Origin of the sequence: Anabaenopsis arnoldii (assembly GCF_028331025.1) — a bacterium.
In the GTDB taxonomy this organism is placed as follows: domain Bacteria; phylum Cyanobacteriota; class Cyanobacteriia; order Cyanobacteriales; family Nostocaceae; genus Anabaenopsis; species Anabaenopsis arnoldii.
On record NZ_JAQMUH010000194.1, the window covers coordinates 57,672 to 167,293 of the forward strand.

The window sequence follows — 109,622 nt, forward strand, 5'->3', positions numbered from 1 at the left end:
CCAATATACCATTTAATTCACCCCCGGCAGCGCGCTCCATTGCCGTGCAGATATCTTGGTAACTCGTAGCTTGGGCAGTTTTAAAAGTTAAATCAACCACAGAAACATCGGGAGTCGGAACCCGGAAAGCCATACCAGTTAACTTACCTTTTAATTCTGGCAAAACCAAGGCCACTGCTTTAGCAGCACCGGTGGAGGAGGGGATAATATTTTGTGCCGCACCGCGACCACCCCGCCAGTCTTTTTTGCTCGGCCCATCTACAGTGGGTTGAGTTGCGGTCATCGCGTGAACCGTGGTCATCAACCCTTCGGTCAGTCCAAAATTATCATTGATGACTTTAGCTATGGGAGCTAGGCAGTTGGTGGTACAACTGGCGTTAGAGACAATTAAATCTTTAGCTGGGTCAAATAGGTGATGATTTACACCCATTAACAGTGTCTTCACTCTCTCTGGATCTTTCGTGGGAGCAGAAATCACCACTCGCTTGGCACCAGCTTGTAAGTGTTTACTGGCGCTTTCGTAATCGCTGAACAGTCCAGTGGATTCTACAATATAATCTGCTCCCAATTTGCCCCAAGGTAATTCAGCCGGATTCCTCACGGACATACAAGGGATAAAATGCCCATCAATCAAGATACCGTCTTCTTTGGCCTCAATTTTACTGTTTAACTTGCCATGGGTGGAGTCGTATTTCAGCAGATAAGCCAGGTTGTCTGGTGGTACTAGGTCATTAATGCCCACAAACTCAAGACTGGGATGATTCAAACCGGCGCGTAATACTAGTCTTCCAATCCGACCAAAGCCGTTGATGCCAACTTTTAACTTAGTCAAGATTAAACCTCCTGTGGGACTTTTACTGTTTACCTTATGATCCTGACAGTCTTCACTAGTTAAGCTATATTTACTTGGCATCTTTTAAGGTTTTCACCTTCTGGCTAGTTCTTCAGCCTATGGGACAAAACTCAATTGCGCCTGAATGGTCATACCATTCAGGCGGTGCTGGCAAATCTCAATTAGTGTTTCGTACACAATCAAAAATACACTTAGCTGATCCCTAAGTCTTGTTTACTACTTTTTAACTGTTTCCAAAGAATCTGAATTTGCTTGTACGCTTCCTGTGGGGACAACTTACCACCAGTTTGTAAACTACAAATGTAGTTGACTCGTTGAGAAAAGTCTTGCAGTTTAGCATTAAAAACCAAATGCTCTGGTTTAAACTCTCCGGAATATGGACTGCGAGGATAAAGAAAATCACTTAATTCACAGAGGATATCTGTTTGCGGATTCATAGATGTTAAGATTTATAGTCTTTTTTCATCGGCTTTTGATGCACATGACTGTATGCAATATATGGGCTGCGATCGCCTGTTATGATCTGCCCAAAAATTCAGAATTTGCTCACCCACCTGTTGAGGATGAAAGTAGTGAAAGAAATGATACCCTTGGGGAAATTCCCACATTCTATCTTCTGGTTTGAACCAATTGCGCCAGTCATGTAATGCCGGTGGATTGACTACACAATCAGTCTTGCTACCGCATACCATCATGGGCATAGCAACCCCTCCCTTGGGTAAATATACCAACTTAAACAGAGAATGGGGCGACGGTGATTGCTCTAAGTCTTTATCTAAGGCAGCGATTAACTTCTTTGTGGTATGACTAGGTTGTTTGCCAAACAGGCTACGAACAATATTTACCAGAACTTGCTCCCGGCTAATGCTGAACAACTGTCGTTGAAAGTAATAATGGGCGTGCCAAGTATTAGCAGGTTGGGACGCTACAGCTAAGAGCGTTAGCGATCGCACTTTTTGGGGGTAGCGACGAGCATAACTTAAGGCGATCGCACCACTGATACCATGACCAGCTAAATGGACTGTATCAGGGCAAGAATCTAAAAAATTACCCAGCAACAGCACAGCTTCATCCACAGAACTGGCTTCATCTCGTGTTTGTTGATATTCCCACTGAGCAATATTCATATACCTAGACAGGTATTGAAGTAATGGTTGATCAAAACGCTTCAACGCTGAACTACTATTTAACCAAACAACATCCAATAAGTCAGACATAAATAACCGTAATTGTGCTGTGTAAGGGGTGATAAGTTTAGCAGCCACGGACTCTTGAAAAGGTACATAGGCGATGCCGGGCTGCTATTTTCTACAAGCTAAACTCAGTCTTCAACTGAGTCACCCAAGTTTGAATGCGCTCATCTGTGAGATCAGATTGATTATCATCATCCAGAGCTAAACCACAAAACTTACCATTGCGCACAGCTTTAGAAGCGCCAAAATCATAGCCATCAGTAGGCCAATAGCCCACAGTTTTACCACCCTGTTGGGAAATCTTTTCTTCCAAAATCCCCATAGCATCTTGGAAGTTATCAGCATAACCAATCTGGTCTCCAGTACCAAAATAAGCCACCATCTTACCAGTAAAATCAACCTCGTCTAAATCAGGATAAATACCCTCCCAATCGCTTTGGAGTTCCCCAATATTCCAAGTTGGGGAACCAATAATCAGATATTCATACTCAGCAAGATCAGCAATATCCGCCTGAGAAATATCGTGTAAAGTCACAACATCACCACCAAAGGCATCACGAATGATTTCCGCCGCAGATTCAGTTTTCCCAGTTTGAGTACCGTAGAACAAACCAATTTTTTTTGACATTTTGACACCTGATAAATAGTTTTAAATGCAGTTGGAGGGTTGAAATTTTACCCTGAGATATCTACCCAGTTTAATGAATATATATCTCAATAAGCTCTGAAGATATCTTAGCAGAGTTATTGCCATACTTTATCAGTAATTTAGTGTAAATTTTCGTAAACAGACAGATATATAACCTCTGAAAAGCCTATAAATATTAGGTTTTAACCATTTTGGTAGTTGAAACTTTTATAAAAATCAGAAAATTTTTTCTCTAAAATGCTAGTAAATCTCAATAAGACTGTGGTAGAGTGCAAACAGCTCACACAATGTTAATAAACTTTCCACATTTATTAGGCTGAATCCTGTTTTGAGATTTGCACAACAAAACAGGAATTTGGCCATTTTGTCCAGGAGTACGTAAATTAAACTATCAGGTATGAAGGTTGGCTTGTTCTTGTAACCACGGATCTACAGGCTGTCCATCTTTACGCCGTAGTTCAATTTCTACCACCATAACTTCTAGGAAGGGGGCGCAGGCTGTTGATGGAAAATAATATCATCATCTCAGGGGTTATGTTTGCGTTCTTTGAGCCAGTCCTGTACCTTGATTGTAGCAAAAAATGATTGCCCCTGGTCAAACAGCCGGGTAATCTGCATTTGTAATGTATGGGGATTAATGCGACCCTTTTTTTAAATCCTCTGTGGATTAAACCTTATTCCTAGTTTATGTCACAGGCAGTAAAAACAACTTCTAGAGTACGGTAAACTGTCATACCCAACCGATGATGTATTCGTTAGAATGAAAATGACCAACCTACTTGAGAGAACACCAGGATGGAAGTTGGATACAATGCTGATAAACGTAAATTGCTGTCATCTGTGTGTCACGGGGCAATTTTCTTTAGTACGACATTATTCTCTATTGGGGTTCCCATTGTCATTAACTTAATTTCCGATGACCCAGTGGTGAAGAGTAATGCTAAAGAATCCATTAATTTTCACTTTAATGTTTGGTTTTGGGGAACCGTAATTGGAGTACCAATTGGGGTTATATCTTTTCTCACATTTGGATTGGGGGGAATTTTGTTCTTTCCTGTGGTTGCATTGGGTTTTGCACTGCATTGGGGATTGACAATTTGGGCGCTGTTGCACTGTTTCAGTCAGCCAGATGAACCATTGCGGTATCCTTTTATTTTCCGAGTTTTCTAATGGTGTTTCATTCGATATTTTTCTCACAGAAGAGGAATACAGGTTAATATCCCTGTTCATTTTCCCATGAGATGGTTAAAATAATTGCTGTGTCTGACTTAGGACTGACGCAAGTTGGACACGAAATTAAATTATAATTTTATCATCTATAAATCATCAAATATATTCCCTCAATTCAGCCGCCAGTAAGAGGAAGATAATCATCAGAATTTTTATGCTGATAGGTATAAATATTCTACACCTGTAAGTATATGCCTCTTTACAAACTTGAAGAATTTGACCCTAACTACCGAGAAACATTTGGCGGTGATGACGTGAAAACCTTAGACCTTTACACTGAAGGCGGAGTTAGAGTTGGTTCAGTAGCTGATGCTTTAGTTGACCAAGAGGGACGTTTTCGGTATTTAGTTATTGACACCAGCTTCGACTCTGTGAGTAAGAAGATATTACTACCAATTGGGCTTTCTCACATTAATTATCCCGCCCAACGTGTTTATGTTGACGGACTGAGTAAAGAACAAGTTGAGTATTTACCTGAATACCAAGAAACTATCAATGTTGATGAGGATTATGAAAAAGAGGTGCGCCTTGTTTTTCGCCCTGAAAGTAGAGATATCTCTGAACAACAGGATATATCCCTTTACGAAAGAGAGCCAGATTTATATAACTTAAATGAACAATATCATCAAACTCTCAGGCTATATGAAGAACGTTTGATTGCTAATAAGCATCGGGTCAAGACTGGGGAGGTAAAAGTTGGTAAGCACGTTGAAACACAAATTGCACAGGTGACAGTACCTGTGAAGAAAGAACGTGTTTTGATTGAGCGCGTTCTTCCCACAGAAATAGGAACAGTGGTAGACCCAAAAGCTCTTAAATTTCAAGAGGGGGAAATAGCACGGATAGAATTGTACGAAGAAAGGCCGGAAATTCGCAAAGAAGCCTTTGTACGGGAAGAAATTAGAGTTAAGAAGGTTGTAGACCGCCACACGGTAGAAGCACAAGACACCATTCGGCGAGAACAGTTAGATATTGATACTACAGGGGAATTACATATGGATGCAGCTAGTAGAAACCCTGAACAAGCCTTTTGAGTAGCTAATTAGGGAATGTAATTTGGTGATTCATATCAAAGGTAGGTAGGGGAAATTTCGCCTCTACCTCTACTTTTATTGTGAATTTAACAGAAATATCAGAAATATATAACTTTTGATGTGATGTCAATGTATTAATTCAGTCAATAGTAAGAGGGAAAATAGCTAATTAACCTTTATGTTATTCATTAACAGATGGTATCAAAACTCAAAGGTAAATGTCATGGCTCTTCACAGATTGGCAGATGTGGCTCCAAATTATCGTGAAACTATTCAAGGTAATGATATTCAAGGCTTAGGTGTCTACACCGACAGGACTGATGAAAAGATTGGGACAGTAAGTGATGTTTTAGTCGATGAAGAGGGACATTTTCGTTATCTAGTTGTTGATTTAGGTTTTTGGATATTTGGTAAAAAAGTACTACTACCCGTTGGACGTTCCCGCATTGACTATGATGCTGCTCGCGTCTACGCCATTGGTATGACTAGGGAACAGGCGGAAAATTTACCGGAGTTTGAAGAAGGTAGAACACTTGATTATGACTATGAAGAACAGGTAAGGGGGGTTTATCGTGATACCACCCCCCATACTTATAACCGTGATACTTACACTTATGAACATGAACCTTCTTTGTACGAGCTAAATCAGCAAGACCATCAAACTCTACGATTGTATGAAGAACGGTTAATTGCTGACAAAGTTCGCCAAAAAACTGGAGAAGTAGTCATTGGTAAGCACGTTGAAAGTGAAACTGTCAAGGTTTCCGTTCCCATAGAAAAAGAGCATGTTGTCATTGAACGTGTGACTCCAACAGATGTGGGTCAGGTTGTTCCTCCTAGCGAAGCTAACTTCCGTGAGGGGGAAGTCGCTCGTATAGAAATCCATGAAGAGACTCCTGAAGTTCGCAAAGAGGCTTTTTTACGGGAAGAAATTAAAATCGATAAGGTTGTAGAGCAAGAAACAATTGAGACTCAAGACACTGTGCGCCACGAAGAGTTAGATGTTAATGCTCCTAATCTTCGCGTTGAGGAGCGCTAATCAGTAATTACAACTAATAACCAATTAAAGAGCAAGTGCGGGTGTGCCTTTTTTAATAGTTACTAGGTTGAACTACTTCACTATCGATTCTCAGGCTATGGTGGTTTAAATACTCTACCATAAGCCTGATAACGGTGATGTAATCAAAACATTTTATCAAGAGTAGAGCTTATGTCTGAATATTTAAAACTGCAAAAAGCAGATGGTCAAAAAACAGTAGATAAATTAACTGAACTAAAAACGCTGAATAACAAGATGATTAAAAGTCAAACTGAAGTTGAGGAAGAAGATACTTTTCGTTTAATAGAAGAACGATTGATAGCTGATCATAAAAAATCCAAACTTGGTGATGTTATTATTCGCAAAGAAATTGAAACTCAAATAATACAAGTACCTGTGAGGCGTGAAAAATTAATTGTGGAGCAAGTTAGTCCAGAGAATAAACGACTGGCAGAAATTGACTTGACACAGGGTGAGATTTCTGGTCTTGAGTTCATCGAGGATGATAGACCATTAGGAACGGTTCTAAATACCCATGTAAATGTGAGTGGTGAATTCAGTTCGCCGAAAATTGCTAGTTTACTTTTAAATGCGATCGCTCAGGAAAAAAATCACGGCTGTGAGCAGGTAAAAATTACAATTGCTGTGACAAATGAGTCCCTACAGAAGAAATATCAGGAGTGGTTTGCTCGTTGTTCTAAAGGCGAGAAACCCCTGGGAGCAAAATAAGCGGATCAACTTGATAAACTTTATGTAATGTCCGACCATTCATACATAATAATAAACAGTTTGTACTGATTTTATTGAGTTTGATTAAACGGACATGATTTTATTGAAAAAATTTTGGCAATCTTCAATTTTAGGGCTGCTATGGACTTTGATAACTGCTACCCCTGGAATGGGAGCTGAACGGATTAGCTTTTTTTACCCTCCTTTTGGGGAATTCTCCCTGAGTCTGGACTCATTAGCAATATTTGCTCAAAAAGGGAAAATCACTGATGAATTTTCCTTTTATGCACGGCGGGTTAATCCCCAGCAACTGGCTCAATTACGAGAAGTGCTACAGCAGGAATTTAATGTTACTCCTACTCTTGTATCTCAGGTGAGTTACTCACCTATAGGCGAAGACCTCATAGACCGTTTAGGGGGCTTAATCCGCACGGAATCAAGGCAAAATGGCTTTTACGCCATCAGAGGTGCTTTAATACTAGCTGCTGCTTCTCCAGAAGGCTTAACAGTGGTGAATTTTCTGCGTCACTTTCCCTCCCCCACAGTACGGTTAAATTTTACAGAGGGGCTAAAGTTGGTTGATGATTTATCGCAGGTATTAGAGAAAAGGGATGAGGTTGTAACTTGGATTCAACAAGAAGCGATCGCCCATGGTGCGCCCATTAATTGGAAGCAACGGCCGGATTTAGCTGCATCTGGTCCGTTTACTTGGCGACGAACCGAATTGATACTCCGGGATAGGTCCCGCGATGTTCTTCGCATCATACCCACAGATATTTATCTACCACAAGGAACAGCGCCGCCTTTTCCTCTGATTGTGATTTCTCATGGTATTGCTTCTGACCGTTCTTCTTTTGCTTATTTGGCTGAACATTTAGCATCCCACGGTTTTGCTGTAGCGGTATTAGAACACCCGGGGAGTAATGCGGAACGTGTTCGGCGCTACTTGACGGGTTTGGCTGGGCCATTAGAAGCCGAAGAATTTATTAACCGACCTTTAGATATTAAGTTTCTCCTGGATGAACTTGAGCGCAGAGAAAAATCAGATCCTAACCTCCAAGGACTCAACTTTGAGCAAGTCGGAGCCATGGGACATTCTTTTGGTGGTTACACTGTGTTAAGTTTGGCAGGAGCCAAGATTAATTTTGACCAACTGCAACAAGATTGTAGTCCGAATATTTCCTCTTTTAATTTGTCGCTGTTTTTACAGTGTCAAGTTACGCAGTTAGAAGTTAAAGATTATGCACTCCAAGATGACCGCATTAAAGCTGTATTGGCTATTAATCCTGTATCTAGTTCAATTTTTGGTGAAAGTCAAATCGGCCAAATTCGAGTTCCTGTGATGCTGGTGGCGAATAGTCAGGATATTGCTACCCCTATGGTGTCTGAGCAGGTTCGGCCTTTTACCTGGTTGACTACTCCTAATAAGTATTTGGTATTAATTGAAAATGCTACTCATTTCAGTGCGATCGCCCAAATAGATCCAGAAAATAATGTGTTACCTATACCACCGGCTTTACTCGGTCCAAATCCTGCGCCAGCTTATTCTTACCTTCGGGCTTTGAATCTGGCCTTTTGGCAAACACACCTTGTCAATCGCCCCGAATATGCTTCTTATTTACGACCCTCTTATGCTCAATATCTCAGTCGATATCCTCTCAATCTCAGTCTGTTAAATTCTTCCTCGGCGGATTCATTGAGTCAAGCATTGCAAGAATTCACTCTTCGATTATCGAAAAAATGGTTTTAAAACCCCGTTGTTCTACGACGGCTTTTCTTGATTCTTGGCAAAAAACTTGCCTAAAAAACAACAAAAAGCTAAAATGCAATAGTCGGCATGGGGCATCGGCACGACTTTAAATGGACAGGGAGTGACTATAAGACTGCTTCGGCAGCGAGTTACTGTGAACTGTCAAGAATCACCGATAGCGTAGCGTGGCGTAAGCCATACTTCAAGATCGGTGAGTATGTCAAAAATGCTAAAATCCTCTCGTAAACAGTGAGGATAACTTAATGCCAGTTGCTGCTAACTCTATTAAGTTTGGTACAGACGGTTGGCGGGGGGTGATTGCTGATGAGTTCACCTTTGAACGCCTAGCATTAGTGGCACCAGTTGCCGCTCAAGTCTTATATAATACATATAATTCTACAGTTGGCAGCAAAACTATTATTGTCGGCTATGATCGCCGCTTTATGGCCGAGGACTTTGCTCGCACTGTGGCTGATACTGTCTGCGCTGTCGGCTTTGATGTTTTACTCAGCGAAACCTACGGCCCAACTCCGGCTTTTAGTTGGGCGGCTAAAGAACTTAATGCTTTGGGGGCGCTAGTTATTACAGCCAGTCATAACCCCGGTACATATTTAGGTCTAAAAGTCAAGGGTCATTTTGGGGGTTCAGTACCGCCAGAAGTGACAAAAGAAATTGAAACTTTATTATCTGCGGGTGTACCACCAGCAGCTAAACCCGGGAAACAAGATATATTTAACCCCTGGCCTAGTTACATCACAGCCTTAAAAGGTAAAGTGAATATTGCCAAGATTCAAGAGGCGATCGCCTGTGGTAAACTGACATTATTCGCCGATGTCATGCATGGTGCGGCAGCTGGGGGATTGGGAAAATTACTCAAACATGGGGTTCAAGAAATCAACAGCAACCGCGATCCTTTATTTGCAGGAGGAGCGCCAGAACCTTTACCAAAATACCTATCTGGTTTATTCTCAGTCATCAAAAGCCACCGCCAAACAGACACATCAGGTTTAACGGTGGGGTTAGTATTTGACGGGGACTGCGATCGCATCGGCGCAGTAGATGGAAAAGCTAACTTTTTGAGTTCCCAAATCTTAATACCTATATTAATCGACCACCTTACCCAAAGGCGGGGTTTTACAGGTGAAATTGTTAAAACTGTCAGTGGTTCAGATTTAATTCCCCGGGTAGCAGCACTGCATAATTTACCAGTTTTTGAAACAGCAGTGGGATATAAGTACATCGCTGATAGAATGTTAGCAGCACAGGTGTTGTTAGGTGGTGAAGAGTCGGGAGGAATCGGCTATGGTAGTCATATTCCCGAACGTGATGCACTGCTATCAGCATTGTATGTTTTAGAAGCTATTGTATCATCTGGTCTCGATTTAAGCGATTATTACCGGGATTTACAACAGAAAACAGGTTTCACCTCCGCTTATGACCGCATTGATTTACCTTTAGCTAGTATGGCAGTGCGATCGCGTCTTTTACAACAACTGGAAACCGAACCATTAAGGGAAATTGCGCTCAAAGCAGTAGTTGATTGTCAAACCATAGACGGTTATAAATACCGGTTAGCTGATGACAGCTGGTTAATGATTCGGTTTAGCGGTACTGAACCGGTGTTACGTCTGTATTGTGAAGCAGCAACACTTGAGGAAGTACATCAAACCTTGGCTTGGGCAAAAAATTGGGCGACCTAAACTTTTAAATGAATATATGACTAAAACAATGGTAGTAGCTACGGGTAACCCCGGTAAGCTCCGGGAACTACAAGCTTATCTCGCTCATTCTGGTTGGGAATTAACCCTCAAACCACCAGAATTAGAAGTTGCAGAAACCGGTACAACTTTTGCAGACAATGCTTGTCTCAAGGCCTCCCAAATTGCTCAAGCTACAGGACAATGGGCGATCGGTGATGATTCTGGGTTACAAGTAGATGCTTTAAATGGCGCACCAGGGGTTTATTCTGCACGTTATGGTCAAAGCGACTCAGGTCGCATTGCTAGGTTATTACAAGAGTTAGGTAACTCAGAAAATCGCCAAGCTCAGTTTGTCTGTGCAGTGGCGATCGCTCGTCCTGATGGTAAAATAGTTTTACAATCCACAGGGGTATGTCGCGGCGAAATTCTCCATACACCCAGGGGTGAGGGTGGTTTTGGCTACGACCCTATATTTTACGTTCCTGAGCAGCAATTGACTTTTGCGCAAATGTCACGGGAGATCAAAGGGTCAATTAGCCATCGGGGTCTTGCTCTCCAGGCTTTAATTCCTCAGTTGGCAGATTTGGAAGCATAAATTAAATTAAATGTTTCCCCCTCTTGGGAAATCTGACTGAAGATTGTAGCGGTTCTAACTTGAGTAGGATAACTAGATTTTGACGATTGTTGAAAATGAAGTTAAAACTTATTCAGGTAAAGATATGAAGTCTTTGGCCAAAGTCGCTTTTATGCTACTATTTAGCAGTATGGCTGTTACTGCTTTCAATCCCATATCTCAGGTTTTAGCTCAAGAAGGGGAAACCTCCCCACAGCAACCCGGTCTTAGTCAAGAGTCAGACCAACCAGAGTCAAGCACATCTACCCCTGAAGCTACTGTTAATCAACAGCTAGATATTAAAGTAGAAGCAGAAAATGAAATTGAAACAGAATCCGCACCTCCCGCACATATGATGAATACCCCAGATGGTGGGGGTGAATCTGGTTCTGAGTAAGTATTACGTTGTCTGGGTCTAGAAAAATTATCAAGCAAAAGGGGACAGCCAGATGCACAATTTTGATTATGTCATTCTGGGGGCTGGATTAGGTGGACTTTCCGCCGCAGCTTGTTTAACCAAGCAAGGATACAGGGTGGCTGTTTTAGAAAAACATTACCTACCTGGCGGGTGTTGTCACACTTTTGATTATGGTGACTATAGTTTTTGCGCTAATGTCCATTATATATCTCAATGCGCACCTAGTCAAACTATTGGGCAATTTCTCAACTACATTCAGCGCCATGTCCCCTTTAATAGCCTTGACCCAGACTGCATAGACCGGATAATTACACCGGAGGTAGATTTTAAAATTCCTCTAGGATGGGAAAACTTGCGATCGCGGTTACTCTCCACCTTTCCGGATCAGACAACTGCTATTAATGGCTACTGTGACACAATTGCGCAGATACATAGGGAAATGCGTAGCCTAGGGGGGGAAATACGTTGGTATAATCAGAATTTGTCAGACTGGTTGAAGTTACCTAAATATTTCCATTTATTTAGAAAGCGCAACTGGACTTTACAAGACTTATATGACCATGTGGGTTTATCACCCAAATTACAAGCAGTACTAGGGGGACAAAGTGGTGATTATGCACTACCACCTCATGAAATCGCCTTACTGATCCACACTTCCCTAGTTTGGGATTACTCAGAAGGCGCTTACTATCCTCAATACCATTTTAAGCAGTTTGTAGATAGTATTACAGATGCGATCACCGAAGGGGGAGGTGTAATTAAATATTCAACTCCTGTCCAGCATATTGAAGTTAATCAACAGCAAGTACAATGGGTAACTGCTGGTGATCAAACCTACCAAGCTAGTAAGGGCTATATTAGCGACCTTGACCCCAAATTAACAGTAGAGTTAATACACGACACCACAGCTTTGAGCTTAAGGGAACGTCAACGCCTTACCAATTACGAATACTCAACTAGTGCATTTAATATTTACCTGGGTTTAGATAGTCGCTTTCAACCAGAAAATTATAGGATTGGTAACTGGAATATTTGGTATTATCCCACAGGAGACTTAAACAGGGAATATCAACGCCAATTTCAGGGAGACCTCAGCCAACCTTGGATTTTCCTATCTTGTCCCACGATGAAATCTAGAGATAACGCCGGAATAGCTCCACCAGGTCATCATATCTTAGAAATTGCCACTGTCTGCCCTTACGAACCATTTAAGCATCTGCAAGACACCGACCACCAAGGCTATAAAGCCAAGAAACGGGAAGTTTACCAGCAGATCATGACCAGTGTTCGAGATTTAATTCCCGATGTAGACCAGTACGCGCGCATGAAGGTTTCTGGTACACCCACCACCAGTGAATTTTATCTCGGACAACCCCAAGGTAATATTTATGGTGCAAAGTTAGTACCTGAACAAGTGGGGTTAAATCGGTTAGGATATATTACAGAGTTGCCTAACTTGTTTCTTGTGGGGGCTACTGCTGGCTATCCTAGTGTACCAGGGGTAATTGGTAATGGTATGGATGTTGTGGAACTGATGACAGGACAAGGAGTTAGGGGAGAGGTTCCGGCTTTGTTTTCGCCGAAAATCAGCAATATTCAGCATAGCCGGGAATGATAATATATTCTAGTTAATGCCATAATTCCCGCATTCAATGAACAAGGCACTGGATGAAACGCTGTCAATGGAAGTTGCGCAAAATATTAAAAGTAAGGCTCGTCAGCCCTTTGATAATGCTTATAGGGCGCTGTTAGTCACAGATCAGGCGAACTATGTCCAGGGGTTTTTGGCTATAGGGGGTAAACCTTACCAACCTATTGAACATGGTTGGCTAGAGTTGGCTGATACCTCTGGGGAGGATTCTCTAATTAAGATTATAGATCCCAGTCTACCACACCTAAACAAAAAAACTCAAGAACTTTGGTACTTTGCCGCCCAAAGTTTTACCAGGAAACAATTAAAAGCGATTATTGAGGAATCACAGGAAGATTATCCCGAGGATGACCCATTACCGGTTTATGGGGATGCACCCTATGAGTATTATGGTAATGTGATGTTGGGTGGTGGCGAATATTTAGCGGCTTACCAAGCTGCACAGGCTAAGTGTCAAGAACTCAGAGAATCCCTGGAATGAGTCAAACTGGTTTAAATTTATTAGCAATATCTATATTTCTCATGACCCTATCAGTCTTGTTAGGGCCATTAATTCATTTGTCCCCCGCAGTACCTGCGATCGCCACCTTTAGTATTTTGGGAATAGTCACTTTTGACAGTTTTAGTTTACAAGGGCGGGGTGGTACTATAATTTTAGATTGGATTGCTAGTTTTTCTCCCCAACACCGCGATCGCATCATCCACCACGAAGCTGGTCATTTTCTGGCTGCACATCTGCTGAATATCCCTGTGACTGGTTATACTCTCACTGCTTGGGATGCTTGGAAACAAGGACAACCAGGACAGGGGGGTGTGACATTTGATGATGGGGAATTAGCATCCCAATTAGAACGGGGAACAATTAGCGCTCAAATCCTTGACCGTTATTGTACAGTCTGGATGGCGGGCATTGTCGCCGAAACTTTAGTTTTCAATGATGCACAAGGCGGTACTGACGATAAAAGCAAGTTAGCGGGAGTTTTAGCAGGTTTGGGTTTTTCTGCTTCCGCTAGTGAACAGAAACAACGATTTCATCTGCTACAAGCAAAGACTTTATTACAAGCAAATTGGTCTAGTTACCAAGCCTTAGTTAAATCGATGGAACAGGGCGCATCTGTCAGGGATTGTCAGCGGATAATTGCCACAGCTGAATCATCATCACCTATACTATAGATGCTCCTGGTGATAGCGCCAGCACTGCTAAAAGCAGATCGCTGTGGGTGAGAAACAGTAGAATAAATACCTGTCGGTGGGCTGTTAGTCACTTATGGCGTAGATACTCTATCCTGGGGCATATTTTTTTGTGTAAAAACAAGTATTAAGACGACTTTTTCAACCCATGGCTTCCACTCCCCAGAAACTTAGCGGTAATGCAATTCGCGATTCATTCCTTGACTTCTTCGCCCAACGAGGACACAAAATCTTACCCAGCGCCTCCCTCGTTCCCGAAGACCCCACCGTACTGCTAACTATTGCGGGGATGCTACCATTTAAACCCATATTCCTGGGACAGCGCACACCGGAATTTAACCGCGCTACCACATCTCAAAAGTGTATCAGGACTAACGATATTGAAAATGTTGGTCGCACTAAACGCCATCATACATTTTTTGAGATGTTGGGTAACTTTAGCTTTGGTGACTATTTTAAACCACAGGCGATCGCTTGGGGGTGGGAGCTATCCACAAAAATCTTTGGTTTACCACCAGAGCGCCTAGTGGTTAGCGTCTTTCAAGAAGATGACGAAGCCTATAATATCTGGCGCGATGACATCGGCGTACCAGTAGCTAGAATTAAGCGCATGGGTGAAGAAGATAACTTTTGGGTATCTGGTCCTACGGGTCCTTGTGGTCCTTGTTCAGAAATTTATTATGATTTTCACCCAGAACGGGGAGATGAAAATATTGACTTAGAAGACGATACCCGGTTTATCGAATTTTACAACCTGGTGTTTATGCAATATAACCGGGATGCATCGGGTAATTTAACCCCACTGCAAAATAAAAACATTGACACCGGTATGGGTTTGGAAAGGATGGCGCAAATCCTGCAACAAGTCCCCAATAACTACGAAACTGATTTAATTTTCCCGATTATTGAAACCGCTGCTCAGATAGCTAAAATATCATACCACAGCAGCGACGAGAAAACCCAAGTTTCCCTCAAAGTCATTGGTGACCATGTGCGATCTGTAGTCCACATGATTGCTGATGAAATTCGCGCTGCTAATGTGGGACGTGGTTATGTCCTACGGCGCTTAATTCGCCGGGTAGTCCGTCATGGGCGGTTAATTGGTATTAATGGGGAATTTATCACCCAAGTGGCAGAAACCGCAATTTCTCTTTCAGAATCAGCTTACCCCAATGTGCGTCAACGGGAAGCAGCAATTAAAGCCGAACTGCAACGAGAAGAAGCCAATTTCCTTAAAACTCTAGATAGAGGGGAAAAACTGCTCGCGGAAATTATTCAAGAGGTGAAAGCCCAAGGTAAAACTCAAATTAGCGGCGAAAGTGCTTTTACTTTATATGATACCTTTGGTTTCCCCTTAGAACTTACCCAAGAAATCGCCGCCGAAAATCATCTGACTGTGGATGAAGCTGGTTTTGATGCTGAAATGCAAAAACAGGTAGAACGAGCTAAAGCTGCTCACGAAACCATTGATTTAACTGTGCAAGGTTCTTTAGACAAGTTAGCTGAACATATCCACGCTACGGAATTTCTAGGTTATAGTCAACCCGCTTCCACTGCTAAAGTAGAAGCCATATTAATAGATGGTATTGCCCAAGAGGAAGCAGAAGCAGGGACAGAAGTTCAAATTGTCCTCAATCAAACCCCATTTTATGCCGAATCTGGGGGACAAATTGGCGATCGCGGTTATGTCTCCGGTGATGGTGTGTTGGTGCGGGTTACAGATGTGAAAAAAGAATCTGACTTTTTTATCCACTTTGGCCGCATAGAACGCGGTACAATCCGAGTAGGAGATACTGTCACCGCTCAAATTGATCGCGCTTGTCGTCGTCGCGCTCAAGCTAATCATACCGCTACACATTTACTGCAAGCGGCTCTTAAGAAAATTGTTGATGATGGTATATCTCAAGCTGGTTCCCTGGTCTCCTTTGACAGGTTGCGGTTTGACTTTAACTGTCCCCGCGCTTTGACATCAGAGGAAATTCAACAAATTGAAGAACAGGTAAATACCTGGATTGCCGAAGCACATCCAGCTAACATAGAAGTGTTACCTTTAGCAGAAGCCAAGGCTAGAGGTGCCGTGGCTATGTTTGGGGAAAAATACGGCGAACAAGTGCGGGTAATTGACTTTCCCAGTGTCTCTATGGAACTGTGCGGCGGTACTCATGTCAGTAATACTGCGGAAATAGGCAGCTTTAAAATTATCTCAGAGGCGGGTGTGGCTTCTGGGGTGCGGCGCATTGAGGCGGTTTCTGGTCCGGCTATTTTGGATTATCTCAATGTTCGTGATACAGTGGTTAGGGATTTAAGCGATCGCTTTAAGGTTAAACCCGAAGAATTACCGGAGCGGATCACCACACTGCAAACTGAACTGCGCAACGCTGAGAAACAACTAGCAACCCTGAAATCACAGCTGGCGATCGCAAAATCTGACAGTCTACTGCAAACAGTAGAATCTGTAGGGGATTATCAGGTATTGGTAGCGCAGATGGAAGAGGTTGACCCAGAATCATTAAAAACTGCTGCTGAAAGATTACTACAAAAGATTACTCGTGGTGCGGTAGTATTGGGTTCTATTCCTGAAGCTGGTAAAGTCAGTATAGTTGCAGCCTTCAGCCCCGAAGTTAATCAAAAAGGACTCCAAGCAGGTAAATTCGTCGGCGCTATAGCCAAAATTTGCGGTGGTGGTGGTGGTGGAAGACCAAATCTAGCTCAAGCTGGGGGACGGGACACCAATAAATTACCAGAAGCTTTAGCTGAAGCCAAAAGTGATTTAAAATCAGCCTTGAGTTAATTTCTGAGGTCACCCACTGCGGTGCGATCGATGTCAGGAATATATATTAAATTACCAGCATACCAATGGGGAGATTAACAGTAAAAACCTTTTATTGTAGGCATTTACCAGCCCTATTCTCCCTTATCTTCTAACAATCATGTAACAAAACCTGAGTTTAACTCAGGGTTTTTACTCCACCCCATTACTGGTCTGGTTCGATTCCCAGAGCTTTCAATTGTGCTTCCAATTGGGCTGCGCGTTCCTTGGCTGCGATCGCCTCCTGTTGAGCTAATTGAGCTTGTTCCCTAGCTAATTGAGCTTGTTCCCTAGCTAACTGAGCTTGTTCCCTAGCTAACTGAGCGCTTTCTGTCCCAGTGGGTAGCACATCCCCATTTTGATCACACCACCGTAACCAAATATCCTCTTTACCTTCAAACACCCCCGACCATAAAGTTAAGCCTATACCAATTTCTGCAAACCAGAAATTATGCATTTCTAAATACTGTCTAATATTCAGTTGATAAGCGCGCAGTGGTTGCTCCCCGAGCATTTGCAAAGGGTCAAACACTGCGTAGTAGGGAACCCCCATTCTGGCGTAATCTTTCAATTTAGAGCCTAATTCGTTTCCTTCCCGGTTAGAAACTATTTCTATAACCACATCTGGAGTTTTGCCAAATTGCCAAACAAAATAACTGCGGTTCTTTTTTTCTCCCCAATCCGAAGGCATGGTAACATCAATACTGAGGAACACATCAGAGACCAGGGGAGGTAAACCAATACTGTAAAACACCCCGACATTAGCAGCAGCTATAAAATTTTCTGTTTCTGCGGGTGGAACCCAACCGTTGTACAATACCTCTGTTAATAAGCGCTGTTGTTTTTCTGACAGGAAATTATCCACTGGTGTATCATCTTCAGTAACAATATGGGTGATATCTGGTTCAGGTGCAAGCTCAGTTGAGAATATTTCTTTTACCATGATGTCTGCTACCTTCATCTACGGGGCTATTGATGAGAATTAACTGGCTGTTTCAGGTGGCGCAAAGGCGCAAAGAATGGCGGTTAGGTAAGTTGATTTTGGCTCATCTTCAAATTCAGCAACTCCGGGTATTTATATAGCAGTGTTAGCTTTAATGATAATGTTATATATAGTATAGCATCAATTAACTAAGGTTTTGTATTCGGTCATCTTGATATTTATTGACAAAAATACCTGTTTTCACCAGTAACATGAAGGAACTTGATCAACAAAGAGTTGAGATTTTTTTAGATAAATGGCAAGGATCTAGTGGTAATGAAATAGCTAACAAAGACTCATTTTGTTTAGATTTATGTACGGCTTTAGGTGTCCCACCTCCACCCCCTCAAGGTAGGGTTCCCGGTGACCCATATTGTCTGGAAAAAAATGTTAAAATGCCCCAGTCTACAGGAAACATCAAACAGGGGCGCATTGATTTTTATAAACAGGGACATTTTATCTTAGAAGCCAAACAGGGAACTATAAAATCTGGGAATAGTACACCCAAACGCGGCACAAGGGCTTATGATCAATATATGCAAAAAGCATTTATTCAAGCCACTGCTTATGCACCCCATTTACCGGTCAAGCCACCATTTTTATTAACTTGTGATATTGGTGACCATTTTGAGTTGTGGATGGGATTTAGTGGTGATTATGGTGGTTATGGAGCCAGACAAATTATTAAACTAAATGATTTATTAAAACCTGATATTTTTGACTTATTTGTTGATATTTTCACTCAACCCCAAAAGCGCAACCCAGAGAAAATTAGAGCCAAAGTAACACGAGATGTGGCGGGTGATTTAGCTCAGTTAGCCTATTGGTTAGAAAAACAGCAACATCACCCCCAAGAAGTGGCTAATTTTTTGATGCGTTGTATATTTACCATGTTTGCTGAAGATGTGCAACTACTCAAAAGAGGGGTATTTACTGAAGCATTAACCCAAAGATGGCTATGTCAACCCAGCAGCTTTAAGCCAGAGATTGAAACTTTATGGCGCACCATGGACGAAGGGGGAACTTTTGGTTTTGATAGTATATTAAGATTTAATGGTAGTTTGTTTACAAATGCCACAGCTTTTGATTTACCAAAGTCCCAATTAGAGGTATTATTACAAGCAGCTAAAAGAGATTGGAGCCGGGTAGAACCGGCAATTTTTGGAACTTTATTAGAAAGGGCTTTGGATACCAAAGAACGCAGTAAGTTGGGCGCACATTATACGCCGCGTTCTTATGTGGAAAGGTTAGTGCGTCCAGTGGTGATAGAACCGTTACGCCAAGACTGGTTAGAAACAGAAATTGTGGTAGACCAGTTATTAAAAGTTCCAGGAGACTTAGAACCAACGGCGACCCAGAAAAAGAAAGCGGTAGAATTAATCAGAGAATTTCTGCAAAAGTTGAGAACTATTAAAATTCTTGACCCTGCTTGTGGTTCTGGTAACTTTTTGTATGTCACCTTGGATTTACTAAAAACTCTGGAAGCGGAGGTTATTCGCCGCATAGCTGATATTACCGGACAATATCAATCTAGTGTTTTAGATCAAGTTAATGTTTCTCAGTTTTTAGGTATTGAAGTAAATCCCAGAGCTGCTAGTATTGCCGAATTAGTCATCTGGATTGGTTATTTACAATGGTATTTTAAACAATTTGGCAACACTTCCCCACCGGAACCAGTGTTACAGAAATTTAATAATATTGAATATCGAGATGCGGTGTTAGCTTGGGATAGCAAAAAACCCGCCATTGACCCCACCACTCACCCCACCACTCACCAAACCCGCACCCGGTGGGGTGGACGTACTATGAAGCACCCAGTCACGGGGGAAGATATCCCAGACCCTCAAGACCAAATCCCTATTTATAGTTATAGTAATCCGCGGATGGCAATATGGCCAGAGGCTGATTATATTGTCTCCAACCCGCCGTTTATTGGTAATGCCAGAATGCGGGAATTATTGGGTGATGGTTATACTGAAACTTTGCGTCAAGTATATCAAGATGTACCGGATACTGTTGATTTTGTCATGTATTGGTGGCACAAAGCCGCAGATTTAGTCAGAAAGGGTCAGGTAAAGCGCTTTGGTTTGATTACGACTAATACTATTAGTCAGGTGCGGTTAAGGAGTGTGATAGAATATCATTTAAAAGCAAAGCACCCCATTAAGTTAATTTTTGCCATTCCTGACCACCCTTGGACTGATGACGGTGCTGCGGTGCGAATTGCTATGACTGCGGCGGAGTTGGAAGGTTCCCCAGGGTCTCAGGTGGTAGAATTGGGGGAGGTAATCTTGAAGGGGGAGGGAGAAACCCCAGAAGATACGGCAGATTTAATTGATATTGCATGGCAAAATGTCGGGGTGATTTTTAGTAATCTCCGAAGCGGTGCTAATCTTACTAATATCCAACCTCTCAAAGCAAATGATCAACTTTCCAGCCGCGGTATGATGCTTTTTGGTTCTGGGTTTATTATAGAACCAGTTGATTTTACTAAAATTGAGTCAGAAATATTATTTACTTACACTAATGGGAGAGATATATTGCAACGCTCTCGCCATGTCAAGATTATTGATTTCTTTGGTCTGAGTGTAACCGAAGCTGAAAAACTTTATCCTCAAGCATATCAATGGGTTTTAGAGAAAGTCAAACCAGAACGAGATGCTAATCGTGATCAAAATTTACGCAAAAACTGGTGGGTATTTGGTCGCCCTAGACCTGAACTTAGGCTAGCATTGCAAGATATACAGCGATATATTGTCACTGTAGAAACAGCTAAACACCGGGTGTTTATATTTTTAGATCAAGGTGTTATTCCCGATAATAAACTAATTGCGATCGCTCTTGATGATGCCTACTTTTTAGGTGTTCTTTCCAGTAAGATTCATGTTACTTGGGCTTTAGCAGCAGGTGGGACATTAGGGATGGGTGGAGTTTATGTTAAAACAAAATGCTTCGACTCCTTCCCTTTCCCCGAACCCACCGCAGAACAAAAACAAAAAATCCGCGACTTAGGGGAAAAACTTGACGCACACCGCAAACAAGTACAAAGCCAACATCCTGATGTCACAATTACCGGGATGTATAACCTTCTAGAAAAATTACGCACGGGGGAACCCTTCACAGATACCGATAGAAAATATAATGATCAAGCCTTAGTGTCCATCCTCAAATCAATTCACGACCAACTAGACGCGGCGGTTTTTGCTGCTTACGGATGGTCACCGAATATCAGTGATGAGCAAATTCTCAGCCAATTAGTCGCCCTCAATGCTGAACGCGCTGGGGAAGAACGAAATAATTTAATTCGGTGGTTGCGTCCGGAATATCAAGCACCCCATGAAGTGAATACCCAAGTAGCCATTGCAGGTATCACCACAATCCCAGAAACTACAATTACACCCGCACAGCAGCAACCATTCCCCAAAAAATCAAAAGAACAACTTGCAGCCATTCGGGATTTATTACGCACTCACGGCGGTGATTGGACTCTAGAACAAATCATTAAACAGTTTAAACTTACGCCGGGACAAAAGCAAGTCATTGGCGACCATTTAGAAAGTTTAGAATGGTTCAACATTCTAGTTAGCTCCCATGACCATGGCGTGACACGCTGGCGCTATGTAGAAACAGACTTAGCAACTTGACAAATCACCATAATATGTGATAGGTACTTATTACAACTATAATGAACAATCTCTAATCCTGCCGTTGCCAACTCCTCCATCAGTTCCGGTATCTGATGTTTATGGTGTCTCCAAATAGTCACCTCTTCATCTGCCAAAACTTCCACAGTTTTATCTATACCTAACTGCCTGAAGTTTATAGCATAGTGGCGATGAAATTTAATATTAGCTGTAACGCTATCTGTTATTGTATCATACTTTCTCACAAGCTGGCAATCCTCCGCAGCTATGCCTAACTTGTCAGTCATCCATCTATATATTCCGTCTACATGATACTTCAAACCACCCCGAGGTATTCCATCCCATTGGGAATTAACACCAATTTCGTTAGTGAACACCAGCAAATCATTGTGGTTCATGCTGTGTCGGAAGTTTTGTAAGGCTTTACTTCTGTCTTGATGATTGCCAATAGTTACACCTAAATGTAAAAATATCTTAGGTATATCCTCACTCTCTAAAATCTCCGGTGAAATAGGAGTATTTTCTATATCAACCCTGTAACTCTCAAAGTGAACTTGGGGAAACCATTGAGTAAAGTTGGCTTTTGATACGTTCAAAAGTTCCTGGCTAATATCCAAGGCAATATATTTATTTATCCTACCTAATTTAACCAGTCGGGAAATCAATTTTTTCACTGGGTAAGAATTACCAGCACCTACATCTATAATATTTATCCTCTGGTAATTCTCAGAGCTATCGCTTGAGGTTAGCCATTGAGAATTAATATAGTCAAAATTGTCCTGTAATAAATCAATCTCTACGTTGGCAGGTTGAAACCATTGAGGGATAAGATATTTTTGATAAAAACTATGCCATATTTTACCACCTGGACCTTTGTAACCATACTTTAAAGGTATTTCCCGTTTGAGTTCTAATGAGTGAACTAACTCTAAAAGTTCTGCATGGGAGAAAATAGAGTTTAACTCTAGACTTGGCTCCACTAAACGAGTTGTATCTGGGAAAGGTTGGGAATTACTATAGGTTTTTTTAGGTATCATTATGGAGTAGAATTTGAGGAGCTAAATTAAGACTATAACTATAGAGGTTACGACTGCCAAATTTAAATATCATATCATAACCGGGTAATTACTGATAATGAAATCTATCAACCATGTTTAATGTGGTGTGTTACGGTGAATTGTCACTTTCTCCAGGTCATCCAAACCCGGTTAGTGGTAACACACCCTACTGAATATTGACTGTTTGACAGCAATCAAAATAATCCCCGATAGTGAATAAAAACCACAATTGCAGACCAAGATCCCAAGGTAACTTTTATTGCTACTAATAAATTAAGCAAGGGAATCGCGCCACCACTAAAAAGTGTCCCCAATTCTCCGTGGGGTAATTCAAATCCACTCAATGTTATCACTGCTAAGACAATAAAAACCAGCACCGAAATCTTCTCCCACATAGTAGCCTTCCAGCGCTTGTAAATCCCTTGCATCCATTCGGGTGAGGAGGTAATGGCTACTAAGCCGATCGCTGTTCCCCCCGCTACCCCAGCGGCGAAACCACCACCGGGGCTTAGGTGTCCTCTAATTGCTAGTTCGATACCTACTAACGCAGAAATAGTCGCACCCAAACGCGCCAGGATAATTGATGGTTCGTCTTGTAACTGAGAAATTTCTGATAAAGGTTTCTCATCAGCTAACAGATACCGCGCCCCCATGATGGCGATGGTAAATACTACTACTTCAAAGATTGTGTCATAGAGGCGATTTCTGAGAATAATCCCGGTGACTGCATTGGGTATACCACTATCTTTGACAATGGATGCAACTACAGACATATCTCCTAAATCCTTGAGGGAATTGGGGATAATTAACAGGATACAGTAAAACGCTATGCCAGCGGCAATGTAAACCCATTTCATAGCTAGTTGTCCTCTATTTTGGTAAATTTACATAGGATATAGTTGTCAATGGTGACGAAATCTCAGCCTTGATGATTTCATAGATGCGTTGAATTCTAGTCACAGTGTGATAGGGTTGGCTTTGCTCGCCAGTCTCATCCCCTTGGTCACAGGTAGCATGAATTTCTTTATCTATAAGGGCTTTGTGTAATTCTTTGTTATTGATATAAGTAATTACCTCAATACGCATATAGTGTTTACGAAAAATTCGGCGTAATTCCTCCATCAATGGCTGAAAATGGTCTTCCCCGTCTGCGATTACCCCCAGACGCAAAACCAAAGATGAACGCACGGCGATCGCATATAGAGTAACAGCTAGGAAAGTCCCCATTAAAGCTTGGGTCAGAGCCACATCTGCTGCGCCCAAAACAGCAAACACCAAAGCCGCCACAGCGCCCAATATTCCCTGAACAACCAAAGCATTGTATGGGTTGACCTGAAGTACCACCATCAAGGCGGATAAGGGTAACAGGGCGGTAATTATATAGATATAATTATCATTCATAGTCAGCCTCGCTGGTAGAGCAGTATGCCAACACATAGCCCAAGACTGTATTCCAAATTGCCAAGGAGATAAGACCCAAAAGCAGCAAAGGCCATTCACTGGGTATTTTCAGCAGCAGTCCGAAAATAATACTCATAGAGCCGAGGGTATCCGCCACCGAAAGACTATGGAGCTTAAATAATACCGAGCGATGACCCAAGAGGGGGAAGGTTCCCCAAAACCAAAAGGCGATGCCTAAACCTATGCAAATATAACTAATTATCTCTATCATAAATTACCCATGCGCTTCAGTAGATGTGCCAATAACATTAATCCCGCATTACCCACACTCAGGATAATAATCCCCACCACGCCAATCATCCAATCATCACGTAAGACGGATACCATCAGAATCATAATTGATGTTTTGGTGGCAATACTGGCAAAAGCTAACATTTTTTGCCAAATATCATCATCTTGCCAAGCCTCATACATGGGTATGAACAAAGCCAAAATCATCGCAATCATTACCGGATTCATCCCTGTGGCCTCCGTCTTCGGACTCGGTGTACTTCATACCACCCCTGTTCATGATATTTTAATACAATAGTTTTAGGTGTAAAAGTAATCAAGAAAATATCCAGAAAAATCAGCCCTGGGGTGCGTTGGGGTTTAACTCTTTCAATAATTACATCTTCGTGATTATGGGGACGGAAAATTATTTCCACCGCCTCAAAATACGCCTGGGGAATGGCCACAAGCACCTCACCCAGAACACGCAACCAATCCCTTAATGCTTCTGGTACTCTCTGACGACCAGGTAATAACAGTGCAACGGTAACACCAATAATGATATTTGCCACACTCAAATCCGAGGTGAGCAAAAACCAAATAGTCAGTCGCAATATCAGATTTAAATGCCCAATCATGCTAGTATCATCCCCAACAATAGGAGCAACATCAGACTCATGAAACCAATTAGATGTTCAAATTGCTCAAGTACACGTGGCAAAGTCAGTACTGACTGTTGAAAAATCCAAAAATGCTCGAACCAGGCAATGCCGATGATTCCCAGGGATTTGATGATATTCTGTACTGTGTAGGCATCGTCATATATCCGCATCCCCCCAATAATTCCCCCTGTTAATATGATTATCGGTAGCCATAAACCGGAGGGAATGTCCGCTTCTTTCTTGTGGGGTAAAAATATGAATTTAGCATAAACTATAGCCGTTCCCACAGCCCCAATATTCATTAATATCTCTTGCCAAGGTAGGACATTTTTCAATGTCAACATCTTAGCCCCAAAACCTACCAAGAAGGGAAAGCCAGAAATTGACAAGCTACCAATAACTAAGGGAATCCAGATCCTAGTATTCATGGGCTGCGATCGCAGTTCCTGGAAATTACGGCTGGGTAAGTTCCCTGCAATCAGGAACAACAAAGACTTGACCAGCCCATGGCCTAAGGCATAAACACCCCCCACCGCCGGCGCTGCTAGAATCCACCCCAATTGGGAAACAGTACTAAATGCCAGGGTGCGCTTGGTATCCTTTTCAAATAAAGCATAGATTACCCCCAGTAGGGCTGTCCCCACTCCAAATATCCTAACAATGGGTTCAACCTCACTCACCATTAATGCACAGCGCACTAAGGCAAAAACACCAGTTTTAACCACCACTCCTGATAACATAGCTGATACCGGTGTTTCTGATTCTGAGTGGGTCAAGGGTAACCACAGTCCTGATACAAAGATGCCCCCTTTTGTCAATAGTCCGAGAAAAATCAGGGCGATCGCTGTGTTAGGTGCTGTACTCAACCCAGCAAAACTAAAGGAACGATTGGCTTGATAAACCAAAGCAGCGCCCACCAGATAAAACAGCATTGCCGTGTTACTGACAAACAAATAACGCAACGCCACCCAAATAGAGCGTTGACTACGGGGATAGGAAATCAGAAGAAAGGCTGCAATACCCACCACCTCAAGGGCTACATATAAACTGATGAAATCCGCACAGATAAACGCCGCATTAACGCTACCATGTAAGATGATAGCCTGAGTATAAAAAAAAGCCGTCTTCTGTTTCCCCCAACAGTAGAGGATCACTGCTGCCGTCACCAGAGCATTAGTTAATATCAAGTAGGCACTTAACTGATCAACCAGTAATGTCACCCCGAAATTATCCAGTAATTCCAGTGTTAACGGCGAATCCTGTACAAAAACCTGGAAGGCATATACAGCGGAAATTACGGTGACACCTAAGGACACATATCGATCAAGTTGGGGGAGAAGATAAATAACGAACCCCAAAAAAAATGGTAGTGCAATCCAGGTGATGGTGATGGTATTCATGGGGTATTGTTCTTCTCGATTTCGTTACTTTCCAAAGTGGGATTATCCCGCGCCAGCTTCATCACACATACCAGCATTAAAGACTGAATGGAAAATCCGATCACAATTGCTGTTAAAATCACCGCCTGGGGAACCGGGTCGGCGTAGGTGGGATTTTCCCCAGGAGAAACAATGGGTGTGAATAAGCCAGCCCGTGATGCAATTAGCACATAATAGGCGATTACCCCAGTACTCATAACATCCATAGAGATGATCTTCATCACCAGGTTCTTTTTCAAAATTATGCCTAAAAATCCGCACAATATGGTAAACAAGATAGATGCATCTAACACGGGAACTGTCTGTTTAGTAGTGGTAATAAGTAGCTAGCCTATGAAACATTGGCTTCCTCTAAAGATTGTTTTTCTGCCGGTGGTTGTTTAAATGCAAACCGCAATAAAGGTGGTGCTAAGAAGGTTGTTAAAATCACCATGATAATAATCGCAGCCTGTAGTGGTTTATCCAGAGTACCACTAGCAGCACCAATCCCCGCAAATACTAACCCGACTTCACCACGGGGAATCATCCCTACACCAACTGCTAATCGGTTAATTTTAGCTTGGCCAAAAACTGACCAACCAGTGACAACTTTGCCAATGATTGCGACCACAATTAAGAAGGTAGCAATGATTAAACCCTCACGATTTCCCGGAACTAGAGGATTAAGAACACCTAAATCAACTTTGGCACCAACTGCAACAAAGAAAACTGGGACTAAAATATCAGCAATCGGTTTGACCTGCTCATCTAGCTCTTTGCGTTTATCCGTTTCATCCAAAACTAAGCCAGCTGCAAATGCCCCTAAGATCGCCTCTAAATGAATAGCATTAGCCAAAAAAGCCATCAAGAACGCAAATATCAATGCTGGTATAATTAAGTTGCCGCGCGTTTGCAATTTATCAGCAATGACCACAAAACTTTGATTGAAATATTTACCCAGCAAAATTGAGCCGACGAGAAAAACTGTAGCGCTGACAATTAAATAGATGACATTTAAGATATCAACTTCCCCTGTTTTGGCCAAACTCGCCACTACTGCCAAGACAATAATGCCTAAGATATCATCAATGACAGCCGCACCGACAATGATTTGCCCCTCACGAGATTTTAACTGCCCAAGTTCCGACAAAACTTTTGAGGTAATACCAATACTAGTAGCTGTCAGTGCCGCACCTGCAAAAATTGCCGGAATTAAGGGAGCATGAAATAAGAACAGCAGTCCTGCTGTCCCAGCCGCAAAGGGAACAGCTACCCCGACACAAGCTACAACTGTTGCTTGATAACCGACTTTTGTCAGTTCTTTTAAGTCTGATTCCAAACCAATTTCAAATAACAGAATGATCACACCCAGTTCCGCCAGGACGGAAATGATTTCACTTTGGCTGTGAAAAATTTCTGTTACTGCCTCGGGGCTGATGTTGTTAATCAATTGCAGGACACTTATAATGGCGGAGTCGGCAGCTGCTGCTCCACTCTCAGTAAATACCACTAAATGTAGAGCTGAAGCACCTACCAACACGCCGCCCAGTAATTCACCTAAAACAGGAGGCAAATCTATGACTCTAGACAACTCACCGCCAATTTTACTGGCAAGATAAATAACTACTAAACTGAGTAATACACCAGCCAAGACAATGGGGGCATTTTCAGCTTCGTTCGTGGTGGCCAGAAAAGGACTTTGCCAAAAGGAGTTAACTATCAATTCCGAAAAAATCATGTTACTTATCTGTGATCTTGATTAATTATCCTGTTAAATAAATTACTGCAAGAAACAGTAATTTACACATCTAGTTAAATAATGAACCTTCATACTTGCAGCCATTAACCTCAGATCAGGAGTGATATTTGGTAGGGTTGCTCTCCCTGACTGCATAGGTATCTACTAAAGCCAAGGCTCTGCTAAGTGCTTCGGCACGATTCATAAACCAATGCTCCCGGGAGACGAAATTCAACACACCCAGCTTTTCTAAGCGGCGTTTCACTTTCCCAGAGGCACCAACAATTAAGATTTTACGACCTTGCTCATAAGCATCTTTAATGGCATTTTCAATGGCTAAAGATGCGGTTACACCCAACATTGGCACATCGCTGATATCTAAAATCAATACGTCGGAGTCGGCCATTGCTGAATGTTCCCGGGCGATCGCTTTAGAAACTCCAAAGATCATCGGTCCACTGAGGTAGAATAAGACCACCCGCCCATTGGCTTGATCAAATAATGCCTTCTCTTCATCGTTCAAGACAATGGCATCATCAGCATCGGTAATGGTTTTGACATCCTGAGCTTGTAACTGCGAAAGACGTTCAATGGTTAAAATGTTGGCAATGAACACTCCCACACCCACAGCAATAATTAAGTCAACAAATACGGTTAAGAACATGACACCGTACATAATCACCGCCCCTTTGAGGGACACCTGATGAGCGCGTTTTAAAAAGCTCCAGTCGAGAATGTCAATCCCCACTTTAAGCGCAATACCCGCCAACACTGCCATGGGGATGCTTTGAGTTAAACTAGATGCCCACAAAACTACCACCAGTAAAATCAAGGCGCGAGTTATACCAGATAAAGCTGTTCTAGCACCGGTTTGGATATTCACCACTGTTCCCATGGTAGCACCCGCCCCAGGCAGTCCACCACATAAACCAGATACTACGTTAGCAATACCTTGACCAATTAACTCCTTATCAGATTTGTGTTCGGTACGAGTCAAACTATCAGCAATTACTGCAGTTAATAAAGTATCAATACAGCCGAGCATCCCCAACATTACCCCATTAATCAGCATCACAGTAATTTGTGATGCATTAAAGGTAGGCATTTGTAATGTTGGTAATCCCATGGGAATTTCCCCAATTCTTCTGATGTCAATATTGATGTTAGGATCGTTGAAAAGTACTCTGATGTTATCCTCGTTGAGTACCAGGGAAACTATTGTGACTACTACTAAAGCAACTAATTGTGGTGGGGCAAAACGCTTGTATTTAGATGGTATTAAGAAAATAATTGCCAAGGTCATGCATCCCAAGGAGGTTTCCACAGGATTAATCTTGCTCAACAGTTCTGGCAAAGCTTGCACCATTCCTAAAACCCCACCTTTAGGACTAGGTTGTCCCAAAAAGGGGGCAATTTGTAGCAGAATTAAGATCACGCCAATGCCAGACATGAAACCAGAAATGACGCTGTAGGGCATGAGGGTAATATATTTACCCAGCTTGAATACTCCGAATAAGATTTGAAATATCCCAGCCAGCATCACTACTGTAAATGCCATTGCCAGGCCAACCTGCTCTCCGTTACTCGCTATCATCGAACTGACAATAGCAGTCATGACCACGGTCATCGGCCCGGTAGGTTCAGAAATCAGAGTTGGAGTTCCACCAAATAAGGCGGCGAAAAAGCCCACGCAAACCGCACCATAAAGACCAGCCACAGGACCGGCGCCAGAGGCGACACCGAATGCCAGTGCTAGAGGTAAGGAAACGATGGCGGCAGTTAGGCCGCCAAATAAATCCCCTTGTAAGTTTCTAAAATGTATAGTATTCGTCAATTGCATATTAAAGGTATAATTTGTTGCAGAAAATTTACCTTTCCTACGACGAATCACTAAATAGTCATCGCCCATAGAGAAGGCTTGGGTCACAGGGAGTAACAATTAATTACCTGAAAAACTTATATGAGTTATGAGTTACCCTTAAAGATAGTCTACAGGTTTATCAACCAATTACAAGCCAGAATTTTAAATAAATATTAAATAAATTAAATTCTTTCCATAGATATAAAGCTATGGTTAGTAGGAAATACATAGAAAATAATCAAATATATAAGCAGAAACTATATTAATTTATATGTCAATTCTAAAAAAGAATGCAGATATCTGGTATTTAAGGTATCGCTTTAATGTTTTAGTACCTATTAATTGCAATACTGTTAAGGTAAAGCTCTGTGCAAGTATATATGTATAGCTTGCGGTAGATTGTGAAAACCGGTATTTATTCCCTGAGAAAGTAGTTATGACATCTGGGACTGTGTATAGTGAACCCAGGAGAAGTGCAGTATGGTGATTGACCACTACAGAAAATTAAAGATTACATAACAGTGGCAAAACTATGTTGCGAGTAAGTTAGGGAGTTTAGTCAAAAATTGGGCGAATTTTAGTAACTATAGTCATCCTATTTGAGTTGAGAAATTATCAGTGAGGAAAGGGAACAAGGAACAGAAATTGTTCAGAAATCAAATAGGAGTCCGATACCTGTATTTTCATTTAGGAAAACTACTATGACCACACACGAGGAACAGCACCAATGGCATGAATTAGCACAACAATTGCGGGTTGATAGTATTCGCAGTACCACCATTGCTGGTTCAGGTCATCCTACCTCGTCCATGTCGCCGGCGGATCTGATGGCGATTTTACTGTCTAAGTATCTGCGCTATGACTTCGATCACCCAGGAAATCCCAATAATGACCGCTTGATTTTCTCCAAAGGTCATGCAGCACCATTACTATATAGTATGTATAAGGCAGCGGGAGTAATCAGCGATGAAGAACTGCGATCGCTACGGCATTTTGGCAGTCGTTTAGAAGGTCATCCCACACCTGCTTTACCTTGGGTAGATGTAGCGACAGGTTCTTTAGGACAAGGATTAGCCATTGGTGTTGGCATAGCTTTAGCAGGTAAATATTTAGATCAACTTCCCTATCATACATGGGTGCTACTGGGTGATAGTGAAAGCGCCGAAGGGTCAGTTTGGGAGGCCTTTGATCATGCGGCACACTATACCTTAGACAATCTCATTGCCATTATTGATGTCAATCGCCTCGGTCAAAGGGGTCAAACCGAATTAGGATGGAATACACAAGCTTATGCCAACCGTGCTAGAGCCTTTGGCTGGCAAGCCATTGAAATTGACGGTCATAATTTAACCGAGATAGATCAAGCATATAGCGCCGCTGTAACTGTGAATGATCGCCCCACCGTAATTATTGCCCGTACCATCAAAGGTAAAGGAGTAGCCTCCCTAGAAGACTTAGGTGGGTGGCATGGCAAAGCCCTAAAACCTGATGCTCAAACCCAGGCCATTGCCGAGTTAGGTGGAGAACGGCAGATAATCATTGAGGTAGATAAACCAGAAGAACAAAGACAACCAGCCAGCATTGGTAAAGCCATACCATTGCAACTCCCCACATATAACAAAGGTGCAAAAGTTGCTACAAGACGAGCCTATGGTGATGCGTTATTAGCATTAGGAGCCGCCCAACCGAATGTTATTGCCCTTGATGCAGAGGTGAGTAATTCCACTTATGCCGAAGACTTCGCCGAAGCCTATCCTGAGCGGTACTTTGAGATGTACATTGCTGAACAGCAAATGGTAGCAGCTGCTGTGGGCTTGCAGGTGAGAAAATACAAACCCTTCGCTTCTACCTTCGCCGCCTTCTTGACTCGTGCCTACGACTTTATCAGGATGGCCGCTGTTTCTCGTGCCAACATTAAATTAGTCGGTTCCCATGCAGGGGTATCCATTGGTCAAGATGGGGCTTCACAGATGGCCTTGGAAGATTTAGCAGCATTCCGAGCCGTGTGGAGTAGTACCGTACTGTATCCCAGTGATGCCAATCAGACAGCCAAATTAGTGGCACAAATGAGCGATCGCCATGGTATTGTTTACCTGCGCACCACCAGAGAAAGTACACCAGTCATCTATGATACTAACCAACAATTCCCCATTGGTGGTAGCAAAACCATTCACAGTTCACCGGGCGACCAAGCAACAGTCATTGGTGCGGGTATCACAGTACATGAAGCCATTAAAGCCTATGACAGACTGAAAAAAGAAGGCATCACAATTCGCGTCATCGATGCTTATTCAGTCAAACCCATAGATGTGCAGACACTACATCAAGCAGCACGGGATACCAGAGGTAATTTAGTCGTTGTCGAAGATCACTGGATAGAAGGCGGATTAGGTGCTGGAGTCCTGGATGCCTTTGCTGGTACTAGTAATACTCCCTTTTATCATGGGCCACAACTGCGATTAATTAAATTAGCGGTGCGGGATATGCCAGGTTCAGGTACACCAGAAGAACTACTTCATGCTGCCGAAATAGATGCCGATGCCATTGTAGAAGCGGTGAAATCCCAAGTTAGACAGCCAGTAGGAGTATAAGCAGCAAAATATAACTCTTTCCTTCGATAGGAGTTAACAGTAAAACCCACAGTTATCTTAGAAACTACTTTAACCAGGAGTTAAGAAAATGCCCGACAAGTATCATACAGGAACCAAAGACGAACACTTTAACCTCATCAGCGTATTATATCACGCTCTCAAGTGTTCCGCCTGCTGTGAAACATATATCAAAGATGCCGAACAAGCAGGCGATCGCGAACTCGTCCAATTCTTCCAAAATATCAAACAGGAAAACCAGAGAACAGCGCAGACAGCCAAGCAAATGCTAGCCAAGCGCACAGAGCAACTAGTAGCACATTAGACAACCCAGAACAAGGAATAGACAATATCTATTGTCTATTCCCCAGCTCCTTGAAAAAACCCATATCAACCAACACCAACCACCGAAATCAAATCCCGACGACACCTTTCCCAAGCCAGAGTAGTAGAAATAATTTCATCCAGGTCATTATATTTTGGTTGCCAACCCAGTAACCTACCAATTTTATCAGCACTAGCAATCACACAAGCCGGGTCACCGAGGCGACGTTCTGCCTCCACAACAGGAAAATCCACCCCAGAAATCTCCTTCACCCGTTCAATAACCTCACGGACACTGTATCCTTGTCCATAACCACAATTGAGAACCTGGCTATCGTGACCTTGCTCCAGATAAGTCAAAGCATTTAAATGTGCAGCTGCTAAGTCTTCCACATGAATATAATCTCTAATTGCCGTTCCATCTGGTGTAGAAAAATCCGTACCAAAAATTTGCACCCCTGATCTGCGTTGCAATGCAGCATCACAGGTAACGCGAATCAAATGAGATGCATCTTTTAACATCTGCCCCAATCGTCCACCAGGTTCTGATCCTGCCACATTAAAGTATCGTAAAATTACGTAACGTAAATCAGAAGCCTTGGCATAGTCACGAATCAGCCACTCACAAGCAAGCTTAGAACGTCCATAGGGATTAATCGGTTCAGTGGGCGTAGATTCAGTTACGGGAACTGTTGCAGGTTGTCCATAGACAGCGGCTGTACTAGAAAAGATAATTTGCTTTACACCCATGTTGTGGCAACAACGGAGTAAATTCAGGGTATTACGAGTATTGTTAGCGTAATAGTCTAGGGGATAACAAACAGATTCGGGTACACTCAGACTGGCAGCAAAGTGTAAAACCGCAGTAAATTGGTGCTGAGAAAATACCCGCCACAGGTGTTCTGAATCTTTTAAATCACCAATAATTAACTCACCATGTAATACTGCTTGAGGTGAACCCGTAGAACAATTGTCATAGACGACAACATCATAACCTGCTTCTCCCAACTGACGAACTACATGAGAGCCAATGTATCCTGCTCCCCCAGTGACTAAGACTTTTTGATTCATCTGCCTTTACCTAGTAGTACTACACGAATGGTTTTGAAAAAGATTGCTAAATCTAAAGCCAGAGAATAATTCTTGATGTAGTAGAGGTCATAAGCTAGTTTTTCCCTAGCATCCTCCACTGATGCGCCGTAGGGGTACATCACCTGGGCCCAGCCTGTAATTCCCGGTTTGACAACGTAACGTAAGTCATAGTAAGGAATTTCTTCTCGCAGCTTGACATCGAATTCTGGTCGTTCTGGACGCGGGCCAATCAGGCTCATTTCTCCGCGCAGAACGTTTAAAATTTGTGGTAGTTCATCGATTCTGATCAGGCGTAACCAGCGTCCTACTCTAGTAATTCGCGGATCTTGCTCGTTAGCCCACTGCGCTCCCCGTTTTTCCGCATCCTCATACATAGAGCGGAATTTGTACACTCTAAAGGGCTTTCCATCCAGACCAGCTCGCATCTGTGTGTAGAACACTGGCCCTGGACTATCTAACTTAATCGCTACTATTACTAGCAACATCAGTGGAGATAACAACCCCAGTAATGACCATGCCAGAATAATGTCTAATAGCCGCTTGAGTTTTTGGCTAATACTGTCAGCTACTAAATTAAAACCATTACCAAAAGCCAGCCAGTTGTCCTGAAGCACAGATGAGGGAAGTTTATACCACAAAGTTTCACAAATATCGGGAATACCGTAGATGGAGACACCAGACAAACGTAACTGGATTAACTGCTGTGTATGTACATCAGATAATTCTGTTGCTACTATTACCCCTGACCAAGATTGTTGACTCCATTGGGGTAGGTCATTGAGGCTCCCGGTAGACACTCGATTACTTTTCCCTAACTCATTAATGTTCTGCTCGGCGGTTGTTAGTACAACCAAGCGACCTAAGGAATTGTGTTCTAAAAAAGTTTCACCAAATAAAATGGCTTTTTTAGTTGCACCTAAAATTAGCCAACGGCTTTGTTGAGCTTGCGATCGCGCCCAGTTTGAAGACCATATTCTTAATCCTATAGCCCAGAGGGTAAATATGCCTAAACTAGGGAGCAAGATCCCTCGTTGTAAAACTAGATATTGTCCCCAAACACCAGTACAGTAAATCAGAGAGGCCACCATACAGCCCACAACCGCATTACTGACCAAAACCCGGTAGGGAGAACGTAAACCTGATATTTGGGTCTCTGGATGGTAAGTATTTGCTAAATACAACCCGGCGAGAATTAGGCAGAAAAATAAATAAATTATAGGTTCAAATTTACCCCCTTGCCACCAGATGCAAAGGGATAAACTTAAGGATAAACCCACAATATCCCCTAATAACAGTAGGACACTGAGGATATTATCTATGTGATATAAATTCTTAGTTTTTCTGCCAATACTAAAAGTCGTATTCATATGTATAAATCAGTAATAATTCGAGACGGAACTGGCAAAATATCTCAGAAAAACACATCATGCCTCCTCAAAAACCAAGACACGATTTACAGGAATACACAACTGAATCTCATCAGATTGATTAGAAAAAATAGTCTCGGTTTTTCTCTCCGCTATTTTTGTATTGATGGTTATTGAGTGTCATGGAGAACTTAATATATTTGGATTCCTCACTTCTACGTCAAAATCACTTAAGTTTAAAAATTCAGTAAAATCACCTTAGTTTGTTATGGACTAAGGATAAAAAATCAGTATTATTGCGGTTAGGGTAAATTCAGTAAAATCACCTCAATCATTTGTAAGATATAATATAAATTCAGTAATGTCTGCTATAGCGTGAAACGGGTAAAATTACGTTTGTTATCAACACTAAAAATCTTAGATAATTCATAATGTTGTTGATCAATTATCAGAGGATATGATGTGATTTGAACTATAGTCATCTTCTACTGCATCTTTAAATATCACTACAAATAAGGCAATAAATTTCTAAAATTTCTATTAGTGTCAATATATAGAGTATTAACTGATGTATGCCTTACTATCAAGAAGAACAAGACCAGATCAATTTACAAAAGTATTGGCTAACTGTAAAAAGACGTTGGTTACTGATAGCAACCATTATCGGGTCTGTTTTTGGACTGACCGCCTTCGTGACTTTTAGTCAAAAGCCGATTTATGAAGCCGAAGGTCAGTTGCTTTTTGATAAGCAAAATAGTATTTCTTCTCTAACGGGTGTGACTGAACAGCTCGGACAACTAAGTGGTGTGGGAACTGGCTCCAACCCTTTGGACACCCAAGCTGAAATTATTCGCTCCCACCCCCTAATTCAAAAAACTATTTCTGAGTTACAGTTAAAAAATCAAGATGGACAACCTTTAGGAATCAACACTTTCAGGAGTAAATTAAAAGTGGAAACTGTTCGAGGGACTGATGTTTTGCAGCTTTCCTACCGTAGTGTTGACCCTGAAGAAGCCAAAGCGATTGTGAATCAATTGATGTCTGCTTATCTGGAGAATAATGTACTGACCAACCGTTCTCAAGCTACCGCGGCACGGGAATTTTTAAGTAAAGAGTTACCCGTGGTTGAAGCACAGGTTGCAGCAGCAGAATTGGCACTACGTCAGTTTAAAGAAAAATACCAGGTTGTACTTTTAGAAGAAGAAGCTAAACAAGGAGTTGAAAGACTCTATGAAATATCTAACCAAATCACTCTGCTGCGGGCGCAGTTGGTAGATGCTAACAGCCGTTCTGGTGCTTTGCAAAATCAATTGGGATTGAATACACAGCAAGCCACAGCAATTAACACCTTGAGTCAGTCAACAGCAGTACAACAAGTGTTATCAGAATACCAAAAGGTTCAAGATCAGTTAGCTGTGGAAAGGTCTAGGTTAACAGATGAACATCCCACAGTTGTCAACTTATGGGAGAAAGAACAAGCTCTCAAAGCACAGTTAGAAGGAAGAGTCAGTCAAACCCTAGGTAGTTCACAGCCAATTCGAGAGCAAGATTTACAAATGGGACAACTCAAACAAGCCTTAACTGCTAATTTGGTGCAAGTAGAAGTAGAACGGTTGGGGTTGGAGAATCAAGTTAATGTATTGACCCAGGCTTTTGCAGCTGATGAAGCCCGTCTGAGAACCTTACCTAAGCTCGAACAACAACAACTACAGCTACAACGACAGCTACAAGTGGCAAGAGTTGTCTATGAACAAATGCTGACAAGATTCCAAGAAGTGCAAGTGGTGGAAAACCAGAATGTAGGTAATGCCAGAATTATTTCTGAGGCTTTATTGCCGGATAAATCGGTTTCTCCCCGTATTCAATTGAACCTAGCACTAGGTGGATTTTTAGGATTCTTCTTGGCTTTTGGAGCCGCTTTATTACTAGATGCTGTGGACAAGTCTGTGAAAACAGCCGAAGAAGCCCAGCAGTTGTTCGGTTATCCTTTGTTGGGTACCGTTCCTAGGCTATCTCGTGATCAGAATACAACAGAATTACCTGTACTCAATAACCCTTACTCATCGGTGAATGCAGCCTTTGAAATGCTGCAAATCAACCTTGGTTTTAGCCTTTCCGACCAGGAACTCAAGCTAATTGTAGTCAGCAGTTGTCTACCAGGTGAGGGTAAGTCTTTTGTGGCGGCTAATTTGGCAGTGGCTACTGCCCAGATGGGAAGGCGAGTACTATTAATTGATGCAGATATGCGCCGTCCCCGTCAACATGAACTGTGGAAACAACCTAACTTGATGGGGTTAAGTAATATTTTAGTGGGGCAGGCAGCCCTGGCACAAACCACTCACGAAGTCATGGTAAATCTAAACTTAGTTACTGCGGGAACCATACCCCCTAACGCAGCCGCCCTATTAGACTCACAGCGGATGCAGCAGTTACTGCAACAGGCTTCCCAAGATTATGATTGCGTGATTATTGACACGCCACCTTTGAGATTTATTGCTGATGCGTCAATTGTCGGGAAAATGGCAGATGGAGTACTATTAGTTGCCCGTCCTGGTGTGGTTAATTCTGATGCTATTATCACTACAAAGACACTGTTAGAAAATTCGCGGTTGTCCGTGTTGGGCATGGTGGTAAATGCCGTATCTAATAACAGTACTTACTCTTACAATCATTATTATAACTATCATTCTAAAAACGGTTATAGGAAAAACCATACTATTGAGGCTCAATTTAAAGAAATCACCGGCAAATGGTTCAATAAATCCTAATTATTATTATGTCATGCTCCTCGAAAACCTTACCTAGTAATAGCATCAGTGGAAATACGTTTTCTAAAATTCGATGAAATTACCTATTGTTTTTTTGTGGAGAAGGCATAAGATATGAAAATTGCTGAACTTAAGCCTTTTTATAGGATGCAAGCATTGAATTATTAACAATCTGTACACTAGTATAGGAGGTCAAATTGTCCAGAAGGTGCGATCGCAATCGGAACCGTTCAAAACGTAGAGCTATTTACTGTCCTATTCATGGATGTTATCTTGATAGCGTTAGTCAAAAATATAGAATTTATGCAGATAAATTAGGTCAGTTATACCAACGGTTTTCAAGTCAGCGTAATGCGTCTTTATTAATAGGCAAATATACAACAGTTCCCCTCAAAGCAGAGTGGTTAGAGGCTTTTTGGTGTCAAGAGTGTCAGCAAAGAAACTGGTATTATATCCGTCACTTTGATGATGGGAGATACGAGATTTCTTTAGCTCCCAGGGAACTATGGCAACAAGTAACAAAGCTGATTGATTCTCAAGTTAATGGTTCTATGGGTGACTTTACGCGGATGAACGCCAGACTTTAGCAGTTCCTGATTAGAAAAAGTAATACTCTTGTAGATTAAATTTAATTTTCGGGTTAATTTTCGGGTTAATTTTCGGGTTAATTTTCGGGAGACTGAAGCCAAATGCTAGACAAATATACAAAAAGTCTGTTCTCATGGCAGGAAAAAGCCTCTGGAAAATTAGCAATTCTTCAAAATGTAGCGTGGCTATTTTTTGATCGCATTCTGCGCATGGGGGTGGGGTTATTTGTGGGTGTTTGGGTGGCGCGTTATTTAGGAGTAGAAAAGTTTGGCATCTTTAACTATGCTACTGCTATTGTTGCCTTATTCAATCCCTTAACAAAGCTGGGTTTAGATGGCTTAATAATCCGTTCTATTGTGCGTGAGCCGGGAATTAAAGACCAAATTTTAGGGACAACTTTTTGGCTCAAGTTAGCTGGTGCAATAGCATCTATATTCTTAGCAGTTAGCTCTATTTTTGTATTGCATCACGATGACCAGTTAACTGTAGGGATAGTGGCAATTTTGGCAACGGCGGGAATTTTTCAAGCCTTTGATGCAATTGACTATTGGTTTCAGTCTCAAATACAGTCTAAATATACTGTAGTTGCCAGGAATACGGCATTTATTATTACAGCACTGGTGAAAGTTGCTTTGATTAAAATGCAAGCGCCGTTAGTTGCTTTTGCTTGGGCTACATTAGCAGAAGTTGCACTGGGTACCGTAGGTTTAATAATTGCTTATAGCTTTAAGGGTTATTCAATATTCTGGCGTTGGAGTCTGACACTTGCTAAGACTTTATTGAAAGAAAGTTGGCCTTTGATGTTATCTGGTTTAACCATCATGATTTATATGAAAATTGACCAGATTATGTTGGGGGAAATGGTTGATACTACCGCTGTGGGTTTGTATTCAGCAGCCACCCGTATTTCTGAAGTTTGGTATTTCATTCCGATGGCGATCGCTTCTTCGGTTGGTCCAAGAATTTATGCGGCTAAGGACATAAGCGAAGAAGTTTATTATCAAAAAATTAAACAATTACTGCGGTTACTACTGGTAATTTCTATTATTATTGCTGTACCTATGACATTTCTGTCGAACAGAATAATTACAATACTTTTTGGTAGTAGCTATTTAGCAGCAGGTTCAATATTAGCAATTCATATCTGGGCTGCTGTATTTGTATCTATGGGAATCGCTACAGGAATTTGGTTTGTAGCCGAGGGTTTTACCCATTTGGCTTTCCAGAGAAACTTGATTGGGGCAGTTACCAATATATTTTTAAATCTCTTTTTAATTCCAGCTTATGCTGGAGTAGGTGCGGCGATCGCCACTGTAATTTCTTATGCAATTGCTAGTTTTTTATCTCATAGCATTAATCTCAAAACGAGAAAAATATTTAAATTACAAATTCAAGCATTCTACTTTTTTCATAAATAGATAAATCAGATTTACATTAGGAGTTACTATGTCAATTAAAATTGGAATCATCACCTATCATCATACAATTAACTATGGAGCAATCTTACAGACATATGCCATATTTAAATTTTTACAAAACAAGGGATATGAAGTAGAAGTAATTGATTATCGACCAGAATCAGTTAGCTGGGAAGAAAAAAGATATTTATACTTATCTAAATATTTTCTTTTAAATCCCCTAGGCGGAATAAAAAGAAAATGGAATATGAATAAGTTCATAGATAAATATATTAAATTGAGTCCGGGCAGATTTTATAATATTGATAGCTTGACTCAATATAATCATGCATATGATTATATGATTTGTGGTAGTGATGAGATTTGGAATATCAATTTAAGAGGGTTAGACAAAGCCTATTTCCTAGACTTTGTAAGTAATCAACAAACTCTTAAATTCAGTTATGCTGCGAGTTTTGGATCTACAAAAGTTTTGGGCATTGATCAGCCAAAAATATCTGAGATATTTAAACAATTTCATGCTATTTCAGTCAGAGATACTAATAGCGTAAAATTAGTTAAACAATGTGGTTTTCATGCAGACAAAGTTATTGATCCAACCTTTCTAATCAATTATCAAGATGTTATAATTTACCCTAAAATCAAGAATAAATATTTACTTGTCTATGGTTCCTTAACGATAAGTGAAGCTGAATATGTCAAAATTTTAGCGGAGAAGGAAGGTTTAGAAATCATTTCTATAGGCTCACATAACTTCACAAAGTTTGGCAAATTAGATTTATTTGATATCAGTCCAGAAAAATGGTTAGGGTTTTTTAGTCAAGCTAGTTTTGTGGTTACTAAGTTTTATCATGGTGTAATATTTTCTTTAATTTTTAACAAACCATTTATTGTTTTTGAGCAGCAAAGTAAATCAGTTAAGATAAATGATTTGTTAAGTATGTTAAATTTAAAACAGAGGATGTTAAGTTTAACCGAAACAGACCAGAACAAGATAAAAATAAGTAATGACCATAACTTATGGTCATACATTATGACTGATTCGGAAAAGAACGAATTAAATAAGCACATTGAATATTCTCAGGATTATCTGCTTTATAAAGCATTAAAATAGCTCATTTTTTCAATAGTCTTATGATTAAGAATACTCTGCTGCAAAAACTAATTACCCAATATCAAATGCTTAAGTTCAGAGTAAATTTAACTTTTGATTATTATTATGATCTGCAAAGGTTTTTTCAATTTTCTGCAACAAATAATCCCTATACAACAAAGACTATGCTGCAAGGGAGAATTATTGCTCACTATCATGTCATAGAAAAAGGGCTATCTTTAAAGACTCCCAGGCCTGGTTTTGGAGCTAATATAGTAAATAATTTACTATTACTACTTAAACACTATGAAGAAAATTATGGGTTAGATGAAGTAACTGAGGTAGCTATTAATGTTTTATATTCTTATTACAAATTTAATCTGAGCCATAATTGTGATAATGAGCAACTTTACCTGAAAATAATTCAAATTAAAGATGAGAAATCGGTTAATAATGAATATTTAGCAGAGGGAGGTACAATTGAAATTAAAAAAGCACATATTCATAAAAGTGCTTTGATAAATTTTCAAGATTTTGTCAATAGTAGACACAGTATTAGAAATTTTGCTAATGGTGATGTAGATATAAAGTTGATCAAAGATGCGGTTTCAATTGCTATAAAAACTCCATCTGTTTGTAATCGACAAACTTGGAAAGTTCATGTTTACAGTCATGAAGAAATTAAAAATAAAATTTTGAGCCATCAGAATGGTAACCGAGGCTTTGGACAGTATGCTGATAAAGTACTAATAATTACTTCAGACCTCAATTATTTTACAGGTTCTTCAGAGAGAAATCAGTGCTTTGTAGATGGTGGTTTATTCGCAATGTCTCTAATTTATGCTTTGCATTCATTGGGACTGGGAAGTTGTTGTTTAAATTGGTGCGTGAGTCACCAAACAGATAAACTTCTGAGAAAAGATGCAGGTATTAAAGAATCTGAAACCGTAATAATGATGCTTGCAGTTGGTAATTTACCTGATGAATTATCTGTTGCTAACTCTGCTAGAAAAGCAGTGGAGGAAGTTTTAGTTTTAAATCATTAAAAATGAAGGTAATTATATCAACCTACAAGCGGAGATTTATAGATGATTAAACCACTAATCGTTAACACAATGGATATAGACGGAGGTGCTGCTCGTGCAGCTTATCGGCTACATCAAGGGCTAAAGCAAGTAAATATTGATTCCAGAATGCTCGTGGGAAATAAGACTAGTGATGATATTACAGTTTTAGGAACAAATAATAAACTAGGTAAAGCATGGATAAAAATAGCAGGAGCGTTAGACTCCCTACCCCTCAAAACCTATTCCCCTAGTCACAATTTAATGTTCTCCTTGCAGTGGTTACCTGATCAAATAGGAGCAAAAGTAGTTGAAATTAATCCTGACGTAATTCACTTACATTGGATTAATACCGGTTATATGCAAATAGAAACACTTGGGAAGTTCAAAAAACCGATAGTTTGGACACTACATGATATGTGGGCATTTACAGGGGGGTGTCACTATAGTGAAGATTGTGATAAATATACAATGTCCTGTGGTGCTTGTCCACAACTAGGAAGTCATATAAAAGATGATATTACTCAATGGATTTGGCAGAGAAAAGCTAAAGCATGGTCTAATCTAAATTTAACTATAGTTACCCCTAGTCGTTGGTTGGCTGATTGTGCTAAAAAAAGTCTTTTATTCCAGAACTTAAGAATTGAAGTTATACCCAATGGGTTAAATACTCAAGTTTACAAACCCATGGATAAAATAATGGCTAGAAAGTGGCTCAATTTACCATTAGATAAACATCTGATATTGTTTGGCGCTATTAACCCCACCGCTAATAAACGCAAAGGTTTTCATTTACTCAAACCTGCTATACAGAAGTTAAGCCAACAGCACAACTCCAACAATATCGAATTGGTTATTTTTGGTGCATCTCAACCTTCACAGGTTCCCAATTTTGGGTTCAAAACACACTACTTAGGACGTTTACATGATGATATAGGACTAGCATTAGTATATTCAGCCGCAGATGTGATGATAGTACCATCTCTTCAAGAGGCTTTTGGACAAACTGCATCTGAGTCATTAGCTTGTGGTACACCAGTTGTTGCTTTCGACATAACCGGTTTAAAAGATATTATCGATCATCAACATAATGGCTACTTGGCTAAACCTTTTGATGTGGATGATTTAGCTCAAGGGATTACTTGGGTATTAGAGGACAAAGAAAGATTAATAAATTTAAGTAAGAATGCTCGGCAAAAAGTTGAGCGGAACTTTAGTTTAGAAATACAGGCTAACAGTTATTTATCAATATATAAATATGTTTGTGAAAATTAACTGGTAGATGTACGGCTTAGAGCATCTTCTTAGAAAAGAGGGGTAAAAAATCATGTCAATAGGTAATTTAGATCAAAGTTTATATGGGAATATTCATAAGGTCAATTCCAGTCCCTGTATACTCCTTTTTGATTTGGAAACGGGAGGACATCACCCAAGTTATATTCGCCATCTAGTGAATTATTGCTGCGATCAAAAGTTGCCAATTAACCTAGATATTGTTGTATCGCCTAAATTTATAGATGAACATCCTGATGTTGTGGAAATTCCCATTAAGACAAATCAATCACAAATTAGATTTATATCAATAACTGTAGAAGAATATCGCTATTTACTTAATGCAGGTTCTTTATTGCAGAAAATATTTAGAGAGTGGAAATTATATTGTCAATATGCAAGAGTTCTGCAAGCAACACACTGTTTATTAATGTATTTGGATACTCTGCAATTACCTATAGCTTTAGGAGAACAGTCTCCTTGTCCATTCTCTGGGATTTATTTTAGGCCTACATTTCATTACAAAGATTTTAATAACTACACATTTTCTGTAAAAGATATCTTTCGAGGGTGGCGACAAAAATTAATTTTGCATAGAGTTTTAAATAACCCCCAGTTTCACTGTTTATTTTGCCTGGACAACTTAGCTACTAAATATATTAAAAAACTTCACTCTCCAGCAGAGATTGTTAGTTTAGCTGACCCTGTAAAAACATATAATTCTCAACAAGAAAAAATCGAGGTACTGCGCCAAGAGCTTGGTATTGGTAAAGATAAAAAGATATTTCTTCTATTCGGTAAAATAACTAGTCGTAAAGGTATCTATAAATTACTAGATGCTATTAATATTTTACCTGAAGAAGTTTGTCAAAAGATATGTTTGTTACTGGTGGGTTCTATAGTACAAAAAGATAAAATATTAGTACAAAGTCAAATAGAAATAATTTCTCAGTCTTTGCCTATAGAAATCATTACCTGTGATAAATTTATTGCAGAAGAACAGGTACACCTCTATTTCCAACTATCAGATGTTATCCTAGCTCCCTATCAAAAACACGTGGGAATGAGTGGAATATTATTACTGGCTGCTGCGGCAAAAAAGCCCGTATTGGCATCTAATTATGGGTTGATGGGTCAGTTAGTACGCCAAAATAAACTGGGTATAGCTGTAGATTCAACATCACATGAAGCAATTGCTAATGGCATGACCTATTTTATTGATAATCAAAAAAAACCAGCAGATATTTTTGACTTAAAACTCCTGAATGATTTTGTAGAACAAAATTCTGTAGATAATTTTTCGCATACTTTATTTAAAAATATTTGTACAGAAATAAAAGCTGATTTTTTATAGGTTAAGAAAATATGAATATACATACATCTATTTTATCTTCCCCATTTTACTTGAAATTAAAAATATTATTATTCTCAATAGCTTTATTTGGGTATGGAATAATTGCCTCTTTTATTTACGATGGATCAAGTTCGCGGTTGCTAACTCTACCTTATCGGGCATTTATATTTTTACTGAGTATACTAGTATTTTTAACTAAAATTAATCATAATAATCATCAAAAAACAAGTAATCCAGGTAAAATATCATTACTGTATTTTGTTTTTACATATATTTTTTTCTACTCCTTAAGACTAGTCCATGATGTCGTATACCAAGATATATTTCGAGAACCTAGCGAATACTTGTTATTTTGGTTTTGTATGTGCTTAATACCAGGGATAACATTTATATTTTTAGATTTTAAGCATTCCCAAAAATATTTATATTTATCCTGGCTCTTATTGGCGATCGCCTCAATTTTAGCAATACCTCTCATTTTACAAGAACAAGCCAGTGGAACATTTGTCGCACAGGGGAGATTGGCCAGGGAAGCATTAAATCCAATTTCCTTGGGACACCAAGGTGGTTCACTATTATTAATCAGTCTCTACATTTTACTTAATCAACAAGATAGCAATAATAAAATTACTCAAAATTTATATATATTATTTTCATTCATCGGTTTGATATTACTCTTTTTCGCTTCTTCCAGGGGTCCAGTTATAGCGGTTAGTTTCTGCTTTATTTTATATTTAATTAGAATTTTTATACAAAAGTCAAAAGGTAATGTATGGAAAAAAATGGGTGTCATTATAATGTTGATTGTTTTTGCAAATCTTGCCCTTTCATTTGCATTGGATTCGGGTAGTAGTTTAATAGAACGTTTTTCTTCTACTGCTAATGATTTTGATAGTTCAAGATTTGTACAACGCCCAGAACTATATCAGACCGCTATTGAACTCATAGCCAAACATCCAATATTTGGCTATGGTTTAGAACTACCTGGTGTGGGATATCCACACAATATAATACTTGAAGCATTTCTTGCTACTGGGCTTGTAGGCGGATTTTTATTTCTGATACTTTATATTTATGCCGCAATCAAAGCATTAAGAATAATTATGTATGAAAATAATCCATGGGGATGGTTAGGGATTATTTATATTCAGTATGCTATTGCTGGTATGTTTTCTGGTTCTTTATACAATTCATATATGTTTTGGTATTTATTCTTCGCTATTTGTGGTTGGAAGAAGTTAAATACAGCCCCCAGACAATAGCAATTTTGACTCATACCTTGATTTGGTTTTAATTATGAATTATTCTCCCATTGCACTTTTTGTCTATAAGCGTCCTGAGCATACTCGCCGTACATTAGAAAGTCTTATCCAGTGTCCTGAGTTTGCTGATAGTCCCCTTTATGTTTTTTGTGATGGTGTGAAAAAAGAAGAAGATAGAGAAAAGGTAAATCAAACTCGTGAATTAGTTCACTCTTTATTAAATGAAAAAGCCAATATTATAGAATCTTCAGAAAATAAGGGTCTAGCAAATTCAATTATTGCTGGAGTCACTCATATATGTGAAATATATGGTCGTGTAATAGTTCTAGAAGACGATTTAGTAGTAGCACCTGAGTTCTTAACATTCTTAAACACCGCTTTAGATAAGTACCAAGATCAAGACTCCGTAATGCAAGTTTCTGGATATATGTTTCCAATTCCAGAGTTAATACCGGAAACTGAAGCCCTATTTTTACCCTTCATATATTCTTGGGGATGGGCTACATGGCAAAGGGCTTGGTCAAAGTTTGACCCACAAAGTACTGGCTGGGAAGTATTAAAGAGTGATAAAAATATGCGATCGCGTTTTGATTTAGATGATAACTACGGTTTTTTTGATATGCTAAATCAACAAATGTCTGGGAAAATAGATTCTTGGGCAGTTCGCTGGTATTGGAGTGTTTTTAAACATAATGGATATGTACTATATCCCCCAAACAGTTACATTACTAATATCGGTTTAGATGGTAGTGGTACACATGGGTCTTGGTACGTAAATCAACGTTTAAAACAGATTCATTATCAACAATTGAGTCAATTTACACTACCAGATGATATTAAAATCAACGAAGACAAATTTAAGCTTATTAAAAAATATCTCAGAACTTTACAGCCCAAATGGGTGAAAATCCTGAAAAAATTCTTGATCCCTAGTTGGGTTGTAAAACTTCGTAAATGTGCCTTAGCTGTTCGTAATTACTTTGTTTGAATAGTCTGAGTATCTCAAGTTTGATCTATTTTGAATCACCACAAACACTAATTTATTAAGGTATCATATGGCTGTAAAATTTGTGAAATCTTTGATAAATACCCAAAAAATTAAATACATACAGCAAATATCAATTTTTTCCTCCTTTTTAAATTCTAAGTTAGGTGAATATAGCCGTATATATCCCTTTACTAAAGTAAGTGACACCCAAATTGGAGCCTATACTTATATATCTTACGGATGTATAATTAACAATTGTCACATAGGTAATTACTCTTCAATTGCTCGTGGTGTAAAAATTGGTTTGGGTAAACATCCGGCAAATTTCATTTCAACATCACCAATATTTTATTCTCTCAATAACCCTTTAAAAAAATTGTTTGTCAGATCGCAAAAGTTCACGGAATTTGAAAGAACAACTATTGGTAATGATGTCTGGATAGGAGTCAACGTTGTGATACTTGATGGCGTTACTATTGGAGATGGTGCAATCATTGGTGCTAATGCTGTTGTCACTAAAGACATTCCACCTTTTGCCATTGCAGTAGGTTCTCCTGCAAAAATCATTAGATATAGATTTTCCGAAGAAAATATGCAAAAATTATTGTCTATAAAATGGTGGAATAAAGATATTTCAGAATTAGAAAATGTTAAAGATTTATTTCAAGCTGAGGCTAATGATTCATTCATTGATAAATTAACAGACCTCATGGTTTGAAATTTTCTCTAGTAATTACATCGTTGAAAATATGGCAATTAATATTAAATATTAAATTTCTCAGTTCTTTGGTATCCAGATTAAATATAATCATGAAAGAAATCGCTATTCTTACCCAATATTTCTACCCCCATCAAGGTGCCACCTCTCAGCTAATTACAGACTTAGCTAAGGGACTGTCCCACCGGGGATACACTGTTAATATATTCACAGGAACCCAAGCAAAACAAACCACCCCAGAATCACTAAATCTTAAGATTAACCGCGCCTTCTCCCCCATTAAATCTAGCACCAGCATTTACAGTAAAATTGCCAGTTCAATATTTTTCCTCCTGGGCGCTTTATGGTATGTGATATTTCAAGTACCCCCTAGTACCCCCCTGTTAATTGCTTCTAACCCCCCCTACGCTGGTGTTTTAGGTATATGTTTTAAAATTATCCATCGGGGTAAATATTATTTTCTCCTGCAAGATATCTTTCCCGAATCAGCTGCAATGTCTGGAATAATCAAGGAAAACAGCATCATATATAAGTTCCTCAGCAAAGTTATCTATTTTACTTATAAATATTCTGAGTATATCATTGTTCTCACCACATCAATGCAGGAATTTATAGAGAAAAAATATCCTGATTTAAAATCTCGAATTAAAATCATTGAAAACTGGTCTATTGCAGATATTCCTATTGTCAAGAAACAGGAAAACCAATTTGCTCAACAGTATCAGCTTCAGCAAATATTTACCGTTTTATATTCAGGTAATTTGGGTAGAATGCATGATATTGAAACCATAACGGAAGCGGCAAAAATACTTAGAGATGAACGGATTAGATTTGTATTTATTGGTGATGGTGCCAAAACTCAGATAGTTAAACAAGCTATTGATACCGAGCATCTGCAAAACATTCTTATACTACCATACCAGGCGCGAGAAGTATTACCTCTATCATTAACAGCTTGTGATATTTCCTTAGTTAGCCTCATACCAGGCGCAGAATACATAGTTGCACCCTCAAAACTTTACGGAATGCTAGCAGCAGGTAGGGGAATTATATCTATATCGGTATCAAATTCATATATAGACCAGCTATTAAGTAATTCTGGTTGTGGGATTAATATTCCCCCTAATCATCCTCAGTACCTTGCTGATATAATTCGTCAACTACAAAGTGACGAAGAAAAAGTTAAACTCATGGGTGAAAGAGCGCGTCAACTATATGAAAACAAATATACATTTCATCGTGCCTTAAGTGAATATGAGCAGATTCTGTTTTCTTCACCCTTAGAGGATGTTTGAAAAGTGATGATTAATGTATCAAATATTGTTTTACCCATCCCTAACCCTCCCCTTACAAGGGGAGGGAAAATGTCATCTTTAGATATACACCCTATACTCAATTATGTCATGACTAAAACTATTGTTACCGGAGCCGCTGGATTCATCGGTTCTCATCTTGTAGAAACTCTGTTAAATCAAGGACAGCAAGTCATTGGAGTGGACGAGTTCAATGATTACTACAGTCCCGAACTAAAGCGGAAAAACATCGCCAGTTTCCAAAATCATCCCGCATTTACTTTAATTGAGAAAGATATTCAGGTTTTAGATTGGCAGACACTACTAGAAGAGGTAGATATAGTTTACCATCAAGCTGCCCAAGCGGGGGTTCGTGCAAGTTGGGGTCAGGGTTTTCGTGCTTACAGTGAGCGCAATATTAATGCTACACAAATTATATTAGAAGCGGCAAAAGATAGCAAGCACCTGAAAAGATTAGTCTTGGCTTCTACCTCTAGTATTTATGGCGATGCCGAAACCTTACCTACCCATGAGGGAATTTGTCCCCAGCCAGTTTCACCTTATGGTATTACTAAACTCGCAGCAGAGAGATTGTGTGGACTGTATTACAAAAACTTTGGTGTTCCCTATGTCTCACTGCGTTATTTTACAGTTTACGGACCAAGACAGCGCCCAGATATGGCATTTCATAAGTTCTTTAAAGCAGTAATTGAGGATCAGCCTATTCCTATTTACGGTGATGGAAAACAAACCCGTGACTTTACCTTTATCAGTGACGCTGTGGCGGCTAATTTAGCTGCCGCTACTGTACCAGAAGCTGTGGGGGAAATCTTGAATATTGGTGGTGGTAGTAGGGTAGTATTGACAGATGTTTTAGATACAATGGCAGAAATTGTGGGTCAACCAATTAAAAGAAATCACATTGAAAAGGCGATGGGCGATGCACGCCACACGGCGGCTGATGTATCTAAGGCCAGAAACATTATCGGTTATCTACCCCAGGTATCCTTGAGAGAGGGTTTGTCTCAAGAATGGCAGTTTATTCAATCTTTGTATAGCTGTTGACGCGTCCCCTTTACCCCCATGAAAATAATTTAGGATTTTTATTATACCAAGTAAATTTGGCAACTCGCTTATATCCCCTGGGGTTTACTCCAGGGGATATATCTATTGTTAGTGGTGAAGTAGCGTATACTATAACTCACAGTTTGTACACAGGACTAAAGTTTTCTCTATCCTGAGTGGTTACGCAACTGTTACTCCGAACCTTAGTATCTATCTACTCTGATATCTTAGGGGTGGTTTTTTGCCAAAATTTTAGTTATGGAATAACATTAGACTATACAATGTGAATTTAAACAAGTATAAATGATTGGCGTTGTAGAGTTATAGATAAATTATGCCATCTTATCAAGAAGACCAAGACGAGATTAATTTAGCACAGTATTGGCTAACTATCAAAAGACGTTGGTTGCCCACAGTCACCATAGCCGCCTCTGTATTTGGTCTCACAGCTTTTTATACTTTTAGTCAAAAGCCCATTTATGAAGCCGAAGGTAAACTGATTTTTGATAAACAAAGTAGTGCGTCTTTGACAGGTGTGAGTGAGCGGCTCGGAGAACTCAGTGGTGTAGGAAGCACATCCAACCCTTTGGACACCCAAGCCGAAATTATTCGCTCTCACCCCCTGATTCAAAAAACCATTGATGCCTTGCAGCTGAAGAATGAGGATGGGGAACCCTTAGGCATCAGTGGTTTTCTGCGTAAACTCAAAGTCCAAAGTATCCGGGGAACTGATATTATGCAGTTGTCTTACCGTGATACTAGTCCTGAGCAATCCCGGGCGATCGTCAATCAATTGATGTACGCTTATCTAGATAATAATGTCTTGACCAACCGTTCCCAAGCTACAGCCGCCCGGAAATTTCTCATGGAGGAATTACCCAAGGTGGAGGCACAAGTTGCATCTGCGGAATTAGCACTACGTCTGTTTAAAGAAAAATACGAAATTGTCGCCTTAGAAGAAGAAGCTAAACAAGGAGTTGAAAGACTCTATGAAATATCTAACCAGATTACTCTACTACGGGCGAGGTTGGCAGATGCTAACAGTCGTTCTGGTGCTTTGCAAAATCAATTGGCATTGAGTACACAGCAAGCTGTGTCCCTGAGCAGTCTGAGTCAGTCAAGAGCAGTACAACAAGTGCTATCAGAATACCAGAAGATTCAAGACCAGTTAGCGGTGGAAAGGTCAAGGTTAACAGATCAACATCCCACAGTTGTTAATTTATTAGAGAAGGAACAAGCTTTGAGGGCACAGTTGGAAGGAAGAGTTAGTCAAACTCTGGGTAGTTCACAACCCATCGCAGAGCAAGATTTACAAATGGGACAACTCAAACAAACCTTAACTGCTAATTTGGTGCAAGTAGAAGTAGAACGGCTGGGCTTGGAGAATCAAGTTAATGTATTGAACCAAGCTTTTACTGCTGATGAAGCCCGTCTGAGAACCTTACCGAAGCTCGAACAACAACAACTACAGCTACAACGACGGCTACAAGTGTCACGAGGCATTTATGAACAAATGCTGACTAGATTACAAGAAGTGCAAGTTGTGGAAAATCAGAATGTCGGTAATGCCAGGATTGTTTCTGAGGCTTTATTACCGGATAAATTCGTTTCTCCTCGTATTCAATTGAATTTGGCACTGGGGGGATTTTTAGGCATTGCTTTAGCTTTTGGCTCGGCTCTATTCCTGGATGCTATAGACAAGTCTGTAAAAACAGCCGAGGAAGCCGAGCAGTTACTCGGCTATCCTTTGTTGGGTGCCATTCCTCAGTTAGACCGTCAAGAGGGGACAACGGAATTACCATTACTGGATAACCCCTATTCGGGAGTGAATTCCGCTTTTGAAATGCTGCAAATCAACCTTGGTTTTACTCTTTCTGACAAGCAACTCAAGGTGATTGTGGTTAGTAGTTGTTTACCAACTGAGGGTAAATCTTTTGTCGCAGCTAATTTGGCATTGGCTAGCGCTCAGATGGGAAGGCGAGTGCTATTAATTGACGCAGATATGCGTCGCCCGCGTCAACATGAGGTGTGGAAAAAACGTAACTTGATGGGTTTAAGTGATATTTTGGCGGGGCGGGCTTATTTAGCACAAACTTCCCAGGAAATGTCGGTAAATCTGGACTTGCTAACTTCGGGAACAATACCCCCTAACCCGGCTGCACTATTAGATTCCCGGCGGATGGAGGAGTTAGTAAAACAAGCATCCCAAGATTACGATTATGTGATTATTGATACTCCGCCTTTGAGATTGATTGCCGATGCCACAATTATCGGGAAAATAGCAGATGGAATCTTGTTAGTTTCTCGTCCTGGTGTGGTTGACTCTGATGCTATCAGGACGACAAAGGCATTGTTAGTAAATTCACAGTTGCCAGTGTTGGGTATGGTAGTTAATGGTATATCTAGTAATAGCAGTTATTACTACAACAATTATTACCACTATTCTCACTATAATCATTCCAGAAATGCCACAAGGAAGAGAGATAAGATTCAGTCACAATTAAAAGCAATTACGGGTAAATGGTTAGATAAAAATTGACACCCTCCTTGATTTACCCCAAAGTAGCCAACATCCCCTCTGCAGAGAACGATGTTTTAGATAAGTAATAAAACCAACATTATAAAATACAGTATGAAATTTATGTCCTAAAAATCACAAATATGCTTTAATATATAGTGTCACTGTGTTGCATATGCTCACGTGTAGGTTATAACCCTTAGTATCTAAAACAATCCAATGAAAAATGCACAGTCGGACTATCAAATCTTAATTCTGTGTGATTTTCTGTGATTCGCTTGTAGCCGAAAAATTTAGTAAGTATGCTATTTTAAGTAGGATACTCCTTTTTAAGAGTTGGGCTTCGATGGTCTCAATTGATCTCAGTCCCTCTAAACGTAACCTTCGCAAGTTGTAGTTAGATTTAGCTGAGGAGGTCGAATTGCGGAGAAGGTGTGACCGAAATCGGAAACGTTCAAAACGTAGGGATATCTATTGTCCTATACATGGCTGTTATCTGGATAGCGTGAGTCAAAAATATAGACTTTTCGCCGACAAAGCAGGACAATTACAGGAACGAGGCTTAAGTCGGCGGGCGGCATTATTGTCCATCGCCAATTACACAGCAGTAACCTTACATGGAGAGTGGTTAGAGGCTTTTTGGTGTGAACACTGTCAGGAAAAAAAGTGGTATTATGTCTGTCAGTCGTCGGATGATGGTAGATATGATATTTCTTTGGCACCCAAGGAACTCTGGCAACAGGTAACAGGAGTAATTGACCCTGACGGGAATCCTTCAGTGGGTGAGTTTACGCGGCTAAATGCTAAACAACTGAACCATCATGCTCTCAATAATTTTTATTGTTTGTGAATGCACCCAAAGCCTCTGTTTCTAGGTCTGCTGTTTCCATTGCATGATACGAGGTGGGAGATGACAGGATTGGGAGCATCACCCTGGTATGAGGAAATATTGAAAGAGAGATTACAACAGGGACGACTTGAAGGAGAGAGCTTAATGGTTCTACGTCTGTTACAGCGCCGCCTGGGGACCTTGGATGATACAGTAAAGCAGCTTAAGATGCTACCAGTAGGGTAACTGGAAAGTCTAGCAGAGGAATTACTAGACTTTCGGGATGTGCAACAGTTACAGACTTGGTTACAACAGCTTTCCTCAAATAGTGGTAATTTATGATGACCTTCTGCACCAAGGGGCGATCTGCTTCTTGCAGCAGCGCTTCGCGATCGCCATTACGTATGATTTAAATCTCAGATTACATAGAATAAACATACAAGACTGAGAACGACAATTTCAGGAGCAGAACAAGAAACGGATTTAAATTAACCTCCACCCAACCCCAAAACCAGGGATCCAGGGAATGAATTCCCTGGCTAAAAGCTGAAGTCGGTTAAAAACCGACTGGGAAGAAGGTTAAGGATTTTTGTGTGATTTGTCAATTTAATTTATCAATAGCAGCAGAGCTGTAGAACTTCAGGGTATATCCGGAGCAGAACACGAAACCGATTTAAATTAACCTCCACCCAAACCCCAAAACCAGGAAGACTCTTAATTGATTCCCTGGATTGGTGAGAACTTTTACACCAAGGGGCGATCGCTCCTGAGATCAAATCAACATCATCATAACCAACAGTGGCGAAAAAAGCAGACATAGGGGGGAAAAGATTAATCAGTCTTGCACCCAACACCTGGGTAAAGTGGATTACCCAGCGCAGTGACTTACAAGTACAAGACATCCTCAACACAGAATTTCAGTGGATAGAGCGGGAAAGTGATGTTTTACTGAAGGTTTTATCCCCAGAAATAGGAGAATTTTTGCTGCTCAATGAATTACAGCTACGGTACAATCAGAGAATGCCCCAAAGGATACGGGCTTATACAGCTTTAGCAGAAGAACGTTATAACTTAAGGGTATATCCAGTCTTAATCAACATCCTCCCCCCAAGTAGTAAACAAACCATTCCCCAACGTTATGAATCAGAGATATTAGGGATAAGAGCCTATCAAGACTACCAAGTGATTAACCTGTGGGAGGTAGATGTTAACCTGGTATTTGAGCAGAAGATATCAACCCTATTGCCATTTGTACCAATTTTGCAGGGTGGAAACAGGGAAGAGAAATTACGAGAAGCGGTGAGGGAGTTAAGACAGGATGAGCAACTGCAAGACTTAGAACCGTTATTGTCATTTTTTGCTAGTTTTGTCTTAGATATTCCCTTAGTTCAACAAATCATGAGGTGGGACATGACGGTATTGAGAGAATCGCCCTGGTATCAGGAAATATTGAAAGAGGGATTACAGCAGGGGGAAAAACAAGGACTACAACAGGGACGACTTGAAGGACGACTTGAAGGGGAAACCCAATTAGTTATACGTCAGTTACAGCGTCGCTTGGGAACCTTGGATGATACACTCAAACAGCAAATTCAGATGCTACCAGTAGAGCAACTGGAAAGTTTAGCAGAGGAATTACTAGACTTTCGGGATGTGCAACAGTTACAGACTTGGTTACAACAGCTTTCCTCAAGTAGTGGTAATTTATGATGACCTTCTGCACCAAGGGGCGATCTGCTTGCAGCAGCGCTTCGCGATCGCCATTACGTATGATTGAAATCTCAGGTTACATAGAATAAACATACAGGACTGAGAACCACAATTTCAGGCTCAGAACAACAAACTGAAGTTAAATTAACCTCCACTAAACACAAAAACCAGGGAGCCAGGGAATGAATTCCCTGGCTAAAAGCTGAAGTCGGTTTTTAACCGACTAGGAAGAAGGTTAAGGATTTTTGTGTGATTTGTCAATTTAATTTATCAATAGCAGCAGAGCGTTAGAACTTAAGGGTTAAGTTACATCTGCTTTCTGAAACATGGGAAATGTTTATGGGCGATCGCCATTTGTTGGATGTTATATAAACATTGAAAAATAGTATGCTTATTCCCTGCATTTCTGATCTCAAGGTTTAAAAAGAGGATACTGTCAACCATTTAGCCAATGTTGCATAAAAATCCTGATCAATTACAAAAAATGCCTAAAAATACTGACGGTAAAAACCGACATAAGCACAGTCAAACATTAATTAAGGAATTACGGCAATTGTGGGGCTACCTGAGCCGTCGCCGTCAGGTGCAGTTGGGGGCTTTGCTACTGCTGATGCTACTGTCTTCTGTGAGTGAGATGGTTAGTGTGGGGGCAATTTTTCCCTTTCTGGGAGCCTTGACTAATGCACAGATGCTATTGAATGCTCCCCATCTCCAACCAGTATTAAACTTATTGCAGATTCAGACCCCAATCCAACTAGTGAGGGCCTTAGCTGTGGGGTTTATTGTCGCCGCAGTATTAGCTAATGGGCTGCGATTGCTGACCCTGCATGTGCGGCTGCGCTTGGCTGCAGCGGTGGGTTCTGATATCAGTAGCCAGGTTTATCACACTACTCTGCGACAGCCCTACAGTTTCCATGTGCAGCACAACAGTAGCGATTTGATGCAGACGGTAACTGGGGATACCACGCTTCTGACTATTAATATCTTGATCCCCTTGGTGGCGTTTTTCACGGATGCCCTGGTTATACCTGCTTTGATGGCGACGCTATTATTCATTGATGGCAACATTGCCCTCTGGACAGGGGTAATTTTGGGGGGAGCCTACACAGTGATTTATCGCACCCGGCAACGCTTACTCAAGCGTAATAGCAAAATTATCGCCGAATCGGGGCAACGGAAAATCAAGGTGGTGCAGGAGGGGATTGGCGGGATTCGGGATGTGCTATTGGGACATTCCCAAGACTTTTTTGAACGGGTGTATCTGCGGGCGGAGGCTGCTTTAAAGCAAGCTACAGCGACTAATTTGATTATTTCCCAGTCCCCCAGATATCTCATAGAGGCTTTGGCATTGTCTGCGATCGCCCTTTTAGCACTGAGTTTAGGTCAAAATGGGGATTTTAGCCAGGCGGTGCCAGTATTAGGTAGTTTAGCCCTGGGGGCGAAACGGTTACTACCGGCTATGCAAGAGGCTTTTGCATCTGTGGCAAAAATTCAGGGGTCGCGGGCGGCGTTAACGCGGGTGTTAGTGGCCTTAGAACGACCCATTGAGCCACTGCTGGGAACGACTGTTTCCAGTCCCTTGGGGTTGGAACAGGAACTACGGTTTGATGGGGTATGGTTTGGTTATCACCAGGAAACACCCTGGGTATTGCGTGATTTTCACCTGCAGATTGCCGCCAAGACCACAGTAGGGTTTGTGGGGAGTACGGGAAGTGGGAAAAGTACCACAGCAGATTTAATTTTGGGACTCTTACAACCAAATAAAGGCACAATTTGGGTAGATGGGTTACCTTTACAAGGTGAGAGGTTACGCCAATGGCAACAGAGTATTGCCCATGTACCCCAGCAGATTTTTCTGAGTGATGGCACTATTGCGGAGAATATTGCTTTTGGGATTCCTCAAGACCAGATTGATTTTGAGCAGGTGCGAAAGGCGACGCGGTTGGCTCAGATTGATGAATTTATAGAGGGATTACCAGCTAAATATGATACCTACGTGGGAGAGCGGGGAATTCGGCTGAGTGGGGGTCAAAGGCAGCGCATAGGCATTGCCCGGGCGCTGTATCGCAATGCCTCGGTGATTGTGTTTGATGAGGCTACCAGTGCTTTAGATAATGCCACGGAAAAGGAAGTGATGGCGGCTATTGAGGGGTTGAGTCATCAGTTGACGGTAATTTTAATTGCCCACCGCTTGAGTACTGTGCAGAGATGCGACTGTATTTTTCAGTTACATCAGGGACAGGTAGTGGCACAGGGTACTTATGAGGAATTGCTGGCTAATAGTAGCAGTTTTCGGACTATGGCTTTGAGTGGTGTGGATGGTGAAGATAATAAATTTACTATGATTACATAACCTCACCCCAGCCCTATGGTTAGTCAAGAGATAGGTGCACAGATGCAATTTAGTGGTGGATTAGGTATCCGTAAAGCAATAACAAACTTTTTTTCTCCCGATAAACAAGTTTATAGAAATTATCAGTTATCAAGATGGCTTCGCACAAAAGGTTATATCCTTTTGGCTAAATTGATTCGTTATCGGCAATCAAGATATGGATGTTATATTTCAGAAAAATCTATTATTCATCCTAGTGTTGAATTTAAACATCCTGTAGGAGTTGTTATTGGTGAGGGAGTAGTCATAGAAGAAAACGTTAAGATATGGCAAAACGTAACAATTGGTAGTCATGGAAAACCAGGATTACCACAAGAATATCCATATATTGAATCTGGAGTAAAAATATTTGCAGGTGCTGTAATTGTGGGAAAAATTAGAGTTGGAAAAAATGCAATTATAGGAGCAAATGCTGTTGTATTAGATGACGTTCCTGAAAATATTGTGGCTGTAGGAGTACCTTACAAGAATAGACACAGTGATGGATTGTAATATTCAACAGAAAGTTTTATTGGCTCCCTATACAACCTGGAAAATAGGAGGTGCTGCGCAATGGTTGGCAGAACCAAATCTTGAAACAGCACCCAACTTGGTAACCTGGGCCTATGAACAGGAAATACCTATTTATTTTCTTGGTCGTGGGTCTAATGTATTGATTGATGATGCTGGACTACCTGGGTTAGTAATATTAACTCGTAACTCCCTCACTGAGTTGAGACGTGATGGAGACTTAATTATTGCTGGGAGTGGTGTATTCTTACCTCAATTGTCTAAATTCGCAGCACGGGAGGGCTTTTCGGGCTTTGAGTTTCTCATTGGTATTCCCGGTACCGTAGGCGGCGCGATCACTATGAATGCTGGGTTGACTGTTTTTCGTCCCCGTGAGATGAGAGCAATTGTGAAAAATTTCGATGTCTTAAATCTGGATGGCACCATTGAAACACTAACAATGGAAGACGTTGATGCTGGTTATCGTCACACCGATTTATTAAATGGAAAGCGCCTAATATTACAAGCTCGTTTTTGCTTACAAGAGGAGGGCGACCCAAATGAGATTCGCCGAAACACGTTTGACCATCTTGCGGAGCGTAAGCGTAAGCAACCGTTAGATAAACCTACTGCAGGGAGCACTTTTAAGTCACATCCCGGGAGTAAGGGGGCTGGATGGTATATCGAACAAGCGGGTCTGAAAGGTTTTCAAATTGGTGCAGCGCGGGTGAGTCCCATGCACGCCAATTGGATTGAAAATTTGGGCGGTGCAACAGCCGCAGATGTTCGTCAATTAATCACACATATTCAAAAGACTGTTGAAGCTGAATTGGGAATTCATTTAGAAACAGAAGTTCGTTTCCTACCTTAAAAAATGACAGAAAACTTAAATAACCTGATTGTTCACCCTTCCCGTTTGGTCGGAGAGGTCAGGGTTAGCGGTGCAAAAAATTCTGCTCTTCGCCTCTTAGCGGCTTCTTTGTTAACGTCGGCTCCGGTTCGACTTAAGAACTACCCAAGCGGTTTACTTGATGCTCGTCTTCATGTTGAGATGCTAACAGCACTGGGTAAAACTTGCCAATTAATCAACCAGAGTGAGCTAGAAATTGTAGAGACTAACCCACCTCGATCAGAGTTGCTTTGGTCAAAACGTTCTATTCGTAACACTTTGCTGATTTTAGGTGCGTTAGTCGGTCGTACAGGTAGGGGTAAAGTACCATTACCTGGAGGCTGTAAGCTAGGCGATCGCAAATATGATATCCATGTTATGGTGCTGGAATCCTTCGGTGCTCATGTCTGGGAAGAAGAAGGAGGCTATCTTTGTGCTGAAGTTCCTAGTCATCAAAACCTCAGGGGAACAGAGATTGTTTTACCTATTCGTTCCACTGGGGCTACTGAAAACAGTATTATAATTGCTTGCCTAGCTGAAGGTATAACCCGCATTTGGGGACCACACATCCGTCCCGAAATTCAGGATCTGATTAAGTTTTTGCGATCCATGGGAGCTAAGATAGAAGTCCGTGGACAAGAAAGCATTATTGTTGAAGGGGTGAATGAATTAGGTAGTACCATCCATGAGGTAATTGCCGACAATGTTGAAGCACTCACCTGGCTAATTGGTTCTGCTGTCACTAATGGAGATGTCGAGATTGTAGACTTTCCCTTTGAACACTTAGAAGTTCCTCTGATTCATCTGCGGGAAAGTGGGGTTCGTTTTTATCGCTTAGATAACCGCCTAATTGTTCGAGGTTCAAGCTGTTATCCCATTGATATCAGTACAGGCCCTTATCCGGGAATTAATTCGGATATGCAACCATTATTTACTGTCTTAGGCGCAATGGCTAAAGGAGAAAGCCGGGTCATTGATCTGAGATTTCCTGGACGCTACGCCTATGCAGAGGAACTGGCCAAAATGGGAATGAATTATGAAGTTAAGGATAATCTTTTGGTCATTCAGGGAGGCAATAAACTTCAGGGAACTGAAGTAACAGCCCTGGATTTAAGAGCCGGTGCCGCCTTGATGATTGCGGGTTTGGTAGCAGATAGCCCAACTAATATTAGCAATGCATGGCAAATTTATCGAGGTTATGATCAGATAAATAAAAAGCTATCTCACCTTGGCGTCAGTATTTTCAGTGAGATGCAACAACATTGAAAATAATTTTTTAGCAATTAGAGTCAATAGACTAATAAAGTTGATAATTTTGCTCCCTTGCACTTAGATGTTGATTGTAATGATATTATAAAAGTTACTCTTTCAGTTTGAATATTATTTAGATCGTTCTATATAACCTAGCAAAGGTAAAATTGAGAAGTGAATCAGACACACAGCAATGAAGTTTTAGATAAACCCCTTGTTAGTATTATTTCGCTTTTTTACAATCGTGCTATTTATGTAAAGCCTTCTGTCGATAGTCTACTAAAGCAGACATATTCAAATGTCGAAATTATTCTGGTAGATGATGGCTCAACAGACAACACTTTAGATGAACTGGCATCTTATCAAGATCCACGAATTCGTCTGCTCACCCACGAAAACAAAGGATTGGTAAGGGCTTTGCGTGGTGCAATTGCTTCTTCTCAAGGAGAATTAATTGCGATTCATGGGTCTGGCGATATTTCTTTACCTGATCGCATAGAGATGCAAGTTGACTTACTGATGAGAAATCCTGATGTTGGGGTTGTGGGCTGTTATATGCGCAATTTTAACATGGTGAAAAATACATGGGAGGTTGTATGCCGAACTATAGCTGAGGATCAACTATCTCAATTAATTAATTATAACCTCTTTAGTCACGGAGAAGTGATGTTTCGGCGCAGCTGCTATGATCAAGTGGGGGGCTATCGTGAATTTTTCGAGTTTGCCCAGGATCACGACCTTTGGTTAAGAATGGCTACAGTCACTCGTTTTGCTATTGTTCCAAAAATCTTATATCAAAGGGAACCAATTGAAGGTTCTGTCAGTTCTGTCAGTAAAGTTCCCTCCAAGGTGAAAAAGCAAACTTATTTGTCGGAGTTTGCCGTTGCTTGCGCCATGACAAGGAGGGATCAAGGCTTTGATCCCCTGGAGAGAGATGGACATAAAGCTTTTGAGAGTTTTGCTAATACTAGCTCGATATTACCAATTCGATTGACAAGTTTAGTATTTTCCTACTTGGTAGGTAAAAAATTTGATGTAGCTAAGGAACTCATGTCAGAAGTGGTTGCTCTCAATCCTTCCCGTTTCAATAAGTTTTATCTAACCGCCATAACATGGTCTCAAAAAAGTACAGTTTTCAGGAAGCCCTTGCTATTTATATTGCGATTGCGCTTAAAGCTAATTCGTATCCTAAAAAGCAATTGAGGTGGTGAAAACCATAATTAATTATACATCGATATTAAGAATATCAAGAAATTTTCTAATCAAATGAAAATAATCCATATTAGCCACTCTGATATACAGGGTGGCGCAGCCCGGGCTGCCTATCGTATCCACCAAGCTCTACGCCTCCATGGACTAGATTCCACTATGGCGGTGAATGTAGCAACCTCCGGTGATTGGACTGTACAGAGTCATAAAACCAAACTCGCCAAGGGATTAGCTCGACTCCGCCCCCAATTGGGGAGCTTACCCCGACAATGGCTGCGAACAGATAACCCCATTCTCCATTCCCCTGCCATTATCCCCTCTACCTGGTCTGATCGCCTGAATTGCACAGATGCAGATGTGTTACACCTGCACTGGGTGAATGGTGAAATGTTGTCAATCCCTGACATTACTAAACTGGGTAAGCCCGTAGTGTGGACTCTCCATGATATGTGGGCTTTCTGTGGAGCAGAACATTACACCGAAGAATTCCGGTGGTGTCAGGGCTACTGGAAAGATAACCGCCCCAGTTATGAAAGTGGGTTTGACCTCAACCGCTGGACATGGAACCGGAAGCGTAAACACTGGCAAAAACCTCTGCAAATCGTTACCCCCAGTCAATGGTTGGCAGATTGTGTGACCAAAAGTGCCTTAATGGCTGATTGGCCAGTTAGGGTAGTGCCAAACACCATTAACACCGATATTTGGCAACCCTTTGAGAAAAACCTAGCGCGAAAACTCTTGCATCTCCCTCTTGATGTTCCCTTGCTGTTATTTGGTGCCTTAAACGGTAGTCGTGACCCCCGTAAGGGATTTGACCTGTTGCAAGCAGCCCTCAACCATCTACGGGGACAAATGCCTGGATTACAATTAGTCGTGTTCGGGCAACTAGCACCAAAGGAACCCATTGATTTAGGTTTTCCCATTCACTACATGGGGCGTTTGCATGATGAACTCAGTCTACGTATTCTTTATAGTGCGGCTGATGTCATGATAATTCCTTCCCGCCAAGATAACTTACCTAATACCGGCTTGGAAGCTCACGCCTGTGGAACCCCAGTGATTGCCTTTAATACCTGTGGGCTACCTGATATTGTAGAACATCTCAAAACTGGATATTTAGCCAAAGCCTTTGATACCACTGATTTGGCTCACGGTATACAGTGGCTTTTATCTGACTTCTCACGACTGATGACCCTTGGACTGGCGGCACGACAACGCGCAGTTGACAAATGGTCTGTAAAGGTGGTGGCTGATGCATATCAAAATGTTTATAATTCTGTTTTAGTTAATAAGTAATATTATTGCCCATACCAGAAACTCATGTAACATCTGAGTTGGAATCAGCATATATTCAGCCAAAAAAAATTGCGATCACCCTGAAAAATATGACTTAACCAAGGGCGATCGCCCTGAAAAACATCCTTTAACCAAGCGCGATCGCCCTGAAAAATATGACTTAACCAAGCGCGATCGCCCTGAAAAATATGACTTAACTAACAGCTGACGGGGATCGATATATTTATTTAATAACTTTTAATTGAATGCCTAGAAAAATTCGAGAACTAAAGGCAATGTTGTTAAAAGCCGGATTTATCCAACGGACTGGTAAAGGTAGTCACACAATCTGGATTCACGAAAAAATGCCAGATATGCCGATTACAATTGCAGGTAAGGATGGTGACGATGCTAAAATCTATTTAGAGAAACTTAAACAAAGACTCGCAAGACTAGAAGAATTGCAATGAATTCACATTATAGTATGATTATTTTCTGGTCTCAAGAGGATAACTGCTATGTAGTCCACCTCCCTGACTTCCCTTTTCAAGACATCCACACCCACGGTAATACTTATGAGGAAGCAGCCAAACATGGCCAGCAAGTGATTGACAGTTATCTTCAGCTTTACCAAGAAAATAACCAACCTCTACCCCAGGCTAAAAACCCCTGGGAATATATTCAGGTAGCATAACCACTCAGGGGCGATCGCCCTAACAAACATCCTTTAACCAAGAGCGATCCGCCCTGACAGACATCCTCTAACTGGGAGCGATCCGCCCTTATGATAGATATGACCTGATTAATCAACGAATGGCAGTACACTATCTGCAGGATATTGGTCTTTATGCTCCCTAATTAGATGAATTCGCTATTAGAGAGATTGTAAATGGTAAATATTTTTATTATCAACATGAATATATGAGTAATTTAGAAATTCTAGACCAATGGAAAAACCGCAAAAATAATTATGATAGTCTTAATTCTCAAGACATAAGATTCCTCTCAACCCGCGGAGATTTTCTCAACTTTTTGCTTATTTGGATTCTTTTTACATCTGCAGCACCGTTTACATTTATTTTTGCAGTCCCAAACCACCCTCATAAAATCCTCATCGCTGGTGGACTAGCTTTAACCTCTTTTCTCTTAGTTATCAAGGGTCGAATTATTCTTCCTAACCGAACAATGGTCGGCATCCTCATTGCTCAAGCATTCTTCTTTGTATTTCCCCTTTCTTTCCTCCATGGTGAATTCCATCAAGGGAGTTATATTACAATAAGTATACAGTATATAGCAATACTTTTACTTTACATTTATGTATATAATTTTTATTCAATCCATAAGATGGCGAAGAGTTTCATTTACGTAATAACTCTCATGGCTATTATGGGAACTGCGGCTTTCTTTTTGGGAATAGTAGGGGCAATAGATATAGTTTCAACTCATCAAAATCTTGATACAAGAACAGCTTATAATTTTCTCCTGACATTTAGTAACTCAATTAATCATGTTGGGAGAGCAACTATAATAAGAATTGCAGGTTTCTTTGATGAACCAGGAACTTTTGCTTATTACATTACTTTTGCATTGCTGATTAATAAAATATATGGCTTTTCCAAGAAACTAGAGTGGATAATAATAATAGGAGGAATCTTTACTTTATCCATGGCATTTTATATTACAGTTTCCGTATACTTAATTATTTTTTACGGTAATTTTAAACGACTAAAATATTTTTTGTTAGGATCAATTATCATCGCATCCCTAGGATTTTATGTAAATACTGCTAAATACGATAGTGAAACTAATTTCACACTATATCGTCTGACCATACAGAGATTTGAACGAGATGAAAGTTCTTCAGAAGGACTAACTGTTGGTGATAACAGATCTGAACTTTTTTCTCTGGCGGCGGAAGCTTTCATGGATTCACCTTTAATTGGACAAGGGCATAGATATCGTGAAGATATAAGTAGTAAGTACTATAATATTTACATGGGGGCTAACCTTTTTGCACCATTGGCAATATATGGAATAGTGGGTACTTTAGTTTCATTTTTAGGTGTCTTCTACTGGACATATCTAGTTTTTAGTCAATCAAACACTGTACATAGAAACCTATTAATATCATGCTGGTTAATTATGGCATTAAACTTTTTACAGAGACCCCATCCTATAGGATTTTTAAACTATTATGTGATAATATTTCTCGTTGATTCAACAAAGTATCGTCTGAAAAATTAATTTTGTTATTTAAACTGGCTAGTAAAGATGACATCATAGCAATATTTAATAGTATCGCTGCAACCATTCTTGGCTGTGAAATTAGGGACAAGTGCCCAATAGCCAAGTAGCAATAAATGGTTTGGGAACACTGTTGATCTATACTTGTTTTGAACAATCTCTTCATGCTCAATTTTATGACCGTGAATTTACTCCGTCTTTGACTCCATAAACTTAGTCCTCAATTATTACAAATAAATTTCGTTCTTCTATGCAGAAAAATCATAAAATATTAATTATTGGTTGGTTTAAGTTCCCATTTGGAAGTGCTGCAGCATCAAGAATAAGGACTTTGGCTAAGGGATTGAACGAAAATGGTTTTGAAGTGTTTGTTGTAACAACTGCGCGTATACCTTTGCGGAATGAAGACCACACAGATACCGGGGAACTATCTTGGCAAAATATCAAATACGAAACTGAAAACTGTTACGAGAATGATGGTAGAAAATTATCGCTTATCCAACGCATTTGGAAATACTTGCAAGCTATTTACAAAAGCTGGGTCAGGGTTTATAAATTAATACACACTGCCCAAGTTGACAGCATCATGATTTATGGCAGAAGTGTAATATCTTATTTGCCTGTGGTCATGCTGGCACGTTTTTATGGTGTTCCACTATTTTACGATATGGTGGAGTGGTTCCCCCCTAGCCAATTTAAAGGCGGGCTGATTAATCCTATGTTTTATGACGATTGGTTAGGACGTTATTTACCGCTTTTGGGTTCTCAAGGTGTAATTTCCATCACCCATTATATTTCAGAAAAGTACATTCGTCACCAAATTCCTTGCTTGATTCTTCCTAGTATTTTTGATTATTCTCTCAGTCAGCAACTAAAACCCCCAGATACAGAAATTAAAGATAAACAGTTTGTTGTACTTTATGCAGGTACTTGTAAACTTGGTGATGGATTTGAAAACTTATTAGATGCAGTCAAAATAGCCTTTTCCAAAGGGTGTCCTATTCGTTTAGACGTTTTGGGCACAGATGGTTTATCAGGACCTGCGGCAAAACAACGCCAGATTTGCGAACAAGATGAAATTTTACGTTTTCGTGTACGTTTCTTGGGGAGAGTAAGTGATGAAAATTACCTTTCTACACTTTGTTCTGCCAATTGCTTAGTGTTACCTCGTCCTGATTGCCAAACTGTCAACGCTGCATTTCCCACTAGACTACCTGAGTTTCTTTCAACAGGGCGTCCAGTGTTAACTACCAATGTTCCAGATGTTCCCCGATATTTGGATGCCGGAATCCATGCAGAGATTGTATCAGCAGACACATCAAATGCTTTAGCCTATGGAATTATAAGATTATGGCAATATCCGGAGCGTGCATTACAGATTGGGATTGCAGGTCAAAGGCGAGGTCGTGAAGTATTTGATTACCATCACCATATGACCAAATTATCTGAATTTATCACTAAATTCAGATAAGAGTCGAAAGTCTGGGTTTAGATCGGCAAGTCAGTCTACCGGGATTGGTGGGTAACCCCATCCTTTTATCCTATAGATTGCTGGTATTAGCTATTTTAGCGGTGACAAATTATTACAATATGGCTAATAGGCTTGATATCCCACTACTCAATCGTACCCATGTGATTAAACTTACTCTTATCATCACCGGACTTAACACTGGCGGAGCAGAAATGATGCTGCTCAAACTTCTAGAGCGGTTATCACCAGAATTTACCCCTCAAGTCATATCCCTAACTGATATTGGTGCGATCGGTAAACGCATTCAAGCCCTAGGTATTCCCGTCACAGCCTTGGGTATGAGTCGCACAATTCCCAATCCCTTGGCTTTACTCAAGCTAGTCAAGTTATTAAAACACAGTCAACCTGATATAGTTCATACCTGGATGTATCATGCTGACTTACTGGGGGGATTGGCCGCTCCTATGGCTGGAGTGTCAAAGGTAATTTGGAATATTCGCCATAGTGACCTATCCAAAGAAAAGAATAAAGCCACTACTCGATTGGTTGCAGGATTATGTGCGCGACTATCCCCAATTATTCCCCATCGCATTCAGTGCTGTTCTGCTATAGCGAAGGATATTCATACATCACTTGGTTATGCTCCAGATAAATTCATAGTCACACCGAACGGTTTTGATCTAGAAAGATTTCAGCCCAACCCAAACTTGCGTGAATCTGTACGACAAGAGTTAGGAATTGCAGCCGATACACCTTTGGTGGGTGTGATTGCTCGCTTTGACCCCCAGAAGAATCATACAGGCTTTTTTGCAGCTGCTGGCTATCTACATCAAAAAAGACCAGATGCCCATTTCTTGCTGGCGGGAAGTGGTATTGATACTGATAATTCTGTACTGATGCAAGCCATCGACAAGGCTCAAGTCAGCCACGTCACCCATTTGTTAGGTCTGCGTCAAGATATTCCCCGGCTCATGGCTTCCCTGGATGTTTTAGTTTCCCCTTCTTCCTATGGCGAAGGCTTTCCCAATGTTTTGGGTGAAGCCATGGGGTGTGGTGTTCCTTGTGTTGTCACCGATGTGGGGGACTCAGGCTATATTGTTGGGGAGACAGGTAAAGTTGTTGATCCTAATGACATGATCAGTTTAGCTGAGGCTCTCGACTCCTTACTCAGTCTCCCAAGTTCCCAGCGTCTCACCCTGGGGGAACATGCTCGCCATCGGATTCAGGAAAACTTTGAAATTAATCATGTGGTGAGGCTTTATGAGTCACTGTATCAAGAACTTTACACTTTAAAACTAAAGGTTAGTAAATGAACGATAATGTTTAGGTTATTATTGCTTTGAGGTTAGATATTCAATGAACTCTAATTATTAGGTTGCTTGGCATCATGATTAATACAACAAATATTACAAAATTTATGGAGTGGTGGTTGTTATCTGAAAAACTTTCAGATGACAACCAACGTATATTTGACAAATATTATTACTCCTACAAGCGTAATTTCGGCAAATATATTGCTAAACATTATGGAAATCAAGTCAAAGAAATAGAAGATACTTTATCAAGTTTCAAAGGAAGACCGAGGATATTGGAGGTCGGCTGTGGCTGTGGTACAGAGTCATTATGGTTTGCTATAAAAGGTGCTTCAGTATTAGGTATTGACTTAAGTGAACCACGTTTAAATGTTGCTAGAGAACGTTTACGTATTCTTAGAGATAATGTGAAATTTGAAATTGATGCAGATTTTAAATTTGCTAATATTTTTGACTTGAATGTTGGGTCAAATACCATTGATGTAATATGGATGGAACAGGCATTTCATCATATTGAACCGCGAGAAAACCTACCGGCTATCTGTTTTGATATATTAAAGCCTGGAGGATACATAATCATTTCAGAGGGGAATGGTTGGAATCCACTAATTCAATTATCCCTGTTCCGTCAGCGAGGTTTTAAGACCATAAAACGTTTTACTGATAACCATGGCATAGAGCATGTGTATGGCAACGAGCGCATTACTACGCCTGGTATTCTGGCTAGACTGTTCAAAAATAATGGGTTTGAGGTAGTTTCAAAAAGATACTTCAGGATTTTGCCAGATTTACCTGGTGCTGAAGGTTATGCATGGCTAGAAAAATTGGTTCCACCATGGTTTGCAATCGCTTTTACTCATTACAATATCGTCTTGCGAAAAAAGTAGTACTCAACTCATGTAAACATAAGTAATTCAAAAGCTACAAAAATAATAAATCTAGTGATTTGATCAAAAAATAAAATGATTGCATTTGCGTACTTGGTGCTATATTAGTCTTCCTGTAGCTTTAGCCCCACAGATATAGTAGGCTTTGATATCAACCGCAATATAGCATCAATAATCTCAAAGCAGCAATTGACACCACCAAAGAAGTAGAGAGCGATTCCCCTGACCATAGTTGAGATTTTTACCATCTGAGGGATTGATAGGGGTTTTATTCCTAGGATAATATAATAGAGGCGATCGCTCCTTTGAGACTGAAAAAGAAGAAGCAGTTAAACACCTCTCTCAATAGGAATCAATTTTAAAGTGCTAAAATCTGACTAGAAAAAGAGCTAAGTTAAATCATCCTCAGCTATGGAAGAACTCCTAGAATTAAAAGGTTTGTTGCTTCAAGGTGATATTTCTGGGGCGCTAGCCATTGTTGAAGACTTAGAAGAAATGAGTCGGGATGACAAAATCAACAATATTCGTAGTTACACAGTTATACTGCTACTGCACTTAATTAAGCGACAGGCAGAAAAGCGTACCACGCGCTCCTGGGATGTTTCTATTCGCAATAGTGTCAGAGAAATTAGGGAAAAAAATAAGCGGCGCAAAGCAGGGGGACATTATTTAAACCCAGAAGATTTACTTCAAATCCTAGAGGTTGCTTACCCCATGGCTATTGATCAAGCCTCTCTGGAAGTAGAAGGGGGACGTTACGAAACCGAAGAGTTAGAAAACCTGGTGAATCAACAGGAAATTATCAATCACGCCCTGGCTTTGATTGACCCCACAGCCAACAGCAACACCTGAATAGTTTTCACCAACTACGCTATAATACCGAAGTATAAACTAATTGAGAGATATACAGTAGATGAGCTAGATGACCCTAACCTATGGAAGAACTCTTAGAATTAAAAGGCTTGTTGCTTCAAGGTGATATTTCTGGGGCGCTAGCCATTGTGGAAGACTTGGAAGAAATGAGCAGAGACGACAAAATCAATAATATTTGTAGTCATGGGAAAATTCTGCTCCTGCATCTGATTAAACAACAGGCTGAAAATAGGACTACACGTTCTTGGGATGTTTCTATTCGTAACTCGGCTCTGGAGATTCAAAGGAAAAATAAACGGCGCAAAGCAGGAGGGTATTATCTCCAACCTCCAGAACTGCGCCTGTGTCTAGAAGACAGTTACGAACAAGCCCTCAATGCTGCATCCTTGGAAGTAGCAGAGGGGATTTACGATATAGAAACATTAGAGAAGATGGTTGATCGCCAGGAAATTATTGATCTGGGATTAGCTCTGATTTTAGCTGAAAAGTAATGGTGATTGTGAACCGGTTGTAATGTAAACTAAGTGCCATGATGTAAATACAAATATACTGAGTGTTAAAATTTATTTGTACAATGGAAGGCGATCGCACAAGTACGTTACTAAGAAATGTCAGAGGGCGATCGCTTACCTGTCCACTAGCTTGAATATCAGATGAGCATCCATAAATGAGAAGCGATCGCCTTGATTAAGTTCTAATAACCCTGGGTGAAAGTAATAGTTCCATGTTGAACTGGTGGAATAGCAGAATTTATCTCATCTAGTCATCGGTTTTACCTATACTTACCCCCGGTAAGAACTATGAGTATGTGGTTTCCATCACTTAGAAACAATTGATGAATTGTTACCAAAATTTGTTTAGTTAAACATCTAAACCCTAGGATGCCAATAAAAAAATTATGAAAATCTTAGTTACAGGTGCTGCAGGCTTTATTGGCTTCCACCTGAGCCAGCGACTATTAAACCGCGGTGACGAGGTTATAGGACTCGATAACCTGAATAACTACTATGACGTTTCCCTCAAACAAGCTCGCCTCGCTCAACTGCAATCAGAGCAGCTATTCACCTTTACTCAACTGGACTTAGCGGATCAAGAGGGAATCAACAACCTATTTACAACACATCAATTTGATGTAGTTGTCAACCTCGCAGCCCAAGCTGGGGTGAGGTATTCTCTCCAAAATCCCCACGCCTATATTAACAGTAATATTCTGGGATTCACCAACATCTTAGAAGGTTGTCGTCACTCCCAAGTCAAACATTTAGTATTTGCCTCCTCCAGTTCTGTCTATGGAGCCAACACTAAAATACCCTTTTCCGTCCATGATAATGTAGACCACCCGATTAGTTTATATGCTGCCAGTAAAAAAGCCAACGAGCTAATGGCACATACTTACAGCCACCTCTACGGCTTACCCACCACCGGACTACGCTTTTTTACCGTTTATGGACCATGGGGAAGGCCGGACATGGCGTACTTTTTATTTACCAAAGCCATTTTATCAGGTCAACCCATTGATGTATTCAATTATGGTAAAATGAAACGTGATTTTACTTACATTGATGATATTATCGAAGGGGTGGTAAGAGTTATCGATACTATTCCCCAAGGTAATCCTCATTGGTCGGGGGATAAACCTGACCCAGGGACTAGTAAAGCACCTTATAAAATATATAACATTGGTAATAACAATCCCGTGGAGTTGTTACATTTCATTGAGGTTATAGAAAACTGCTTGGGGATGAAGGCGCAAAAGAATATGTTGCCTCTGCAACCCGGAGATGTAACCATGACCTATGCTGATGTTGATGATTTAATTGCAGATGTGGGGTTTAAACCCGCCACTCCCATTGACGTGGGTATCAGGCGTTTTATCGATTGGTATAGCAATTATTATCAGGTATAAATTAAATAGAAGTTTGAAAACACAATCTTAGTTAATAGGTCAAGGCCAAAGATACCCGACTTCTGAACACAATCTTGTTATCTGATCACAAGTGCTGATAGAAGTCGGGGATCTAAACTCAGAATCAGATGAAGAACTTTGTATATCTGGCTTTTCAGTGCTTCTAAGACCTAACTGAATACTACTTACCAACCTTAATAATGAGAATCTTATATATAATCACCCGCGCAGATACAGTTGGGGGTGTACAAGTTCATGTGCGTGACTTGAGTAAGGCCTTACAAGCTGATGGACATCAAGTCCTAGTTATTACTGGAATGCCGGGACTTTACACGGACGACCTATACACCAACAATATAGACTTTCGTGCTTGTACAACATTTCACAAACAGATTAAGCCCTTTCAAGACTGGCAGACCCTGCGGTTTTTCCTCCAAACTATTAAACAATTCCGCCCCGATATTATTAGCAGCCATTCCAGTAAAGCAGGAATTTTGGGGCGTTTAGCCGGGAAAATAACCAAAACTCCTTGCTTGTTCACAGCCCACGGTTGGGCTTTTACTGAAGGTGTTCCTCAACCTACCCGCAAAATTTATCAAATCATTGAGCGATTGGCAGAACCATTGTCCAATCAAATTATCTGTGTGTCTGACCACGACCGATATATCGGGTTAAAAACCGGTATGAACCCCAAGCGACTTAAAACCATTCACAATGGTATGCCAGATATTTCCCCATCCCTGAGGTCGAACCCCGCTGATAGTGAGCCAGTGAAAATTGTCATGGTAGCCCGGTTTGATAAACAAAAAGATCACTACACCTTGCTCCAAGCCTTTCAAAGAGTATCCGGTGCTCAACTCAACTTGGTGGGAGATGGACCTGGACTAGATAATATCAAAAACCTCGCTGTTAAATTAGGTCTTTCCCAAACAGTAAACTTTCTGGGCTTCCGCCAAGATATTGCTCAAGTCTTAGCTCAAGCCCAAATATTTGCCCTAATCTCCCATTGGGAAGGCTTTCCCCTAACTATTATTGAAGCCATGCGGGCGGGACTACCAGTGATTGCTTCCGATGTTGGTGGAGCAGCAGAAGCTATTGATGAAGGAGTTTCTGGTTTCACCATCCCTCGCGGTGATGTGCACACCTTGGAAGACCGACTCAAGCAACTAATAAAAAATGCGGAATTACGTTACAAAATGGGAACCGCAGCCCGACAAAGATATGAACAGGAATTTACCTTTGATCATATGTTTACTCAAACTTACCAGACCTATGAAAACGTATTACTCAAATCTAAATCTCAGGGATAAATAACTTATCTTATATTATGAAAACATTATTAACAGGAGCCACAGGACTCACCGGTGGACTACTCCTGCAAAAAATTGCCACCCTTCATCCTGGCTCGGAAATCAGTTGCTTAGTTCGTCCTAGCAGTAACCGCGATCTCATAAACTCCCTAAATCTCAAACTTACCTATCACCAAGGCGACAGCGCTAACCCCAATACATGGGACACAGTTCTATCCCAAGCAGCTTTTACAACCATTATTCATTTAGTCCAACTGCGCCAGATTCCTACCCTCCTCGATAGCTTGAATAAATTCCAGCAAACTCCGCGATTAATCATCATTGGTACAACAGGGGTTTACTCTCAATACAACCAATATTCAGCTGAGTATAAACAAGCAGAACAAGTTCTATCCCAGTATGGTGGGTCTTATTGCTTGCTACGCCCAACCATGATTTATGGTTCTCCCAAAGACAAAAACCTACACAAGCTGATCAAGTTTTGCCATCGGTATCAATTCTTTCCTGTCTTCGGTAAGGGCAATAATCTCCTACAACCAGTCCATACTGAGGACTTAGCCCAAGCTCTCCTCGATGTTTGGCAATCCCCACATATCCAGGGAGCCTACGACCTCTCTGGGGAAACCATTCTCACCTTTCGAGACCTGCTCAAACTCCTAAGCAAACTCATGGGTAAACCTGTATATCAGCTTTCTCTACCTTTTAGCATGGGTATTACTTTAGCTACTCTCCTAGAGAAAACCCTGGGTAGACGTTCCCCGGTGAGACGGGAACAAATTCTGCGACTCCAAGAAGATAAAGCCTATCCTTACGCAGCAGCTACACGAGACTTTGGTTTTACGCCCCGCTCATTAGAAACAGGTCTGAGAGAAGAAATCGCCCTGATGCGGGCACAAGGGATTATTTAAACTCATTACCTGGTGTTTGGACAACTGGAATTTACAGCATCCCTCCTAGGCAAAAGCCCAACGCCTCTGTAAAAGATCCTTGACTTCTATCAGCACTTGTGATCGCATGAGAAGATTATCAGCAGAAGTCGGGGATCTGACTAGTTGCAATTACAGATTATACTAGCAAATATTAACCATTAATTTTATACAAAGATTTATAAATTACACCCCATGCATCTACTTGCTTTAACTTAGACATCTAAAATCTAATACCAATTTCATACCAAGTGATTTACCTCATATTCATTCCCCTGAGCTTCCTGCTTAGTTGTCTGTTGGTCTATCTGATCAAAAATCAACTTAGCGCCCATCTCATAGATATTCCCAATGAGCGCAGTTCCCACACTCAACCTACCCCCAGAGGGGGCGGACTGGGTTTTGTAGCCTCCTTTTTCATTGTCAGTTGGTGCTTTTCCTGGCTATTTACCCCCAATACTCTCAGTACAGCCCAGATCAACGTTAGCCATATCTGGTTAGTACTCCTACCTCTGACAGTGGTTGGCTTACTGGATGACCGTTGGCAAATTCCAGCTAGGCTGAGATACTTAGTACAGATAGTTGCAGCCAGTATTGCCATATCTTTCTTTGGGATCTTTCCTCAACCCTGGTTAACCAACCTCGGTCCGGTTGGTATTACAGTCGCTATCCTTCTCACCCTCGTGGGTATGACCGCCCTGATTAACTTCTACAACTTCATGGATGGTTTAGATGGTCTAGTAGCGGGGGTAACCATGATTCAACTGAGTTTGATAGCACTGATGGGAAATCAACCTCTGTGGGTGCTGCTGATAGCTGCTCTAGCGGGATTTTTGTACTGGAACTGGTCCCCCGCCAAGATATTTATGGGAGATGTAGGGAGTACTGTCTTAGGGGCTACAGTAGCCATAGCCCTATTCAATTATTCCCATGATGGCTCTGTTGTGCAAGCATGGTCAGCCTTAACCATCACCTTACCTATTGCTGGAGACGCTATTTATACCTTAATTTGCAGGTTAAAGCGCCGGGAAAATATTTTTAAAGCCCATCGCACTCACCTATATCAACGTTTACACCAAGCCGGATGGAATCACTCCCAGGTCGCCATTAGCTATATGATATTTACCAGTGCCATAGGCCTGAACATTTATCTGTTCGCTAGTGTTGGAGCCTGGATAAACTTACTCATAACAATAGCCGCGATCGCCTTTCTGGAAATGTATTTAAAGCAACTTACTACAGATTCTCGTGAGAAGGTATTGACAAAAGATGTAAAAGATGATATGTGAAGCGGTTGTTTATTCTGCAATTGATATAGGGTGAAATAATAGGCGATCGCCTTTAACACTACCCTGGGGGCGATCGCTGCTCTGAAAAAAGATGAAAACAGATAAGCTATTTTACCGCATATTCCTAACTCAACCAGGTATCCTTGCCGAACTGATACCAGGAATCCCTCCAGACTGTGAGTTTGAATACTCCGACCCTGTGATTAAGGTAGAGGAATTTCGCCACGATGGGGTATTAACTCCCATAGGGGAGGACATCAACCTACCCAGAGTGATGAAAACAGACAAGCTATTTTACCGTATATTCCTAACTCAAAAGAGCCTACTGGCTGAACTGATACCGGGAATTCCTCCAGACTGTGAGTTTGACTACTCCGCCCCAGTGATTAAGGCAGAGGAATTTCGCTACGATGGGGTTTTAACTCCCATAGGGGACGACCTCAACCTACCCATAGTATTTGTGGAAGCGCAAATGGAACCAGATAAAGGTTTTTATGGGCGCTACTTTGCCTCAGTCCACTCATACTTGAAAGAATACAACATCAGCAGACCATGGCGGGGACTAATCATCCTCAAATCCCGTGGTCATGAACTGGGGTCAGAAATACCTTATGGAGATTTAGAGAAAAAAGTACAGAGACTTTACCTGGAAGACTTGCTGTCAGAAACAGACCTAAGTCCTAACCTGGGAATATTACAGTTAATCGTTCTCCCTCAAAACCGGGTAGGTGAAGCAGCCCAAAAACTACTGCAAAATGTAGAGAACAAAACACAATTCACACAAAGACTAGACTTGATAGAGGCTATACTAGTAAGCAAATTCCCCCAAATCAGTCCAGAGGAAATATTGAAGATGTTAGACCTGAAAACAGCAGATATTACCCAGACAAGATTCTATCGGGATGTGTTTCAACTAGGAGCTAAGGAAGGTAAAGCCGAAGGTAAAGCCGAAGGTAAAGCCGAAGGTAGACAGGAGGGTGAAGCCCAGCTAATTATCCGTCTGTTGAAGCGTCGCTGTGGAGTATTTTCACCCAACCAAGAAGCTCAAATCCGTTCCTTAGACCTGAATCAACTGGAGTCCCTAGGGGAAGCCCTCCTAGACTTTACTGCCATTGCTGACCTAGAAGCTTGGTTAAATGGTACACATCAGGAAAAATAGGAATATTACTGTTAAATACACTGGTGCTGGTGCGATCGCCTACCTATACTGGTTGGTGCTAGTGCGATCGCCTTTAACACTACCACGGGTGCGATATAGAAGTAATTTTACCAAAAATTAAAACTACCCTAACCACATTTAACCGGTGGCTAGAATCTCAGGTCAAGGTGAGATAAACGGATATCTGGGGAAAATTATCTCAGATGAAAAATTTGCCTCTAACATAGGCATATAGCTGAAATCTCATCCATGGATTATGCTCAAACCTCTGCGCCTATTTACCCTAGCTGGTTGCTTGGGAATGTTCACCATAGCCACCGCTATCCCCCTGCGTCTAGCCATAGCACTTCAACAAAACCCCCAGCCCCAAGCCATCTTGATGCTCAGTGGGGACAGCAGCAGAGCCAAATTCACCCGAGAAATGGCTCAAGAATTCCCTGACCTTCCCATCTGGGTCTCCGTGGGCGACCCGGAAATCCGCAGCATCTTAGGCGGACTTGACAACCAAGGGCTACAGGGAGGCGATCGCATCCAGTACGACAACCGCGCCACAGATACAGTTACTAATTTTACCACCATGGTTGCACCTTTGCAACAAAATAATATTCGCCACGTCTATCTCGTCACCTCAGACTACCATATGCCCCGCTCCCAGGCGATCGCCACTATCGTTTTTGGTAGTCAGGGAATCGCCTTTACTCCCGTCCCCGTCCCCTCCCAAAGCTCTCGGCGAGAAGCTCGCCCCCGTATCGCTAGGGACATAGGGCGCTCAGTGCTGTGGTTAGTTACCGGGCGCACCGGAGCCAGTTACAATCCCCGCTTGCAATCGGCGAGAGGGAATAGCAGATCATAACTGTGTAAATTTACTAATATATCCCCCAAATATCCCCGACTCCTGGTAATGTACAAGTGTTACGAGAAGTCGGGGATTTGATTATTAATACTTAATTTATACCAAATTTAATTTCCAAACTGTTTGATCACACTTTCACATACATAATTATGCGAATAACATATTTTCTGCTTAGTGTTTTGAAAAAAACTGTTTTTATCAAAAATATTGCCCATTTTCTCAAGACTTCCTCAAGAACCAAAAAGCATCTGATTCTCTATTTAACTGACTCTCTACTATTTTTATTGGCAATTTATATTGCATTTTGCATAAATTCCCAGAGTTTATTTCCTTTGGATATGCTGGGTAAACATCTCGCTTTGATTATTCTGCTGATTCCCGGAAAAATCCTGTTATTTTCCCTACTGGGAATGTACAAAAATGTCCTCAAGTACAGTGAATTTGCCTTTTTATACACAGCATTCAAATCAGTTATCCTGGGACAAGGAGGATTGATCATCCTGGATTTGATTTTCCGGGTCAATTTCCTCCCCATCTCTGTTCAGATATTAGATACTTTAATCACACTAATTTTAATAGTCACAGTCAGACTCATAGCCCGATGGCTGTTATATGGTTTGAGTTCCCCCCTGAGATTAAAACAGCACTCTCAACCCAATGGTAGTGTAGCAGATAGCAAGCAACTCCTGGAACCAGTAATTATCTATGGAGCCGGACAAGCTGGATTTCAACTATCCCAAGCACTTGCTCAGGATAACAACTTTGAGATTATAGCCTTTGTGGACGACAATTCACAACTATGGAAACATGCGATTAATGGCATTCAGGTTTATAGCCCTGATAAGTTGGAATATCTAATTAACAAGTACCAGGTGCAGCTAGTACTCTTAGCAATTCCATCAGCTACCCCCAAAAGAAAGCAAAAAATTGTTGCGGAACTCAAAGCTCTAGATTTAGAAGTCAAAACGGTACCCACCCTAGCAGAAATCATATCTGGTAAAGTCTCCATCGATCAGGTACGTCAAATTAATATAGGCGATATTTTAGGACGTGAGGAAGTTCTACCAGATCCCAACTTACTGCGAGTCAACATCACAAATAAATCTGTTTTAGTCACGGGTGCGGGTGGTTCTATTGGCTCAGAACTCTGTCGCCAAATTGCTCAACAACAACCCCGCCACCTGGTTCTATATGAATTAAATGAATTTGCACTATACAGCATTGAGATAGAGTTACGAGAAACCTACCCTAATTTATGTTGTTCTGCTTGTCTAGGCTCAGTAACTGATGCCGAACGTCTCAAACAGGTAATTACAGAATATGATGTTGATACTTTATATCATGCTGCGGCTTACAAACACGTTCCTTTAGTGGAAATGAACCCAGCCCAAGGAGTGATTAACAACATTTACGGTACACTAGTAGCTACCCGCACGGCCAATGAGTGTAAAGTTGAGACTTTTGTTTTAATTTCTACCGATAAGGCTGTACGTCCCACCAGTGTGATGGGAACAACCAAACGAGTGGCTGAGTTGATTTTGCAAGCTTTATCAAAACAGCCGGACACTTACACTCGTTTGATTATGGTGCGGTTTGGTAATGTCTTAAATAGTACTGGTTCAGTCGTACCCCGATTTCAGCGGCAAATTTTGCAGCGACAACCGATTACTATTACCCATCCCGAAATTACTCGCTATTTTATGTCCATTCCCGAAGCAGCTCGCCTGGTCATTCAAGCGGGCGCTCTGGGGGATGGGGGGGAGGTTTTCCTCTTGGATATGGGGGAACCGGTGAAAATTTACGATCTGGCGGTGCAAATGGTGAAACTCAGTGGTCTAGTTTTAGGGAAGGACATTGAGATTAAGATCACAGGGTTGCGTCCAGGGGAAAAGCTCTATGAAGAGCTGTTGATTCAAGAAGACAATGTTCAAAGAACTATACATCCAAAAATTTATGCCGCCCAGGAAGCAATGATACCTTGGACAAAGCTAGAGCCATATCTGCATCAGCTATTCTTAGCAGCCCAAACAGAAGACAGAGATACTCTCTTATCTCTGCTGAAAGTGCTGGTTCCTGAATATTGCCCTCCACAGTTATCATCGCAACTAATGAGTAAATCTGCGTAGGTTTCTGCATGGTTTGATAGGTAAGGGGGCGATAGATTAATTTAATACTGCTGTTGAGGGAGCATCGCCCCTTGGTTCACAAAAAAAATGGAGAGTTAACTGCCGGTTAGCTCCTTCTGGTCTTGTCCTGGTAAGCTAATGGTAACTACTCTTCTCTTTTCTTCTTCGGCTTTAGGCATAGTGAGACATAAAACACCATTTCTAAAATCTGCTTGTACTTGATCGTTCTGAATGCGAGATGGTAGGGGTATTATCCTTTGAAATCTGCCATAGCGAAATTCTGAACGACGCATCCCTGTTTTTTCTTCTTTGATTTCAGATTTACGCTCACCCGTGACGGAAACTGTATCTGCGGCGACTTTAACATCTAAGTCCTGGGGTGAAATCCCGGGAATTTCCATCCGCAGGGTGACTTGCTCCGGGGTTTCGTCAATTTCTGCTGGGGGTACAAATGTTAAGCGATCGCTCAGGATATCCCCAGTTTCACTCGGTCCGGCAATTTGATCAAGGAGACGATTCATCTGGCGTTGCATGGTTTCTATTTCTCTAAAAGGTTCCCAGCGACTTAATACCATAATTTTTAGCTCCAATTAATTACATGAGTGAGTGAGTCACAGCAAAGATTGGGGATGTGAGCACAGGGTAAAAACCGGTTTTCTAAAGACCAGAGGGAAAAGTTTCGGGTGCGTCTCCCATTTCCCAGGTAGGAACGCGGTCTAGAGGTTGAACCCCCTTGGTATCATCAAGCTGTAAATCCCTGTTCTTGAATGAGTCGCTTGGTAATTTCTGCCCGTTGCTGGTAAAATTCATGGGTACAGTAGGAGGCTTCGCCAATTAAGTTCAGCAATGGGTCGTAGTCTTGCGCAGCGTCGGTTAAGGGGTGGGCGTACCCACGCACCCCATCGACTATGTTGGTGATAGTTGCATCAAGCATAGGAATTAATCTTTGAAAATTCTGGCTCACAACCCCAGGGATAGGGTTTTACACCTGGTAGATTTAGGCTGTAACTAAGTTAAGCTTAAAAGTCTTGACTGCTGATTCCATCTGGCTCAGGGTGGATGATACTAGATATATAGTTCTCTGTGTGGGAGGAGTTATTTAGTTGCTCTGGTGAATAAATGTAAAACCATAAATCAAAGCTTTGAGGAGGCTAAACAAGAAAATAGGTTCAGGGTTTTTGAAGGGTTTCCTATCAAAAGTGTACATTTTGGGTTAAATAAATCAGAAAATTTGGGGATGACAGATAGCTGAAACTGTTCGGTGTGTTCCCCGTTCCCTATTCCCTGTTCCCAACCCTAGTTAGGAATCAGTTGTAAAATCACATCCATGTCTGATCAAGTTTGGTTATCACATCTGCAAAAACACCGGGCGATCGCCGTTATCCGCGCCTCAGATATGCAATTAGCTGCCAAAATGGCTATGGCGGTCGCCTCTGGGGGAATGCAGTTAATTGAAATTACCTGGAATAGCCATCGCCCCGGGGAATTAATTAGTCAATTACGGGCAGAATTACCAAACTGTGTAATTGGTACTGGTACCCTGTTCAATGTCCAGCAACTGCAAGAGGCGATCGCCTGTGGGGCGCAATTTCTCTTTACTCCCCATGTTGATGTGGCGATGATTCAAGCCGCACTAGCCAAAAATGTCCCCATTATTCCTGGTGCTTTGACCCCCACAGAAATAGTCACCGCTTGGAGTCACGGAGCTAGCTGTGTCAAGGTGTTTCCCGTGCAAGCTGTGGGCGGGGTCAACTACATTAAAAGTTTACAAGGTCCACTCGGTCATATTCCCTTAATTCCCACTGGGGGAGTCACCCCCGACAATGCAGAGGATTTTATCCAAGCCGGGGCGATCGCTGTGGGCTTGAGCGGTCAATTATTCCCATCATCACTGGTAAAATCTGGCAATTGGCAGGCGATCGCCTGCCACGCCCATCAACTCATGGAGCGATTGAATAATCGTACCCTATAATACCTTAATGTTAGCATTCTAGCACAGAAAAAATCACAAGTCAAATGCCAACTATATAATAGTTGTTCTAGTTGTTCAATTACCCGTCCGTTGCTGTATTATTGGTGTGCAATGTCTGAGTTAATTTTGTTTTGGCATCGTCGTGATTTACGTATTTCCGATAATACAGGACTAGCTGCGGCTAGGGAGCGGAGCGCCAAAATAGTAGGGGTATTTTGCCTTGACCCCCAGATTCTGGAACGAGACGATATTGCCCCCGCCAGAGTAACATACATGATTGGCTGTTTACAAGCACTGCAACAAAGATATACTCAAGTAGGTAGCCAATTATTAATAATTCATAACAACCCCATCCGGGCCATACCAGCCTTAGCAGTGGCCTTAAAAGCCAAAGCCGTATTTTGGAACTCAGACGTAGAGCCTTATTCCCAAACCAGGGATCGGGAGGTGATGTCTGCGCTCAAACAACAAGGTATTGAATGTCAGCAAACTTGGGACCAATTGCTGCACCCACCGGAAGAGATTCGTACAGGTGCGAAAACTCCTTACACTGTTTATACTCCTTTTTGGAGAAATTGGAGCAGCAGACCCAAGGCGCAGCCAGTAGCAACCCTAGAAAATGCCCTAGGATTAACAGAGACTGAGGCAGAAACTGCCAAACAAGTAGGGGTAATTGAATTGCCCTCAGCCCAAGACCTAGGATATATTTGGGAGCAAGAATTAATTATTCAACCAGGAGAAGCCCCCGCACAGGCACAGTTAGAGCAATTTACTAATTATCATATCACAAAATACCAAGAACAGCGTAACTTGCCTGGAATTGATGGCACATCTAGACTGAGTGCGGCTTTGAAACTTGGAGCTATTGGCATTCGTACAGTGTGGCAAGCCACCTTAGAGGCTGCAGAACATAGCCACAGCGAAGAAGCAGAAAATAGTATCCGCACATGGCAACAGGAATTAGCCTGGCGGGAGTTTTATCAACACGCCATGTATAACTTCCCCGAATTAGCTTCAGGTGCTTACCGCGACACCTTCAAAAACTTTCCCTGGCGGAATAACCAAGAACATTTTCAGGCTTGGTGTGAAGGTAAAACCGGCTATCCTATTGTAGATGCAGCCATGCGGCAATTAAATCAAACTGGCTGGATGCATAACCGGTGTCGGATGATTGTCGCCAGTTTTTTAACCAAAGATTTAATTATCAATCCCCAATGGGGAGAAAAATACTTTATGCAGAAACTCATCGACGGTGATTTATCTGCAAATAATGGCGGATGGCAATGGAGCGCCTCTAGTGGTATGGATCCCAAGCCCTTAAGAATTTTTAACCCAGCCAGTCAAGCCCAAAAATTTGATGGAGACGGAGAATATATTCGCCAATGGGTATCAGAACTCCGGTCGGTAGACTCAGAATATTTAGTCACAGGCAAAATTCCACCTTTAGAATTACAAGCCTGTGGTTATCCCGCCCCAATTGTAGATCATAAAGTACAACAAGCTGTATTTAAGCAGATGTATCAACAGCAAAAGGCTTGATTGACAATCCCCACGCCTAACATCGGGGGTTGTGGTAAGAGCTTATACATCAACCCCCAAAAATCATTAATTCTATGAAGAAATGATGAAATTTTGAGCATATAGAGATTTAGGCTACCAATACGCTACACTAAGAAAGTACAACAATTGTACAAATAAATACAAAATAATATGAATGATCAAGTCTACGAGGTATTTGAAGCTATCGAATTTAAAGCCAAACTACTGGCTCAATGCTGGAATAATTTTCACATAGAAATCTGCCAGCACTTACCAGAGACATATCTACCGGAAATAGAAAAACTGTCACATAACCTGGAAACAGCCTTAAATCAACTGGTGAATGAACTGCGTTATCCCACTCTTACCCTAGCTACCACAGGAACCACCAGCAGCGGTAAAAGCACCTTAGTTAATTTACTCTGCGGAGCGGAAATTGTACCAGTAGCGGTGAGTGAAATGAGTGCTGGTACTGTGACTATTGAATACAATCCACAAAAGTCTTTAGTCATCTATGAAACCCCAGGCGCATTGTGGGAGTGTGGAGAATGGAAGGGTATTACTGAAGAGAAAATTTATCAGCGTCTCTACCAGGCGATGATCACTTATATCGAAAACCGAGAAACACAACCCAACTTAGCTTGTCCACAATCTAAAATTTTTTACCCCATTAGACTTTTAAACGACTCCCAATGGGAACTACCACAAGGTACCACTGTCAGAATTCTGGATTTACCCGGTTTAGCTTACGTGGGTGATGAGGGTAACGCTAATGTGATTAAACAGTGTCGCGAGGCTCTGTGTATAGTCACCTATAACAGCGCAGAGACAGATTCCCAAAAAGTACATAGTTTACTACAAGAAGTAGTACAGCAGGTCAAAGATTTAGGCGGTTCTCCCGCGAGAATGCTATTTACTTTGAATCGAATCGATGTTTTCCGCACCGATAAAAACTGGCCAGAAACAGAAAATCGCTTTTGTGAAAGCACCATAGCTAATATTAAAAGGGAGTTAACCCAGCAGCTAAGGGAATACTCAGAGGAAATCGAAAATTTAGAAGTAGTCAAATTAAGTACATGGCCCGCCTTGTTATCCCTGCAAATGCAAAGTTTTGATACTATTTACAGCGGTGAAGCGTGTAAAAAGGCGGATAACTATTTTAGTGTATTAATTGAAGATATATTAGAAGATTTGCCCCGGAACACTCAAAAATGGTCTGTTCACGACAAAAACAGAGTGGCGCAAGCATTATGGCAAAAATCCTATGGACAGGAATTTCACGATAACTTAAGAAAACATATTAATCAACATTTCCCTCAGTTAGTCATCCCTCAAATCATAGAACGGTTTAATATAGCTGCTGGAAATGCTGTGAGAGAGTGGTCTTTACAAACAACAACCGCTATTGTTAATAGTTCTGAGGAACAATATCAACAAGAGTGCGAAAAGATATCACAAACCAGGTCAGCGCTACAGTCATTACTTGAAGAAAGTGATGCACAGCTTAAAAAACCCTGCGAAGACCTAGAAATAAAAGTTAAACAGGTTTCAGCAGGGGAATCAACAGAAGACCTAGTTAATCACATCAAAAAGGTAATTGGGGAACTGCAAGCACAGGCACCTTATAATCAATTAGGAGAGAAATTATTCCCCATATACGGATGCTTCCCGGAATTGAACAAGGGAATTAACCAAGTATTAGAAGCAGTTGCAAAGTCTTTAGAAACCGGAAAGGTAGATTTAGACACTCCCAACTTGAAACGAGCCAATGTATTAAGCGTGAATTTACTCTCAAAAAATTTACAGCGTTTAATTAACTTGGGTTATACAGGTTCCCTAGCTAAAGAAGGCAAAAATATGGAAGCGAGGACAGAAGCACAGAAAAAAGGACTCCAACAGATCAATGAGGGACTAAATGAACTAGCTATACATTTAAACGTTATTTTGCAAGATGTATTAAAGCAAGTTTCCCAACAGGTGGTAGAGAGAATTTACAATTCAGTTTCTGAATTATTCCGTTGTCATTTGGCTTATATTGAAGAAAATGCCAATAATCAAGCCCCCCATATAGCCATCAAATTCCCAGAAGGACAACTGATTAAAGTTGACGCTAACCAATTGACATTTAATTTCTGCTTTCAAGCTGGTTTTCCTATTCATCAAGGAACTTGGGAAGAAGAAATCAAGGTAGAAAAAAAAGAAAGACTCTGGTATACTCTATGGATATGGGAAAAAACTTTTTATGAAACTGAATATCAAACCCGTTCTAGTGATAATGCGGCAATACCTAGTGTAGAAGATTTGCTGACCAGTTGGATTATTCAGTCGAAACAGCAAGAAGCAGAAATAGTCAATAAAATCGCCACTTGGTTAATCACACAAATTAATTGTTTAAAAAAAACCGTATCTCAAATTCAGAATGATATTATTGACCGTTATCAAGCCAGACTGGATAAAGCACACCAAGAAACTACTCTAGATTATGAAAAACAAAGAAATATCTGGGTACCTATGCAGGAAAAAGCTCAAAACCTCTCTGAAGATTTTGATAGCTTAGGACAAAGTTGGAATGTGAAAAGTTGATTTTGCATATAAATTCAAATACAATCATATGCACCCATCAAAATTAAAAGAACTATATCAACAATATCAACAAGTGTATGCTCAGGAGTATGATCATATCAAGGGTCAGAAAGTGGGAGTTTTATATGCGGTAATTTACCGTATCCTTGATTCAGATAAAACACAAGCTGATCAAATTTGTCAAGATTTGGGAATTGAAGGTAACTCTAAGTTGAAAGATGATTTATATATGTTAGGTAATTTGATAAAAAACAACTTATTAAATAGTAGCAAAAATACTTCGCAGAGTCCAAGCGGAGAGCAAATGATTAATGAAGACTTGTACTTCATTATTATTATTATTGCCTTGGGAATTTTATTAGTTTATTTATTTCTAAAAAATAGAGAAAACACACAGTTACCATTAAAATCTCCGATTGCTCCAACCCCTGCTACTCCCCCAAAAAAGAGTGAATCTGCATCTTTATGTCTGGTTGTACCAGCATCAGTAGCGAGAAAATTTACCAACAATAACCCTATTAATCAAGCTGACATCAAGGACTTGATAGGTAATGCTTCCTATTTTCTGTGTACTAATGATCAAAAAGCTGATAGCGTCCAGGAGAACCTAGATTTAACCGACGAGAAGATCACAGATATAAGTGAACAAAGAGAAGTTTACATCAGAATTAACATTGCTGATGGACAAGACATGATCGGGAAGCAAATCTCATACACTTTAAAAAGTAATCTACCTGCTCATGGTCAAGGGGTGATCCGCAAAATAGCTTGTATTAAATATTTATCTGTGTTGGGTTTAGAAGAATTTAACAGGATTTAAAGGATTTGCCAAAATGGATTGGAAAACAGCATCTTCCTACTATGAAACTCGTCTGAGCGATGCTTTAAATATTCAAAGACACGCTTTGAGTTTAGCTAATTTACCCCAAGCACAAGTTCCTACTAAATTAATAGAAACTCTGATCCAAGAAGCAGAACCCACCCGTCGTCAGTTGGAAAGACTGCAAAAACGGGAGTTCCGGATTGCGGTTGTGGGGTTAGAAAAAGCCGGAAAAAGTACCTTTGTCAATGCTTGGTTAGAATGTGACTTACTCCCAGCAAAGGGAGGAAGATGTACATTTACCACTACACAAATTTACTCCGTTGCAAATGAGTCTGAACAACGACTAGAGGTACAAGCTAAAACCGAAGCTGAATTTACCAACTTACTCACGGAACTAGAAAAAGCCAACGCAAAGGAAGACCTGAATACTATCCACGCTAATCAAGTAACTTTACAGCAAGTGAGGAGGGAAGGCGATCGCACTTTTCCATTTACCAGACTAGAAGATATTAAAGAACTGTTAAAAAAGTATGTAGCTGATGAAAGATACGCTCATGCTGTGTTAGAGGCTAGACTTTATACTAACAAACTTGCACAAGCTGAAGGAATTGTTTTTTATGATGTTCCCGGTTTAGATTCAGGTTTAGCAAAACACGTTGATGAAGCACAGGAAATGTTATCAGACTGTGACGCTGTGATTTTGGTACAGCGCTTTACTAGTCTGAGAGAGAAGGAATTAGAAATCATCAAATTTACAGAACTAGGGGATAAAAACGTCACCGTTGCTGATAAACTGTTTGTATTTCTCAGTCGCATTGATTCTATAGCTAGTCCTGAAGCACTAGAAACCCATATCCAAGAAGCATCTCAAGACTGGTCAAAACGGGCGAACTTACCTAGTCAACGTCTTGTTTCTGGTTCTGCTGGTGCATATTTGATTTTAAATAATATAGCAGGATCACAGACTAAATTAGAAATTGGTGACCCCAGTATGATTGCAGCTCATTTACAGCGATTAACTGGGATTACCGATGCAGAAAGTCTCAAAACCAATGCTACTGGTATCCCAGCTATTAAAGAGAAAATTTTTAATTATATTAATCATGAGCGTGTGAATATTTTAAAGAAACGGTGTGAAGCTTCTCTGAATAAAATCATTAGCACCTCTGAACAAATTTATCATCTAGTCGGTCAGAAGCACCCGGAAAATACTGAGGAGGCAAAATTATTTGCAGAAAATAATCGACGAGTTTTATTTGCAGAATGGTGGAATCAAAAATGGTTAAGCATTAAAGCTGATTTACAACAATATTATGAAGATTATGTATCTAGAAACACATTAGAGAATTTAACTACTGACTCCTTACCCAAAATAGAAAAATTCCGCCAAAGATATCTGCAAGTTGTCAACAGCGAAATGCAGAAACTGCGGGAGGAAACATTGCGAAAGAAAGATACTATTTTTTTGGCTAATTCCAATCCAGAATTTGACCGCATGAAAGCTAATTTTGCTTGGCGTGATGATTTATATATTGATATTACCAGGGTGTTATCAACAATTGCCCATGAACTTGCTCTAGAATTAAAGAATGAAGCATTAAAGTTAGTGGAATACATGACCACTTTATTATGGGGAAGTGATCAAGTTAAAGCTAGATTAATTGAAAATTCCGAAGCTTATTTTTTATCTAAGTTAGAAAATAGTTTAAGTGTGTTATTTTTACGCTTTGCGCGTCCAGTAGCAGAGGTGTTAATTCGCGGTCCAGTTAACAGTGATACCCGCAATAAAATTGTGAAAAGTTTGGGAGTAGATATTGAGATTGTTGATAACTATTATACTGGCTTGGAACCAGGTTATAGTGTTTTGAAAAGATATGTAAAGTATGGTGCTGATTTGCTGTTTAACCCGGAAACTCGCCAACAGGTGTTAGGGGTGACAGAGGTAACACTATCAAAATCTGGGATGACGGAACCTATTGTACCACAAGAAGCCGTAAGTTTTGAAGTGGAAAGTGATATTAATGCCTTTGAAGAATACTTATGTGCGGCAATTTTTGATGCAGCCAGTTTTGAGTCCTATTGTGTTCAAGAACTCAAGGGATTAGTTGATAGTTTCAGAGATAAACAAGGTACTTGGACAGGGGTGGCTATTAATGAATGGTTACAAGGAAACCCATTACTTTTAGCCGAAATTCCCCAGAGTTTGCAAGGAACAACATCTGATTTAGAAGTGAGTGAAAGATTAAGACAGTTATCTATTGCCTTAAAAAGGAGCAGTTGGGAAGAAGTGCTAAAAGCAAGTTAGCAGTTTTTTTGGTAAAATGTTATACTATTCATTGAATCATGACTGTAAACAATTATATCACAACTCCAGATGAATTCAAAGTTAAATATACAGGAAATGGCGATCGCGATCGCCGCGCAGAAAAACAACCCCACCATTTTAACCCCAGACTTTCTCAAATACAGTGGTATTGTACCCAGTGAGTGGGAATTAGCCAAAGCGCCAATATTGACCAACAGTGCAGCCCAGGTTACCTTTCAAAATGGGATTACAGTCATAGCAGACTTAAATCGGATTATTTTCGCACAACCTTTGTCCGTACAAGGACAACCGCAAGTAGTACAAATTCCAGCCATTGCTCATAAATATATTCAGACCCTACCACAAGTAAACTACAAAGGCATAAGTATCACCTTTCGGGGTCATGCGCCATTTGATAACCAAGAAAATGGAACGCGGGAATATATATACAGAACCCTGTTAAATTCCGGACCATGGCTAGAATACGGTACAACGCCAGTACAAGCGTCTCTGAAGTTTATGTACAATCAACCAGGGGTACAAATGAATCTAGACATTAACGAAGCACTCCTGCAATTAGCAGAGCAAACCTCACAAAAGGTTGTATTATTTACCGCTAATTGCTTACACCCCATCAACCCAGAAGACGAAAAACAGGGTTTAACAGCTTTAGCTAAAATCATCGATAACTGGGAAACAGACCTGAAGATGTATCAGGAAGTTGTGAATAACAAGTTCTTACAACCGCTGGATAATGTAATTCAGTTTCATCTCTAACTAAACTCGCCTAATTCCCCAAGGCTTTATAGCCTGGGGATGCAATGGTGAGCATTTAAACGCAACATCCTTGAAATATTTTTTAGTGACTACATTAATATTTGAGATTCCAGGAATATTTAGCATAGGTACTCAAAAAGTTTTATATTGCGAATAGCTACTTATTTACAAGAAAAATATTGTAGTCACTAATACAATTTGTCAGGTGCAGCATTCATGAAGTTTATGAGAAGATCAGCGTTAATTTTAGCGATCGCTCCCCTAATATTTGCTATTACCGCTTGTAACAACCCAGAAGGAACAACAAACACAGCCAACAATCCCGGAACACAAACAACTCGTAATCGTTGGGATAGCATCAAAAGTCGTGGTCAGCTAATTTGTGGTGTCAGTGGACAAATCCCAGGGTTTAGCTTTGTGGAAACTGACGGTAAGTATAGTGGTATCGACGTGGATATCTGCCGAGCGATCGCATCTGCTTTATTTGACAACCCAGATGCAGTAGAATTTCGCAATCTGAGCGCCCAAGAGCGATTTACCGCAGTCCAGACAGGGGAAGTAGACGTTCTCAGCCGTAACACCACCTGGACTCTCAGCCGCGCTACTTCCATCGGTCTAGAATTTGCCCCCGTTGTCTTTTACGATGGTCAAGCCATCATGGTGCGCAAAAATAGTGGAATTAATTCCTTGACAGATATGAAAGACAAAACCATCTGTGTTCAAAATGGAACCACTACGGAGCAAAATTTAGCAGACCAAATGCGGAAACGAAACATCACCTACAAGCCCATCGTCTTTGAAGATATTAATGTGACTTTTGCCACTTATGCTGAAAAGCGTTGTGATGGGATTACAGCTGATCGTTCTGCCTTAGTCTCTCGGCGAACCACTCTACCCAATCCAGAAGATAACGTCCTTCTGGATGAAATAATTTCCTCAGAACCCCTAGCACCAGCGGTTGCTAAAGGTGACTCTGTATTAGCTAGTGCAGTGACCTGGGTAGTTTATTCCCTGATTAAAGCCGAAGAGTTGGGGATTAATTCCCAAAATGTGGAACAATTGGCTACTAGTAACGACCCAGATATTAAACGCTTTTTAGGCACAGAAGGCAACCTGGGAGAAGGACTAGGTTTAACAAACGACTTCGCCGCCAGGATAGTCAAACAGGTCGGGAACTATGCCGAAATTTACGATCGCAATCTGGGCCCAAATACTAACCTGAATCTCCCTCGCAGTCAAAATCAACTATGGACAAAGGGCGGATTACTCTATTCGCCGCCGTTTCGGTAAAGGGGAAAATCACTCATGGCTAATCCCAAACCACCTATATGGCGAGATTATCGGTTTTGGAATATTGTAGCACAACTGATGGCTGTATTGTTAGCAGCAGTTATGGTGATGATTCTGTGGGGTAATCTCCACCGCAATTTGCAGCAATTAGGCATTCAGTTAGGATTTGATTTTCTCCAGCAGCAAGCCTCTTTTGGGATTGGTGAAAGCCTACTGAATTACCAACCAACTGATACCTACACTTACGCTTTGTGGGTAGGATTAGTGAACTCATTGCGGGTGGCGATTTTAGGTATTTTCTTCACGACCATTGTAGGGATTAGTGCCGGGATAGCGAGTTTTTCTGATAACTGGCTATTGCGAAAGATTACGAGTATTTACGTAGAGATTTTTCGCAATACACCTTTACTGCTGCAATTATTATTTTGGTACTTTGCTGTATTTTTAGGTTTTCCCACAAGAGAGGAGAAAATTTCCCTCTGGGGATTTTTGGGACTCAGCCAAGATGGACTAGAACTGCCTTGGTTTACTTTATCTCCAGAGTTTTCAGCTTTATTGCTGGGTTTGGTGTTTTTCACTGGTGCGTTTATTGCCGAAATCGTTCGCGGGGGTATTCAATCAGTACCAAAAGGGCAATGGGAAGCAGCGCGATCGCTAGGACTTCCACCATTATTAATTATGCGTCTGGTCATATTTCCCCAAGCCTTGCGGGTAATTCTTCCGCCACTGACCAGTCAGTATTTAAACTTAACTAAAAATTCCAGTTTAGCGATCGCCATCGGCTACCCGGATCTTTATTTTGTGGCCTCTACCACCTTTAACCAAACCGGGAGAGCCGTAGAAGTAATGTTGCTACTGATATTGACATATCTCACCCTAAGTTTAACTATTTCCCTAACAATGAACTTATTCAACCGCCAAGTGCAGATCAAATAAGTAGGGTGCAGGGAGTAGGAAGCAATGACTAATGACCAATGACCACTATAGCAGTAACCACAAGTGTTAGGACATTTCCCCATTCCCTGTTCCCTGTTCCCTTAAAACCACAATTATGATGTTCTAACGTGTATGCGTAGTGCTATAACTAATGACTAAATTGACTTGGTTACGTAAAAACCTCTTTAGTAGCTGGTATAACAGCTTATTAACTGTTATCTGCTTATTACTGTTGTTTTGGACGGTATGGGGATTACTGAATTGGGCAATTACTCAAGCACAATGGGCAGTGATTTGGGTGAATTTACGTTTATTTTTAGTCGGTAGATTTCCTCAAGCCTTATACTGGCGAGTTTGGATTGTCCTGGCGATCGCTTCCACCTTCAGTGCGATCACTGTGGGTGTATTCTTTAGTAAACAACAGTTGACAAAGCGCCAAGCTGCATATGCCTTGATTGCGGGATTCTTGTGCCTGATTTTCCCCTGGGATTTGACATCCCGCCTGTGGTTGCTGTTGATTGCAGTTTTGCTCGTTACAGGTTTTTGGTTAGGAGGTAAATTTCATCAACTAATAGCACCTTGGCTTTCTCTAATATGGTTGTTGTCCTTCCCCGTAATTCTGTGGCTAATTGGCGGTGGATTTGGCTTACAACCGGTATCTACCAACCTTTGGAACGGTTTATTACTAACATTACTCATGGCAGTGGTTAGTATAATACTTTCCTTTCCCATTGGTGTTTTACTAGCATTAGGACGCACCAGTTATTTGCCTGTAGTGCGTTGGTTTTGCATCTGCTACATTGAAATTGTGAGAGGACTACCGCTAATTGGAATTTTGTTCTTAGCCCAAGTCATGTTGCCATTATTTCTGCCCACAGATTTGCGTTTAGATCGGTTATTGCGAGGAGTTGCGGGACTAGTATTATTTAGTGCTGCTTACATGGCAGAAAACGTGCGTGGCGGACTGCAAGCGATCCCAATTGGACAAATCGAAGCAGCAAAAGCATTAGGACTGAATACACCTTTAGTAGTAATTTTAATTATTCTCCCCCAAGCTTTACGGGCGGTGATTCCAGCAATAGTTGGTCAGTTTATTGGCTTATTTAAAGACACTTCCCTATTATCTCTGGTGGGATTGGTAGAACTCACGGGTATTTCCCGTTCTATTTTGGCGCAGCCCCAATTTCTGGGACGCTATGCAGAAGTTTATTTATTTATTGGATTAATTTACTGGATATTTTGTTACTTGATGTCCTTAGCCTCTAGACGATTAGAAAGACAATTAAATAATTAGTCAATAAAGCAATATTACTAATGATTCCCAATTTAGAGCCTATGTCAGAGTTACAACCAATAATTGTTGCTGAAGATGTTCACAAATGGTACGGTAAATTTCATGCTCTCCAGGGCGTGAGTTTAGATGTCAATCGTGGAGAAGTGGTAGTTTTGATGGGGCCTTCTGGTTCTGGTAAGTCAACCTTTATCCGCACATTTAACGCTTTAGAAACATACCAACAGGGAAAAATTATCATTGACGGTATTACCCTTAGCCATGACTTGCAAAATATTGAAATGATTCGCCGAGAAGTCGGGATGGTCTTTCAGCAGTTTAATTTATTTCCCCATTTAACAGTACTGCAAAATATTTCTTTAGCTCCCATTTGGGTGCGGCGGTTGACAAGGCCAAAAGCTGAAGAATTAGCCATGCAACTCCTAGAAAGAGTTGGTATTTTAGCACAAGCGCAGAAATATCCCGGACAATTATCTGGTGGACAGCAACAACGGGTAGCGATCGCCCGTGCTTTAGCGATGAAACCTAAAATTATGCTGTTTGATGAACCCACTTCTGCATTAGATCCAGAGATGGTCAGAGAAGTATTAGATGTAATGCGGAGCCTGGCTAGGGATGGGATGACGATGGTAGTAGTTACCCACGAAGTCGGATTTGCTCGTGAAGTTGCTGACCGAGTAATTCTCATGGATAGTGGTTCCCTGATTGAGTCAGCTACACCTGATGATTTTTTCACCAACCCCAAGGAAGCCCGGACGCGAAAGTTTTTAGCGCAAATTCTCTAGAATCTCTAGGGTTAGGGGGGGGTTGGGTAACTCCTGGTCTGGGATTTCCGGGTCATGGAGAATAATCCGCGCGTCCAGGGCGATTAACTTCTCAGAAGAAGCTAATAAAGGGTTAATGTCAATTTCTTTGATTCTGGGTTGTTCCACAACCAGACGACTAAATACTACCATGAGTTTTTCTAGAGCCGCTATGTCAATACTTTTGCGCCCCCGCACCCCTGTAAGTGCTTGATAGATTTGTGTTTGTTCTATCATCCGCCGCGCCAAGGTAGTATTTAAAGGAGGAAGGGCGATCGCGTAATCTTTAAACACCTCAGCTAACTGACCCCCAGTACCAAACAGTAAAACCGGTCCAAACTGAGCATCTACAGTGCTACCAACAATTAACTCATAACCGGTGGTTTTTACCATCGGTTGCACAGTCACCCCTAAAAAGTCTTTCTCTTCTACTTGCTGACGAATTAAATTATAAGCCTGAGTTACAGCTGTGGAGTCCATTAGGTTTAACTGCACACCTCCCACATCAGTTTTATGGGTAATAGTGTGGGAAAATAACTTTAACACCACGGGATAACCAATAGTTTCGGCGCATTTAACCGCTGCTGCTGGACTATAAGCCACCTCTGTGGGCACTATATTAATACCATAGGCTGCTAAAATCTGCTTTGACTCTAACTCTGTTAAAATCTGGCGTTGGGCTGTTGTAGCCGCTGCAATAGTTGCTTCTACAGTTTTATGGTCTGGCGTTCCAGTGGAAGAATCCGATATTAGGGGGGTTTCATAGATACCACGTAAATTGTAACTCGATTGCCACATATAACAAAACATCCGAGCGGCAGTATCAGGATAGGGGTAAGTGGGAATATGGTGTTTATTTAAAATCATTTGTCCCTCTGCTACCTCTTCTCCTCCCATCCAACTGGCCAGGATGGGAATTGGTTTAGTTTTTACGGTTCGACTCCGCTCACCGACCACAGATGCTTGCTGGATATCCTGGACACAATCCGCCAACATCTGGGCTGTTTGAGTCGGGTCTGTCATTGCTTGGGGGGTGAGGATGACTAATAACCCGTCGCTCTGTGGGGTATTTAAAGCCACTTGTAAGGCTTGGGAGTACCGCTGTGGGTCTGCATCCCCCAGGATATCGATGGGATTACTCACAGAACTATGGGGCGGTAGTATTTTTTGTAACTCTGCTTGAGTTTCCCTGGGTATGGGGGCAATTTCTCCCCCCGCTGCAATTAAAGCATCTGTGGCTAATACCCCCGGACCCCCTGCATTAGTTAAAATTGTCAGCCGTGGTCCAGAAGGGCGGGGTTGTTTTGCTAAGAGTTCCGCCATATTAAATAGGTCAGAAATACTATTGACACGCAAGACCCCACAACGGCGAAAAGCTGCATCTAGCACTTCATCACTCCCCGCTAGAGCACCGGTGTGGGAAGCAGCGGCTTGGGCTGCGGCCGCTGTTCGTCCGGCTTTGATGACAATAATGGGCTTAGTCAGAGCCACTTTCCGAGCCGCACAGAGGAAGGAAGCAGCATCCCCAATGGACTCCATATAAATAATAATACTTTTAGTCTCCGGGTCATCTCCGAGATAATCTATTAAATCTCCCCAACCTATATCAACCATAGAACCTAGGGAGACGAAGGCGCTAAAGCCGACATTTTCCCGGAAACTCCAATCTAAAATGGCAGTACACAGAGCGCCGCTTTGACTAATAAAGCCCACATTTCCCCCACGGGCGATTTTACTAGCAAAGGTAGCATTTAAACCAGTCAGGGGAGCCATGACACCTAGACAGTTAGGGCCAATAATGGGGATTTTACCTTGTGCTTCGGCCTGAATCTGCTGTTCTAAAATGACTCCCTGGGTGCCAATTTCCTTAAAACCGGCGCTGAGGATAATTGCACCTTTAACCCCCGCTGCTAGACATTGCTTGATGATAGCGGGAACTGTGGGGGACGGGGTAGCAATTACTGCTAGGTCTATGGGTTCGGGTACATCAAGGACAGTAGGGTAAGCTTTAATCCCCAAAATACTATGATGTTTGGGGTTAACTGGGAAAACCGTACCCCCAAAGGGGTTACTAATCAAGTTCCACAGTAGGGTACGTCCTACACTCTGTTTTTTCTCACTCGCGCCAATTACTGCTACTGTCTTGGGTTTAAAAATAGCATCTAGGGGGTTTTGCTTTTGAGTTCCCAGGATGTCGTGAGCGTCAATTCTCGGTAGTGAATTTTGCATAGGTAAATTTGAGAAGGGTAGAAATTTTTTCTAATGCGATCGCACATCCAGCTTGAGCGACAGCTGAGAATTTATGGCCGAAATCAACATTAACTGCAGGAATTTTTACCCACCAAGACCGGGGGGAACAACCATAAACCGCCTGGGTAAAAGTCAGAAGAGCGGGAGGGTTACCGGTGTGTGTGGTGATGATGTGGTCGGAGTTGGGTGTAATTAATTCTAGTTCCACTTGAGTGCTGTGGGTGGTCAAACAAGCATCAATAAAAATTGCTAAATCGACATTAGCTAAAATATCGGCTAGTTCTGGGGTGAGTTGGTGAACCGCTAGAGTTTTTACTTGCTCTAACTCCATTGATTGTAAAGCCTGGGCTACCCATATCCCTACACCGTCATCACTGCGTAACTGGTTACCGTAACCAATAATAAGAATCTTTCTTGCTGTCATATAACTAAGAGTTTGTTTGATAGGTTTTTAACGGGTAATTTTTATCTTGGGGAGCAGGGAACAGACAAAAAAACAATATCTGTTGTTAAACGCAAAGGGGCGCAAAGGTACGCAAAGGTACGCAAAGGTTTATTTTTTATGGCTTTGTAACGCTTTCTTTGGTGGCGATCTGCTTACAGTAGCGCTTCGCTATCGCATTTAACATCGCCTCTTGTATCCCCCCACAGATACCTGATTTCTGGAGAAATTATACATAGCTATACTTAATTATGTCAGAAGTCGGGGATCTTGCAGCTACTGCCCGATGGCCATGAAAGAACAGCTTATTAAAATTCCTGAGTGGTAGGATAAAGTCCGGGCGGCGATCGCGTTATTCTCTTGTAAGGATATGTAAGCTGTATTACCATCTCTGGTGATGGCGATCGCCTCTGGTTCTATGTCCTGAGCTAGGGTGGTAGTAATACCGGGGCGACCAGCCGTAATACCACGGTTAATTAATTCTTCCTTGCGACCTTCCCATGGGCTGAAATAAAAAGCCCCGGAAGACTCGCGCCGTGCCTTGGCTTCCAAGTCTATTTGAGTTAGTAGAAAATAGACGGAATTTATGTTTACGACTAATTTAACGCGTTTAAAAGCTGAGTTACAGCCAACCGACCACGGTTCGACTCCGCTCACCGACCACGGTCAACAGCCAAAAGTACATTTGTTTGACTACTGGGTACGCCAAACCTGGTTGACAATTGTCCCATCTGGTGCTATTATTTGCAGATGTAAGGGCATTTGCCCCACTGCATGGGTTGAGCAACTTAAACAAGGGTCAAAGGCTCTAATTCCCGCCTCTACGCGGTTTAACATACCGGGGGAGATTTCCTCGCCGTTGACAAAGTGGCGCGCAATTTGGGCGACTGTCCGATTCATGGCTAAGTTATTTTGACCTGTAGCAATTAATAGGTTCACTCTTTGGAGTAAACCGTTTTCGTCAACTTGATATTCATGAAATAGGGTTCCCCTGGGAGCTTCACTGACTCCTACAGCTGTTAATTGATTCACATCCCCATGGGCGCGCAGTCGGGTTGAAAGTAGGTGGGGGTCATCTAGTAGTTTTTCTATGTGTTCAATTGCTGCTAGGATTTCAATTAAGCGGGCGTAGTGATAGAAAAATGATGAGTTGGGGGTATTTTTAGTTCTGTCTCTAAACTCCCTTAATTCTGCGTCGGCTAAGGGTGTACCAATGTGACTACAGATATTTAACCGGGCTAGGGGTCCGACTCTGTAGATACCACTATTTAAATGACAGTGGTCTGTTTGGTCGGGGTAACCTAGGGGGCGATAGTAGGGAGATTTTAAATAGGAGTCGGGTTGTACTGCTTCCCCAATAAATTGTTGATAGTTGCTGGGGTCTAGTTGGTCGGCGATGATATTCCCCCCACTATCTACAAACCGGATATGTCCGTCGTAGTGTTCCCACAGACCTGCGGAGGTAACTAAACCCATAAATAAGGTGGGGAAGTTGCCAAAGGTTTGGATCTCTTGTTGGTAGTCTGTTAATATTGCTTTGAACCTACGGAGAGCCTCTAAAATTGTAGTGCGTGCTTCGGGGATGCGGTTGTGAATGTGGGTGCGTCCTTCTGGTCGGAGAGCATCGCGCACTCCACCGGGAACGGCCCATGATGGGTGTATTTTCTGTCCTCCTAACTGAGCTATGATTTCTTGTCCAAATTGACGGAGGCGAATTCCCCCCCTGGCTAATTCTGGTTCTGCTGCAATTAAACCAAATATATTCCGGTCTGGGCGATCGCCATCCATTCCCAACAACAAATCTGGGGCGCTCAGGTGAAAGAAACTTAGAGCGTGGGACTGGATAATCTGAGCTAGGTTGATTAACCGCCGCAGCTTTTCGGCTGCGGGGGGGATTTTGACTGTTAAGATGTTATCGCCGGCTTTAGCGGAGGCTAATAGGTGACTAACTGGGCAAATTCCACACACACGGGCTGTAATTCCCGGCATTTCCCAAAAGGGGCGGCCTTCGCAAAATTTCTCAAATCCGCGAAATTCTGTGACATGAAAGCGAGCGTCGCTGACTTGTCCAGTATCATCTAAGTATATACTAATTTTGGCGTGTCCCTCTATGCGGGTTACGGGGTCGATGATAATTTTCTTAGACATGATTTAGACCAGATTTGTTGACGGTTGACGGTTCGACTTCGCTCACCGACCACGGTTGACTGTTGACTGTTGGCTGTGTTTTGCAGTTAACCAAACTTAATCATGTCTCGCCCTGATAGTTGTGGTATTTCACCTTTGAGCAGGGGGTCTAATACGGATTTGATGCGATTAGCGTCAGGGGGACATCCTGGTAAATAAATATCCACAGGGACGACTTGATGTACTGGTACTACCCGGTCTAGTAGGGTGGGGACTATATCAGCATCGGAGGGAATGGCGGGGTAAAGGGGGTTGGCTTCTATGTAACAACGCTGGAGGACTGTTTGCGCGTCTCCCATGGGGTTACGTAAGGCTGTAACGTTACCGGTGACAGCACAATCACCGAAGGATACGAGAATTTGGGAACGCTCTCTGACTTTGTAAATCATTTTGAGGTGTTCTTGGTTAGCGATCGCCCCTTCTACTAAGACAACATCCACACCTAGAGGGTATTCTTTGGTGTCAGCAAAGGGACTGTAAACTAATTCTGCTTGTTTGGCTAGGTCAATTAACCATTCATCTAAATCGAGGAAGGACATATGACAACCAGAGCAACCACCTAACCAAACTGTAGCTAGTTTTAAAAGAGTCATAACTTCTAAGGGGATGGGTGAATTTTTGAGGAGGGGAATTAACAGTCAACGGTTCGACTCCGCTCACCGACCACGGTTAACGGTTCCATTGTTGTTTTTGTCGAGCGGTGACTAGGAATTCCAACACTTGGCGATCGCTTTTCATTTCCCCCACGCTAGAACCCCGATTAAACAGAGCACCGGTGGGACAAGCGTTAACACATTTACCGCAAGAGGTACAACTTGAGGAACTCCCCCAGGGTTGGTTTAAGTCGGTAATTACATGGGAATTTGTTCCCCTCCCCGCCATATCCCAAGTATGGGCTCCTTCAATTTCATCACAAACACGGATGCAGCGAGTACATAAAACACATCTGTTGTGGTCAACGCCGAACAGATGATGGGAAACATCGACGGAGCGAGAGGGGAAATGATAGTTTAACCGCACATGATCCATACCCATCTCAATGGCTAAATCTTGTAATTCACAATTACCATTAGCTACACAAACTGAGCAAATGTGATTACCTTCTGCAAACAACATCTCTACAATGGTGCGCCGATAATTTTGTAGGCGCTGGGTGTGGGTTTGAATTTCCATCCCTTCGGCGACCTTCGTGACACAAGCTGGTAAAAGTTTATTGGTACCAGCAATTTCTACTAAACACAGGCGACAAGCTCCCACATCTGTTACCCCTTCTAGGTGACACAGGGTGGGAATATGAATTCCTGCTTCTTGGGCTGCTTGGAGTATGGTATCTTCTTCACGGGCGCTAATTAATTCTTGATTAATTGTCAAAGTTTTGACAGCCATGTTTAATTTATACCCTTAATTTAAGTAAAAATATTAACTATTTACTTTTCCCCCTTACTAGTGGGGTTTCGCGGACTCTACCCCACCTACTTGATTAATTCCAAATACTCATGACGGAAATAACGTAAGGTGCTAAATACTGGATTGGGGGCGGACTGTCCCAGACCGCACAAGCTGGTATGTTTAACCATGTCGCATAATTCCTCTAGTAGTTCTAAGTCTGTCTGGGTGGCTTTACCTTCACTGATGGCGGTTAATAATTGATACAGCTGTACTGTTCCTACCCGACAGGGAATGCACTTACCGCAGGACTCATCCATACAAAATTCCATAAAGTAGCGGGCTACATCTACCATGTTGGTGGTTTCATCCATGACAATCATCCCCCCTGAACCCATAATTGAACCTAGTTCAATCAGGGATTCATAATCTACTGGTGTATCAAAAGCCGATGCGGGGATACATCCCCCAGAGGGTCCACCGGTTTGTACAGCTTTGACTACACCCCCTTGTGGTACACCACCGCCCATGACTTCAACAATCTGGTTGATGGTGGTTCCCATGGGTACTTCTATTAGACCTGTGTTACGGATTTTGCCGGCTAGGGCGAAAACTTTTGTACCTTTGCTTTTTGCAGTACCGATGCTGGCAAACCATCCAGCCCCATTACGGATAATTGGTGTAATATTAGCGTAGGTTTCGACGTTATTAATTAAGGTGGGGTAACCCCATAACCCTGATTCCGCTGGATAGGGGGGACGGGGGTGGGGAGTCCCCCGTTTACCTTCAATGGAAGCCATGAGGGCTGTTTCTTCACCGCAGACATAAGCTCCCGCACCAATGCGAATATCAATTTTAAAGTCAAAACTGGAGTCAAAAATTTGACTACCTAGTAAACCTAAGCTTTGGGCTTGACGGATGGCGGTTTGTAGGCGATGAATAGCTATAGGATATTCAGCCCGGATGTAGATGTAACCTTGATTGGCTCCTACAGCATAGGCGGCGATCGCCATTCCTTCTAGTACTCGGTGGGGGTCACTTTCCAGAACACTCCGGTCCATAAACGCGCCGGGGTCACCTTCGTCGGCGTTACAGATGACATACTTTGGTACTCCTGGGGATTTAGCCACTGTTCCCCACTTGACCCCGGTGGGGTAACCAGCGCCTCCCCGTCCCCGTAAACCACTGGCGGTGACGGTATCTACTACCTGCTTGGGGGTCATTTCCCGGAGGACATGGTGGAGGGATTGATAACCAGATGCGGCGATATAAGATTGAATACGTTCTGGGTCAACCTTACCGCTATTTTCCAAAACAATGGGCATCTGGGATGTAAAAAATGGGTGATTTAAATCACCTTTTTTAACTGTGGTTTCTTTTCCTCCCAGGGTAGCAATAATTGCGGGTGCATCGTCGGGGGTGACTTGTTGGTACAGGGTGTGGTCATCTACCTGCACTAATGGCCCTTGACAGCACAGGCGCATACAGCCAACTCCACGCACATCTACTGTTTCTGTTAAATTCTCTGCTGTGACTGCTTGTTGTAAACGCTGTTTGACAGTTTGTGAATTAGCAGACAGACAACCGGCCGCTACACAGCAGCGGATTTCTATGGGTTTGCTGGCTGTTTTTTCTTTGTGGGCGATCGCTATTAATTCAGTTAGATCCATCTTTTAACCATCCTTTGATGTGATCCAGAACTAATTCGGGGGTTTGATACCCTATCACTGTTTTATCAAACACTACGGCGGGGGCGATTCCACAAGCACCTAGACATCTGGCGGTTTGCAGTGAAACTTGACCATCTGGGGATGTTTCACCGGGGCGAAGATGTATGGATGTTTCTAAACTTGTGAGGATAGCCTGAGCGCCTTTGACATAGCAAGCGGTACCAGTGCAAACTACACAGGTATGGAGGCCACTAGGTGCAAGGGAAAATAGATGATAAAAGGTGGCGACCCCATAAACCCGACTTGGTGGTAATTTCAGTGCGTGGGCGATATAAATTAAGACATCGTTTTCTAAATAACCAAAAAGTTCCTGTGCTTTATGCAGGATCTCAATTAGGGCATTTTGTTGATACTGATGGCGTTTAATATGCGCTGACAGAATTTTAAATCGCTTATCCCCTTGAGTAGTGGTTGCGGAGTGAGCTTTTGCTGTGTTGTTAGTTTGAACAGCAGAGGTTGGATTCATAATTGCTCTGGCTCCTCTTGGCTGGGATGACCCTAGTGTAACAATCAATCAGGTTGAGACAAAAACAATAAAAAAAATTGTAAGGAAAGTTAATCGGCACTCGCCAGATTGACGATGTAAACTTGATTTATTTGACTGTTGACTGTTGACTGTTGACGGTTGACGGTTGAGGGTTGGGGGTTGACGGTTGACGGTTGAGGGTTGGGGGTTGAGGGTTGGGGGTTGACGGTTGACGGTTGAGGCTTGACAGAAAATAATATGCCCATGTTCTAGCCCGAATGTGTGATGACCATGAAAAAAAGACTTGGTATCCTAACCAGTGGTGGTGACTGTCCCGGACTAAATGCGGTGATTCGAGCAGTGGTGCATCACGCCACCCTGACATATAACTGGGAGGTGGTGGGTATTCCTTATGCAACTAGAGGACTTTTAGACCGTGAAGCTACTCCATTGAGTATACATGGTTTAGACTTGCGTGGTATTGACCCTTTGCTGAATATGGGGGGGACAATTTTGGGTAGTATTAATAAAGGTGATACTCTAGCTCATGTAGAAGAGATTGTTGCTGGATACTATGCTTTAGGATTAGATGCTTTGATTGGCATCGGTGGGGATGGTAGCTTGGCAATTCTCTATCAACTCCAAAGTCAAGGAAACTGGGAATTTATCGGTATTCCTAAAACTATTGATAATGATGTGGGACAGACCCAAAGAGTTGTAGGTTTCGATACGGCGGTAAATACTGTTGTTGATGCGCTCAATCGTTTGACTTTTACTGCTTGTAGTCATGACCGGGTGATGATTGTGGAAGTGATGGGGCGCAATGCGGGACATTTAGCCCTACAATCGGGTATTGCGGGGGGTGCGGATGTGATTTTAATTCCTGAGATTCCCTATTCTATTGGGGGTGTGTGTGAGCATTTAGAACGGCTACGCCACAGGGGACGTAGGTTTGCTATTGTAGTTGTGGCTGAAGGTATTCAAGTGGCTACAGATTCATCTGCTTATACATCCTGTGATAGCGCGGTACCGCTGCGAGTAGAACGCCCTTCGTGTGGTATGGGTCAATATATTGCTGATGAGATTCGCGCCCTCACGCACGATCTTGATGTTCGGGTATCTGTCTTAGGACATATTCAACGCGGTGGTATTCCTTCGGCTTTAGACCGTTTGATAGCTACGGCTTTCGGTAAAGCTGCGGTAGATTTATTAGCTAATGGACAATCTGGGCAGATGGTAGCTTGGCAAAATGGTCAGGTTGTTGCTGTTCCTTTAGAAGCGGTTTTGGCTGAGAGTCCTTGTTTAGTAAATCCTCATAACTTTTTAGTGCAAACAGCGCGATCGCTCGGTACTTACATTGGCCATCACCCATGATTACCAGCAATATTACATCTACGTTTAGCAGTCAGCCAGGGGGTGACAAATCCAACTATCAGATAGTACATCAAATTCCGGGCAGAATCAGATTGCGGACTACCCTAGATTTGGTCTGTGTGCAAGAGTTACTGGAGTCTGATGGTCGGATTTTAGCAGTACGTGTTAATCCCTGGTGCAGTTCTGTGGCAGTTCAATATCAAGTGTCTGATGTTCAGAGTAGTTTAATACCAGACTATATAGTAAGTTTACTGCATAAAGCCAAGAACTATAAAAGTAAAAATATCCGGAAAAAAGCCGATTATCCCCGGCAATTACCAATTTTAGCTACTGTTTTGGCAGTGTTGCGCTTAGGTTTACCTATTCCCAGGGTGATAATTGCTGCTACATTAGCACTGGCAGTTTTACCCATTGCTGAACGGGCTTATACTAGTATTAGCCGGGAAGGAAAGTTAAATATAGATTGTCTAGATTTAATGGCGATCGCCTTAACTTCTATCCAAGGTAATCTGTTAACACCAGCTTTATTAATTATCCTGCATCAAATTGGCGATATGATGCGCGATCGCACAGCCAGGGTTACGGAAAATCGCGCCGCGGACTTATTAAATTCCCTGGGAAATTACGCCTGGGTAAAACAACCGGATGGGGAAATACAACGCCTGTCAATTACCGAGGTACAACCCCAAGATACAGTGATAGTATATCCTGGTGAACAAATCCCCGTCGATGGCAAAATTCTACAGGGGGAAGCGATTATTGACCAACAAAGGCTGACGGGTGAGTCCATGCCGATTTTACGTCAAGTGGGACAAGCAGTTTATGCCTCTACCCTGGTACGGGAAGGAGAAATTTACATCCAAACCCAAGGGGTGGGCGCTGCTACTCGTGCTGGGGCGAGTATAGAATTAGTCAAAAAAGCTCCTGTTCATGATACACGCATGGGTAATTATGCGGCTAACATTGCCGAAAAAGCGGTATTACCAGCCTTGATTTTGGCGGCAATAGTGTTAATTATTACTCGTAACCCGTCCAAAGCTGCATCTATTATCACCTTAGATTTTGTCACCGGGATTCGCGTAGCTCTCCCTACAACTTTCTTAGCAGCTCTACACCACGCTACGAGACATGGTGTCTTGATCCGCAGTGGTGGTGCTCTGGAAAAATTAGCGCAGGTTGATACTCTAGTATTTGATAAAACCGGTACTTTAACTAAGGGTGATGTGGAAGTTGTAGCTGTGGAAACCGTAGATCAAGGTATATCTGCTCACCGTCTGTTAACATTAGCTGCATCTGCAGAACAACATATTACGCACCCAGCAGCTAACGCCCTAGTGACATACGCCCAAGCACAAGGTGTAGAAATTTTACCACGACAAGAATTTGTTTATGAAGTTGGGTTAGGGGTGCGCTGTCTGGTTGATGGTGAACAGGTTATTGTAGGAAGCGATCGCTTTTTGCGTCAGTGTGGTATTTCTCCCCGGCTTTTAAACTACCATATTTCTGCCCATGATTCTTGTCTGTATGTGGGGATTAATCAGGAGTTTCAAGGAATTATCGCCTATACAGACCCCCTGCGTCCAGAAAGTGCGGCAGTAATTAAGAAACTGCACTCTGAATATGGTATGGAAATACATTTACTTACAGGGGATAATCAGCAAAGGGCTATGGCTGTAGCTAAAGAAGCTGATATTTACCCCTCCCTAGTTCATGCTGAAGCGTTCCCAGAACAAAAAGCGGAAATTATCCAGAAAATCCACGCATCGGGTAAAACTGTGGCTTTCACCGGGGATGGTTTAAATGATTCTATTGCTTTAGCCTATGCTGATGTGGCGATTTCCTTTGGCGGAGGTTCTGAAGTAGCTAGAGAAACAGCGGATGTGGTGCTGATGGATGATAATTTGACCAGTTTTATAGAAGCAATTGCGATCGCCCGTGAAACCGCAGCGGTTGTTAAACAAAATATTGGTTTAGTGGTATTCCCTAATTTAGCGGCTTTAGGACTAACTATTACCATAGGGTTGCATCCCTTAGCAGCGACCCTGATTCATAATGGTTCGGCAATTTTAGCTGGATTAAATGGGTTGCGTCCTTTGTGGCACCAAGACCCACCGCGAGAGAAGTAGCACTTAGGCGATCGCGCAGCGCTGCTGTAAGCAGTATGTTAGAATTGGTTGCGGCTAGTGCAGAAATAGACCTAAAATATTTGGATGAATCAGGGGTCATGAAATTTCCCTTAAGAATTTGCTAGGGATGAGGTGGGGCGATTGCAATTTATTAGGGTTATAGGTTACTTTGTATTACTCCTGTTACTTCTTTGATTACATCATTGATAGGAACTAGCCTTCCAACAGTTGTATAATAGCCACCGCCAGATATAAGTGTTTGTGTTGAACGTTCTCTAAAGCGGTTTATATTTTTTATAAACCACTCTTTAGTTAATGGCATTGGTAAGTGATACAAGGTTTTGTTTCCCACAAAGTAATAAAATATCCAATCAGCTTCTGTATACATGAAACATCCAGGTGTTCGCCTTTCTAAATTACTATGAGTTTCAAAGAAAAAGTTACCAGTTGTATGATTGCGATCACCCTTAATTTCTATTAAAACCTTCTGATTTTGAGTTTCCCAAATTAAATCAATATCTCGTTTTTGAAATGATGGATCGTTTTCAACGTTAACTACTTCAATGGTTTCAGGTCGATTTTTTAACCAATTAGTTATATCAGCAGTAGCTACATTGGTTACTTTCAATCCATCATTCATGCTGTAAAACATGGTGTATCCTTTTTTTTAGCTCAAATTACAGCAATAATATCACATCTAATTTCACATCAAATGTAATAAATAATTTAATGGCTCTCCCCTGTGGTAACGTATCTATTCCCCTGTTGGTAACAGGGAGCCTGGGGTTAGAAACCCCTGTCTAATAGCTAAAGTCGGATAAATCCGACTGGAATAGATGACTAGGCTACCCCCTAATGACTGTGATATTTCTGTTCTGGGGACTCTGGGTGATTTCGGTGGTGGTTCTGTCACTGATGGGGGGTAAATTGGGGCGACGGTCAAATATTACCAACCATCCTGTATTTAGATTGAGTCCTGATAAATACTTATCTAATTGTATCAATCCTTGGGGTAAGGGGTCGGGTTTACCCTGTTTCCATACCTTTAATTCCATCCCTAAGACTACATCCCCATAACGCAGACATATATCCATCCTCCCGGAACCTATAGCGTATTCCCGTTCTAAGCTACCACCACCATTAACAACCCGGTGTAAAAATGCCATTAATACTAAGTGGGGGGCTATTTCTGGGTAAGGGGTACTTTTAAATAATGGTTCTCCGTGTTGTCGCCAAAAGTCTAAGAATAAGTCTAATAATTTTTCTGGGATTAATTCACCACTAGGACTCAACCATTCAGGTTCAATCACCCCTAGGGACATAATGGGGGTATAGGCTAAAACTTTAGGTAAAACTTCTCTATAAATCGGGTTGGCAATTTCTAAACCTCTGATGGGATGATAGCGACACAATCCTAAATCTAGGAGAAAACGAATATCATCATTAGGCACATCTGGTAATTCTTCCCCAGCTAACATGGGTTGAATAATCGCCTTAACCCTATCTTCCCGCAGTCGCTCGGCTAAACTATCTAAGTGGGTGTCTTGCCTTTGAATTAGGATATCCTTAGCTTGATTAATTAAATCTACCGTGATAGGGATATTGGTATCTTCTGCTAGGTATTCCGTAACCTGACGGGCGATCGCATTGATTAACCAAGGTTGACCCTGGGTTAAATAGTAGGCGTGGTGAATGGCTTCAGGGGTAAAGATTTGTCCCGTGGCTGTGGTATGTTGTTCATACAGACTTTTGATATCTTTTAAGGTGAAATTACTTAAAGTTAAAGACTCTACCTTGATATTAAAGGGGCTAGAGGTATTTAACCTGTTACTACCACCAGAAGCTACTTTATAATCACGTACATCCCGCATCCCAATTAAGGCTACGCATTGGGGGAACCCCAGGGGACGACGGGGATAACCGGAGCGTAATTGGCGCAGTACAGAAATTAAGGTTTCATCACTTAAAGCGTCAATTTCATCTAAGAATACCACCAGGGGTAAGGGTGAATCAGTTGCCCAAGTGCTTAAAAATGTCGCAATTTGGGAACCAGTACCCACTTCTGGCCATATAGTGGGCTGTAGGTTGGCTGGTAGGTGAAATTTAACCGACTGTTTCCACTCATCTAAAATTGCTCGTTCAGCAGTTCCAGGATCATGGGGAAATACTGCACCCACTTCTAAGGATAGTAAGACGGCGGTGTACTTATCACTGGCTGTCAGTTCCTGTGCTAGGGTGAGCATGGCAGTGGTTTTACCGGTTTGTCTGGGTGCATGGATAACAAAGTAATTGCGCTGTGCAATCAGGCGTTTTAACTCTGGTAACCGTTCGGTGGTGGGTAGGGTATAGTGTATATCCGGTTGACAAGGGCCAGCAGTGTTAAACCATTTAGTCATAAAAGTTTAGGTATAGGTTGATTTGATTATAACTGCCATCATTGTTGACTGTTGACTGTTGACTGTTGACTGACAAAACGCCAGTGCGATCGCTTTTATTAGTTACTCATATCCCCGACTTCTGACTATGATCTTGTCAGGTAGTTATAAATTTTGGTAGAAGTGGGGGATATTGCCCACCTTGACAGATCCCCGACTTCTGGACAAGTTATATGAGATTATGTCAATTATTTAAGAAGTCGGGGATCTTACCCAGCATGATCTTCGAGTTACACAGATCCCCGACTTCTGGACAAGTTATATGAGATTATGCCAATTATTTAAGAAGTCGGGGATCTTACTACATGATTGTTGACTGACAAAACGCCAGTGCGATCGCTGGTGAAACTGCAGCAGTTTAGAGCATTGGGAGCCAGGGGTTATAAACCCCTGTCTGATAGCTAAAGTCGGATAAATCCGACTGGGTATTAACTGTTGACGGTGGTCGGTGAGCGGAGTCGATAGCGATAGCGTGGCGTTAGCCATACCGTTGACGGTTGACGGTTGACGGGTCAGGGTTTAAAAGCTACCAGCACCGGGAGCCAGGGGTTATAAACCCCTGTCTGATAGCTTAAGTCGGATAAATCCGACTGGGTGTTAACTGTTGACGGTGGTCGGTGAGCGGAGTCGAACCGTTGACGGTTGACGGGTCAGGGTTTAAAAGCTACCAGCACCGGGAGCGAGAAACTCCTGTCTAATGCGTAAGTATTAATTCTCACATCAATAATACAAGTAACGGCGATCGCCCCTTGATTGGATATATGGTTTATCTTCTCAAATATCTATTTTTAGATAGATGACAAAATTAGCTAAATAGTATCACTGAGTTATTAGTATTAAAAAAAGTATATTTTACCGATAAAAGTTAAATAATTCTGGTATTTGTTGTAATATGAAGTTTAATTAAGCCTGGTGAATATCTGAATTTTTATACTCCAGATATTCTTTATTTTATCGAGTACTTATAACACCTTAAATCTATGTCTATTGTGCCTATTACTTCCAATGACAACTTTGTCAATGCCATCATCATTAACAGAAATATCATCACCGGTAGTAACGTCGGCTTTACCGGGGAAATAGGGGAACCAGCCCAGCAGGGTGTAATTAACTCTGCTTGGTGGAGTTGGACTGCCCCAGCTACCGCCAACAGAGTTATTATAGATACTATTGGCAGTGATTTTGATACGGTGTTATCTGTATTCACCGGTGATACTGTGGATGGTTTGACATTAGTAGCACAGAATGATGATTTGGGGGTAAATTATAGTGAACAAAGCCGTGTGAGTTTTAACATCACTCCCGGAACTACCTATTACCTAGCGGTGGATGGTTATGGTAGTGAAACAGGCAATATCACCCTCAATGTTTTTCCCTTCAGTAATTACAATACCTCTGGCTCTGCTTATGATGTAGAAGTAGTGGGGAACTACGCCTATGTCGCTGATGGGAATGGAGGATTGCAAATCATCGATATCAGCGACCCCGCTAACCCCACCCGTACCGGGGGTTACAATACCTCTGGCTTGGCTTATGGTGTACAAGTAGTGGGGAACTACGCCTATGTGGCTGGTTATGGTACCGGATTGCAAATCATCGATATCAGCAACCCCGCCACCCCCACCCGCACCGGCGTTTACGATACCTCTGGCTCTGCTTCGGATGTACAAGTAGTGGGGAACTACGCCTATGTCGCTGGTACTTATGGCCGATTGCAAATCATCGATATCAGCAAGCCTGCTAAACCTACCCCCACCGGCGGTTACTATACCTCTGGCGGTGCTTCGGATGTACAAGTAGTGGGGAACTACGCCTATGTCGCTGGTACTTATGGTGCCGGAT

At 41.5% G+C, this 109,622-nt stretch carries 97 protein-coding genes and 2 pseudogenes (1 of these 99 only partly in view); 67 read left to right on the forward strand and 32 right to left on the reverse strand.

The genetic code is table 11. The features are described from left to right. From gap to PN457_RS17525, 5 genes and pseudogenes are all read right to left on the reverse strand, one after another. Window positions 1–832 carry the 5' portion of a type I glyceraldehyde-3-phosphate dehydrogenase gene (gap, locus tag PN457_RS17505; protein ID WP_271734848.1) on the reverse strand. The gene continues 185 nt to the left of window position 1, outside the view, so 832 of the gene's 1,017 nt are visible here — the first part of the coding sequence; the start codon lies at window positions 830–832; the stop codon falls past the left edge of the window. A gap of 212 nt (window positions 833–1,044) precedes the next feature. Beyond that, the gene (locus PN457_RS17510) at window positions 1,045–1,290 is read right to left on the reverse strand and encodes a DUF7219 family protein (protein WP_271734849.1); all 246 of its coding nucleotides are present in this window, start codon (window positions 1,288–1,290) and stop codon (window positions 1,045–1,047) included. 12 nt (window positions 1,291–1,302) lie between these two features. Then, window positions 1,303–2,070 (reverse strand): alpha/beta fold hydrolase, encoded by a 768-nt coding sequence (locus PN457_RS17515; protein ID WP_271734851.1) that lies wholly within the window; start codon window positions 2,068–2,070, stop codon window positions 1,303–1,305. A gap of 91 nt (window positions 2,071–2,161) precedes the next feature. Continuing rightward, a complete protein-coding gene (gene fldA, locus PN457_RS17520; protein WP_271734852.1) occupies window positions 2,162–2,674 on the reverse strand; it encodes a flavodoxin FldA in 513 nt (170 codons plus the stop codon). A 412-nt stretch (window positions 2,675–3,086) separates the two neighbouring features. Further along, window positions 3,087–3,313, reverse strand: a pseudogene (locus PN457_RS17525) (hypothetical protein). Between the two features lie 177 nt (window positions 3,314–3,490). On the opposite strand from PN457_RS17525, the gene PN457_RS17530 reads away from it, so the two are divergent. The 12 genes from PN457_RS17530 (at window position 3,491) to alaS (ending at window position 16,841) form a co-directional block, all read left to right on the forward strand. Further along, on the forward strand, window positions 3,491–3,865 hold the full coding sequence (locus PN457_RS17530; protein ID WP_271734854.1) for a DUF4870 domain-containing protein: 375 nt from the start codon (window positions 3,491–3,493) through the stop codon (window positions 3,863–3,865). Between the two features lie 251 nt (window positions 3,866–4,116). After that, on the forward strand, window positions 4,117–4,959 hold the full coding sequence (locus PN457_RS17535; RefSeq protein WP_271734855.1) for a DUF2382 domain-containing protein: 843 nt from the start codon (window positions 4,117–4,119) through the stop codon (window positions 4,957–4,959). A gap of 223 nt (window positions 4,960–5,182) precedes the next feature. Then, a complete protein-coding gene (locus tag PN457_RS17540; protein WP_271734857.1) occupies window positions 5,183–5,998 on the forward strand; it encodes a DUF2382 domain-containing protein in 816 nt (271 codons plus the stop codon). A gap of 171 nt (window positions 5,999–6,169) precedes the next feature. Further along, window positions 6,170–6,727 (forward strand): DUF2382 domain-containing protein, encoded by a 558-nt coding sequence (locus PN457_RS17545; protein ID WP_271734858.1) that lies wholly within the window; start codon window positions 6,170–6,172, stop codon window positions 6,725–6,727. Between the two features lie 94 nt (window positions 6,728–6,821). Continuing rightward, window positions 6,822–8,477 carry an alpha/beta hydrolase gene (locus PN457_RS17550; RefSeq protein ID WP_271734860.1) on the forward strand — a complete coding sequence of 552 codons (1,656 nt, stop codon included), beginning with the start codon at window positions 6,822–6,824 and terminating at the stop codon, window positions 8,475–8,477. A gap of 263 nt (window positions 8,478–8,740) precedes the next feature. Then, complete coding sequence (locus PN457_RS17555) at window positions 8,741–10,177, forward strand: phosphoglucomutase/phosphomannomutase family protein (protein ID WP_271734861.1); 1,437 nt, start codon at window positions 8,741–8,743, stop codon at window positions 10,175–10,177. Window positions 10,178–10,193: 16 nt separating this feature from the next. Continuing rightward, window positions 10,194–10,772, forward strand: coding sequence for an RdgB/HAM1 family non-canonical purine NTP pyrophosphatase (rdgB, locus tag PN457_RS17560; RefSeq protein ID WP_271734862.1), 579 nt, complete (start codon window positions 10,194–10,196; stop codon window positions 10,770–10,772). A gap of 79 nt (window positions 10,773–10,851) precedes the next feature. Then, window positions 10,852–11,187: a hypothetical protein gene (locus tag PN457_RS17565; RefSeq protein ID WP_271734864.1), complete on the forward strand. Its 336-nt coding sequence runs from the start codon at window positions 10,852–10,854 to the stop codon at window positions 11,185–11,187. 52 nt (window positions 11,188–11,239) lie between these two features. Further along, window positions 11,240–12,823, forward strand: coding sequence for a phytoene desaturase family protein (locus tag PN457_RS17570; protein ID WP_271734866.1), 1,584 nt, complete (start codon window positions 11,240–11,242; stop codon window positions 12,821–12,823). A 37-nt stretch (window positions 12,824–12,860) separates the two neighbouring features. Beyond that, on the forward strand, window positions 12,861–13,340 hold the full coding sequence (locus PN457_RS17575) for a hypothetical protein (RefSeq protein WP_271734867.1): 480 nt from the start codon (window positions 12,861–12,863) through the stop codon (window positions 13,338–13,340). Beyond that, on the forward strand, window positions 13,337–14,032 hold the full coding sequence (locus PN457_RS17580) for an ATP-dependent Zn protease (RefSeq protein WP_271734868.1): 696 nt from the start codon (window positions 13,337–13,339) through the stop codon (window positions 14,030–14,032). Before PN457_RS17575 ends, PN457_RS17580 begins: the two co-directional genes overlap by 4 nt. Window positions 14,033–14,198: 166 nt before the next feature. Further along, a complete protein-coding gene (alaS, locus tag PN457_RS17585; RefSeq protein WP_271734869.1) occupies window positions 14,199–16,841 on the forward strand; it encodes an alanine--tRNA ligase in 2,643 nt (880 codons plus the stop codon). 184 nt (window positions 16,842–17,025) lie between these two features. Here alaS and PN457_RS17590 read toward each other — a convergent pair whose 3' ends face one another. Further along, window positions 17,026–17,802: a Uma2 family endonuclease gene (locus PN457_RS17590; protein ID WP_271734870.1), complete on the reverse strand. Its 777-nt coding sequence runs from the start codon at window positions 17,800–17,802 to the stop codon at window positions 17,026–17,028. A 251-nt stretch (window positions 17,803–18,053) separates the two neighbouring features. On the opposite strand from PN457_RS17590, the gene PN457_RS17595 reads away from it, so the two are divergent. Then, the gene (locus tag PN457_RS17595; protein WP_271734871.1) at window positions 18,054–21,485 is read left to right on the forward strand and encodes a DNA methyltransferase; all 3,432 of its coding nucleotides are present in this window, start codon (window positions 18,054–18,056) and stop codon (window positions 21,483–21,485) included. Here the strand turns inward: PN457_RS17595 and PN457_RS17600 are convergent. From PN457_RS17600 to bicA, 10 genes are all read right to left on the reverse strand, one after another. Then, complete coding sequence (locus tag PN457_RS17600) at window positions 21,458–22,522, reverse strand: L-histidine N(alpha)-methyltransferase (RefSeq protein WP_271734872.1); 1,065 nt, start codon at window positions 22,520–22,522, stop codon at window positions 21,458–21,460. The genes PN457_RS17595 and PN457_RS17600 overlap by 28 nt on opposite strands. 215 nt (window positions 22,523–22,737) lie before the next feature. Continuing rightward, window positions 22,738–23,400 (reverse strand): Na(+)/H(+) antiporter subunit B, encoded by a 663-nt coding sequence (locus PN457_RS17605; protein WP_271734873.1) that lies wholly within the window; start codon window positions 23,398–23,400, stop codon window positions 22,738–22,740. Window positions 23,401–23,413: 13 nt separating this feature from the next. Then, window positions 23,414–23,944, reverse strand: coding sequence for a DUF4040 domain-containing protein (locus tag PN457_RS17610; RefSeq protein WP_271734874.1), 531 nt, complete (start codon window positions 23,942–23,944; stop codon window positions 23,414–23,416). Continuing rightward, on the reverse strand, window positions 23,937–24,215 hold the full coding sequence (locus PN457_RS17615; protein WP_271734875.1) for a monovalent cation/H(+) antiporter subunit G: 279 nt from the start codon (window positions 24,213–24,215) through the stop codon (window positions 23,937–23,939). Before PN457_RS17615 ends, PN457_RS17610 begins: the two co-directional genes overlap by 8 nt. Further along, on the reverse strand, window positions 24,212–24,463 hold the full coding sequence (locus PN457_RS17620) for a hypothetical protein (protein WP_271734876.1): 252 nt from the start codon (window positions 24,461–24,463) through the stop codon (window positions 24,212–24,214). The genes PN457_RS17615 and PN457_RS17620 overlap by 4 nt, the downstream gene beginning before the upstream one ends. Further along, window positions 24,460–24,852, reverse strand: a complete 393-nt coding sequence (locus PN457_RS17625; RefSeq protein ID WP_271734878.1) for a Na+/H+ antiporter subunit E — start codon at window positions 24,850–24,852, stop codon at window positions 24,460–24,462. The genes PN457_RS17620 and PN457_RS17625 overlap by 4 nt, the downstream gene beginning before the upstream one ends. Further along, window positions 24,849–26,276 (reverse strand): cation:proton antiporter, encoded by a 1,428-nt coding sequence (locus tag PN457_RS17630; RefSeq protein ID WP_271734880.1) that lies wholly within the window; start codon window positions 26,274–26,276, stop codon window positions 24,849–24,851. The genes PN457_RS17625 and PN457_RS17630 overlap by 4 nt, the downstream gene beginning before the upstream one ends. Continuing rightward, on the reverse strand, window positions 26,273–26,608 hold the full coding sequence (locus PN457_RS17635; RefSeq protein ID WP_271734882.1) for a cation:proton antiporter subunit C: 336 nt from the start codon (window positions 26,606–26,608) through the stop codon (window positions 26,273–26,275). The genes PN457_RS17630 and PN457_RS17635 overlap by 4 nt, the downstream gene beginning before the upstream one ends. 38 nt (window positions 26,609–26,646) lie before the next feature. Further along, window positions 26,647–28,032 (reverse strand): cation:proton antiporter, encoded by a 1,386-nt coding sequence (locus PN457_RS17640; RefSeq protein ID WP_271734883.1) that lies wholly within the window; start codon window positions 28,030–28,032, stop codon window positions 26,647–26,649. A gap of 115 nt (window positions 28,033–28,147) precedes the next feature. Further along, on the reverse strand, window positions 28,148–29,872 hold the full coding sequence (bicA, locus tag PN457_RS17645) for a bicarbonate transporter BicA (RefSeq protein ID WP_271734963.1): 1,725 nt from the start codon (window positions 29,870–29,872) through the stop codon (window positions 28,148–28,150). Window positions 29,873–30,594: 722 nt separating this feature from the next. Between bicA and PN457_RS17650 the strand changes: the two genes are divergently transcribed. Next, a complete protein-coding gene (locus PN457_RS17650; RefSeq protein WP_271734884.1) occupies window positions 30,595–32,484 on the forward strand; it encodes a transketolase in 1,890 nt (629 codons plus the stop codon). 88 nt (window positions 32,485–32,572) lie between these two features. Further along, window positions 32,573–32,806: a hypothetical protein gene (locus PN457_RS17655; RefSeq protein WP_271734886.1), complete on the forward strand. Its 234-nt coding sequence runs from the start codon at window positions 32,573–32,575 to the stop codon at window positions 32,804–32,806. A gap of 65 nt (window positions 32,807–32,871) precedes the next feature. On the opposite strand, the gene galE is transcribed toward PN457_RS17655, so the two are convergent. Next, window positions 32,872–33,876 (reverse strand): UDP-glucose 4-epimerase GalE, encoded by a 1,005-nt coding sequence (gene galE, locus PN457_RS17660; protein ID WP_271734887.1) that lies wholly within the window; start codon window positions 33,874–33,876, stop codon window positions 32,872–32,874. Then, window positions 33,873–35,264 carry a sugar transferase gene (locus tag PN457_RS17665; RefSeq protein ID WP_271734888.1) on the reverse strand — a complete coding sequence of 464 codons (1,392 nt, stop codon included), beginning with the start codon at window positions 35,262–35,264 and terminating at the stop codon, window positions 33,873–33,875. The genes galE and PN457_RS17665 overlap by 4 nt, the downstream gene beginning before the upstream one ends. Window positions 35,265–35,836: 572 nt before the next feature. On the opposite strand from PN457_RS17665, the gene PN457_RS17670 reads away from it, so the two are divergent. The 38 genes and pseudogenes from PN457_RS17670 (at window position 35,837) to PN457_RS17850 (ending at window position 79,065) form a co-directional block, all read left to right on the forward strand. Then, window positions 35,837–38,032 (forward strand): GumC family protein, encoded by a 2,196-nt coding sequence (locus PN457_RS17670; protein WP_271734889.1) that lies wholly within the window; start codon window positions 35,837–35,839, stop codon window positions 38,030–38,032. A 197-nt stretch (window positions 38,033–38,229) separates the two neighbouring features. Further along, a complete protein-coding gene (locus PN457_RS17675; protein WP_271734890.1) occupies window positions 38,230–38,619 on the forward strand; it encodes a hypothetical protein in 390 nt (129 codons plus the stop codon). Window positions 38,620–38,721: 102 nt separating this feature from the next. Continuing rightward, window positions 38,722–40,038 (forward strand): flippase, encoded by a 1,317-nt coding sequence (locus PN457_RS17680; RefSeq protein WP_271734892.1) that lies wholly within the window; start codon window positions 38,722–38,724, stop codon window positions 40,036–40,038. 28 nt (window positions 40,039–40,066) lie between these two features. Further along, window positions 40,067–41,152 (forward strand): polysaccharide pyruvyl transferase family protein, encoded by a 1,086-nt coding sequence (locus tag PN457_RS17685; RefSeq protein ID WP_271734893.1) that lies wholly within the window; start codon window positions 40,067–40,069, stop codon window positions 41,150–41,152. A gap of 20 nt (window positions 41,153–41,172) precedes the next feature. Beyond that, window positions 41,173–42,177, forward strand: a complete 1,005-nt coding sequence (locus PN457_RS17690) for a nitroreductase family protein (protein ID WP_271734894.1) — start codon at window positions 41,173–41,175, stop codon at window positions 42,175–42,177. A 45-nt stretch (window positions 42,178–42,222) separates the two neighbouring features. After that, complete coding sequence (locus PN457_RS17695) at window positions 42,223–43,470, forward strand: glycosyltransferase family 4 protein (protein WP_271734964.1); 1,248 nt, start codon at window positions 42,223–42,225, stop codon at window positions 43,468–43,470. 52 nt (window positions 43,471–43,522) lie between these two features. Then, window positions 43,523–44,821, forward strand: coding sequence for a glycosyltransferase (locus PN457_RS17700; protein ID WP_271734895.1), 1,299 nt, complete (start codon window positions 43,523–43,525; stop codon window positions 44,819–44,821). 11 nt (window positions 44,822–44,832) lie between these two features. Continuing rightward, complete coding sequence (locus PN457_RS17705) at window positions 44,833–46,083, forward strand: O-antigen ligase family protein (RefSeq protein WP_271734896.1); 1,251 nt, start codon at window positions 44,833–44,835, stop codon at window positions 46,081–46,083. A 34-nt stretch (window positions 46,084–46,117) separates the two neighbouring features. Next, complete coding sequence (locus PN457_RS17710; RefSeq protein ID WP_271734897.1) at window positions 46,118–47,071, forward strand: glycosyltransferase family protein; 954 nt, start codon at window positions 46,118–46,120, stop codon at window positions 47,069–47,071. Window positions 47,072–47,138: 67 nt separating this feature from the next. After that, window positions 47,139–47,789, forward strand: a complete 651-nt coding sequence (locus tag PN457_RS17715) for a CatB-related O-acetyltransferase (protein ID WP_271734898.1) — start codon at window positions 47,139–47,141, stop codon at window positions 47,787–47,789. Window positions 47,790–47,881: 92 nt separating this feature from the next. Then, window positions 47,882–49,084 (forward strand): glycosyltransferase family 4 protein, encoded by a 1,203-nt coding sequence (locus PN457_RS17720; RefSeq protein WP_271734899.1) that lies wholly within the window; start codon window positions 47,882–47,884, stop codon window positions 49,082–49,084. 108 nt (window positions 49,085–49,192) lie between these two features. Next, window positions 49,193–50,146, forward strand: a complete 954-nt coding sequence (locus PN457_RS17725; RefSeq protein WP_271734966.1) for an NAD-dependent epimerase/dehydratase family protein — start codon at window positions 49,193–49,195, stop codon at window positions 50,144–50,146. 334 nt (window positions 50,147–50,480) lie between these two features. Beyond that, window positions 50,481–52,685, forward strand: coding sequence for a GumC family protein (locus PN457_RS17730; protein ID WP_271734900.1), 2,205 nt, complete (start codon window positions 50,481–50,483; stop codon window positions 52,683–52,685). 400 nt (window positions 52,686–53,085) lie between these two features. Beyond that, complete coding sequence (locus PN457_RS17735; RefSeq protein ID WP_271734901.1) at window positions 53,086–53,514, forward strand: hypothetical protein; 429 nt, start codon at window positions 53,086–53,088, stop codon at window positions 53,512–53,514. A 60-nt stretch (window positions 53,515–53,574) separates the two neighbouring features. Further along, window positions 53,575–53,835: pseudogene (locus tag PN457_RS18440) on the forward strand (DUF4351 domain-containing protein). A gap of 456 nt (window positions 53,836–54,291) precedes the next feature. Beyond that, window positions 54,292–55,203, forward strand: a complete 912-nt coding sequence (locus tag PN457_RS17740) for an Rpn family recombination-promoting nuclease/putative transposase (RefSeq protein WP_271734902.1) — start codon at window positions 54,292–54,294, stop codon at window positions 55,201–55,203. Between the two features lie 484 nt (window positions 55,204–55,687). Further along, a complete protein-coding gene (locus PN457_RS17745; RefSeq protein WP_271734903.1) occupies window positions 55,688–57,556 on the forward strand; it encodes an ABC transporter ATP-binding protein in 1,869 nt (622 codons plus the stop codon). Window positions 57,557–57,571: 15 nt separating this feature from the next. Further along, a complete protein-coding gene (locus PN457_RS17750; RefSeq protein WP_271734904.1) occupies window positions 57,572–58,087 on the forward strand; it encodes a serine O-acetyltransferase in 516 nt (171 codons plus the stop codon). Beyond that, window positions 58,077–58,955 (forward strand): UDP-N-acetylmuramate dehydrogenase, encoded by an 879-nt coding sequence (murB, locus tag PN457_RS17755; protein ID WP_271734906.1) that lies wholly within the window; start codon window positions 58,077–58,079, stop codon window positions 58,953–58,955. Before PN457_RS17750 ends, murB begins: the two co-directional genes overlap by 11 nt. A gap of 3 nt (window positions 58,956–58,958) precedes the next feature. Beyond that, window positions 58,959–60,239 (forward strand): UDP-N-acetylglucosamine 1-carboxyvinyltransferase, encoded by a 1,281-nt coding sequence (locus PN457_RS17760; protein ID WP_271734908.1) that lies wholly within the window; start codon window positions 58,959–58,961, stop codon window positions 60,237–60,239. Between the two features lie 159 nt (window positions 60,240–60,398). Next, a complete protein-coding gene (locus PN457_RS17765) occupies window positions 60,399–61,427 on the forward strand; it encodes a glycosyltransferase family 2 protein (protein ID WP_271734910.1) in 1,029 nt (342 codons plus the stop codon). 63 nt (window positions 61,428–61,490) lie between these two features. After that, window positions 61,491–62,729, forward strand: a complete 1,239-nt coding sequence (locus PN457_RS17770; protein ID WP_271734912.1) for a glycosyltransferase family 4 protein — start codon at window positions 61,491–61,493, stop codon at window positions 62,727–62,729. Between the two features lie 245 nt (window positions 62,730–62,974). Next, entirely contained in the window at window positions 62,975–63,178 is a 204-nt protein-coding gene (locus PN457_RS17775) for a type II toxin-antitoxin system HicA family toxin (RefSeq protein WP_271734913.1), read from the forward strand. Beyond that, window positions 63,175–63,402 carry a type II toxin-antitoxin system HicB family antitoxin gene (locus tag PN457_RS17780; RefSeq protein WP_271734914.1) on the forward strand — a complete coding sequence of 76 codons (228 nt, stop codon included), beginning with the start codon at window positions 63,175–63,177 and terminating at the stop codon, window positions 63,400–63,402. The genes PN457_RS17775 and PN457_RS17780 overlap by 4 nt, the downstream gene beginning before the upstream one ends. Window positions 63,403–63,629: 227 nt before the next feature. Beyond that, entirely contained in the window at window positions 63,630–64,952 is a 1,323-nt protein-coding gene (locus tag PN457_RS17785) for a hypothetical protein (protein WP_271734916.1), read from the forward strand. Between the two features lie 250 nt (window positions 64,953–65,202). Further along, entirely contained in the window at window positions 65,203–66,423 is a 1,221-nt protein-coding gene (locus PN457_RS17790; RefSeq protein WP_271734918.1) for a glycosyltransferase, read from the forward strand. Window positions 66,424–66,542: 119 nt separating this feature from the next. Then, entirely contained in the window at window positions 66,543–67,736 is a 1,194-nt protein-coding gene (locus PN457_RS17795; protein ID WP_271734919.1) for a glycosyltransferase family 4 protein, read from the forward strand. Window positions 67,737–67,810: 74 nt separating this feature from the next. Then, window positions 67,811–68,623 carry a class I SAM-dependent methyltransferase gene (locus PN457_RS17800; RefSeq protein WP_271734920.1) on the forward strand — a complete coding sequence of 271 codons (813 nt, stop codon included), beginning with the start codon at window positions 67,811–67,813 and terminating at the stop codon, window positions 68,621–68,623. A gap of 411 nt (window positions 68,624–69,034) precedes the next feature. Then, window positions 69,035–69,475, forward strand: coding sequence for a DUF29 family protein (locus tag PN457_RS17805; protein WP_271734921.1), 441 nt, complete (start codon window positions 69,035–69,037; stop codon window positions 69,473–69,475). A gap of 83 nt (window positions 69,476–69,558) precedes the next feature. Beyond that, window positions 69,559–69,987, forward strand: coding sequence for a DUF29 family protein (locus PN457_RS17810; protein WP_271734922.1), 429 nt, complete (start codon window positions 69,559–69,561; stop codon window positions 69,985–69,987). 407 nt (window positions 69,988–70,394) lie between these two features. After that, on the forward strand, window positions 70,395–71,402 hold the full coding sequence (locus PN457_RS17815; protein WP_271734923.1) for an NAD-dependent epimerase: 1,008 nt from the start codon (window positions 70,395–70,397) through the stop codon (window positions 71,400–71,402). Between the two features lie 200 nt (window positions 71,403–71,602). Next, window positions 71,603–72,712, forward strand: coding sequence for a glycosyltransferase family 4 protein (locus PN457_RS17820; RefSeq protein ID WP_271734924.1), 1,110 nt, complete (start codon window positions 71,603–71,605; stop codon window positions 72,710–72,712). Window positions 72,713–72,729: 17 nt separating this feature from the next. Then, on the forward strand, window positions 72,730–73,620 hold the full coding sequence (locus PN457_RS17825) for an NAD-dependent epimerase/dehydratase family protein (protein WP_271734925.1): 891 nt from the start codon (window positions 72,730–72,732) through the stop codon (window positions 73,618–73,620). Between the two features lie 317 nt (window positions 73,621–73,937). Further along, window positions 73,938–74,927: an MraY family glycosyltransferase gene (locus PN457_RS17830; RefSeq protein WP_271734926.1), complete on the forward strand. Its 990-nt coding sequence runs from the start codon at window positions 73,938–73,940 to the stop codon at window positions 74,925–74,927. Between the two features lie 91 nt (window positions 74,928–75,018). Next, a complete protein-coding gene (locus tag PN457_RS17835) occupies window positions 75,019–76,086 on the forward strand; it encodes a DUF2887 domain-containing protein (protein ID WP_271734927.1) in 1,068 nt (355 codons plus the stop codon). Continuing rightward, the gene (locus tag PN457_RS17840) at window positions 76,064–76,207 is read left to right on the forward strand and encodes a hypothetical protein (RefSeq protein ID WP_271734928.1); all 144 of its coding nucleotides are present in this window, start codon (window positions 76,064–76,066) and stop codon (window positions 76,205–76,207) included. Before PN457_RS17835 ends, PN457_RS17840 begins: the two co-directional genes overlap by 23 nt. Window positions 76,208–76,342: 135 nt before the next feature. Further along, window positions 76,343–76,939 carry a YdcF family protein gene (locus PN457_RS17845; RefSeq protein WP_271734929.1) on the forward strand — a complete coding sequence of 199 codons (597 nt, stop codon included), beginning with the start codon at window positions 76,343–76,345 and terminating at the stop codon, window positions 76,937–76,939. Between the two features lie 149 nt (window positions 76,940–77,088). Continuing rightward, window positions 77,089–79,065 (forward strand): polysaccharide biosynthesis protein, encoded by a 1,977-nt coding sequence (locus PN457_RS17850; protein WP_271734930.1) that lies wholly within the window; start codon window positions 77,089–77,091, stop codon window positions 79,063–79,065. A 95-nt stretch (window positions 79,066–79,160) separates the two neighbouring features. Here PN457_RS17850 and PN457_RS17855 read toward each other — a convergent pair whose 3' ends face one another. Together PN457_RS17855 and PN457_RS17860 are read right to left on the reverse strand one after the other, a co-directional pair. After that, window positions 79,161–79,640 (reverse strand): Hsp20/alpha crystallin family protein, encoded by a 480-nt coding sequence (locus PN457_RS17855; RefSeq protein WP_271734931.1) that lies wholly within the window; start codon window positions 79,638–79,640, stop codon window positions 79,161–79,163. Window positions 79,641–79,807: 167 nt separating this feature from the next. Then, window positions 79,808–79,999, reverse strand: a complete 192-nt coding sequence (locus tag PN457_RS17860) for a hypothetical protein (RefSeq protein WP_271734932.1) — start codon at window positions 79,997–79,999, stop codon at window positions 79,808–79,810. A gap of 393 nt (window positions 80,000–80,392) precedes the next feature. Here PN457_RS17860 and PN457_RS17865 point away from each other — a divergent pair, with 393 nt between their 5' ends. The 10 genes from PN457_RS17865 to PN457_RS17910 all read left to right on the forward strand — a co-directional run bounded on the left by PN457_RS17865 (window position 80,393) and on the right by PN457_RS17910 (window position 93,366). Continuing rightward, window positions 80,393–81,037, forward strand: a complete 645-nt coding sequence (locus PN457_RS17865; RefSeq protein WP_271734933.1) for a bifunctional 4-hydroxy-2-oxoglutarate aldolase/2-dehydro-3-deoxy-phosphogluconate aldolase — start codon at window positions 80,393–80,395, stop codon at window positions 81,035–81,037. A gap of 111 nt (window positions 81,038–81,148) precedes the next feature. After that, entirely contained in the window at window positions 81,149–82,576 is a 1,428-nt protein-coding gene (locus PN457_RS17870; RefSeq protein ID WP_271734934.1) for an FAD-binding domain-containing protein, read from the forward strand. 171 nt (window positions 82,577–82,747) lie between these two features. Beyond that, window positions 82,748–85,159: a dynamin family protein gene (locus tag PN457_RS17875; protein WP_271734935.1), complete on the forward strand. Its 2,412-nt coding sequence runs from the start codon at window positions 82,748–82,750 to the stop codon at window positions 85,157–85,159. A gap of 28 nt (window positions 85,160–85,187) precedes the next feature. Next, on the forward strand, window positions 85,188–85,979 hold the full coding sequence (locus PN457_RS17880; RefSeq protein ID WP_271734936.1) for a hypothetical protein: 792 nt from the start codon (window positions 85,188–85,190) through the stop codon (window positions 85,977–85,979). A 13-nt stretch (window positions 85,980–85,992) separates the two neighbouring features. After that, window positions 85,993–88,287 (forward strand): dynamin family protein, encoded by a 2,295-nt coding sequence (locus PN457_RS17885; protein WP_271734937.1) that lies wholly within the window; start codon window positions 85,993–85,995, stop codon window positions 88,285–88,287. A gap of 69 nt (window positions 88,288–88,356) precedes the next feature. Next, complete coding sequence (locus PN457_RS17890; protein WP_271734939.1) at window positions 88,357–89,064, forward strand: hypothetical protein; 708 nt, start codon at window positions 88,357–88,359, stop codon at window positions 89,062–89,064. A gap of 225 nt (window positions 89,065–89,289) precedes the next feature. Beyond that, on the forward strand, window positions 89,290–90,354 hold the full coding sequence (locus PN457_RS17895) for an amino acid ABC transporter substrate-binding protein (protein WP_271734940.1): 1,065 nt from the start codon (window positions 89,290–89,292) through the stop codon (window positions 90,352–90,354). A gap of 15 nt (window positions 90,355–90,369) precedes the next feature. Continuing rightward, window positions 90,370–91,290, forward strand: coding sequence for an amino acid ABC transporter permease (locus tag PN457_RS17900; RefSeq protein WP_271734941.1), 921 nt, complete (start codon window positions 90,370–90,372; stop codon window positions 91,288–91,290). 151 nt (window positions 91,291–91,441) lie between these two features. After that, window positions 91,442–92,584 carry an amino acid ABC transporter permease gene (locus PN457_RS17905; protein ID WP_271734942.1) on the forward strand — a complete coding sequence of 381 codons (1,143 nt, stop codon included), beginning with the start codon at window positions 91,442–91,444 and terminating at the stop codon, window positions 92,582–92,584. Between the two features lie 41 nt (window positions 92,585–92,625). Further along, the gene (locus PN457_RS17910) at window positions 92,626–93,366 is read left to right on the forward strand and encodes an amino acid ABC transporter ATP-binding protein (RefSeq protein ID WP_271734968.1); all 741 of its coding nucleotides are present in this window, start codon (window positions 92,626–92,628) and stop codon (window positions 93,364–93,366) included. Here the strand turns inward: PN457_RS17910 and PN457_RS17915 are convergent. From PN457_RS17915 to PN457_RS17955, 9 genes are all read right to left on the reverse strand, one after another. Next, the gene (locus PN457_RS17915) at window positions 93,349–95,613 is read right to left on the reverse strand and encodes an acetate--CoA ligase family protein (protein WP_334310776.1); all 2,265 of its coding nucleotides are present in this window, start codon (window positions 95,611–95,613) and stop codon (window positions 93,349–93,351) included. The genes PN457_RS17910 and PN457_RS17915 overlap by 18 nt on opposite strands. Continuing rightward, window positions 95,588–96,058 (reverse strand): hydrogenase maturation protease, encoded by a 471-nt coding sequence (locus PN457_RS17920; protein ID WP_271734943.1) that lies wholly within the window; start codon window positions 96,056–96,058, stop codon window positions 95,588–95,590. The genes PN457_RS17915 and PN457_RS17920 overlap by 26 nt, the downstream gene beginning before the upstream one ends. A gap of 294 nt (window positions 96,059–96,352) precedes the next feature. Beyond that, window positions 96,353–96,628: a hypothetical protein gene (locus tag PN457_RS17925; RefSeq protein WP_271734944.1), complete on the reverse strand. Its 276-nt coding sequence runs from the start codon at window positions 96,626–96,628 to the stop codon at window positions 96,353–96,355. 141 nt (window positions 96,629–96,769) lie between these two features. Next, window positions 96,770–98,224 (reverse strand): Ni/Fe hydrogenase subunit alpha, encoded by a 1,455-nt coding sequence (locus PN457_RS17930; protein ID WP_271734946.1) that lies wholly within the window; start codon window positions 98,222–98,224, stop codon window positions 96,770–96,772. Between the two features lie 86 nt (window positions 98,225–98,310). Next, a complete protein-coding gene (locus PN457_RS17935) occupies window positions 98,311–98,856 on the reverse strand; it encodes an NADH-quinone oxidoreductase subunit B family protein (RefSeq protein ID WP_271734948.1) in 546 nt (181 codons plus the stop codon). Window positions 98,857–98,932: 76 nt separating this feature from the next. Beyond that, window positions 98,933–99,649, reverse strand: coding sequence for a bidirectional hydrogenase complex protein HoxU (gene hoxU, locus PN457_RS17940; protein ID WP_271734949.1), 717 nt, complete (start codon window positions 99,647–99,649; stop codon window positions 98,933–98,935). 86 nt (window positions 99,650–99,735) lie between these two features. Then, the gene (locus PN457_RS17945) at window positions 99,736–101,319 is read right to left on the reverse strand and encodes a NuoF family protein (RefSeq protein WP_271734950.1); all 1,584 of its coding nucleotides are present in this window, start codon (window positions 101,317–101,319) and stop codon (window positions 99,736–99,738) included. Continuing rightward, a complete protein-coding gene (gene hoxE, locus PN457_RS17950) occupies window positions 101,306–101,845 on the reverse strand; it encodes a bidirectional hydrogenase complex protein HoxE (RefSeq protein ID WP_271734951.1) in 540 nt (179 codons plus the stop codon). The genes PN457_RS17945 and hoxE overlap by 14 nt, the downstream gene beginning before the upstream one ends. Window positions 101,846–101,934: 89 nt before the next feature. Next, the gene (locus tag PN457_RS17955) at window positions 101,935–102,111 is read right to left on the reverse strand and encodes a hypothetical protein (RefSeq protein ID WP_271734952.1); all 177 of its coding nucleotides are present in this window, start codon (window positions 102,109–102,111) and stop codon (window positions 101,935–101,937) included. Between the two features lie 25 nt (window positions 102,112–102,136). On the opposite strand from PN457_RS17955, the gene PN457_RS17960 reads away from it, so the two are divergent. The 3 genes from PN457_RS17960 to PN457_RS17970 are packed head-to-tail and all read left to right on the forward strand — an operon-like array spanning window position 102,137 to window position 105,470. Next, window positions 102,137–103,219: an ATP-dependent 6-phosphofructokinase gene (locus PN457_RS17960; RefSeq protein ID WP_271734953.1), complete on the forward strand. Its 1,083-nt coding sequence runs from the start codon at window positions 102,137–102,139 to the stop codon at window positions 103,217–103,219. Beyond that, the gene (locus PN457_RS17965; RefSeq protein WP_271734955.1) at window positions 103,216–105,345 is read left to right on the forward strand and encodes a heavy metal translocating P-type ATPase; all 2,130 of its coding nucleotides are present in this window, start codon (window positions 103,216–103,218) and stop codon (window positions 105,343–105,345) included. Before PN457_RS17960 ends, PN457_RS17965 begins: the two co-directional genes overlap by 4 nt. Further along, complete coding sequence (locus tag PN457_RS17970) at window positions 105,315–105,470, forward strand: hypothetical protein (protein WP_271734957.1); 156 nt, start codon at window positions 105,315–105,317, stop codon at window positions 105,468–105,470. Before PN457_RS17965 ends, PN457_RS17970 begins: the two co-directional genes overlap by 31 nt. A gap of 32 nt (window positions 105,471–105,502) precedes the next feature. Here PN457_RS17970 and PN457_RS17975 read toward each other — a convergent pair whose 3' ends face one another. The 3 genes from PN457_RS17975 to PN457_RS17985 all read right to left on the reverse strand — a co-directional run bounded on the left by PN457_RS17975 (window position 105,503) and on the right by PN457_RS17985 (window position 108,266). Continuing rightward, window positions 105,503–105,985 carry a hypothetical protein gene (locus PN457_RS17975; RefSeq protein WP_271734958.1) on the reverse strand — a complete coding sequence of 161 codons (483 nt, stop codon included), beginning with the start codon at window positions 105,983–105,985 and terminating at the stop codon, window positions 105,503–105,505. A gap of 205 nt (window positions 105,986–106,190) precedes the next feature. Next, complete coding sequence (locus PN457_RS17980) at window positions 106,191–107,741, reverse strand: ATP-binding protein (RefSeq protein WP_271734959.1); 1,551 nt, start codon at window positions 107,739–107,741, stop codon at window positions 106,191–106,193. 297 nt (window positions 107,742–108,038) lie between these two features. Next, window positions 108,039–108,266 (reverse strand): hypothetical protein, encoded by a 228-nt coding sequence (locus tag PN457_RS17985; protein ID WP_271734960.1) that lies wholly within the window; start codon window positions 108,264–108,266, stop codon window positions 108,039–108,041. A gap of 494 nt (window positions 108,267–108,760) precedes the next feature. On the opposite strand from PN457_RS17985, the gene PN457_RS17990 reads away from it, so the two are divergent. Continuing rightward, window positions 108,761–109,622: LVIVD repeat-containing protein (locus tag PN457_RS17990; RefSeq protein ID WP_417006619.1), on the forward strand; the 862-nt coding region annotated here is incomplete at its 3' end.

What these genes read in the sequence shown, in the direction of transcription:
- PN457_RS17510 (WP_271734849.1), bottom strand. Translation starts at nt 1,290, where the DNA reads ATGAATCCGCAAACAGATATCCTCTGTGAATTAAGTGATTTTCTTTAT.
- PN457_RS17515 (WP_271734851.1), bottom strand. Translation starts at nt 2,070, where the DNA reads ATGTCTGACTTATTGGATGTTGTTTGGTTAAATAGTAGTTCAGCGTTG.
- fldA (WP_271734852.1), bottom strand. Translation starts at nt 2,674, where the DNA reads ATGTCAAAAAAAATTGGTTTGTTCTACGGTACTCAAACTGGGAAAACT.
- PN457_RS17530 (WP_271734854.1), top strand. Translation starts at nt 3,491, where the DNA reads ATGGAAGTTGGATACAATGCTGATAAACGTAAATTGCTGTCATCTGTG.
- PN457_RS17535 (WP_271734855.1), top strand. Translation starts at nt 4,117, where the DNA reads ATGCCTCTTTACAAACTTGAAGAATTTGACCCTAACTACCGAGAAACA.
- PN457_RS17540 (WP_271734857.1), top strand. Translation starts at nt 5,183, where the DNA reads ATGGCTCTTCACAGATTGGCAGATGTGGCTCCAAATTATCGTGAAACT.
- PN457_RS17545 (WP_271734858.1), top strand. Translation starts at nt 6,170, where the DNA reads ATGTCTGAATATTTAAAACTGCAAAAAGCAGATGGTCAAAAAACAGTA.
- PN457_RS17550 (WP_271734860.1), top strand. Translation starts at nt 6,822, where the DNA reads ATGATTTTATTGAAAAAATTTTGGCAATCTTCAATTTTAGGGCTGCTA.
- PN457_RS17555 (WP_271734861.1), top strand. Translation starts at nt 8,741, where the DNA reads ATGCCAGTTGCTGCTAACTCTATTAAGTTTGGTACAGACGGTTGGCGG.
- rdgB (WP_271734862.1), top strand. Translation starts at nt 10,194, where the DNA reads ATGACTAAAACAATGGTAGTAGCTACGGGTAACCCCGGTAAGCTCCGG.
- PN457_RS17570 (WP_271734866.1), top strand. Translation starts at nt 11,240, where the DNA reads ATGCACAATTTTGATTATGTCATTCTGGGGGCTGGATTAGGTGGACTT.
- PN457_RS17575 (WP_271734867.1), top strand. Translation starts at nt 12,861, where the DNA reads ATGAACAAGGCACTGGATGAAACGCTGTCAATGGAAGTTGCGCAAAAT.
- PN457_RS17580 (WP_271734868.1), top strand. Translation starts at nt 13,337, where the DNA reads ATGAGTCAAACTGGTTTAAATTTATTAGCAATATCTATATTTCTCATG.
- alaS (WP_271734869.1), top strand. Translation starts at nt 14,199, where the DNA reads ATGGCTTCCACTCCCCAGAAACTTAGCGGTAATGCAATTCGCGATTCA.
- PN457_RS17590 (WP_271734870.1), bottom strand. Translation starts at nt 17,802, where the DNA reads ATGGTAAAAGAAATATTCTCAACTGAGCTTGCACCTGAACCAGATATC.
- PN457_RS17595 (WP_271734871.1), top strand. Translation starts at nt 18,054, where the DNA reads ATGAAGGAACTTGATCAACAAAGAGTTGAGATTTTTTTAGATAAATGG.
- PN457_RS17600 (WP_271734872.1), bottom strand. Translation starts at nt 22,522, where the DNA reads ATGATACCTAAAAAAACCTATAGTAATTCCCAACCTTTCCCAGATACA.
- PN457_RS17605 (WP_271734873.1), bottom strand. Translation starts at nt 23,400, where the DNA reads ATGAAATGGGTTTACATTGCCGCTGGCATAGCGTTTTACTGTATCCTG.
- PN457_RS17610 (WP_271734874.1), bottom strand. Translation starts at nt 23,944, where the DNA reads ATGAATGATAATTATATCTATATAATTACCGCCCTGTTACCCTTATCC.
- PN457_RS17615 (WP_271734875.1), bottom strand. Translation starts at nt 24,215, where the DNA reads ATGATAGAGATAATTAGTTATATTTGCATAGGTTTAGGCATCGCCTTT.
- PN457_RS17620 (WP_271734876.1), bottom strand. Translation starts at nt 24,463, where the DNA reads ATGAATCCGGTAATGATTGCGATGATTTTGGCTTTGTTCATACCCATG.
- PN457_RS17625 (WP_271734878.1), bottom strand. Translation starts at nt 24,852, where the DNA reads ATGATTGGGCATTTAAATCTGATATTGCGACTGACTATTTGGTTTTTG.
- PN457_RS17630 (WP_271734880.1), bottom strand. Translation starts at nt 26,276, where the DNA reads ATGAATACCATCACCATCACCTGGATTGCACTACCATTTTTTTTGGGG.
- PN457_RS17640 (WP_271734883.1), bottom strand. Translation starts at nt 28,032, where the DNA reads ATGATTTTTTCGGAATTGATAGTTAACTCCTTTTGGCAAAGTCCTTTT.
- bicA (WP_271734963.1), bottom strand. Translation starts at nt 29,872, where the DNA reads ATGCAATTGACGAATACTATACATTTTAGAAACTTACAAGGGGATTTA.
- PN457_RS17650 (WP_271734884.1), top strand. Translation starts at nt 30,595, where the DNA reads ATGACCACACACGAGGAACAGCACCAATGGCATGAATTAGCACAACAA.
- PN457_RS17655 (WP_271734886.1), top strand. Translation starts at nt 32,573, where the DNA reads ATGCCCGACAAGTATCATACAGGAACCAAAGACGAACACTTTAACCTC.
- galE (WP_271734887.1), bottom strand. Translation starts at nt 33,876, where the DNA reads ATGAATCAAAAAGTCTTAGTCACTGGGGGAGCAGGATACATTGGCTCT.
- PN457_RS17665 (WP_271734888.1), bottom strand. Translation starts at nt 35,264, where the DNA reads ATGAATACGACTTTTAGTATTGGCAGAAAAACTAAGAATTTATATCAC.
- PN457_RS17670 (WP_271734889.1), top strand. Translation starts at nt 35,837, where the DNA reads ATGCCTTACTATCAAGAAGAACAAGACCAGATCAATTTACAAAAGTAT.
- PN457_RS17680 (WP_271734892.1), top strand. Translation starts at nt 38,722, where the DNA reads ATGCTAGACAAATATACAAAAAGTCTGTTCTCATGGCAGGAAAAAGCC.
- PN457_RS17685 (WP_271734893.1), top strand. Translation starts at nt 40,067, where the DNA reads ATGTCAATTAAAATTGGAATCATCACCTATCATCATACAATTAACTAT.
- PN457_RS17690 (WP_271734894.1), top strand. Translation starts at nt 41,173, where the DNA reads ATGATTAAGAATACTCTGCTGCAAAAACTAATTACCCAATATCAAATG.
- PN457_RS17700 (WP_271734895.1), top strand. Translation starts at nt 43,523, where the DNA reads ATGTCAATAGGTAATTTAGATCAAAGTTTATATGGGAATATTCATAAG.
- PN457_RS17705 (WP_271734896.1), top strand. Translation starts at nt 44,833, where the DNA reads ATGAATATACATACATCTATTTTATCTTCCCCATTTTACTTGAAATTA.
- PN457_RS17710 (WP_271734897.1), top strand. Translation starts at nt 46,118, where the DNA reads ATGAATTATTCTCCCATTGCACTTTTTGTCTATAAGCGTCCTGAGCAT.
- PN457_RS17715 (WP_271734898.1), top strand. Translation starts at nt 47,139, where the DNA reads ATGGCTGTAAAATTTGTGAAATCTTTGATAAATACCCAAAAAATTAAA.
- PN457_RS17720 (WP_271734899.1), top strand. Translation starts at nt 47,882, where the DNA reads ATGAAAGAAATCGCTATTCTTACCCAATATTTCTACCCCCATCAAGGT.
- PN457_RS17725 (WP_271734966.1), top strand. Translation starts at nt 49,193, where the DNA reads ATGACTAAAACTATTGTTACCGGAGCCGCTGGATTCATCGGTTCTCAT.
- PN457_RS17730 (WP_271734900.1), top strand. Translation starts at nt 50,481, where the DNA reads ATGCCATCTTATCAAGAAGACCAAGACGAGATTAATTTAGCACAGTAT.
- PN457_RS17745 (WP_271734903.1), top strand. Translation starts at nt 55,688, where the DNA reads ATGCCTAAAAATACTGACGGTAAAAACCGACATAAGCACAGTCAAACA.
- PN457_RS17750 (WP_271734904.1), top strand. Translation starts at nt 57,572, where the DNA reads ATGGTTAGTCAAGAGATAGGTGCACAGATGCAATTTAGTGGTGGATTA.
- murB (WP_271734906.1), top strand. Translation starts at nt 58,077, where the DNA reads ATGGATTGTAATATTCAACAGAAAGTTTTATTGGCTCCCTATACAACC.
- PN457_RS17760 (WP_271734908.1), top strand. Translation starts at nt 58,959, where the DNA reads ATGACAGAAAACTTAAATAACCTGATTGTTCACCCTTCCCGTTTGGTC.
- PN457_RS17770 (WP_271734912.1), top strand. Translation starts at nt 61,491, where the DNA reads ATGAAAATAATCCATATTAGCCACTCTGATATACAGGGTGGCGCAGCC.
- PN457_RS17775 (WP_271734913.1), top strand. Translation starts at nt 62,975, where the DNA reads ATGCCTAGAAAAATTCGAGAACTAAAGGCAATGTTGTTAAAAGCCGGA.
- PN457_RS17780 (WP_271734914.1), top strand. Translation starts at nt 63,175, where the DNA reads ATGAATTCACATTATAGTATGATTATTTTCTGGTCTCAAGAGGATAAC.
- PN457_RS17785 (WP_271734916.1), top strand. Translation starts at nt 63,630, where the DNA reads ATGAGTAATTTAGAAATTCTAGACCAATGGAAAAACCGCAAAAATAAT.
- PN457_RS17790 (WP_271734918.1), top strand. Translation starts at nt 65,203, where the DNA reads ATGCAGAAAAATCATAAAATATTAATTATTGGTTGGTTTAAGTTCCCA.
- PN457_RS17795 (WP_271734919.1), top strand. Translation starts at nt 66,543, where the DNA reads ATGGCTAATAGGCTTGATATCCCACTACTCAATCGTACCCATGTGATT.
- PN457_RS17800 (WP_271734920.1), top strand. Translation starts at nt 67,811, where the DNA reads ATGATTAATACAACAAATATTACAAAATTTATGGAGTGGTGGTTGTTA.
- PN457_RS17805 (WP_271734921.1), top strand. Translation starts at nt 69,035, where the DNA reads ATGGAAGAACTCCTAGAATTAAAAGGTTTGTTGCTTCAAGGTGATATT.
- PN457_RS17810 (WP_271734922.1), top strand. Translation starts at nt 69,559, where the DNA reads ATGGAAGAACTCTTAGAATTAAAAGGCTTGTTGCTTCAAGGTGATATT.
- PN457_RS17815 (WP_271734923.1), top strand. Translation starts at nt 70,395, where the DNA reads ATGAAAATCTTAGTTACAGGTGCTGCAGGCTTTATTGGCTTCCACCTG.
- PN457_RS17820 (WP_271734924.1), top strand. Translation starts at nt 71,603, where the DNA reads ATGAGAATCTTATATATAATCACCCGCGCAGATACAGTTGGGGGTGTA.
- PN457_RS17825 (WP_271734925.1), top strand. Translation starts at nt 72,730, where the DNA reads ATGAAAACATTATTAACAGGAGCCACAGGACTCACCGGTGGACTACTC.
- PN457_RS17835 (WP_271734927.1), top strand. Translation starts at nt 75,019, where the DNA reads ATGAAAACAGATAAGCTATTTTACCGCATATTCCTAACTCAACCAGGT.
- PN457_RS17840 (WP_271734928.1), top strand. Translation starts at nt 76,064, where the DNA reads ATGGTACACATCAGGAAAAATAGGAATATTACTGTTAAATACACTGGT.
- PN457_RS17845 (WP_271734929.1), top strand. Translation starts at nt 76,343, where the DNA reads ATGCTCAAACCTCTGCGCCTATTTACCCTAGCTGGTTGCTTGGGAATG.
- PN457_RS17850 (WP_271734930.1), top strand. Translation starts at nt 77,089, where the DNA reads ATGCGAATAACATATTTTCTGCTTAGTGTTTTGAAAAAAACTGTTTTT.
- PN457_RS17855 (WP_271734931.1), bottom strand. Translation starts at nt 79,640, where the DNA reads ATGGTATTAAGTCGCTGGGAACCTTTTAGAGAAATAGAAACCATGCAA.
- PN457_RS17860 (WP_271734932.1), bottom strand. Translation starts at nt 79,999, where the DNA reads ATGCTTGATGCAACTATCACCAACATAGTCGATGGGGTGCGTGGGTAC.
- PN457_RS17865 (WP_271734933.1), top strand. Translation starts at nt 80,393, where the DNA reads ATGTCTGATCAAGTTTGGTTATCACATCTGCAAAAACACCGGGCGATC.
- PN457_RS17870 (WP_271734934.1), top strand. Translation starts at nt 81,149, where the DNA reads ATGTCTGAGTTAATTTTGTTTTGGCATCGTCGTGATTTACGTATTTCC.
- PN457_RS17875 (WP_271734935.1), top strand. Translation starts at nt 82,748, where the DNA reads ATGAATGATCAAGTCTACGAGGTATTTGAAGCTATCGAATTTAAAGCC.
- PN457_RS17880 (WP_271734936.1), top strand. Translation starts at nt 85,188, where the DNA reads ATGCACCCATCAAAATTAAAAGAACTATATCAACAATATCAACAAGTG.
- PN457_RS17885 (WP_271734937.1), top strand. Translation starts at nt 85,993, where the DNA reads ATGGATTGGAAAACAGCATCTTCCTACTATGAAACTCGTCTGAGCGAT.
- PN457_RS17890 (WP_271734939.1), top strand. Translation starts at nt 88,357, where the DNA reads ATGAATTCAAAGTTAAATATACAGGAAATGGCGATCGCGATCGCCGCG.
- PN457_RS17895 (WP_271734940.1), top strand. Translation starts at nt 89,290, where the DNA reads ATGAGAAGATCAGCGTTAATTTTAGCGATCGCTCCCCTAATATTTGCT.
- PN457_RS17900 (WP_271734941.1), top strand. Translation starts at nt 90,370, where the DNA reads ATGGCTAATCCCAAACCACCTATATGGCGAGATTATCGGTTTTGGAAT.
- PN457_RS17905 (WP_271734942.1), top strand. Translation starts at nt 91,442, where the DNA reads ATGACTAAATTGACTTGGTTACGTAAAAACCTCTTTAGTAGCTGGTAT.
- PN457_RS17910 (WP_271734968.1), top strand. Translation starts at nt 92,626, where the DNA reads ATGTCAGAGTTACAACCAATAATTGTTGCTGAAGATGTTCACAAATGG.
- PN457_RS17915 (WP_334310776.1), bottom strand. Translation starts at nt 95,613, where the DNA reads ATGCAAAATTCACTACCGAGAATTGACGCTCACGACATCCTGGGAACT.
- PN457_RS17920 (WP_271734943.1), bottom strand. Translation starts at nt 96,058, where the DNA reads ATGACAGCAAGAAAGATTCTTATTATTGGTTACGGTAACCAGTTACGC.
- PN457_RS17930 (WP_271734946.1), bottom strand. Translation starts at nt 98,224, where the DNA reads ATGTCTAAGAAAATTATCATCGACCCCGTAACCCGCATAGAGGGACAC.
- PN457_RS17935 (WP_271734948.1), bottom strand. Translation starts at nt 98,856, where the DNA reads ATGACTCTTTTAAAACTAGCTACAGTTTGGTTAGGTGGTTGCTCTGGT.
- hoxU (WP_271734949.1), bottom strand. Translation starts at nt 99,649, where the DNA reads ATGGCTGTCAAAACTTTGACAATTAATCAAGAATTAATTAGCGCCCGT.
- PN457_RS17945 (WP_271734950.1), bottom strand. Translation starts at nt 101,319, where the DNA reads ATGGATCTAACTGAATTAATAGCGATCGCCCACAAAGAAAAAACAGCC.
- hoxE (WP_271734951.1), bottom strand. Translation starts at nt 101,845, where the DNA reads ATGAATCCAACCTCTGCTGTTCAAACTAACAACACAGCAAAAGCTCAC.
- PN457_RS17955 (WP_271734952.1), bottom strand. Translation starts at nt 102,111, where the DNA reads ATGGGCATATTATTTTCTGTCAAGCCTCAACCGTCAACCGTCAACCCC.
- PN457_RS17960 (WP_271734953.1), top strand. Translation starts at nt 102,137, where the DNA reads ATGAAAAAAAGACTTGGTATCCTAACCAGTGGTGGTGACTGTCCCGGA.
- PN457_RS17965 (WP_271734955.1), top strand. Translation starts at nt 103,216, where the DNA reads ATGATTACCAGCAATATTACATCTACGTTTAGCAGTCAGCCAGGGGGT.
- PN457_RS17975 (WP_271734958.1), bottom strand. Translation starts at nt 105,985, where the DNA reads ATGAATGATGGATTGAAAGTAACCAATGTAGCTACTGCTGATATAACT.
- PN457_RS17980 (WP_271734959.1), bottom strand. Translation starts at nt 107,741, where the DNA reads ATGACTAAATGGTTTAACACTGCTGGCCCTTGTCAACCGGATATACAC.
- PN457_RS17985 (WP_271734960.1), bottom strand. Translation starts at nt 108,266, where the DNA reads ATGGCTAACGCCACGCTATCGCTATCGACTCCGCTCACCGACCACCGT.